Raw genomic sequence first — 110,289 nt, 5'->3', positions numbered from 1 at the left:
TCACGATGCCGGTGTCACCCGCCTTGGGATAGCCGGCCGCCTGCACCGCGGCGAGAACCGCCGGGTTGCTGTCCTTGGCGTTGGCGTAGGGCACGTCCTTGCCGTTGACCACGACCTTCACGTCCGAGCCGGCCGGACCTGGCGTCGTCGTGTACCTGACCGACGATTGCGACAGGTAGGCGCGCGCGGTGTCGCAAGGCGCGGTGAAGACGCGGGTGCCGACCGGGTTGAACAGATCGCCGCACTTGGCGGGATCGGCCACCACCTCGACCTTGACCGTCTCGATGGCCTTTTCCAGCGCCGGGTTGGCGTTGGAGGTGATCATCTTGAAGATCGGGAAGAAGGTCAGCGCCGCGATCAGGCAGCCGCCGAGGATGATCGGCTTGCGGCCGATCTTGTCGGAGAGCATGCCGAACACGATGAAGAAGCCGGTGCCGAGCAGCAGCGACCATGCAATCAGCAGGTTGGCGGTATAGCCATCGACCTTCAGGATCGATTGCAGGAAGAACAGCGCGTAGAACTGGCCGGTGTACCAGACCACGCCCTGGCCCATCACACCACCGAGCAGGGCGAGCAGCACGAGCTTGCCGTTCTGCCAGTTGCCGAAGGCCTCCGTCAGCGGCGCCTTCGAACCCTTCCCCTCTTCCTTCATCTTCTGGAAGATCGGCGATTCGTTCAGGCGAAGCCGGATCCAGACCGAGATGCCGAGCAGCAGCACCGAGACCAGGAACGGAATGCGCCAGCCCCACGCTGCGAAATCGGCCTCACCGAGCGCGGTGCGGGTGAACAGAATCACCAGCAGCGACAGGAACAGGCCGAGGGTTGCCGTGGTCTGGATGAAGGAGGTGTAGAAGCCGCGCTTGCCGTTCGGCGCATGCTCCGCGACGTAGGTCGCCGCACCGCCATATTCGCCGCCGAGCGCCAGACCTTGGGCGAGGCGCAGCACGATCAGGATGATCGGGGCCGCGATGCCGATGGTCGCCGCGTTGGGCAACAGGCCGACGATGAAGGTCGACAGACCCATGATCAGGATGGTGACGAGGAAGGTGTATTTGCGGCCGACGATGTCGCCGACACGGCCGAACACAATCGCGCCGAACGGACGCACCAGGAAGCCCGCGGCAAACGCCAGCAGCGCGAAGATATCGCGGGTTGCCGGCGGATAGGCCGAGAAGAACTGCGCGCCGATGATGCCGGCCAGCGAGCCGTAGAGATAGAAGTCGTACCACTCGAAGACGGTACCGAGCGAGGAGGCGAGAATGACGAACCGTTCGTCCTTCGTCATCCCCTGCGCGCTCGATTGAGACACAGCCATTGTCGACATGTTTGAGTCGCTCCCCGAAAATCGTTTCCTCTCGCCCCCAGAATGTCCGGACGTGCCGGATCAGCCCAGGTCTTGGCCACAAGGTAACATCGGCGTGAAACCCTCCCCAATACGACTTTCGGCCTTGCGCACTGGTGCTGCGGTATCCAGCGCCGGTGTGCAAATGCCAAGCCGGGGGGATTAACCCCTTTGCAGCAAAGGGATAATGTCCACTTGCATGCCACGGCCGCTCGGGGAAGAATTGACGCACCCGGGATCTGTTCGCCGATCCGCCGCGAACGACAGCTAGAGAACGATGAACGCTCCTTCGACCCATCTCGTCATCGCCGACGATCATCCCCTGTTCCGCGATGCGCTGCGGCAGGCGGTGGCGGGCGTTCTCCCCTCGGCCCGGATCGACGAGGCCGGAACCTTCGAGGATTTGACCAAGCTCCTGGAGCAGACCTCCGAGGTCGATCTGGTCATGCTCGACCTCTCCATGCCCGGGATCTCCGGCTTTTCCGGCCTTATCTATCTGCGCGCGCAATACCCGGCGATTCCGGTCGTGATCGTCTCGGCATCCGACGACAGCGCCACGATCCGCCGCTCGCTCGATTTCGGCGCGTCCGGCTTCATCCCGAAGCGGTTCGGGGTCGAAACCTTGCGCGATGCCATCCTCAAGGTGATGGAGGGCGACGTCTGGGTCCCCGCCGATACCGACCTCTCCGCCGCCGCCGATCCCGACATGACCCGCCTGCGCGACCGCCTGGTGACGCTGACGCCGCAGCAGGTCCGGGTCCTGATGATGCTGTCGGAAGGCCTTCTCAACAAGCAGATCGCCTACGAGCTCGGTGTCTCAGAGGCCACCATCAAGGCGCATGTCTCGGCGATCCTGCAAAAGCTCGGCGTCGAGAGCCGGACGCAAGCGGTGATTGCCGCGGCGAAGATCGCCGGCAGCCAGTGGAAGCAGGGCACGCCGACGGGGTAGCGTTTGCGCGTCAACTGGCGGATGTCCGGGCTCGCGGCAGAGCGCAATCATTCGTCGCGATGAGAGCTTCGGCGGTTTTGACCCGTGTGGGCATGTCGATCGATGGATTAGCTGGACCGCTAAACCGTCGTTTGGAATAGACCGCCAGTAGCTGACGCGGCTAAGTTGGGGTCAAACCCCGGAGGATGAAGATGCCGTACTTCACAGCCAACCAGACCCAATCCGATCGCACGTCTAAGGTGCTTGCAGATGTCTTCTGTGCGCTTTTACTAGGGACCTTTTCCATCGTCTTTTTCGGCCTGGTTGGCGGCCTTATTGCTTTAGTTCTGCTGGAAGCTTGCTTGCTCGCCCTCGATTGGGTGATGCCGAGCGACGATGATGCCGCTGGGGTTGTCCGCTAGGAGATCAAGGGCCAACGAATGAGCAAGCCCGTAAAATCTGAAAGCGAACTCGTCGCCATGGCGAGAGCCGAGTTGAAGGTCCACGCCGACTGTCCCGATGGAATGACGATTTCCATCCTCCGCGACGGGAAATCCTGGGAATTTCGGGCCAGCGCTGATCAGGCGACCTCTGATCGGCCGGGCTATCCTGAATGCGTTGCCATGCTGGTCCAGATTGGGGATCACCTCTGCAGGCAGTACGACGTCGAGGGTTAGGCGCGCCTCGACAGCCGACACCGGTCAGAAGATGCGGTCGATCACCATCGTCAGGCCAGCTGAGAAGGCCATGATGATCACCAGGGGGACTCCTGTCTCAAAGAATGGCAGCTCCATCCACCGATGTGACTGCCCGTTGCGAGGCAGGAAGACCCAGAGGAGAGCGATCGACAAGACGACCAGGAATGCGCCGATCACGAAATCCTCCTCTGGAGCAGTGATATCTCGCTGGAGGTTGTCCTCCGCCGGTCGCGTCGCCGGTAAGCCCCGAAGGTCAACCCAATTAAGCCTAGTGACGCTAACTTAGACATTGCTGCGGCAAACTGTCCATTTTCCTGTTGACCGGGAATTGGCCGACGGTAAAGGTGGCCCTGCTTCACGCGGCGGCTGAGACCTGAACGTGTCTTGCCGAAAACCGACAGCAAGAACGGGCGGAAGCATCAGGAGGGGTCAACTAGCTCCCGCGCAGACGTGGCAGGCAGCTGATGCAGCGCCATGGTCCTGCTCGCCTGGGGGATAGTACTCAGCGAGCGGGGACAAGGCATCGATGCGCCCATTGTTGGCGATGAGTACGGCTATCGACTGGCTGAACGAAAAGGTCGGCAACGTCTGCAATATTCTGGTGCTCGCGGCCTGCGTCGTGAGTGCTGTCAATGCGATGATCCGCTACGCCTTCAGCTACAGCTCGAACAGCTGGCTAGAGACACAGTGGTATATGTTCGCCGTCATCGTGATGTTCGGCGCGTCCTACACCTTTAAGCGCAACGAGCACGTCCGCGTCGAGATCCTTTATCTCATGCTCACCGAACGCGGCCAGCTGTGGCTGGACCTGATCGGGACATTGGTCTTCCTCGTCCCTGCCTGCCTGCTCCTCAGCTACCTCTCTTGGGGGATGTTCTACAATTCGTTCGTCATCGGCGAAATGTCCAACAATGCAGGCGGCCTTCTGCGGTGGCCGATCAAGTTCGTCCTGCCGGCCGGCTTCTTCATGGTGGCTTTGCAGGGTATCTCGGAGGTCATCAAGCGCGCCGCCGCCTTACGCGGTGAAGTCACCATCGATGCGAAATACGAGCGGCCGACCCAATGATCACGATCGAGATGATGCCGCCGCTGATGTTCGGCGGACTTGTGCTGGCGATGCTCATCGGCTTTCCGGTCGCCTTCACGCTGGCCGCCCTCGGGCTCTCGTTCGGATTTCTCGCGATCCATTTGGGATTTTTCGAGTTCAGCTTCCTCCAGGCGATCCCGGAGCGCATCTACGGCAGCGTTCTGTCCAACGAGCTGCTGCTGGCCATCCCATTCTTCACGTTCATGGGCGCGATCCTCGAACGATGTGGCCTCGCAGAGGACATGCTGGATTCGATGGGACAGCTGTTTGGCCCCGTTCGCGGCGGTCTCGGCTATTCCGTGATCATCGTCGGCTTCATCCTTGGGGCCATCACAGGCACAGTGGCGGCGCAGGTCATCGCCATGGCGCTGATCTCGATGCCGGTCATGATCCGCTACGGCTACAACGTGCGCTACATCACCGGCGTGCTCGCAGCCTCCGGCACGATAACCCAGCTGGTGCCTCCCTCGCTGGTTTTGATCGTGCTCGCGGACCAACTCGGAAAGTCGGTGGGTGACATGTATCTGGGCGCCTGGGGGCCATCGATACTCCAGATCGCGCTGTTCGCGGGCTACACCTTCGTTCTGAGCATCGTCAAACCGGGCCATGTTCCGGCGGTGCCGAAGGAAGCGAGGACGCTCAAGGGCTGGGCACTCTGGCGCAAATGCCTTCTGGGCATCATTCCGTCCGCCGTTCTGATCTTCGTGGTGCTCGGCACGATGATGCTGGGGCTCGCCACGCCGACCGAAGCGGGTGCCATGGGCGCCGTCGGCGCGATCGTCCTCGCCGTCATCCATCACAAGGATTTCAGCTCGGCCGGTCACAAGGTCTTGCTCGTGGGCGTGGCCGCGGCCGGCGTGGGCACCATCATCGGCATCTACTTCACGCCTAATCTGCCGTTCAAAATGGCGTTCGCGATTGCCTATCTGGCGGTGGCCTGGGCGTGTCTCGAGGTAATCAGGATTCCCGACCTGCGCTTGCTGGTAAAGCAGGGTTATGAGACCACCATGCGCATCACCTGCATGGTGACTTTTATCCTCATTGGATCGACCTGTTTCTCGATTGTCTTTCTCGGCTGCAACGGGGGCGTCTGGCTGGAACACATGCTGACATCGTTGCCGGGCGGTGTATGGGGCTTCTTAATCTTCATCAATCTGTTCATCTTCTTTGTCGCCTTCTTCCTCGACTTCTTCGAGATTGCCTTCATTATCGTTCCCATGATCGCGCCGACCGCCCTCAAGCTCCTCACGCCTGTCGTCGGCGCGGATGCCGCCTTGATCTGGTTTGGGATCATGCTGTGCGTGAACATGCAGACCTCCTTCCTGCATCCCCCCTTCGGCTTCGCACTGTTCTATTTGCGCGGCGTGGCGCCGAGGGAAGTCAAGAGTTCAGACATCTATTGGGGCGCGGTGCCGTGGATCGGTCTGCAGGCGATCATGGTTGCGGTCGTGATCGCATTCCCGATCACTGTGACCGGGTTGCTGGACGCCCCGATCAAGGTGGATCTGGATAAGATCAAGATCGAGATTCCGGACATCGAGTTGCCGCCACCGCTGGTCGATTTCGGGCAGCCCAAGAACTAAGGGACGTCCGCCGAAGCACTTCCGCTTTTCGTCCAACCCGGGCGGTTGACGCTCTCCGCTTTTCGCGCTGCTGCTGGAGACGACGGGACATCATGTGCGCGTTCTTCGAAACATGATTTGCAGGGACGTGACCGAGCCACCCCTAGGGGTTGGGCCGTCGTCGCGCAAAACAGCAACGGCTGGGTCAACCGATCGGCGGCCATATATTCTGCTTTACAGAAATTCGGATTCAACGTAAATGTCGCCCACCCTGATCCGGCGAAAGGGGCGGTCGTACGTCGTCACGAGCCGCGGATCGGGCTGCGGTGGACGCATTTGCGCCGTCGCGGATGTGAGACGCAGGGCGGGGTGATGGATTGAGCCGAGCCCCGTGAGCGCCTCGCAAGCCGCGTTGTACGAACGGCGCTGGTTGCGTAACGGCAAAACCGTGTGGTCCTGGCCGTCGTTGCTACGGTCAAGCGCTTGCGGATGCGGCATCTGCGCCAACCGGCGCGGTGCCGGTGACTTTCGTGAGGGCGAGGGAGGCCAGAGGGAACTCGGCTCCCGGGAGAGCACGGCATAAGCCGTCCGACCATCGCGCAGGGAAGGCCGTGTGTTCGGCTCCACCTGTATGCTGCTGTGCGGTTCTTCCTGCGTGTGCATTTCGCGCAGCGGACCGCGGGTGCGATGTCAGCACCCGGCCTTCCCTGCGCCCTTTCTCCAGGAGGGCGTGACGCGAAGCGCAAAACTCGGGCGAAACGCGCCGCGAGAAGGCGAAGCCATGTCTGCGAGTCGAGACGCTGGTTTGAGGTCGATAACGGTTCACCTTGCGCCGTCATTGCGAGGAGCGCAGCGACGAAGCAGGGTACGCCGACGGGGTGATCCGCTACAGCGTGGTCAGAAGCACGCTGGCCGCTTTGATATCCGCCGTATCGGCGCCCTCGGCAAAGCCCTCGAGCGCCGATTGGAGCCATCGCTTCGCCTCGTCGCGCTGCCCGCGTCCGGCAAACAGCCCGGCGAGATCGATCGCAGCGCGCAGCTCCCAGGCCGCGGCGCCTTGCCGGCGGCTGAGATCCAGGGATTGCATGAAGTGGGCTTCTGCCTGCTCGGCGTCGGGCTCCGGCAGCGACAACAGAACTCTGCCTTTCATCCGCAGCAACTCGGGCATGTAGAGATGATCGCCGCTCTGATCGACGAGGCGGATCGCATCGTCGATCAGGCGCGCACTCTGCTCGACCTGTCCAAGCGCCAACAAGCCTTGAACCAGTGCGATGTTGAAGGTCGTGGTGAGCAGTTCGTAGCCGGCCTCGTGGAGCTCGCGTAGACAAGCCATGATCGTATCGACGCCTTGCGCGGCGTCTCCCCGACGGATCGCCAGTTCGCCCTTCACGCCGCGGCCCACCACGAGATAGGGACCCATCGAGCGAGATTCGGCATGCGCGATGAATTGGTCGATGCTCTGCTCGGCGCCGTCGAGATCGCCGTCCCAGAGCGAGATCGAGACCGCCCAGATCAGGGCGATGCAGAGCGTGATCGGATGCTCCATCTGCGCGGCTTCAGTCACCGTCTGTTGCGCCAGCTGCCGCGCGTCCGCGGGACGGCCCTGCAACCAGAGTTCGCGCGCCAGCGTGATGCCGGCCCGGTTGCGATGATCGAAGCCATGGATGGTGCTGATTCGTTCGGCGCCCGGCCCTTGCCATGCGACCTCCAGCATCTTGAGCGCGTCGCGGTGCTCGCCGGCCAGATGCAGCGAAACCCCGAGCAGCGAATGGGCGAGGACGATCGAGCCGGGATCGCCGAGCGCCTGCGCGACCGCAAGGCTCTGCTGCGCATAGCCAAGCGCGGCATGGAACTGCCCCATCCGTTCGTGAAAGATATGCATGCGGCCGAGCAGCTGGAGCTGGTTCGGCGCGTCGCCGCGCGCCTCCGCGATCGCAAGGCTCCTGCTCAAGGCCACGCGCGCCGCCTCGCTGCCGCCGCGCGTGAACATCAGGGTCAGCCCGAGGGCAGCCTGGATGTGCATTTCATCGGCGCTGCCGCGCGAGGACGGGGTCATCGCAAGCAGTGCCCGTTCCGACCAGCGCCGGCATTCGATCAAGAGGGACATCGCGAGGAAGATCGGCGCTGCCGCGGCGGCGAGCGCAATGCCGGCGGTGGCGTCGCCGCCTGCGCCAAAGCACCAGTCCAGCGCGGCACGCACATTGTGGAGCGCGGAGAAGTGGATCGCCCGTTCGTCGGCGTTCGGCGTTGCCGCCCATGTGCTGCCGGCCTGCTCCAGCCATCGCCGGTAGTAGGTCGCGTGGCGGGCGGCGAGCGCGGCGTCGTTCGGCTCGATCTCGAGCAGATAGGCGCGCGTGGTATCGAGCAGACGGTAGCGCATCATGGCGCCGACCGGCCGTGGCGCGACCATCGATTTGGCGACGAGACTGTCGATGGCATCGAACAAATGGGAGCGGTCGGCACGTTCATCCGGGACGACCTCGAGGGCGGCGTCGATGGTGAAGTGACCTGCGAAGACCGCCAGCCTGCGGAGGACGAGGCGCTCGATGTCGGACAGCAGCCCGTAGCTCCAGTCCAGCGTCGCCCGCAACGTCTTCTGTCGCGGGGGCGCGGTGCGCTGGCCCTGCCAGAGCAGATTGAGACGCTCATCGAGCAGCGCGGCCGTCTGCTCCAGGCCGTAAGCTTCGACCCGGCCGGCGGCGAGCTCGATCGCCAGGGCCATGCCGTCGAGCTTGCGGCAGATCCTCGCGATAGTCGCGGCGTTGGTATCGTCGAGCGCGATCTGCGCGCCGCCAGCGGTCGCCCGTTCGATGAAGAGCTGAAGCGCGGGATAGGTCTGTGCAGCCGCCGCACTCAGCCCGGCACTATCAGGCGGTACGGCGAGCGGCGCCAGTCGATAGACCTGCTCGCCCTCGACGCGCAGGGCTTCGCGGCTGGTGGCGAGGATGTGGACATCAGGCGCAGCGTGGAAGATCGCCGAAGCCAGCGGTGCCGCCGCGGCGATGACATGCTCGCAATTGTCGAGGATGAGCAGCAACCGCTTGTCCCTGACATGCGCGAGCAGCGCGGGCAGGGGATCGTCGGTCTCGGCCGGCAAGCCGAGCATCAACAGGATCGAGGTGATCACGAGATTGGGATCGCTGAGCGCGGCAAGGTCGACGAAATGCGCGGCGTCGGAGAACGTCGCGAGCAGGTCGTGGGCGATCGCCACCGCGACGGCAGTCTTGCCCACGCCGCCCGGACCGACGATCGTGACGAAGCGCGAGGTGAGAAGCTTGTCGGAGATGGTGGCGACGGCCTGGTCGCGTCCGACCATCCGTTGCAGCCGATTCGGCAGCTTGACCGGCGGCAATTCCATCGGCGGGGACGAGCGCCGCGCCGCCGGAGGCTCCGTGTGCGAGATCGGCGCCACGAAGCAATAGCCGCGCCCGGAAAGCGTCGTGATGTAGCGTGCGCCGTCCTTGCCGTCGCCGAGCGCCTTGCGGAGAGCGGCGATGTGAAAGCGCAGATTGGCCTCTTCGACGGTGATGCCGGGCCACACCAGCGCCATCAGATCCCATTTGCTGACGACCTCGTTCGGCCGCGACATCAGTGCGATCAGCGCGTCGAAGGCCTTCGCACCCAGCGGCACCGCGAGGCCGTCGCGCGTCACGAGCCTTTCATGTGGCGCCACGGTGAATGGTCCGAACGAGAGTCTTGGCCCGGTCGGCGTGGTCATCGCGAAATCTTGCTCATTTGCGAACCGGATAGCCAGAGGGCAGCCATCCCGCAAGGCCTGCGTTGCATCGGCCTCAGACCGTGTTTGCAAGCCTCCCATAAGCTTCTGCGCCGGCCTCACAACTTCTCACAAGTCCAAACGGGTCTCCGGGGCGCGTCGCTGCTAGTCAGTTTGCGCGACGGCAAGGAGCTCTTCATGACGCAAACGGCAAAACTGCTCTACACGGCCCGGACCCACACCAGCGGAGGCCGGCACGACGGCATATCGCGCAGTTCCGACGGTCGCCTCGACGTCAAGCTGTCGCCGCCGGGCGGGGCCGGCATCGGCACAAATCCCGAGCAATTGTTTGCGGCCGGCTGGTCGGCCTGCTTCGAAGGCGCCATGGAACTCGCCGCGCGCAAGCAGAAGGTGACCCTTCCCAGGAAAAGCGCGATCGATGCGGAGATCGATCTGGTGCTCGACGAGGGCGCCTACGCGCTGAGGGCGCGCCTCAATGTCAGCCTGCCGGGACTCGACCCCGAGATCGCACGCGGCATCATCGATGAAGCGCATCAAACCTGCCCCTACTCCAAGGCCGTCCGCGGCAACATCGACGTCACGGTCGCGCTGATCTGACGCACCATCATCAACCACGACGAGGTAACACCATCATGAAGCAGCTCATCGATCAGCACCGCCGCCAGTTTCTCGGCATCGCCACCGGAGCCGCCGCCGCGGGCATCTGCGTGATCGCGTTCGCTCGTGCCGAGACGGAACCGCAGCGATCCCAAGCATCGAATGCGTCCTTCGGCGCGATCAAGCAGATCGATGCCGGCGTTCTCAACGTCGGCTATGCCGAGGCGGGTCCCTCGAACGGTCCGGTGGCGATCCTGCTGCACGGCTGGCCCTACGACATTCACGCCTTCGTCGAGGTCGCGCCGCTCCTGGCCAAGGCCGGCTATCGCGTGATCATCCCATACCTGCGTGGCTACGGCACGACGCACTTCCTCTCCAGCGAGACGCCGCGCAACGGCGAGCCTGTGGCCATGGCCGCGGACATCATCGCGCTGATGGACAAGCTCGAGATCAAGAAGGCCGTCGTCGCCGGCTTCGACTGGGGCGCGCGTACCGCCGACATCATCGCCGCGCTGTGGCCGGAGCGGTGCCGCGCGCTGGTGTCTGTCAGCGGCTATCTGATCTCCAGCCAGGCTGCGGGCAATATGCCGCTGCCGCCGTCGGCCGAGCTGCAATGGTGGTACCAGTTCTACTTCGCGACCGAGCGCGGCCGGGCCGGATACGAGAAGTACACGCACGATTTCGCCAAGCTGATCTGGAAGCTGGCCTCGCCGCAGTGGAAGTTCGACGACGCCACCTTCAACAGGAGCGCGGCGGCGCTCGACAACAGGGATCATGTCGCGATCACGATCCACAATTACCGCTGGCGGCTCGGGCTCGCCCAGGGCGAGGCAAAATACGAGCATCTCGAAAAGAAGCTGGCCGCGGCTCCGCAGATCGAGGTGCCGACGATCACGATGGAGGGCGACGCCAACGGAGCGCCGCATCCCGAGCCGAGCGCCTATGCCAAGAAGTTCTCAGGCCGATACGAGTTTCGCCTGATCACAGGCGGCGTCGGCCACAATCTGCCGCAGGAAGCGCCACAAGCCTTCGCCAAGGCCGTCATCGACGCCGACGGCGCCTAGGCATTCGTCGGCACCTCCGTCCAGCCTCATTGATCGAGCCCGATGAAACATCATGACGATAGCCGAACCCGAAAAGAAGAAATCTCTCCACACCACGATGATCGTACTGACCGTGGTCCTCCTCGTCGTGCTCCTGACCTGCATGCCCTACCTCGTCACGATCGCCTTCGCGGAAGGACCAGCGGAACAGAGCGCGGCGGACGCCTCGCCGATCTTCGGCGTCACAATTCCAGCCGGCTATAAGCGGTGGGAGCTGATCGCGCCGGCCGAAGAGGCGGCGCCGCTCGACGAGCTGCGCGCTGTTGTCGGCAACCAGACTGCAATCGATGCCTATCAGGCCGGAAAACTGCCGTTCCCGGACGGCACCATTCTGGTCAAGCGCGCCTGGAAGCGGAAACAGTCACCCGAGTTTGCGTCCGCGACGATTCCCGGCGCCGCCACCACGGTCCAGGTGATGGTGAAGGATTCCAGGAAATACGCGGCTACCGGCGGCTGGGGCTTTGGCCGCTTCGTCAACGGCAAGCCGGTGGACGAGGCGCAGCACCGCACCTGCTTCGCCTGCCACGAAGCCCGCGCCAAGAGCCGCGACTATGTCTTCACGCGGCTCGCGCCTTGAGGCACGAAGGCCTGGCGTCGCTTTGCTGCGACGCTACTCCGCCGCCACCATCTGCTGCGTGCGCCACTGCCCGAGCAGGGCACGCAGCGAAGCCGGCTTCACCGGCTTGTTGAGCACTGCGATCTTCTCGTCGCGCGCGGCGACCTGCACGGCGGGGCTGCGGTCGGCCGTGATCAGGATCGCAGGGATGGTATCGCCGAAGCGACGGCGGATCTCGCGGATGGCGGCAATGCCGTTGCCGCGATCGAGGTGATAATCGACCAAAAGGCCGGTGACGCGGCGGCCGGCGGTTTCGATCGCAGCGATCGCGCCTTCGGGATCGGCGACCGCGATCACCTCGGCGTCCCAGGCCTTGAGCAGCGTGCGCATGCCGTCGAGGATCGCCGCATCGTTCTCGATGCAGACGATCAGCGCGCCCGAGATCGGTGTGCGCGCCAGCGGCGTCGCGCTGGTCACGGCCGCAGTGTGGGTGACCGCCTTCGCTGTCGGCACGGTCACCGAGAACACCGAGCCGCCGCTTCGATTGCCGTCGATGGCGATGCCGTGCTTGAGCACGCGGGCCAGGCGTTCCACGATCGAGAGGCCGAGGCCCAGACCGCGCGCGATCCGCGCCCCCTGCTCCAGGCGATGGAATTCCTTGAAGATCTCGCCGCGCTTGACCGCGGGGATACCGACGCCGGTGTCGTAGACGCAGATCTTGAGCGAGGCGCCGCGGCGGCGGCAGCCGACCAGCACGCGGCCGCGCGGGGTATATTTGATCGCGTTCGAGATCAGGTTCTGGAGCAGGCGCCGCAGCAGGAGCCGGTCCGACTCGACCGGCAGCGAGCAGGGCACGAAGGCGAGCTCCAGGCCCTTGGCGCGCGCGATCGGCGCGAACTCGATTTCCAGCGAGCGCATCAGATCGGCCATCTTGAAGCTCGAGATCGAGGTCGCCATCGCGCCGGCGTCGAGCCTGGAGATGTCGAGCAGAGCGCCGAGGATTTCCTCGATCGCCTGCAAGGATTCGTCGATGTTCTCGACCAGCCGCGTCTCCTCGCCATTGTGCTGGCGCTCGACGAGGCTTGTGACGTAGAGCCGCGCCGCATTCAGCGGCTGCAGGATGTCGTGGCTGGCGGCGGCGAGAAAACGCGTCTTGGAGATGCTGGCGTCCTCCGCCGCGCTCTTGGCGATGGCCAGCTCGGAGTTCAGCCGCGTCAGCTCCTCGGTGCGGTCGCGCACGCGCTTTTCCAGCGTCGCATTGGCGCGTTCCAGCGCTTCGGCGGCTTCGAAGGTCGGCGTGACGTCGGTGAAGGTGATGACGAAGCCCCCGCCGGGCATGCGGTTGGTGAGCACTTCGATCACCATGTGGCGTTCCGGCAGCCGCTCGAGATAAGGCTCGCTGTCGGTGGTGTAGGCCGCAAGGCGCCGTTCCAGCAGGGCCTCGCGCTCGAGCGGATCGTTCGGATCGCCGAGGCCGATGAACTCCAGGATCTCGCGCAAGGGCGTGCCGAACTGGATCAGATGCAGCGGCACATTGAGGAGGTCGCCGAACTGCCGGTTGGAGCAGATCAGTTGCAGATCGGCGTCGAACACGGCGATGCCCTGGCGCACATGGTTGAGCGCGGTCTGCAGGATCTCGCGGTTGAAATGCAGCGCGGCGTGCGAATCGTCGAGCAGCTTCAGCGCGGCCTTGGCGGAGACCGTCCGCTTGCGCAGCAGCAGCGACATCACGAGGCGGGAGGAGGCCGCGCCGATCGAGGAGGCAATCAGATGCTCGGCGTGTTGCAGCAGCTCGAAATCGGCGGGCGCACCGGGCTCCAGCCGCACGTTGCGCCGCGCCGAGAAGGCCTCGAAGGAATGTCGCGCGCGGTCGGGCCCGAGATATTGCGCCACCGTGGTCTGGATGTCCTGCACGGTGACGGTGCTGCGCCAGCGGCGGAAGCTCGGGGAGATCGGTGCGAGCGTATTGGGCACGAACAGATCGGCTTGCAGCAGCTCGATGGAGGATGGCCGGCGTGCCAGCGACAGCAGCACATAGGTCAGGATGTTGAGGGACAGCGACCAGATCACGCCGTGCATCAGGGGCGGCAGGTCGGCGCCGAACAGTGCCTGCGGCCGCAGCGCCTCGATGCCGAACGGGCCGTGCTGCAGCAGCAGGATGCCTGACGTCGAGGAATCCATGAAGCTCGGCATGAACAGCGTGTAGAGCCATACCGCAAACCCGACCAGCATGCCGCCGATCGCCCCGCGCGCGGTCGCGCGCCGCCAGAGCAGGCCGCCGAAGAAGCTCGGGGCGAGCTGGGCGATGGCGGCAAAGGAGAGCAGGCCGATCGCCGCGAGCTGGGTGCTGCCGAGCGCGCGATAGTAGAAATAGGCCATCACCATGATGGCGAAGATCGCGAGCCGGCGCGAGCGCAGCAGGAAGTTGCTGAAATCGGCCCCGCCGGCCCGCCCCTCCGGCCGACGTTTCAGCACCAGCGGCACCACGAGGTCGTTCGAGACCATGATGGAGAGCGCGACGCATTCGACGATCACCATGGCGGTCGCCGCCGACAGCCCGCCGACGAAGACGGCGACGCTGAGCAGGTTCGCGCCGCTCTCGATCGGCAGGGCCAGCACGTACATATCAGGGTCGGCCGTGCCGAACGGGAAGGTCACGAGGCCGGCGAGCGCGATCGGGATCACGAACAGGTTGATGGCGACGAGGTAGAGCGGAAACAGCCAGCGCGCGCGGCCGACCTCGGCATCCGAGGAATTCTCCACCACGCTGACGTGAAACTGGCGCGGCAGCAGCATGATCGCGCACAGCGACAGCAATGTCATGGTCAGGAAGTTGCCGATCGACGGCGAATAATTGATGGCGCGCACCGCTTCCGGCGTCCTCATCGCGCGCTCGATCAATTCATGCGGCGAGAACATCCAGAAGGTGACGAAGATGCCGGCGGCGAGGAAGGCGACCAGTTTGATGATGGACTCGGTCGCGATCGCCAGCATCAGGCCGTGCTGGTGCTCGGTCGCGTCGGTCTGTCGCGTGCCGAACAGCACAGCGAAGGCCGCCATCGTCAGCGTCACCATCAGCGCCATGTCGCCGAGGATCGGGATGTGCGAGAAGGCCTGGTCTTCGCTCAGGATTGTGCCCAGCGAAGAAGCCACCGCCTTGAGCTGGAGCGCGATATAGGGCACCGAGCCGATGATCGCGATTGCGGCGACGGTCGCCGCCACCGCCTGGCTCTTGCCGTAGCGGGCCCCGATGAAGTCGGCGATCGAGGTGATGTTGTGGGCTTTCGCCAGCTGGATCACGCGTCGGAGCACCCCGGCCCCCAACCCGATCATCAGGATCGGGCCGACATAGATCGCGAGGAAATCGGTCGAGGTGCGGGTCGCGAAGCCGACCGACCCGAAGAAGGTCCAGGACGTGCAGTAGATCGCCAGCGACAGCGGATAGATCAGTCCGGAGGCGCGGCCGCGACCGGCCGGCGAGCGGCGGTCGCCGTGGCTCGCCACCAGGAACAGGAAGCCGATATAGCCGAAGGCGGCGGCGATCACGCCCCAATCGTGCAGCATGGGTCGGGGGCTCTCTCCCTGGGCGCCGGCGGCGCCCGAGCTCATTTTCCTTGCAAACCTAGCGCGTTGAGCGAGTGCAGGCGACAGCGAAATGCCGTGCGGCGGTAGGAACTGCCGGCGTCGTTAAGCGGTGGGGCGAGCTGTCCGCCCGCTCTTGCCCTCCAGGGGAGGGTAAAAGAGGCCTATTCCGCGGCCAGCGACTTCGCGCGCAGCGGCAGGCCGAGGCGGTCCCACACTTGCAGCAGCGCTTCGGCGAGCTGATCGATCAGGCCGTCGTCGTGATAGGGCGAGGGCGTGATGCGCAGGCGCTCGGTGCCCTTGGCGACGGTCGGATAGTTAATCGGCTGGATGTAGATCCCGTGCTGTTCGAGCAGCAGGTCGGAAGCCTGCTTGCACTTCTCGGGATCGCCGACGAACAGCGGTACGATGTGTGTGTCGCTCGACATCACCGGCAGGCCGGCGGCATTGAGGATCGCCTTGACGCGGGCGGCACGGTCCTGGTGGCGCTCGCGCTCCCAGCTCGACGTCTTCAGGTGCCTGATCGCGGCGGTCGCGGCCGAGCAGACCGCCGGCGGCAGCGCGGTGGTGAAGATGAAGCCCGGCGCATAGGAGCGCACGGCGTCGATGATCTGGCCGTTGGCGGCGATGTAGCCGCCGAGACAGCCGAACGCCTTGGCCAGCGTGCCCTCGAGAATGTCGATGCGATGCATCACGCCGTCGCGCTCGGCGATGCCGCCGCCGCGCGGGCCGTACATGCCGACGGCGTGGACTTCGTCGACATAGGTCATCGCGCCATATTTCTCGGCGAGATCGCAGATCCTGGCGAGCGGCGCGACATCGCCGTCCATGGAATAGAGACTCTCGCAGACGATCAGCTTCGGCCGATCGGGACCGGCGGCTTTCAACAGCTCTTCGAGATGCGCAACGTCGTTGTGGCGGAACACGATCCGCTCGCAGCCGGACTGGCGGATGCCCTCGATCATCGAATTGTGGTTGAGCTCGTCCGACAGGATCAGGCAGTTCGGAATGAGCTTTGCGATGGTCGGGATGCCAGTCTGGTTCGAGACATAGCCCGAGGTGAACAGCAGCGCGGCTTCCTTGCCGTGGAGATCGGCGAGCTCGGCTTCGAGCTGCACCAGCGGATGATGCGTGCCGGCGATGTTGCGGGTGCCGCCGGCGCCGGTGCCGACGCGCGTGGCAGTCTCGACCATGGCGCCGACCACCTTCGGATGCTGGCCCATGCCGAGATAGTCGTTGGAGCACCAGATCACGACGTCGCGCTTGCCCTTGGGCGAGTGCCAGACCGCATGCGGGAACCGGCCGGCCGTGCGTTCGAGATCGGCGAACACGCGATAACGCCGCTCAGTGTGGAGACGATCGAGGGCGGAATCGAAGAATTGGGCGTAATCCATCGGCAAACCTGCAACGGAACCTGACCAAGGGGACGCGTCTACTTAGAGCTTTTCCAGCTCCAATGTCTATGCGCTATCCCACATTTGGATCTGTGGGCATTTGGGCAAAATGCCCTATCCGGCGCGTCTCAGTTTGATCCCGATCAATCCTGCGCGACATATAATGCTGCTCTGCACCATCTGCCGGGGCGACCCAGCCTATGGTCTTCCGTCGCGGCCCGGCGCGCGCTTTCCTTGCTCAACCAAGCTCTCGAAAGGACCCTTCCATGAAGCGCGTGATGATCCTCAACGGTCCCAACCTCAACATGCTCGGCATCCGCGAGCCGCACATCTACGGCACGACGACGCTCGCGGAGGTCAACGCGAGCTGCGAGGACGCAGCCGCCAGGCTCGGCCTCAAGCTCGCCTTCCACCAGTCCAACCACGAGGGCGTGCTGGTTGATCTGATCCAGTCGGCGCGGCAGGACGCCGAGGCCATCGTCATCAATCCGGCCGGCCTCTCCTTCACCTCGGTCTCGATCATGGACGCGATCAAGACGTTCGAGGGCCCGGTGCTGGAGGTGCACATCTCCAACATCCACGCCCGTGACGAATATCACCGGCATTCCAAGATCTCGTTCGTGGCGACCGGCGTGATCTGCGGGCTCGGGCCGTTCGGCTACATCGCGGCGCTGCACGCGATCGCGAATATGAAGTGAGGCGCCAGCCGCGCCGGAGGTCTGCTCCCTCGCCCCGTTCTTACGGGGAGAGGGTTGGGGTGAGGGGCTGTTTCGGCAATGATGGTGAGAGTTGGACTCGCGGAGACTCCCCCTCACCCGCCACGCTTCGCGTGTCGGCCTCTCCCCGCAGGCGGGGAGAGGCGAATAACTCACGTCGTCCGAAACTGCAGCACGCCGTCCTGCATCTCGGGCGTGAGGCGGCCCTCGACGATCATGTAGTTGACGTGGGCGACGAGCTCGCCGGCGGCAAAGCCCATCTGGTGCTCGTCCAGCACGTGCTTGTTGAACACCACGGGCACCAGAGCGCGCGAGGTTTGCGGCACCTCACGGCAGGCTTCCGCGATCAATCGGCAGCGCTCTTCGTGGTGGTCGGCGAGCTGCTTGATGCGGGTCTTCAATCCGTAGAATGGCACGCCATGGCCGGGCAGCACCAGCACGTCATAGGGCAGCGTCGTGGTCAGGCTGGCGAGCGAGGCCAGATATTCGCCGAGCGAGTTCTGGTCGGGCTCGACCGCCCAGACGCTGACATTCGGCGAGATCTTGCTCAGCACCTGGTCGGCGGAGAGGAACAGCTTGTCGTCGGCGCAATACAGCATCACCTGGTCGAGGGCGTGGCCGCCGCCGGTGATGACCTTGAAGCGGCGCGTGCCGATCACGACGTCGTCGCCATGCGAGATGCGGCGGTAGGACGGCGGCAGCACCGAGACGCGCTTCAGATAGTCCTGGCCGCGGCCGAGCAGCTTTTCGGTGAGCGACTCGTCCATGCCATGGCGGCGGAAGAACAGCCGCTGCGCCTCGCGCCGCTCCTCGGTGCCGCGGTTCTGGTGATAGACCGATTGCAGATATTCGACCTGCGACATCACCAGCGGGCAGCCGAACCGCTCGACGATCCAACCGGCTAGACCGACATGATCCGGGTGGGAGTGGGTGACGATCAGGCGCGTGATGTTGACGCCTTTCAGCGGTCCGTCGAACAGCTTCGTCCAGGCCTCGATCGTCTCCTCGTTGCCGAAGCCGGCATCGATCATCGCATAGCCGTCGCCATCGGCGAGCAGGTAGATGTTCACGTGGTTGAGGCGGAACGGCAGCTTCAGCCGCGCCCACAACACGCCGGGCCGCACCTCGACCACCTGTTCGGGGCCGGGATGCTGTTCCCAGGGGTAGCGCAGGGCCTCGGCCGAGGACTGCGGGGTGTCGGTTTTCGAGCTCATGCTATCGGCTTAAACCCAGCGCGCGCGGGGCGCCAGCCGAAAAAGGATGCTGGGCGGCGACAGCATGGCGGTCATACCGAGGCAGTTTTCCGTAGCCCGGATTGCGCTACGCTCCATCCAGGCTACAGGACAGGGCCTTACGCCGCCCGCATGTCGTTGAGGAAGGCGTCGATCTCCCCGCGCAGCATATCGGCCTCGCGGCGCAGCGCGTCCGAGGCGCCCAGCACCTCGGTGGCCGCAGCGCCGGCTTCGGCGGACGCGGTGGAGACGCCGACGATGTTGCTGGAGACCTCGCTGGTGCCGCCGGCGGCATGCTGGATGTTGCGGGCGATTTCGCGCGTCGCGGCGCCCTGCTCCTCGACCGCTGCTGCGATCGTGGTGGTGACGTCGTTGATCTCGCCGATGATCCGGCCGATGCCCTGGATGGCGCCGACCGCGGAGGTCGTGACTGACTGCATGCTGGCGATCTGGGTGCGGATCTCGTCGGTCGCCTTGGCGGTCTGGCTCGCCAGGCTCTTCACCTCGGAGGCAACCACCGCGAAGCCGCGGCCGGCCTCGCCGGCGCGTGCCGCCTCGATGGTGGCGTTGAGCGCGAGCAGATTGGTCTGCGAGGCGATGGTCTGGATCAGGTCGACGACGACGCTGATGCGGCTCGCGCTGTCGGCAAGGCTCTGCACCGTGGCGTCGGTCGCTCCCGCTTCGTCGACCGCCTTTTTGGCGATCTCGGCGGAGGTCACGACCTGACGGCTGATCTCCTGGATCGAGGAGGACAGCTGCTCGGTGCCGGCCGAGACGGTCTGCACGTTGACCGACGTCTCTTCCGCCGCGGAGGCGACCGCGTTGACCAGCGCGTTGGACTGGTCGGCGGTGTTCGACATGCTCTGCGCGGTCGATTGCATCGAATTGGCCGATTGGGCCAGATTATCGAGCGCGGAGCGCACCGTGCTTTCGAACTGGGCGATCTTCGCCTCCATGCGCGCGGCGCGCTCGGCCTTGGCGATACGGTCCTTGTCCTGCTCGCTCGTCAGCGCGCGGGTCTCGATCATGCTCTCCCGGAACACCTGCAGCGTGTTCGCCATCACCGAGATTTCGTCGTTGTGATTCTTCGAGCGGTAGATCTCGGTTTCGAGATCCCCGTTCGCGAGCAGCTGCATCGACTGCTGCAAGGCGCCGATCCGGCGCAGGATGTTACGGCCGACATAGAGCCAGACGAACAGCGCCGAGCCGACCAGCATCAGCGCGCCCAAGCCCAGCATGACCGACGTCGCGAGCGAAATCTCCTGCCGCGCCTGGAAGGTCGAGGTGTTGGTCTCTTTCTGCACGCCGTCGACGAGCTGCTGCACGCTGATGCCGAGCCCGACATTGAGCTTGCGGGTCTCGTCCAGGATGGTCTGGCCGTAGTCGATGGAGTCGAGCTCTTTCTCGCGCAGATTGAACACGCCGGTCTTGCCGGTGCCGAGCGCGAGCAGCTTTTCCGCCGTCTCGCGCAGCATCTTGTTGCCCTGGTTGTCCGGCAACAGATCGAGGTTCGACCGCAGGCGCCCCTGCGCCGTCTTGAATTCCTTCTGGATGTCATCGAGCTTGTCGCTGGTGTTCGCCGACAGCGCCGCGCTCATGTTGGCGGCGGCGAGATTACCGCTGGCGACGACGTTGCCGAGCTGACCGACGGTCTGCGCGGCGTCGGTCGCGTCTGCGGCTGACAGGTCGGCTGAACCGAGAATGGCATTGACGCGGGTCTGCGCGTCCAGCATCGCCGGACTCGCTGCGCCGACGAAGGCGCCCTGCGCGGCGCGAAGCGCGTCATATTGCTTGTCGTGCAGCGCCGCGATGTCGAGCCGTTCGCGGGCGGCTTTCGTCAGGCTCTGAGCCGCCTCGTTGATGCTCTTCATCGTCTCGCTGAGCCCGGAGACGACGCTCTTGTCGCCGCCGAGCTCGATGATCTCGTTGAGCTTCTGCTGCGTCTGCTCCTGTAATTCCCTGAGCTTCTTGGTACGTTCGGTCAAGGCGTCCTCGCTCTGCGCCGCAAGCAGGGCCGGTCCCTGCGCCGCGAGGCTCGCACTCAGCGCCGACAATTGCAGGCTGGCGGAAAGGCGCGGAATGTCCCGTCCGCTCAGTTCAGTCATGCGTCCGCCGAGATTCTGCAGCGCAAGGCCGGCGCCGGCCGCGATCACGAGGCCCATGCCCGCGATGACCGCAAACGCCGCGAACAGGCTGCCGCGCACGCCCCATTTGGGCATTTTGAAACGCGGACGGAAACTGCCAAGGAAGCGGCCAAGGCCCAAACGGATCGGCATCGAAAATTCCCCCAATGTTCTTCTATTTGTGGCTGCAGTATCGGCAGCACCGGTTAAGGAATCGCAATGAGCCCAATCGGTTGACGTTGTTCCGCAGAGCGAAAAAAGAGGGGCCGGCAACGAGGCCGGCCCCTTCATCTTGATAAGGTCCTGGTAACCGATCAGTAGCGCGCCATGGCCGGGCTCGCCCAGTTGAAGCGGTAGTTGACGCCCGCCTTGAAGGTATGGTCGTCGGTGGTGAAGGCGCCGGTGCCGGCGAGCGGACCGGCGGTGAAGCTGGCGTCGCCGAAATTGTAGTACTGGTACTCGGCCTTGGCCGACCAGTTCGGGGCGAACATGTATTCGAGGCCGGCGCCGACGGTGTAGCCGTTGCGGTGATCGCCGGTGATGACGAAGGCGGCCGGCACGCCGCCGACGGTGACCCTCTCGTTGTTGTCCGAATAGGCGTAGCCGCCCTTCACATAGACCAGGCCGGGACCCCAGGTGTAGCCGACGCGGCCCGTGATCGAGCCGAGGCCGCGCTGGTCGTTGGTGTAGGCGATGCCGCCCGGGAACACGGCGCCGACGCTGCCGGAGAGCCAGGAATACTGGCCTTCGACGCCGACCACGAAGTTCGGGTGGAACTGCCAGTCCGCACCGACCTGCACGCCGCCGAGGAAGCGGCCGTTGCCGTTGTTGCCGGTGGAGAGGCCGTTGAAATTGTTGTCGCTGGAGAACGCGCCGCCGACATGGGCGCCGAGATAGAAGCCCGTCCAATTGTAGATCGGCGCGGCGTAGGCCGGCGCGGGCGTCTTGTAATAATTGCGGTTGCCGAGATCGGCACCGACGGCCGGCGCAGCTGCGCCCAACACGAGCAGCGCCACGGTCGCAAACAGAATCTTCTTCATCGTCTTGAACTCCAACACGTAAGGTCCCCGGCAGGCGCGTTTTCCGCGCCGCATTGGTTTTGCAGATAGCTCGCTTTTGACGAAAATGCTGTCACATCCGTGGCACAGCGACAGCCAACGTAACTTGTTGGGCCGTAAACGATTTTCGTGCTTAATGGCGACTTAAGAAGTGGTGAAGGAAGGCTTAACGGCGCGCTCCGTCGGTAACTTGCGCGCGCCTTGCGTTAACCAAGACGCCGCCGTGCCTCATCGCGCATCTGCGCGCGAAAGGCGGCGCGCTTTGCCGGCCTGTCTTCCTCACGAACGTCGTGTCGATCGAAGATGTCGAACTTCTCCAGGATCGGATAGCGCTCGCTCGCCATCGCGAGCACGCGCAGTATCCTGGTCCCCTCCGGCGTCGGGCCGCTGACCTCCCACCGCCGGATGGTGTCGGCGCCGCCTCTTTCCGGCAGTCCGCAAAGCTTGGCCATGTCGGCCGCGCTGAGCTTGCGCTCGAGGGCATCGGAGAGGTCGTTGCGAAGCTGCTTCAGTTCGGCGCCGGTCATGCTTGCGTCCAGGGAAGTCACTGAAAGCAATGCACTAGCGCTGATTCGGGTCCATCCGAAGACGGTGTGAGTCCGCCGCGCTCCGGCACCTTCGTCCGCACACGGAGTTATGAAGGGAGAACCCATGGAAATTTGCCGATGCATGAACACTTGGCATATCGGGGCGCGCAACGGGTGAAGGGATCAGCCATGAAAACCATCAGACTCGCCATTTCCGCGCTGATCACGACGGGACTGCTTGCCGCACCATTCGCAGCTGAGGCGAAAAAGGTCCGGTCCAGCCGGCAATACAGCACTGGTGTGGTGGCTCCGACCTATGGCGGAGCCGGAGCGCCGGCCGCGCAACCGAGGGCGGCCTACGGATCGTCGGGACAGTCGGTTGGCACTGTCACCGCGCCGTCGATCGGATCATACAATTGGCCCTCGGTCGGCGTGACCAACTCGGCTCCCACCTGGAGCAACACCACGAGATAGAGGGCTCCGGCAAGGTGGAGGCCACTGGCGGATCAACGCATGCCGCTCGCCGATCCCGAGAGCAGATAAAGCGCGATGAGCAATGTCGCGACCGACAGCATCGTCGTGATCGAGACCGTGGCCGCAACCAGCTTCTCCTCGACCTTGTGTTCATGTGCCAGGACGTAGACGGTTTTCGCCGTCGGCACGGCCGCGCAGATGACCGCCGCAACCGTGTAGAGAGGGGTGAGGCCGATCACGACGCAAAGCCCGTAGACGATGAGCGGCATGACCACCAGTTTCACCGCGGCGAGCGCAAACGACGCTTTCAGGTTGGACCGCAAGCCCTCGATGGACAGGCCGAGCCCGATGGCGAACAGCGCGCACGGCGTGAGCGCGGCAGCGATCATGTTGAGATAGGCCGCGACCGGTGCCGGAATCGGCAATCCCGTCACCGCCCAGGTGAGGCCGATGAACGTCGACAGCACCATGGGATTGAGCAGGATCTGCTTTGCCAGTCCCATAGAGCGCACGGAGGCCCCGCGTGCATCGCGCTTTTCCAGCAGGATCACCGTGATCGGAAACATCACCGCGGCCACGAACACCGTCGCGACGGCCGCGGGCAGGACGGCGGGTTGGCCGTAGATCGCATGCAGGATCGGCAGCGCAACGAACCCGGTGTTGGTCATCGCCGCCGCCATCCCGTGAATGGTGCTGCTTGCGAGGTCGTGTTTGCCGCCTGCGCGGACCGGCACGAACACGAGCGCGAAGCAGATCAGCGAGCCGCCGCCGAAGGCGAGCAGAAAACGCCATTCCAGGAGATTGCGCGCCGGCTCCTGGGCGATCGTGACAATCAACAGCGCCGGCATCGCCACGTTGTAGGCGAAATGCACCAGGGCATCGGCCAGCGCCCGCGAGAGATAGCCGAGCTCGCCGGCGAGCCAGCCGGTGACGATGATCGCGAATACGGGAAGAACGAGGCTGGCGACCTCCATCCGGCTTCCCCCTCATTTTCGAACAGGGAGGGTAGACCGGCAATGGACTGGCGTCACTCCGTGATTTGTGGGTCGCCTTGATTTGTCGGAGGAGAATCCGCCTCGCTAGATTCCCCGGCGCCCCTGGTCTCCGATCACGCAGCGCCAGGCCGCCAGGCGCTCGGCCGGATGCTGGTTCATCCATTCGGCAAGCTGCGGCGCGCCCATCAGGCAGGCCTGCACCGAGATTTGCGCAAAGTCCGACGTGGTGACGATCTGCTCGTGACAATTGGAGGGAGAGGCGAGGCTGCAAAGCACGGCGATGATCTTGATCACGATACGTTACCTCCGTCGCGGCCGATGAACGGGCGACGGATCGCCGGCCTTCCCTGGCCCTCGTCCGTCGGATCGACCGGCGGGAAGATGCTGTCGTAGATCGCCCGCGCTTCCTGGATGAGGCGCGTTCGCTCGCGCTCGGACTTCGAGACAAATCGAATAACTTCGCCCATGTTGGCTCCGAATAACAGTGTGAGTCCGTCATGAGATGACGTCGATCATTCAAACGTCATCTATGGTCATGCCCTTAAGCTTTGAAGCGGCCGGTCCGGTCACGACCGGATAAAAAGCGCGTGACCAGGCTGCGCAGTTCCCAGCATCCCGGTGCGTCTTGCTTGCTGGGTTGTTGAGCTGCCCATCACATCACGTTCGTTGTACGACGCCAGCCGCGACGAGCGACTATGGCGTCAAGTCACCCCTTGCCGACATGAGCAAGGATGATCTCACGAAAGCAAATGCCGCTGAATCGAATATGTTTCGCCTCGCTCGGCGTGCAAGTTTTTGGAACCATCACGGAAATCAATGAACGAGGACGAGCCGCCTCAGGCCGCCGGCGCGTGCTCCTTCCGTCCGGGCACGGCTGCGAGCAATTCGCGCGTATAGGCGTGCTCGGGCGCGGCGAAGAGTTGCGCCGTCGGCTTCAGCTCGACGATGGCGCCGCGCTGCATCACCGCGATACGGTCGCAGATCTGGGCCGCGACGCGCAGATCGTGGGTGATGAACAGCATCGACAGGCCAAGGCGCGCCTTGAGATCTTCCAGCAGCTTCAACACCTGCGCCTGCACCGAGACGTCGAGCGCGGAGACGGCCTCGTCCGCGACGATGATCTCCGGCTCGAGCGCAAGCGCGCGGGCGATGCCGATGCGCTGGCGCTGGCCGCCCGAGAATTCATGCGGATAGCGCTCGAGCGCGCCGGCGTCCAGGCCCACCATCTTGAGGAGATCGCGGGCGCGGTCGAACGCCACCTTCGGATCGGTCCCGGCTGCGATCGGCCCGTCGGCGATGATGTGGCCGATCTTGCGGCGCGGATTGAGCGAGGCGAACGGATCCTGGAAGATCATCTGGATGCGATGGCGCTCGCCGCGCAGCGCCTTGCCGGAAAGCGAGGTCAGGTCGGTCTCGCCGATCCGCACCGTGCCGCGGTCGGCTTCGATCAGTCGCATCACCAGGCGCGCTACCGACGACTTGCCCGAGCCGGATTCACCGACGAGGCCGAGCGTCTCGCCCTTGAGGATGTTGAAGTTGACCGCGCGCGCCGCATCGACGCGGCGGGCCTGGCGGAACCAGCCGCCCGACGTGACGTAGGTCTTGTCCAGCCCGATCACCTCGACGGCCTTGGCCCGATCGTCCAATGGCTCTCGCGGCGGCGGATCCATCGAGGGCACGGCGGCAAGCAATGCCTTGGTGTAGTCGTGCTGCGGCTCGTTGAAGATGGCCGCGGCCGAACCTTCCTCCACGACCTTGCCGTGGCGGAGCACCACGACCTGGTCGGCGATGTCGGCGACCACGCCGAAATCATGGGTGATGAACATCACCGCCATGTTGCGGCTCCGCTGGAGGTTGCGGATCAGCTTCAGGATCTGGGCCTGCGTGGTGACGTCGAGCGCGGTGGTCGGCTCGTCCGCGACCAGCACCGCGGGCTCGAGCGCGAGCGCCATCGCGATCATGGCGCGCTGGCGTTGGCCGCCGGAGAGCTGGTGCGGATAGGCGCGCACGATACGCTCAGGGTCGGGCAGGCCGACTTCGCTTGCCAGCGCCAGCGCCTTGGCCCGCCGCTCCTTCGGCGTGAGCAGGCCGTGCGCCTCGAACATCTCCGCCATCTGGTCGCCGATCCGCATCAACGGATTGAGCGCGGTCATCGGCTCCTGGAAGATCATCGCCAGCCGACGGCCGCGCAGATCGCGCCAGCCGTCGTCAGCGAGCTTGAGCAGGTCCCGGCCCTCGAACTGGATTTCACCGGAGGTGACCGAGACCGTATCCGGCAAAAGGCCCATCAGCGCATGCGCGCACATCGACTTGCCGGAGCCGGACTCGCCGACGACGCAGACGATCTTGCCGGGCTGCAGATCGAGCGAGACACCGTCGACCGCGAAGGGGCGCTCGGCGCCCTTGGGCAGCGCGATCCGCAAGTTCCTGATGGAGACGGCGGGCGAGGCGGTCATCGTCAGCGGCCCTCCCGCGACAGGCGCGGATTGAGCGCATCGTTGAGGCCTTCGCCGATCAGGTTCAGCCCGAGCACCGAGATCAGGATGGCGATGCCGGGAAACACGGTGATCCACCAGGCCTGTCGGATCACGGTGCGGCCGGCGCCGACCATGTAGCCCCAGGAGATCAGATTGGGATCGCCGAGGCCGAGGAAGGACAGCGAGGATTCAAGCAGGATCGCGGTGGCCACCATCAACGAGGCCAGCACGATCACGGGCGACAACGCGTTGGGCAGGATCTCGCGCAGGATGATCCAGCTGTTGCTTTGGCCGGTGACCACGGCGGCCTGGACATATTCGCGGGTGCGCAGCGACAGCACCTCGCCGCGCACGAGGCGAGCGACCGGCGGCCAGCTCACCACCGCGATCGAGGCGACGATCGAATAGATCGAGGGCTGCAGGATGGCGACCAGCACGATCGCGAGCGCGAAGCTCGGAATGGTCTGGAAGAACTCGGTGAAGCGCATCAGGGCGTCGTCGACCTTGCCGCCGAAATAACCGGCCATGGCCCCGATCGGCACGCCCACGATCAGCGCCGCCAGCGTGGAGACGAGACCGACCAGAAGCGAGACGCGGGCGCCGAAGATCATGCCGGCGAAGATGTCGCGGCCGAGCGCGTCGGTGCCGAGCGGCACGGCCCCGAGCGTGAACGGCGGCAGGAACGGCCGCTGCACCATGCGCCAGGGCGAGTTCGGGAACAGCATCGGTCCGAACACCGCGACAGAGATTGCAACCAGGAGGATGACGAGCCCGATGACGCCGCTCGGGCTCTTCAGCATCGATTTCCAGAACTGCTTCATGCGGCGTATTCGATCCGCGGATCGACCAGGCGATAGACGAGGTCGGTGATGAGGTTGAAGGTGAGGACCATGGCGGAGCAGATCACGAACACGCCGAGCAGCAGATTGTAGTCCCGCTGCAGCAGCGCGTCGTACATCAGCCGCCCGATGCCGGGCCAGGCGAACACGGTCTCGGTGATGACGGCGCCGCCGATCAGCGTGCCGGAATGCACGCCGGCGAGCGTCACCACCGGCAGCAGCGCGTTGCGCAGCACGTGGCGGCGCTGGATCACGGCGTCGGAGAGCCCCTTGGCGCGCGCCGTCTTGACGAAGTCGAGGCGTTTCACCTCCAGCATCGAGGCGCGCGTCATGCGGGTGTAGGTCGCCATGAAGAACAGGCCGAGTGTCATCGCCGGCATGATCAGGTGCTTTGCGACGTCGACCGCATGGGCAAGGCCGGTGAGGTTGGCCCCGACCGTCTCGTAACCGAAGCTCGGCAGCCAATCCATCGTGACCGAGAACAGGAGGATGCCCATCAGCGCCACCCAGAAGATCGGCATGGCGTAGAAGATCAGAGCGAACACGGTGATGGCGGTGTCGAAAAAGGTTCCGGCAAAGCGCGCGGCGAAGGTGCCGAACAGGATGCCGAGCGCGAGCGAGATCGCGAAGGCGGTCAGCGTCAACAACAGCGTCGCCGGCAGCCGCTCGCCGATCAGTTTTGCGACCGGAGCCTGCTGGCGGAAGGAAAAGCCGAGGTCGAGGCTGACGACGCCCTTGACGTAGATGAAGAGCTGCTCGGGCAGCGGCTTGTCGAGCCCGAACTTCTCCCGGAGCTGCTTGACGAAGACCTGATCGCTGGCCCCGGCCTCGCCCGCCATCACGATCGCGGGATCGCCGGGCGCCAGGCGGATCAGGAAGAAATTGAGAACGACGATCGCGAGCAGGACGATCACGCCCTTCAGGACGCGCTGAGCAACGAAGGAGAACATCTAGTGAGTCATATTGGTGATGTGACCTGGCGCCACGGAGACGGAATGACTCCCTCGCCCCGCTTGCGGGGAGAGGGTTGGGGTGAGGGGGATTCTCGGCGAGCGTATCAGCAGTTGGTCTCGTGGAGACTCCCCCTCACCCGAATGTGCGCTATGCGCACATTCGATCTCTCCCCGCAGGGGAGAGAGGTAAGAGGCTTCACTTGTCGAGCCATGCGTCCTTGAAGCCGTCATTGACCCCGATTCCCGTGGTGATCAGGTTCTTGACCTTGCAGCGCATGATGGTCGGAAATTGCAGCTCGAGCATCCAGGCCACCGGGACGTCCTCGACCAGGATCTTCTGCGCCTTCTCGTAGATCTCCTTGCGCTTGGAATCCGGCGTTGCAACCGCGCCCTCGGCGAACAGCTTGTCGATATCCGGGTTGGAGTAACCCTCGACGTTGTTGAACATCTGGCCCTTGGCGATGTTGCTGGAGATGTAGTTGCGTCCCACTCCGAGCGCGGGGTCGCCGTACTGGTAGAGATAGGTAAAGGCGATGTCGTAATCCCACTCGGCGATCTTCTGGTTGCCGCCGGCGACGTCGGTGGCGATCGTCTCGATGGTCATGCCGACATCCTGGAGGTTCTGCTTGACGGCTTCGCCCCAGCGCTGCCAGGTCTCGCCATAGGCGAGCGGCAGCAGGCGGATCTTTTCGCCCTTGTAGCCGGCTTCCTTCAGCAGTGCCTTGGCCTTGGCCGGATCGTAGGGGTATTTCTTCACGTCATCGGTATAGAACTTGATGGTCGAGGCCGACGGGCCGGTGGCGACCTTGCCGAGCCCGTTCCAGATCACGTCCTTGGCGAAGTCGCGGTCGACCGCATACATGATCGCCTGCCGCACCCGCTTGTCGGCGAGCGGACCCTGGCGGTTGTTCAGCCACAGCCAGGCCAGCGGCGAGAAGAATTCCCAGCCCGCGCCGGTGACGCAGGTGTCCTTCAGCTTGGACAGCCGCGGCACGTCGAAATTCTCGACCGAGCCGCCGGGCAGCACGTCGACCTTGCCGGTCTCGTAAGCCACCGAGCGCGCGGCGGCGTCCGGGATGATCTGCCAGTAGATCTCATCGAGATGGGGCTTGCCCTTTTCGTGGTAGTTCGGATTCTTGACCAGGCGGATGAACGAGCCCTTCTGCCATTCCTTGAACATGAATGGGCCGGTGCCGATGGGTGCGTTGTTGTAGGGGTTGGTCTTCCAGTCGGTACCTGCATAGAGATGCTTCGGCACCATCGGCATCGAGCCGACCTCGAAGATGCCGAGGAACGGGCCGAACGGCTGCTTCAGCGTGAAGACCACCGTATGATCGTCCGGCGTCTCGACCTTGTCGACCTGCGCCAAATTGGTGCGGGCGCGCGCATGGGTCTGCTTCAGCATCTCGATCGAGAACAGCACGTCGGCGGCGGTGAAGGGCTTGCCGTCGTGCCAGGTCACGCCCTTCTTCAGCTTGAAGATGTAGGTCTTGGCGTCCTCGCTGACGCTCCAGCTCTCGGCGAGCTCCGGCAGGGGATCGAGCTTGGGGCTGTAGCGCAAGAGGCCTTCGAAGATGTTGCCCGAGACCATCTGGGTCGGGCCGTTCTGGACCTGTGCAAGCATCAGGCCGGGCGGCTCGGGCTGAATCACGGCATTGATCACACCCCCCGTCTTCGGCTCTTGCGCCAGCGCAGGGGCCGCAAGGCCGCAAGCCAGGAGGAGACCAAGCAACACTCGTTTTGGCATGTCGTAATCTTTCTCAAGCGAGACCAGCCGGAAACGCTTCGCACGCGCCCTCGCGCGCAAAGCGACGGTCGGTCCATCCCAGTCCCCATCCGCCATCGAGGCTCACACAGTCCCGTTCGGCGCGGCAAGATGAAAGTCGCGACAGTGCTCGCACAAAAAATGTACAGCTCGTCCTGTTTCTCCGCCTGTGCGACGGCACGGTAGATCGGCCAGCTCCGAGGGATCAGGCGGCCTTCAGAAGTGATGAGAGCATGCCGGGGCAGTGCACAAGTCCGCGCCTGCGACCAAAAGCATCAGCCCGTCATTTTGCGCCGAGCGCCCGCCGCAATTCGTCGAGCGCCTCTGCAAGCTGCTCGCGGTGCGCGATGTCGTCCTTGGGCAGCGCGGCGACGCTGCCGGCGAGCTCCCGCAGGATTCCGGCCAGAAGGCCGAAGTTGATGTGCAGATGCACCGATTTGCGTTCATCGGCCGCACCAGGATGTTGCAGCACCAGCGCAATGCCGCTGCCGTCGAGCTTCGCCTCGAAGCGGGACGAATGCTCGAAGGTGCCGACATAGAATTTGTCGGGATATTCGAGTGCGACCTCTGCCTTGTCGGGAACCGGCTTGGACATGCGAACCCTCATCTATGCCCGCGCATTCTGGCCGGGAATGAGCCGGCCCGCCTTGCGCCAGGTCAGAGGCGGTCGACGCCGAATTTGATCCGGATCAAAGCCGGCCCGCCGCTTTTGCGATCGAATGGCAAGTAGCGGGACGCGGCTACGCATCCCGTTTGCTTGAGCCGTGAGACGATGGATGGACATTCAGGCCACGACTATCCCTGCGGATGACGACGGCGGACCCGATATCGCCGGTCTTGAGCCGTCGCCGGATGCGGGCGTGCAGCACTGCCTGCAATTGCTCGGCAATGCCGGCTTGCGCCCGACACGCCAGCGCGTGGCGCTGGGCCGACTGCTGTTCCTGGGCGGCCATCGTCACGTCACCGCAGAAAGTCTCTACGCAGAAGCGATGGCTGCGAACGCATACCTGTCGCTCGCCACCGTCTACAACACGCTGAACCAGTTCACCGAAGCGGGCCTCTTGCGCCGGATCGCGGCCGACGGCATCAAGTCGTTCTTCGACACCGACACGTCCCTGCATCCGCACTTCTATCTCGAAGGCGAGGACGTGCTGGTCGACGTGGCCGAGGGCCTCGCCTTCACCAAGATGCCCGAGGCGCTTCCCGGCCACGAGATCGCGCGGCTCGACGTCGTCGTCCATTTACGCCGGAAGCGAACCTAGCGCTTGCCCTGCAGGGAGGGTAAGACGCCTCACTGCAACCCTGCGCGGCGGAATCCCTCCAGATAGTGTTCGCGATCTCGCTCACTGGCCCACGGCAGCTGCGTCGCGATCCAGTGCAGCGAGATGCCCGGCTGGGTGCGGCGGAGCTCTCCGAGTGCCATTTCCGCAAGCGTGCCATCGCCGGTCATGCCGGCGGAGACGGCGAGCACGCGGTATGCGCCGGTAAGATCGCCGCGGTGGCGGATCGCCTCGCGCGCCAGCGCGATGGCCTCGCCATAGTGCCGTTCGGTGAAGCGCGCATAGGCGGCGATACCGTGATAGATCGCCAATGACGGATCGCGCGGCGACAGCCGGATCGCCTTTTGCGCAGCCTCGAACGAGTCCTTCGACCGTCCGGCGTAGGACAGTGCCAGCGCGTAGTAGCCCTGCGCCAGCGAGAAGTTCGGATTGAGCGCGAGCGCCTGCTCGAACTCGGATAGCGCGTCGGTGAGCCTGCGGGTCGAGAAGCAGACGCTGCCGAGCGCGGCATGTGCCCAGGCATCCTCATGGTCGCAGCGCACCGCTTTGAGCGCGGCGGCTTCCGCGGACGGCGCAACCGCGGCCAGCTCGGTCCAGCCGAGATGCACGCCGAACATGTCGTTCACGGCCAGCACCGACAACGCCTGGCCGTAATCCGGATCGATCGCGATCGCGCGCGCGAGCAGCGCCTTCGCGGCCGCGTGGTCCTGCCGGGTCACGCGCCAATAATGCGACAGCGCGCGCATCAACAGGTCCCAGGCGTCGAGGCTCGCCGGCGGCTTACGACGGCTGCGGAAATTCTCGGCGGCGTGGATCTGCGGCTCGATCGCGGCGGCGATCGCGTTGGTGATCTCGTCCTGCACGGCGAAGACGTCGACGAGCTCGCGGTCATAGCGCTCGGCCCAGAGATGACCGCCCGACACGGCGTCGTTGAGCTGCGCGGTGATGCGCACCCGGTTGTCCGTCTTGCGCACGCTGCCTTCGACGATGTAGCGGACGCCGAGCTCCTCGGCGATTTGCCTGATATGGACCGCGCGTCCCTTGTAGGTGAAGGAGGAGTTACGGGCGATCACCATGAACCAGCGCTGCTTCGACAGCGCGGTGAGGATGTCCTCGCTGATCCCGTCGCCGAAATAGTCCTGCTCGGGATCCCCGCTCTTGTTCTCGAAGGCGAGCACCGCGACCGCCGGGCGGTCCGCCATGCGCGGGGGAGCGAGCCTGGCTTCGGTCCGCGCGGGCGATGCCGCCACCTCTTCCCGGACCTCGCCGACGAACCGAAAGCCCTTGCGCGGAATGGTCTTGATCAGGCGCTGGCTCGCGCCGTCGTCGCCGAGCGCCTTGCGCGCGGCGTTGATCCGGCTGTTGAGGGCGGAATCCGAGACGATGCGGTCGTTCCAGACCTGGCTGATCAGGTCACCCTTGCTGACCACACGCGCCCGTTGCGTGACCAGATAAAGCAGCAGATCGAACACCTGCGGCTGCAACGGGACGGGTTTTCCGTCGCAATTGAGCTCCCGGAGGTCGCCGTCCAGCACGTTGTTTTCAAAGCGAAATCGCACGTTCTCGTCGTCTCAAGCAAAAATCAAAGTCGTCTCAGGCGAAAATCAATCGTCCGCGAAAGCCGCGGGACGTCCGATCCGGCATGGTGCGAAGACCAAACCGTATCGATGCCTCGGCACAACGGAGTGTTTCATGACCCAAATTGATCATCAGGTTCATTCTCTCGGCCCGGACGTTACGGGCTCTCGTATTTTCAGGTTCATCGCCTTTCTGTACGGAATTGCGGCGTATCTCGTGTTTTTCGTCGCCATTCTCTACGCGATCGGCTTCGTCATGGGGGTGATGGTGCCCAAGACCATCGATACCGGAGCCGAAGCGCCCGTCGTTCGCGCGGTCGTCATCAATTTGCTGCTGATGTCGCTGTTCGCGGTTCAACACAGCGTGATGGCGCGCCGGCAATTCAAGGCATGGTGGACGCAGTTCGTCCCTAAGCCGGTCGAGCGCTCGACCTACGTGCTGTTCGCGAGCCTGTCATTGCTCCTGCTGTTCTGGCAGTGGCGTCCGCTACCCGCGGTCATATGGGAGGTCGAGAACCCCGATCTTGCCGTGACACTGGTCACATTGTCCTTCGCTGGCTGGGTGCTGGTGTTCACCTCGACCTTCATCATCAACCATTTCGAACTGTTCGGCCTGCATCAGGTGACGAATCATCTCGTCGGCAAGGAAATGCAGCCGCCGCGTTTCAAGACGCCGCTGCTCTACAAGTTCGTCCGCCATCCGATCTATCTCGGTTTCATCATCGCGTTCTGGGCGGCGCCGATCATGACCGCGGGTCATCTGCTGTTTGCGGCCGTGACCACGCTCTACATCTTCGTCGGCATCGCGCTGGAGGAGAGCGATCTCGTCGAGCTCTTCGGCGACGAGTACCGGCAGTACAAGCAACGCGTCTCCATGCTTATTCCCTGGCGCCGGTCAGTATAGTCTAGGCCAAGCCCCGCGCCTCCAACCGAAACAAGGCGCGCGGGCGCCGACGCGCGATAACGATCCATCAGAAAAAGGGAGACGTCCAAATGAAACATGTCGGAAACTGCTTCTGCGGCGCGGTCACGGTCGAGGTCACGGGCGCGCCGGAGGCGATGGGCTATTGCCATTGCCGCTCCTGCCGCTCGTGGTCGGGCGGTCCGGTCAACGCCTTCAGCCTGTGGAAGCCGGAAGCCGTGCGCATCACCGAAGGCGCTCAGAATGTCGAGACCTTCGTCAAGACGCCGCTCAGCCAGCGCAAATATTGCAGGAAGTGCGGTGGCCATCTCATGACCAACCATCCGCCGCTCGGTCTGGTCGACGTTTTCGCCGCCACCATCCCCACCCTCGCGTTCACGCCCGGCGTCCACGTCAACTATGCCGAGACCGTGCTGCCGATGCGCGATGGCCTGCCCAAGCTGAAGGATTTTCCCGCCGAGTTCGGCGGAAGCGGCGAAATGATGCAGGAATAGCGGCGCGCCTTTGGCATTTTTTCGAGAGGGCGGCAGAGCGCTGCCCTCTCTGGCTTCTTCCAAGAGAGAAGGATGAACGACTAGCCTCCGCGCGATTCGACCACCTTGCGGCAGGAATCGGACAGCTTCGACTTGTTCTCGCGCAGGCAGGCGTTCATCTGCGGCGGCTTGCCGATATGCTCGGCGCAGAATTTGCTGGCGTCGCCGCGGCAGGCCATTTGCTCCTGGACAGATGGACCGGACTGTGCGGCAGCAGGCAGGGCGGCAGCTGCGAGCAGCAGCGCGGCAAGAACCGAAATCTTCATAGAGCACCTCTTTGGAATTCTCGTTGGTCCCGACCGGGATCAATCGGGCCGGACCATTCCGCAAAGGCCGGGCGCCGGTCCATGCCATGTTCATGGCAGCGGCCAATCCTCCCGCCCGCGGTACCTCCATCTTCATGGCATGTATCCGCGCGCCGACTTTTGTCATTCAGGCTGCACCTCGGCTGCGAGACCCGGTGATTGCGTCGGGACGCCGAACGGAACCAGGAGAGCAAGATGTCGAAGAGAGCTGGAGCGCTGGGCGCAGGGCTGACGGTCATGGTGCTGGCGGGCGCGGCGATGGTGTCGCTGGGCACGAGCCCGGCGCAGGCCGTGGTCTATTGCAAGACCGTTGGCGTGCCCAAGGGCTGCGTGGTGCGGCCGACTGGCGCCGTGGTGGTGGGAGCGCCGGTCGCGCGGGCTGCCGTCGCGACCCCCGGTGTCGGCGCGCCCGGTGTCGGTGTGCGTGCCGGCACGCCGATGAATCGGGGCGGCCCGGTCAATCGCGTCGGCGTGCGCTGATATTTCCGCTTCATTGAATTGATGCATCGCTTCGGGCCAAGGGGCCCGCGGACGAACACCCCCCGTCCTCCGCGGACAATTTTACCCGGCCCGTCCCCTCTCTCCGTGCGCCCCACACGTTCGGGGAGGGGGCCCTTTCAGCCCGCGGCCATGTCGCTGTCGGGAAAACGTTGCGGCAATTTCAGCCGCACGCGCGTGCCGGAGGAATCAGACGTCAGGTCGAGCACCGCGCCGCAGCGCGCGGCGCGGCTTTTCATGTTGCGCAGGCCGCGCGCGGTCTGGCCGGCCCCCGCGGCCTCGCCATTGCCGGCCAGCGCAAAGCCGCCTCCGTCGTCAGTCACGCTGATCACGCCATACGGCCCCTGGCCCGCGTCGAACGTGTCGATGGTCACCGCGATGCGGCGGGCCTGCGCGTGCTTGACCGCATTGGTCACGGCTTCGTCGAGGATGCGCACGATCTGGACGACGTGCCATGGCCTGAGCTCGGGATGCAGCGGCAGACCCTGCGGCGTCGCCACGCGCCAGTCGAGCGTGATGTCGTGCGGGCGCAATTGGGCCGTGGCGCGCTCGCGCCAGGAGCCGAGCGCCAGCATCAGGTCGCCGCCGATGTCGTCCATGGAATCGATCACGAGACGGAGATCCTTCAGCGCCGCGCGGGCGGCATCCGTGATGCTCGCGCCCGTGCTGCCGCGTTCGGACAGCGCGACGATGCTCACCAGCTGGCCGCCGAGGCCGTCGTGCAGGTCTCGCATCAGGCGCGTGCGCTCGTTGGCGAGCGCCGCCGCGCGGGCGCGCTCCTCCTCGCGGGCAAAGCTCGCCTTCAGCCGCTCCTCGGCCTCCCGCACCCGCGTCACCAACTGGCCGGCAAAGCTGTCGACCTGGTTCAAGGCGCGGGCGAAGCGCCAGGTCAGCCCGGCGCCGATCGCGACCAGCATCGCCGAATAGGACAGCCGCGAGACGAAGATGCGATCGTTGCTCACGATATCGAGCACCGTGAGCATGTCCTGGACCCAGCAGACCAGCACGATGGTCACCGCGCAGCCGATCGTGAAGCTCGCCGCGTCCTGCCGCCGCACCACCGCGGTTGCGGTGACGCAGGCCATCAGGAACAGGCAGAGCCCGACGGTGGGAATGCCGAGCACCAGGAACAGGATGCGCGGCAGCGGTGGGCCTCCGATCAGCCCGACCACGAACACGAGGACGCCGGGCACGAACAGCAGCGTGCCGTAGCGCGGCCAGCGCCAGCCGAAGAACAGCACGCCGAACACGACGATCAGCGCGCTCTCAATCGGTGCGGAGGCCAGCAGCACCGCGGCCAGGTGCGATACCGTAGCCGGCGGCACCGGCGGCGGCGCGAATGCCTGCACCACGCCGAGCACCATCGCCGTCGCCAGTACGCCATAGACCGGCTCGTGACGCCGCATCAGCCACATGATCGCGAGGATGACGGCCAGGATCGCCTGCCAGGCGGAAAACACCACAGGCAGTGTGACGAACAGCAGCGTGCGTGTCTCATAAGCCGGGCGCAAGGCGGCATCCGGCCCGACATAGACGGTGTCGAGGAAGCCCTTGAGCGGGCCCCATACGAACAGCCGCACCGTGATCTCGTTTCCGCCCTCGCGCAGCAGCGACGCGGGGATGGCTGCGATCTGCGGCGTGTTGCGGTCGGGCCGGTTGGCGTTGGTGTCGCGTCGGGAGTCGAGCACGACGACGCCGTTGACGGCGACCTCCACCGCGTTGCTGAAGCGCGGCAGGAACACCGACCAGCCCGAGGCCGCATCGCCGCTCCGGAACGTGAAGGTGCCGGCGTAGATCGGCGGGTCGGCCAGCGAATAGCGCGACGAGGTGAAATGCGGCAGCGTCACCGGGCGCGTCAGACCGTCCTCCCGCGCCGAGAAATCGTCCACCGCGTAGTCGTCGGGATCGCTCGGCTGCAGCAACCGAATCCCCAGGATCGTGACGATCACGATCAGCGCCTGAAGCAGCAGATAGGGCACGAGGCGCGAGGCGATTAGCCGGCGCCGCGGGCGTGTCGGTGCCTTCGTAGGTGCTTTGGCCGCGATCTCGCTCACAGCTTGATCAGGCCCTGCTGCACCGCCTCGAACACCGCCTCGCTGCGCGTATGCACCTCGAGCTTGCGATAGATGTTCTTGATATGCCCAGGCACGGTCTGCTTGGACAGGCCGAGATGGCTCGCGATCTCGGCATAGCTGAAGCCTTTGGCGATGCCCCACAGGATGTCGATCTCGCGCGGGGTGAGCCTTGCCGTGTTGAGCGCGGGGCCGGGCGGCGGCTCCGCCGAATTCTGCGCGGCACCTTGCGTCCTGCGCACGATGAAGCGGGCGATCGAGGCCGAGATCGGCGAATGTCCCGCGACCAGATCGCGCACCGTGGTGGCGATGTCGGTGGGGAAGGCGTCCTTGAGCAGGTAGCCGGTGGCGCCGACCGTGATCGCGGAGATCACGCTTTCCTCGTCGCCCAGCGCGGAAATCACCATGATTTCGGTGTCGGGGAAGCGCTGCCGCATCTTGCGGATCAGCTCGACGCCGTGGCCGTCGGGCAGTCGCAGGTCGGTCAGCAGCACGCGCGGCGCGCCGGCGGCGAGGGCTTGCCGCGCCTCTGCGAGCGTACCGGCGCTGCGCACCTCGTAACCGGCCTTGACCAGCGCATCCTGGAGCCGCCAGCAGGTCGGCGCATCGTCCTCGACGAGGAGGATGGTGATGGCTTCACCCGTCTCGCCTTGTTCGGTCATGATCATGGTCCCGCGATCCGCGTGTCCCCCGCGGCGCGAGGCAAGTCTAACCGTAGCCCGAAGGCCGTGACACCCATAATCATGGGGGCGGGAAAGTCACGGGACTGCCATGTGCCGACCCAACGTTGCCGCGCGACGGAGTGCCGCCGCCAATCCAGCTTACGAAAGATCAACCCGCGGCGGCGGATATCGCCGCGCCAGGACCGATAGCGACAGCGGCCGTTCGTCTTCCGGCAGCTCCAGATAGGCCAGCACGAGCGGCCGCTTCCAATCGCCGACGCCGAAATCCATCGCCGTCCATTTCTGCGGCTCGGGCCCTTCGAGCCCCCGGACCCAGACGAAATAGCGGGGAAGGTCGTCCGTGTCCGTCGTGCGTCTCCTGGCCATCGAAGCGGTCCGCTGCGTCAAGATCGTTGCCGCACGATATAGGGAATATCTGGGGGAAGTCGAACGCCCCGGGACGATCGGGGAAGCTTGCCGCCCGCGCCGGTGCCGGTTGGCGACAAAAGCGCTGTCGTTGCCCGTTAAGGTTCGATCCGTTCGAGAAATGATCGCGTCAGCGCGACAACCTCATCGAGGTTGGTTTCGAGCAGCCAATGGCCGCCATCCAGGAGATGCAGTTCGGCATCCGGCAGGTCCCGGAGATAGGCCCGCCCTGACTCCTCAGGCATGTAATGGTCCTGCGGCCCCCACAGGATCAATGTTGGCGGCTTGTGCTGCTGAAGATATCGGCGGTGCTCGGGAAACCATTGGCGGTTCGCCTTGAGGCCAAACAGAACGTCTGCGGCGGCGTCTTTCCGCCGCTCGGTCATCAGCGACCAGTGCAATCGCCAAAGGTCCGGCGCGATCAGTCCAGCCATGTCCGCACGCACATCATTCAGGAACTCGTCCCGGAAATTCTCTTCAGTGATAGCTTCCCTCATCGCCGCACGCATCTCCTGATCGGGCAGTGACCAGGACTTCTCGATGTCAGCGTATGCCGGGCCAAGCGCATCTTCGTAAGGTATGTCGCCGTTTTGAATGATCTGGGCCACCACCCTCTCAGGCCGCATGATCGCCAGCCTCGCTCCGATCGGTGAGCCAAAATCATGAAGGTAGATCACGAAGCGTTCGATCTTCAGCTGCTTCACGAACTGGTCGAGCCACGCGGCATAGCCGTCGAAGCTGTAGTCGAAGTCATCAGGTGTCCCGCTATAGCCGAACCCGGGATAGTCGGGAGCAATCAGCCGCCAATTATCGGCCAGTCGCGGCATCAGATTGCGGAATTCGTAGGATGAACAGGGATAGCCGTGCGGCAGCAGAACGACGGGCGCGCGTTCAGGACCGGCTTCTCGGTAGAAGGTATCCACGGATCCGATCCGGACCCTGCAATGTCTGACGCGTGTGTCCATGTCTTGCTTCCTTTGTAGATAAAGCAACTTCGGGGCGGGGTTCCCGGCATCTGCTTCGTGGTGGGTAGAACCGCAGGCGGCTCTGCGGAACAACGACCGGAAGCTCACCGTTACGAAGCAACACCGGAACGGGAGGTCGTTGTGATCCATCATGTCTCCGTCGGTACGAATGATGTTCAGCGTGCGAAGCGCTTCTACGATGCGGTCTTGCCGGTCGTCGGGATCACGCCGATGGCCGAGGACGAGGGTGGACTGGGCTACGGAAGCGGGACGTTTCACTTCAGCGTTCAAGTTCCGATCGATGGAAAACCCGCGACCGTGGGTAACGGCAGTCATATCGCCTTTGCCGTCGAGAACCGCGCGATGGTCGATCGCTTCTACGCAGCAGCATTAGAGCATGGTGGCAGCGACGCTGGCGCTCCCGGGCTGCGGCCGAGTTACGACCTCAACTATTATGGGGCGTTTGTCCGCGATCCAGACGGTCACAAGATCGAGGCCGTGACCTACTCGGCACAATAGTCGCGAGCGGGAAGGCGCCATGCCGACCATGCCCTATGCAATTATCGAAGCTCCTTCGACGCTCGGCCTTGCGACCGACGGCGTGGAGCGCTTGCCCGAACAGCTGCTGAAGCTTGGACTTGCGGAGCGCATCGGCGCACGCCGCGCCGGGCGGCTGGTGGTGCCTTCGAAAGATCCGGTGCCGGATCCCGAGACCGGCATCTTGAACGCCGGCGCAATAGCGGCGTGGTCGCCCCAGCTCGCCGACGCGGTGGAAGCGGTGCTTGTCGAGGGCAAGTTTCCGCTTGTGCTGGGCGGCGATTGCACGATCTTGCTGGGCTCGATGCTCGCGCTTCGACGGCGCGGCCGCTACGGCCTGTTGTTCATCGACGGCCACGCCGATTTCTTCCAGCCCGAGGCGGAGCCCAATGGTGAGGGCGCCTCGATGGACCTTGCCCTCGTTTCCGGCTACGGCCCGTCCCTCCTGGCCGACATCGAAGGTCGCGGTCCTTTGGTCCGCCCTGAGGACATTGTGGCGTTTGGATATCGCGATCACCAGGATCAGGCGGAATATGGAAGCCAGCCGCTTCCCGAAGAGCTCAAGGTGCTTGATCTTCCTGCTGTGCGGGCGCGGGGCATCGAGGCCGCTGCACGCGAAGCCGTCGATTACCTCACGCGAGCCGAGCTGGACGGCTTCTTCATCCATCTCGACGCCGATTGTCTCGACGATGCCATCATGCCGGCTGTCGATTTTCGCGTGCCGGGTGGGTTGTCGTGGGACGAGCTATCGACCGTGCTCCGGGTTGGCTTGGCGAGTGGCAAGGCGGTCGGCCTGGAGATCACCATTTACAATCCGGGCCTGGATGAAGACGGCAGCGCCGGGCGTGGCCTGGCCGATGTGCTCGCAGCAACGCTCGGGTCGTAGCTCGAGTTTGCTGAACCAGTTCGACTTCGCCAAGAGGCTTCGCCGGACACGCTTCGCCCTTCGAGCCCCGCCACGCGAAGCCCGAAGGGCGAAGCGTGGTGCCCCTGGCCGGAATCGAACCAGCACTCCTTGCGGAACTCGATTTTGAGTCGAGCGCGTCTACCAGTTCCGCCACAGGGGCCCTCGGTCGGCCCCATAGGCGGCGTCGCGAAGCCGGCGGACTATAGCCATGGACGGGACGGGGTCAACCCGCGCCAAAGTGATCCCGGCCGTTCTCGACAGCCGCATGGGCCGGGGCTAGAGGCTTAGGGCGCGCGAGAGATACGAAAGAGGCTGCCGTGACCACCCAGAGTGCCGCCATACCTGCGTTCAAGCCGGGCGCCACGAGCCCCGCGCTGACCGCCGCGGCCTTGGTCACGCTGATCGGCGCAGCCACGATTGCGGGCGCCTGGTTCTTCCAGCTCGTCCTGGAGATACTGCCCTGCCCGTTGTGCCTGGAGCAGCGCTACGCCTATTACCTTGCGATACCGCTCGGTGTGTTGACGGCGCTGGCGGCGCGAAGCGGCGCGCCGCGGCCGCTGCTGCTGGCGGGGCTGGCGATCCTCACCCTGGCCACGCTCGCCAATGCCGGCCTCGGCGCCTACCATTCCGGGGTCGAATGGGGGTTCTGGAAGGGGCCGACTGATTGCTCCGGTCCGGTCGTCAACCTCGGCAGCGCCGCCGATCTCTTGTCGAAGCTCGACACTGTGAAGGTGGTGCGCTGCGACGAGGTGCAATGGCGCTTCCTCGGCCTCTCGCTCGCCGGCTACAACGTGCTGATCTCGCTCGTGATGGCCGCCATCGCCGCGTGGGGATTCGTACGGACGGCGAAGCGCTAAAGCTCAATCATCCACGTCGTCCTGCGTGCGCCCGAACAGGTGCACGATGCCCGGCGTTGCGATCGTCACGAAGACGAAACGCGACAGGTGGTGGGCGCCGACGAAGATCGGGTCGATGTGCAGCGTCAAGGCCAGCGCCAGCATAGCGTCCATCGCGCCCGGCGCGAAGGCGACGACGACGTCGGAGAATTTCACCGGGGTGGTCAGCGCCACGATGCCAACGAAGATGGCGGAGACGGCGATGGCCACGGCAAACGAGCCCAGCGCAGCGCGGAGGTGGCCGGCGAGCGTCTTGATCCGCATCCGCGCGAAACGGCTGCCGATCAGTGCGCCGATCCCGATCAGCGCAACGCCACGCACCCAGTCCGGCAGGCCGCCCTCGACCCATCCGGCACCATGCAGCACGCTGGAGGCGATCATCGCGCCGAACATCCAGCTCGCGGGAAACCTGATCAGCCGCAACACGAGCGCTGCGGCCAGCGACGCGGCGGCTAGCTCGAGCAGGTCGAGCGGCGAGGCGATGGTCGTTGTCAGCGACTGTGCAGCCGAGGGCGTGACGCCTGCAATCGCCAGCACCATCGGCAGCGCGGCGGTCAGGATCATGACGCGCATGGTCTGCACCACCGCAATGCCCGGCAGGTCGGCGCCGCGCTCGACCGCCAGGATCGTGATCTGCGACAGCGCGCCGGGACTGCCGGCCAGGAAAGCGGAGGTGCGGTCCCAGCCATGCATGCGCTGGAGGTAATAGCTCGACCCGAACGTGGAGCAGAACGTGGCGAGCGCAAGCAGGCCGATGGTGACGGGGTAGGCGCTGACCTGCTGAAGCAAATGGCGCGAGACGACCGAGCCCAGCGAGATGCCGAGCAGCACCAGCACGGTCTGGGTCAAAATCGGCGGCAAGGTCAGCTGGCGGCCGGCGATCGCGGCGATCCCGACCGCGATCATCGAGCCGGAGATCAGCCCGCCGGGAAGGCCGGCGAGCAGAAACACAAGGCCGCCGGCGGTGCCGATGACGAGCGTCTCCACCGTGCTCAGGATCGTGGCACGGCTCGGCCATTCGAACGACAGGGAGGCGGTGATGTGCTTCACGCCACCTTATCGCAAATCAGCGCGAGGCGCACAATTGCAGGCTCATCATGCCGCAATGCGCGAGGCCTTCCGCGGAGGCTCGGAAGGAATCGTGACGGGGTTATTTCTTGTCGGCTGCGGGAGCGGCGGCTGCGCTGCCGGCCTTCGCCTCCTTTTTGCATTCGCGACGGAATTTCTTGCGCTCCTTCCCCTTCAATCCCTTGGCGTCTGCCTGCCTGGAGCATTCCAGCGATTCCGCCGATCGCTCCTTCGTTGCCCTCTTGTCGTCGACGGTGGCGGCAGTGTCGGTCTTGGCGGCCGGCGCGGCGGTCTGCGCGAAAGCGGTGCCGGTGACGAGCAGGGAGGCGAGAGCAACGGCGGCGAGGCGGGACGTGAAGGTCATGTGGTGCACTCTGCTTGCGAGAATTGCGAAGGGCTGAAACGTTGGCTCGCGTTGCTGAACGCGACATGAATGAAGTCGAGCGGCAGGATCACTATATTTTGCCGGCGCAACTCATCGCATCCTTGTCGCAAGCGGCTAACACGCTAGGATAGCAATCCGCAATTCACTTCCGTCGGGGAAGATCAAGCAGGAGACCCAGGGATGACCATTCAGACGAAATTGTTGTATGCGATCGCAGCGTCCGGTGTCGCGGCATTGCTGACGAGCGCGCCGGCACAGGCACTGACAGCGCAGGAGTGCAGCGCGAAGTACCAGGCCGCCAAGAAGGACGGCTCGCTCGGCACCATGAAGTGGAATGACTTCCGCAAGGCCCAATGCGGTGCCGATGCGACGCCCGCCGCTGCGCCGACAGGGGCTGCGCCCACAGCTCCCGCGGAGCCGAAGCAGGCCAAGAAGGAAGAGGCACCCGCCGCCGCGCCGGCCCTGCCGGCCGGTCCTGCGGTCTACCCAAACGCGGTCGATCCGAAATATGCCAAGGAGACGCCCGGCAAGGCGCGCCTGCACACCTGCGTCGACCAGTACAATGCCAACAAGACCACCAACGGCAACGGCGGCTTGAAATGGATTCAAAAAGGCGGCGGCTATTACAGCGAATGCACCAAGAAGCTGAAGGGCGCCGCCTGAGCTTCGCATTGCTGCGAAGGCCGGAGCGACGCTCCGGCCGATTCGCCTGAAGTGTCGCGCATGATCTTGTCAGAACACCTGCGCTCACCCGGCCCTTGCGGTCCGGATCATGCTCAGTCGAGCAGCTTCTCGGCAGATTTCGCCACGAGCTGCGACCGCTTGCGCGGACCGCTCTCGACGAACAACAGGCTCTGGCCGAAGATGAAGCAGTAGAACAGAAAGGCCTGCGCGTCGGCCTCCTCGGCCGCAAGACCGGTTGCGCGATAGAGGTCGCCGACGTGCCTGAGCCGCGCCGCGTCGACGCTCGCCACCGCCGCCGCGGCGTTGTCCTCCGATCGGGCCCATTGCCGGATCGCGAGCTCGATCGCCATCCCTTCTGGATTGAGCCGCTCGGAATAAAGCTGGATCACCGCCTTCAGCCGCTCGCGGGGCGCTTGTCCGTCGAGGCTCGTCTGCTGCGCGATCGCGGCGATGCGGCCCTTGCGCCAGGCTTCGAGCATGGCCTCGAGCAGTGCGGCGCGGTCGGCGAAGCGCCGGTAGAAGCCGCCCTTGGTGACGCCGAGATTCTTGGCGAGCACCTCGACCCGCACGCCCTCCACCCCCGCGCGGGCGAGCTCGGCAAACCCAGCCTCGACCCAGACGTCGCCCTTGCCGTCGCTCATGGAGAAAGCCTCACCCGGTCTTGATACGGTGCCGTATTGCTAACGTGACACGGGTTTGATACGCTACCGTATCAACGAGCAATGACGAAATTGCGGGAGGAAATGCGATGGAGCAGGAGGCGACCTATCGCGGCACGGTCTATCCGTGGCAATGCGACCATGTCGGGCACATGAACATCATGTGGTATGTCGGCAAGTTCGACGAGGCCAATTGGAATCTGTTTGCTCGTCTCGGCCTGACGCCGAGCTATTTGCGCATCTCCGGCCGCGGCATGGCCGCGGTGCAGCAGAACATCGCCTACAAGCGCGAGCTGCTCGCCGGCGACATCGTCGAGATCCGCAGCCATCTGCTCGAGATCAGGGACAAGTCGATCCGCTTCCGGCACGACATGACGAATGCGGAGACCGGCGAGCTCGCGGCGACGTGCGAGGTCACCGGCGTGCACATGGACCGCCAGCTCCGCAAGTCCGCCCCGTTCGCCGATTGCATTCGCGAAGCGGCCTTGAAGCAACTTGCCGAACCAGCCGAGGTGTGAGCCATGACTGCCTTCGAGCCGAAAAACCCGGGCTATCGCGCGGCGGCCATCGCCATGTTCGATGCCCAACCGGCCATGCGCACGCTCGGCATCGTGATCGTCCGTCTCGCGCCGGGCGAGGTCGAGCTGGCGATGCTGCATGCGCCGGCTCTCACACAGCAGAACGGTTTCATCCATGCCGGCATCATCACGGCCGGGCTCGACAACGCCTGCGGCGTTGCGGCCTTCAGCTTGATGCCGGCGGAGGCCGGTATCCTCACCGTCGAATTCAAGACCACGCTGCTCGCGCCTGCCCGCGGCGAGCGTTTCGTCTTCAAGGCCGAAGTGGTCAAGCCCGGCCGCACGCTGACCTTCTGCGAGGCAAAGGCCTACGCCGAGCATGACGGCAAGACCACGCTGATCGCCATGATGAGCGGGACCTTGATGGCGATGCTGCCGGCGGCTTAGTCGAGCCGGACGCGATTCGCGTGGCAATCGCGCCCGCGGCATTCTATATGACCCGTAACAATGACCGGTGCGCGGCCGTATATCCGCAAGACGGGACCGGAACGGGACGATATGACTGGATTTGGGAATAATGGCCTTGGGCCGAGCCGGCGCGCAGCCTTGACGCTGATCGGAGCGGGCGCTCTCGCCGTGGGTGGGATCGTTTCGGCGCGCGCCGCCACCGGCGATGACGAGGTGCTGACCGAAGCCAAGGTGCTGCGCGATCCCGACACGCCGGTCGCAGGCAATCCCGACGGCAACATCACCATCGTCGAATGGTCCGACTACAATTGTCCCTATTGCCGCAAGCTCGAGCCCGAGCTGCGCCAGGTGGTCCAGGACGACGGCAAGGCGCGGCTGGTCATGAAGGACTGGCCGATCCTCGGGCCGGTTTCGGTCACCGCGGCGCGGAGCGCGCTGGCGGCCAAGTTCCAGGGCAAGTATCACCAGGCCCATGACGCCCTGATCGGCGTCAGCTCGCGCCTGACCGAGCCGCGCATCAACGAGCTGCTCGCGGCTGCCGGGGTCGACATGGACCGCTTGAAGCGCGATCTCATCGGCCACGCCAAGGACATCGACGCCATCCTCAAGCGCAACAACGAGCAGGCTGAAGCTTTCGGCTTCCAGGGCACCCCGTCCTTCATCGTCGGCAAGTATCGCGTGCCCGGCGTGCTCAGCATGACCGAGTTCGAGCAGGTCATCGCCGACGCCCGCAAGGCCAAGATGAACTGAGCCGGCGATATTTCAGGACGCAATACAAAGGCGCCGTCGCGGGTCTGCGACGGCGCCTCGTTCATGTCGATCGGACGAAATTACTTCGACGAGATCCGGACCCAGTCCTTGTGCGCGCGATCGCGCAGCGCATCCCAATCGGCCTTGGCGACGTCCCAGTTCACGATCGTTCGGTTGGTGGTCGCGATGTCGCCTTTGGCGACTGACGACGTCTGCATGGAATCATAGACGTAGACGCCGCCCGCAAGCAGCAACGCGCCCAGGATCATTCCGAAAAAAGTCTGCATGGCGAACCTCCGGTGACGGGCGATAACGTCGGCCCGGAGTGATGGTTCCGCGACTATGCGGCGCATCCAAGTGAGGTTGTTCATTCTCCATTCAGCCACTCCATCAGCTCCGCATTGATCTCGCGCGGATAGGTGTGGCTGAGGTCGTCGATCTCTCGATAGGTGACTTGGGCACCGGCGGCGGACAGCGCCGCCTGCGTCTGCCGTGCGGTCTGCACCGGAAACATCCAGTCGAGCTTGCCGTGAGTGATGAAGACCGGCAAGCCTTGCAGGCGCGTTGCGTCGGCCATCTCCGCCATCAGCGGATGGAAGGTCGCCGCAACCGGGGCGAGATGCGTGAGGGGCGAGGCGCCGTCGAGGCCGGTGACGTAGCAGAAGGTGCCGCCGTCGCTCATGCCGGTCAGCAGCATGCGCGAGGGGTCGATGCGCCAGCGGCCGCGTACAGTATCGATGATGCGCATGAGGTTCGGTGTGTCGGTGTCGTCGCCCATCAGCGCCCAGGTCGGGCCGGTCGCGGTCGGCGCCACCAGGATCGACCCGAGAGTGCGGGCGTCGCGGAGCCAGCTCCACAGAAAGCCGCGTCCGTTGCCGCTGCCGCCATGCAGCGCCATCACCAGCGGCATGGCACGCTCGGGCGCATAATATTCGGGGACATAGACCGAGAAGCCGCCGCGGCTGCCAGGCTCGTTGCGGTCGTGGAAGATGCCGGTATCTTGGCTCGCGCTGGCTTGGAGCCGCAGCAACAAATCCGCATTGTCGCGATTGGCAGCGTTGAGGAAGAAGCTGCTCACCGGCGGAAACTGCGCCGCCAGCGGATAAAGCGCCTCCTGCGCGCGCGGGACATGGCGCAGCGCGCGGAACACCGCGACGAGATCGCCATGGCCACGCTCGACCTCACGAATGCCGGCAAAGGCAGCGAGCGTCTCGCCGCAGGCGCGATCGAGCCGGTCGCGCAAGCCTCCGAACTGCTCCGGCCATTCCCCGATTGCGTCGTGCGCCGTCTGCAGCGCCTCGTCCGGCGTGCCGATCGCATCCATCACCGAGGCGAAGGCCGGTGGATGCAGATGCCGCTGGAAGAAACCGAGCGCTTCCAGCGCATTGAGCAGCGGCGGCAGCACGGCCACGATGTCGTCCACCACGGCCTCGGTCATCGCCCGCTTCCTCAAAGCCTTTTGGATCAGTGCAGCTTCGGCGCCTTCAGGAGCTTGAAGCGATCGGTCGACGTCACGGTGACGTCGAAGGTGACGCCTTCGTGATGAACGGTGAGCGGCACGTCGACGCCGGCGGCGCCGAGCGCCCACATCTTCTTGTAGAAGGCGGTCTGGCTCGTCACCCTGTCACCGTTCACGGCGAGAATGACGTCGCCGGTCTTGAGCTCGGCGCGGGCGGCCGGGCCATTGGCGGAGATCCCGATCACCACCACGCGGTTGTCGATCTCGGTCGAATAGAGTCCGAGCCAGGGTCGTGCCGGCTTGTTGACACGGCCGAACTTGCGCAAGTCCTCCAGGACCGGCTTCAGGAGGTCGATCGGCACGATCATGTTGACGTGCTCGGCCTCGCCGTCACGTTCGCGATCGAGCTGGAGCGAGCCGATGCCGATCAGCTCGCCGCGTTCGTTGAGCAGCGCCGTACCGCCCCAGTTCGGATGTGCGGGAGCGGTGAAGATGGCCTCGTCCAGCAGATATTCCCAGTAACCGGCGAATTCCTGCTTGGCCACGACCTGGCTCGCGACCGAGCGCGTGCGTCCGCCGGCGCCGCCGACCACGACGCGGTCGCCGATCCGTGTCGCCGCCGACGAGCCGAGCGGCAGCGGCGCAATGTCGAGCTGGCCGAGCGCCTGCACCAGCCCGAACCCGGTCTCGGAATCGAAGCCGAGCGCATGGCCCTCCACCACTCGTCCGTCGGCGCGGTGCAGCCAGACCGACTCTGCCTCAGTGATGAGATAACCTATCGTGAGCACCAGGCCGTCATCGATCACGACGCCGTTGCCGGCGCGTTCGGTGCCCAGCGTCTCGGCACTGAAGGCGTCCGGAGGGATGATGGCGTGCAGGCCGACGACGGAGCCGAGTGCGCGGTCGAGATCGAAACCATAGTCGCTCGCCCGCGGCTGGTTAGCCGGCGGCACTCTCCATTCGGTCAGAGCGCTCATGGAGTTCTCCTGGCTGAGAGCATCGCTCCGGCAAGGCTGGCGGAGCGACGCGCGAAGCACGCCTAATTTAGGCCGGAGCAGGCCGTCTTGAAAGCCTCGTTCCCAACTATTCGGGAGAACGCCGCGTGAAATCTTGGAAAGGCCTGGAAACACATCGTCATCTGATCCGGCAGCATGGCTGCTGTCCGGCGCGGTGCTAGGCGCCGTGCAGTGAAGCTGCTAACCATTGCCGCCTCGTTTGACCAAGGGATCACGGACGACAAGCATGGACAACCGCAGCGACATCTGGCGTGGCATCGACACGATCAAGGCACGCTTCATCGACCTCAGCGACAGGGTCTGGGGCATGCCTGAGGTCTGCTACACCGAGGCGCGGTCCGCCGCCGAGCATCTCGCCGAGCTCCGTCATCAGGGCTTCCGCATCACCGAGAACGTCGCCGACATCCCGACTGCGCTGATCGGCGAGTGGGGCGAGGGCGGTCCGGTCATTGCCTTCATGGGCGAGTACGATGCGCTGCCGGGCCTCAGCCAGGAGGCGGGTGTCGCCGAGCATCGCCCGATCGAGACCGGCGGCCATGGCCATGGCTGCGGTCACAACCTGCTCGGTTCCGCAGCGCTGCTCGCCGCGACCGCGGTGAAGGACTGGCTGGCCGAGAACAAGGTGCCCGGCCGCGTGCGCTATTACGGCTGTCCGGCGGAGGAAGGCGGCGCGGCCAAGGCCTTCATGGTGCGCTCCGGCGCGTTCGAGGACGCCGACATCGCCATCACCTGGCACCCGCACAGCTTCTGGGAGGTGGCGGTAACGCCCTCGCTTGCGAATACGCGCGCGGATTTCATCTTCACCGGCCGCACTTCGCATGCGGCGGCCTCGCCGCATCTCGGCCGTTCGGCGCTCGATGCGGTGGAATTGATGAATGTCGGCGTGAACTACATGCGCGAGCACATGCCGAGCGACGCGCGCGTGCACTATGCCCTGCTCGACACCGGCGGCATCGCGCCGAACGTGGTGCAGGCCCATGCCCGCGTGCGCTATTCGATCCGCGCGCGCGATCTTCCCGGCATGGACGAGTTGGTCGAGCGTGTGTCCAAGATCGCGCAAGGCGCGGCGTTGATGACCGAGACCAAGGTCGAGATGAAGATCATCTCCGCGGTCTCCAACATCCTGCCCAACACGCCGCTGGAGCAGGCGCTGCATCAGGTCATGGAAGAGCTCGGACCGCCGCATTTCGACGATGCGGACAAGAGCTTTGCCGGCCAGATCCGTGCGACCTTGAGCGACAAGGATATCGCCTCGGTCTATTACGCGATCGGCATGGAGCCGACCGATCGGCCGCTGGCCGACTTCCTGGTGCCGCTCGATGCCAAGCGCAATCCGCTGGTCGGCTCCACCGATGTGGGCGACGTGAGCTGGGTGGTGCCGACCGTGCAGGTGCACGCACCGACGGTTGCAATCGGCACGCCCTTCCACACCTGGCAGGTGGTGGCGCAGGGCAAGAGCCCGCACGCGCACAAGGCCATGGTGCAGGCCGCCAAGGCGATGGCAGGTCTCGGCATCAAGGCGTTGACGGAACCGGAGCTGATCAAGGTTGCCAAGGCGGATCTCCAGAAGCGGACGGCCCGCACTCCTTACGTCTGTCCGTTGCCGGATCACGTCGCGCCGCCGCTCGACATGTCCGTGGCGTAGGAATTCGCCTCGATACTTCGTCTGATCCAGCGAACAAATTTTCCGCAGTGCAGCGCGCTATCCAGCAGATTTTGATGCTGGATTGCCGAACGGATGGGCTGCGGAGCGCAATTTTGCCCAACGGACAGCCAATAGACCGTTTGCATACACACGGTCCCAGTTGACGTGCACCCCATTCGGTGTGCCATCTACCGCCAGCCAAACCCGGCGGTCGCGAGCGGCCGCCTGCATCCATGTCGGAACCAGACGGGGGACAACCATGCTGGACAAAGAGCTGCGTTCGATGATCGGTCAGGTGAAGGACGGGCGGATGGACCGCCGCGCCTTCGTCAAGCGCCTCGCCGCGGTCGGTCTCACCGCTCCCCTCGCCAACCAGCTCCTCGCGCTCGGCGGCGTTGCCATGGCGCAGAGCCCCGCGGTCTACAAGCCGACCAAGCGCGGGGGCGGCGGCCCTCTCAAGGTGCTGTGGTGGCAGGGGCCGACGCTGCTCAATCCTCATTTCGCCACCGGCACCAAGGACCAGGACGGATCGCGGCTTTTCTACGAACCGCTCGCCAGCTGGGACGCCGACGGCAATCTCAACCCGATCCTCGCGGCAGAGATTCCCTCGCTTGCAAACGGCGGTCTCGCCGCCGATGCCAAATCGGTGGTCTGGAAAATCAAGCCGGGAGTCAAATGGCACGATGGCAAGCCGCTGACTGCCGACGACTTCGTGTTCACCTGGCAATACGCCAGCGATCCCGCCACGGCTGCCGTCAGCATCAGCACCTATGGTGACATCACGGTCGAGAAGGTCAGCGATCTTTCGATTCGCATCCTGTTCAAGACCCCGACGCCGTTCTGGGCCAACGCGTTCGTCGGCGCTTATGGATGCGTTCTCCCCAAGCATCTGTTTGCCGACTACAAAGGCTCGAAGTCCCGCGAGGCGCCGAACAATCTTGCCCCGGTGGGCACCGGTCCCTACAAGTTCGTCGAGTTCAAGCCGGGCGATGTGGTCCGCGGCGAGTTCAATCCCGACTATCACATGCCCAACCGTCCGCATTTCGACACGATCGAGATGAAGGGCGGCGGCGATGCCGTCTCGGCGGCGCGCGCGGTGATCCAGACCGGCGAATTCGATTTCGCCTGGAACATGCAGGTCGAAGACGACGTGCTGCTGCGTCTGGAGAAGGGCGGGAAGGGCAAGACCGTCTATGCCACCGGCGGCGACATCGAGTTCATCGCGATCAACTTCACCGATCCGAACACTGAGATCGACGGCGAACGGTCCTCGATGAAGACCAAGCACCCGATCTTCTCCGATCCGAACGTGCGCAAGGCGCTCGCCCTGCTCGTCGACCGCGACTCCGTCAAGAAGGCGATCTATGGTCGGGCCGGCCGCACCACGGCCAACTACCTCAACGGCCCCGAGAAGTTCGTCTCCAAGAACACCTCGTGGGAGTTCAACATCGAGAAGGCGTCGAAGATGCTCGATGACGCCGGCTGGAAGGTCGGCGCCGACGGCATCCGCGAGAAGGACGGCAAGAAATTCAAGCTTCTGTACCAGACCTCGACCAACGGTCCGCGCCAGAAGACCCAGGCCATCGTCAAGCAGGCCTGTCAGAAGGCCGGCATCGACGTGGAGCTGAAATCGGTCGTCGCCTCGGTCTTCTTCTCGTCTGACGTCGCCAACCCGGACACCTATCCGAAGTTCTATGCCGACATCGAGGAGTTCCAGATCCCGATGACGCAGCCCGATCCGGCCCTGCACATGCGGCGCTACATCTCCGCCAATGTGGCCACCAAGGAGAACAAATGGCAGGGGCAGAACTTCCCGCGCTACGTCAACAAGGAGTATGATGACGCCATTGCTGCGGCTGAGACCGAGACCGATCCAGTCAAGCGCGCCGCGCTCTACATCAAGTGCAACGACCTGTTGTGGCAGGACACCGTGTTCATTCCGGTGATGCATCGCCTGCTGGTGGATGCCTGCTCCAACACGTTGCGGCCGGCGCTCTCGGGCTGGGCCAATCGGACCGATAACCTTCAGGACTGGTACCGGGAGGCATGAGCGCAGGCTAGACGGGATTCTTCCCTATGAGTCAGTATGTCCTGCGTCGCCTCCTGATCGCCGTTCCGAGCCTGCTGGCGATTTCGCTGGTGCTGTTCGTCGTGCTTGCGCTCGCGCCCGGCGATCCGTTCTCCGAACTGGCCACCAATCCGAACGTGCCGCCCGAAGTGCAGGCGGCACTCCGGGCCAAGTTCGGTCTCGACGACCCGATCTACCTCCGCTACCTGCACTGGCTCAACGCCATGCTGCACGGCGACTGGGGCTTCTCCTTCGTCAGCCGGATGAACGTCGACACGCTGATCCTCCAGCGCCTGCCCGCCACGCTCTACGTGATCGGCTCGGCGCAGATCCTGGCGCTGCTGATCGCGATTCCGGTCGGCGTCTATGCCGCGACCAGGCCGTATTCGCTGTTCGACCAGATCGCGAATACGCTCGCCTTCGTCGGCTTCTCGCTGCCGACCTTCTTCACCGGCATCCTGTTCATCCTGATCTTCTCGGTCACGCTGGACTGGCTGCCTTTCGTCTACACCACCGACATCAAGGCCACCGGCATCCGCTGGGTGCTGGAGATGATCCGTCAGGCGATCATGCCGGTGGCGGTACTCGGCCTGTTCCAAGCGGCGTCGATGACGCGCTTCGTGCGCTCGGCGATGCTCGACGTCATCCGGCTCGACTACGTCACCACGGCGCGGGCCAAGGGCCTCGGCCAGACCACGGTGATCATCAAGCACGTGATGCGCAACGCCATGATTCCCGTGGTCACGCTGATCGCGTTGCAGATGCCCGCGGTGTTCGGCGGCGCCATCGTCACCGAGCAGATCTTCCGCATTCCCGGCATCGGCTCGCTGCTGATCTCCTCCATCCTTTCCAACGACACGCCGGTGGTGATGGCCGTCACCTTCGTCTTCGCGTGCCTCGTGGTGCTGTTCAATCTCATCGCGGACGTGCTTTATGGCTGGCTTGACCCTCGCATCTCCCTCCGCTGAGCGGCGCGCCTATTCGCCCTGGCGCGAAGCATGGCGGCGTTACAGCCGCCACCGGCTCGCGGTGGTCAGCGCTGTCCTGCTCCTCATCCTGGTGCTCGCCGTCGTGCTTGGGCCGTTCGTGTGGCGTGTGAAGATCAACGAGATCGACATCGTCGCGGGCCTGCAGGGTCCGTCGCTCGCCCATCCCTTCGGCACCGACGATCTCGGCCAGGACATTCTGGCGCGCATGATCTATGGCGGCCGCATCTCGCTCGCGGTCGGGCTCGCCGCGATGCTGGTCGCTGTCATCATCGGCACAGTGATCGGCGCGCTCGCCGGTATGTCGCGCGGCGCGCTCGGACACGGATTGATGTGGCTCACTGACCTGTTCCTGTCGCTGCCGCAGCTGCCGCTGCTGCTGCTGCTGATCTATCTGTTCCGCGACGGGCTGAAGCAGGTGTTCGGGCCCGAAGGCGGCATCTTCATCTTGATCGTGCTCGTGATCGGAGGTCTGCGCTGGATGCCGGTGGCCCGGCTGGTGCGTGCCCAGTTCTTGTCGCTCCGCGAAAAGGAGTTCGTCGAAGCCGCCCGTGCGCTCGGTGCCAGTCCGGTGCGACAGGTGGTACGGCACATCCTGCCCAATGCGGTCGGCCCGGTGATCATCGCCGGCACCATCGACGTCGCCGCCGCGATCATCGCGGAATCGACGCTGTCCTTCCTCGGCCTCGGCTTCCCGCCGGATACCCCGACCTGGGGCCGGCTGCTGTTTGACGCCAAGGATTTTCTCGACATCGGCCCGCACTGGGCGCTGTTTCCGGGCGGCGCGATCTTCGTCGCGGTGGTGGCCATCAACTTCATCGGCGACGGTCTGCGCGACGCGCTCGATGCGCGACGGGTGATCTGATGGCGCCGCTGCTCGAGATCAAGGGCCTGAAAACCCACTTCTCCACGGATGACGGCATCCTCCAGGCCGTCGACGGTGTCGACATCTCCATCAACAAGGGCGAGACGCTCTGCGTCGTCGGCGAATCCGGCTGCGGCAAGACCGTGACCGCGATGTCGATCCTGAAGCTGATCGCGATGCCGCCGGGCCGGATCGCGGCGGGCCAGATCATCTTCGAGGGGCGCGATCTGGTGCCGCTGACCAGCAACCAACTCGACGAGATCAGGGCGAAGGAGATCGGCTTCATCTTCCAGGAGCCGATGACCTCGCTCAATCCGGTGCTCACCATCGGCGAGCAGATCGCAGAGAGCCTGCGGCGGCACGAAGCGGTGACCAGGAAACAGGCGCTCGAGCGCACCATCGAGATGCTGAAACTGGTGCAGATCCCGAACGCCGAAGGCCGCGTGCACAATTATCCGCATCAGTTTTCCGGCGGCATGCGCCAGCGCGTGATGATCGCGATGGCGCTCGCCTGCAAGCCGAAGCTGATCATCGCCGACGAACCCACCACCGCGCTCGACGTCACCATCCAGGCGCAGATCCTCGACCTCTTGCAGGACATGAAGGACCGCTTCGGCATGGCGGTGATGCTGATCACCCATGCCATGGGCGTCGTCGCCGAGACCGCGCAGCGCGTCGTCGTGATGTATGCCGGCAAGGTGGTGGAGGAGGCGCCCGTCGACGATCTCTTCGGCGATCCCCGTCACCCCTATACGCAAGGCCTGATCCGCTCGATCCCGCGCATCGATCTCGACAGCGAGCACAAGACGCGGCTCGAGGCGATCGGCGGCTCTGTGCCGATCCTGATCAACCCGCCGGCCGGCTGCCGCTTCGCGCCGCGCTGCAAGTTCGCCATGAATGTCTGCACCGAGAAGGAGCCGCTGCTGCGCGAGATCGCGCCCGGTCACCGCATGGCCTGTCATCTCGGAGATACCAGCGTGGGAGCCGCGTCATGAGCGAGCCCTTGCTCCGCGTTAGCGGCCTGAAGAAACATTTCCCGGTGCTCGGCGGCCTCTTGTCGCGCCAGGTCGGCACCGTCTATGCGGTCGACGGCGTGTCGTTCTCGGTCAACCGCGGCGAGACGCTCGGCCTCGTCGGCGAATCCGGTTGCGGCAAGTCGACGACCGGGCGCTGCGTGCTGCGCCTGATCGAGCCGACCGACGGCGAGGTCACCTTCGACGGCCAGAACGTACGCAAGCTCGGCGGCAACGATCTGCGCGCGATGCGGCGGAACATGCAGCTGGTGTTCCAGGATCCGTTCGCCTCGCTCAATCCGCGCATGACGGTCGGGGCCATTCTCGGCGAGGCCTTTACCATCCACAATCTCGCCTCCTCCTCGAAAGAGCGCGAGGAGCGCGTTGCGGGGCTTCTGGTCAAGGTCGGGCTCAAGGCCGAGCACATGCGGCGCTATCCGCATGAATTCTCCGGCGGCCAGCGCCAGCGCATCGTGATCGCGCGCGCGCTCGCGGTCGAGCCGAAGCTGATCGTCTGCGACGAGCCGGTCTCCGCGCTCGACGTGTCGATCCAGGCCCAGGTCATCAACCTGCTGGAGGACCTTCAGGCCGAGCTGAACCTGACCTATCTGTTCGTCGCGCACGATCTCTCGGTGGTCGAGCACATCTCCGACCGCGTCGCGGTGATGTATCTCGGCCGCATCGTCGAGCTCGCGAAAGCCAGCGACCTCTACCGCAACCCGCAGCATCCCTACACCAGGGCGCTACTGTCGGCGGTGCCGGTGCCAGATCCAAAACTCAAGCGCGAGCGCATCCGCCTCAAGGGCGACGTGCCGAGCCCGATGAAGCCGCCCTCCGGCTGTCACTTCCACACCCGCTGCCCGATCGCCCAGCCACGCTGCGCGGAAAGCGCGCCGCCGCTGAAGGAGGGCGCGGGCGGCCATTTCGTGGCGTGCCATCTGGCGTAGTGCTATGAATCCGTAGACGGCCGATCAGCTCACGCGCTTTTCGCGGGCCATGCTATCACCTGGCCCGACATCACCAGCCGGTCTCGGCCGCTCTCCTTGGCGACGTAGAGCGCACGGTCGGCGGCGGCGACCAGCGTACTAGAGTCCATCGCGGTCTGGGACGGAAGAGCCGCGGCGCCGCCGATGCTCGCAGTCACCAGCCGCGAAGGCGGATTTTGCGCGTGCAGCATGGCGAGATCGAGCAGCGCCTGGCGAATCGCTTCGCCGACCTCGGCGCAGCCTTCAGGACCGGTGTTCGGCAGCAGCACGGCGAATTCCTCGCCGCCATAGCGCGCCGCGAGGTCGGCCGGACGCCTGGCCTGGGCGGATAAAATCCGGGCCAGCGCGCGCAGGCAGGCGTCGCCCGCCAGATGCCCATAGAGATCGTTGAATTTCTTGAAATGATCGACATCGATCAGTAGCAGCGAGAGCTGGGTTCCGTCGCGCCGAGCCCGCGCCCATTCGTCGGCAAGGTGGTCGTCGAAGGCGCGACGGTTGGCGAGGCCGGTGAGACCGTCAGTGATTGCCAGCGAGGCGAGCCTGTCCTGAAGATCCTTCTGCTCGGTCATGTCGCGCACGACCGCGACGACGCCGTCGATCACGCCGCTGTCGGACGCCACGGTGACGTGTAGCGCCGCCTCGGCCCAGATCTCGCCTTTGTCGCGATGACGCTGCCGATAGACGAACCGCGCTTCCTCCGCCTCGCCATTCTTCAGCGCGGCGATGGCCTGCTCAACTCGTTCCATGTCGTCGGCGTGAATCCCGGCCAGGGCCGAGGTGCCCATCAGTTCTTCGGCCGACCAACCGGTGATGCGCGCGCAGGCGGGAGAGACGTAGAGCAACCGGTTATCCAGCCCGATGCGGGTCACCATGTCGCTGGATTGCTCGGCCAGCAGGCGGAAATTGGCTTCCTTGGCGACCAGGGCCTGTGCCGTGCGCTGCCGCTGCAGCAACTGACGGACCAGATAGTAGCCGATCACCGCGATCAAGAGGACGAGTCCGAGGACGAAGCTCATGCGTGCTGCTGCCGCGCGTCGCCAGGGGGCGAGCAGGTCGGCCTGCGACTTGCTCGCCAGCACCATCAGGGGATAGCGGCTGCTGCGCTGGTAGTAGCTCAGCCGCTCCGCGCCATCGAGCGGCGATTTGAAGTAATAGACCGCTGCGGCGGGGCGGCTTTTCCAGCTTCTGAACAAGGGCGCATCGGACAGGTCGCGTCCGACGAAGGCGCCGCTCTCGTCACGGCTGCGCGCCAGCATGATGCCGCTGTCGTTGAGCAGAGATGCCGAGCCGTTCGGCCCGATGTCGAACCGCTCGTAGAATTTGACGAAATAGCTGACGTCGATCGTGAGCAGGGCGACGCCGGCGAAGCCGCCGTCGGAATCGTTGATCCGGCGGGATGCGGTGACGATCCACTGACCGCCGGAGCGGCTCTTGACGGGTCGCCCGATCAGCGTGCCCGTGTCCGTAGAATCGCGATGGCGTTGGAAATATTCACGGTCGCTGTTGTTGAGCTTGGAGAAATCGAGGTGCTCCGTCGTGGCGAGCCAGCGGCCGGTCGCATCATAGATGAAGATGCCGCGGATGCGTTCCGATGATTTGCGGGTGGGCAGATAGGCCTGGAGCTTCATGATCGTGTCCGGGCCCATCCCGTCGATCTCGAGCCGGTGGACCAGCCCGACGAGAATCGTATCGGCAAGCTCGAACGTGTCGTCCGCGTGCTGGATCAGCGACTGAGCGAGGTTGGTGACGTCGATTTCGGCGTTCCTCAGATCGGCGTTGCGCGCCTCCCATTCGCGCCAGGTGCTCAGGGCGAGGATGGCAACGCAAGTCAACACGACGAACCCGGCCGCCCAGAGCGGAAGGCGCGTCTTGCCGAGTTCGCGGCTTGTGACCATCAGGCTTGCTCCAAATCGGAGCAAACCTCTCACTTTCACCTTAACGGCCTGTTGCAATATCCGCGATGATTGTGCGGGGTCCGTACTGGACCGGGAACATGGCCGACATCGAGTTCCACTCTCGTCGGCCCGCGTTCATCATGGTGCCGCGGCGCGATGGGCGGCCTGACGTCTCATCCTTCCAACGTGAAGCCGACGCGCAGCGTCACCTGAAAATGACGCACGGCGCCGTTCTCGACATGGCCGCGCGTTTGCACGACCTCGAACCATCTTATTTCGCGAACGGTCTTGGAGGCGCGGCTGATAGCGTTCTTGATCGCATCCTCGATCGAGGTCTCGGATGATCCGACGAGGTCCAGGATCTTGTAGACGTGATCGTGCTCGGCTGTGGGCATGGCCTTCCCTCATTTGGTATCTTGCCATCCGAAAAAATGCGTATGGCGGAACGTGCGCAGGCGAGCGTGCCTGGCCCACGGTCTGAACGGTCGTGGAAGCTTCGGGTTCCTTGCTCCGCGATGGCCCGCATGCACCAGGCGAGGTGGAGCGGCCGGCGCCGGCCTGCTAAGCGCTGGGTATGGACACGGCGCGACGCGACAGGACGATCGGCTCTCTCTGCCTGTGCGTAACGGCGTTCGGCTGGGCTTTGAACTGGCCGCTGATGAAGCTGCTGCTGCAGCAATGGCCGCCTTTGTTCGCGCGCGGCCTTGCGGGTGTTTGCGCCTCGCTCATTCTCGGCACCCTGGTGCTGATCCGGAAGGAATCCTTCGCCGTCCCGCGCGAGGCGGTGCCGCGCCTCTTGTTTGCGACCTTCACCAACGTCTTGGCCTGGATGGGTCTCGGCACGGTCGCGATGAAATATGTGAGCGTGAGTGAGGGCGCGCTGCTCGCCTATACGATGCCGATCTGGGCGATGCTGTTCGCCTGGCCGGTGCTGCACACGCGGCCGGCGCGACGAGATGTTCTCGGGCTTGTCCTCGGCATTGCCGGCGTCACGCTGCTCCTGAGCGGCGACGGTCTTGCGTTCAGCACCGACAAGCTGGTCGGCATTGCGCTCGCACTGCTCTGCGCCATCCTGTTCGCGCTCGGCAATGTGCTCAACCGCAAGCCGCTGCCGATGCCGCCGCTGGTCGTCGTCGCCTGGCAGGTCGGGCTGGGCTGCGCCACGATGCTGGTCCTCGGCGTGCTGTTCGAGCGCCCTGACGTCACCGCCATCACTCCGCTGGGGCTCGGCTGCTTCGTCTACATGACGCTGGTGCCGATGGGCCTCTGCTACGTCACCTGGTTCGAGACGCTGCGCCGTCTGCCCCCAACCACGGCGTCGACCGGCATGCTGATCGTGCCCGTGATCGGCGTCGTCTCAGCGGCGATCATTCTCGGCGAGCCGCTCGGCTATCGCGAATGGACGGCGATGGCGCTCACGCTCGGCGGCGTGACGCTGGCGTTGCAGCGGGGGTAGCAGAGCGCGCTGGCTCGCACCTACGGATCCAGCTCCGTATCCCAGTACAGATAGTCCAGCCAGCTGTCGTGCAGATAGTTCGGCGGAAACAGCCGGCCGTTGCGGTGGAGCTGGTGCACGGTGGGCGCGAACGCGGTCTGGCGCGGAAACATTTTGGACTGCGCCGGTGTGAGATTGCCCTTGCGCAAATTACACGGCGAGCACGCCGCGACCACGTTCTCCCAGGTGGTCTGGCCGCCTTTGCTGCGCGGGATGATGTGATCGAAGGTGAGGTCTTCGGGCGAGCCGCAATATTGGCAGGCGAAACGATCGCGCAGGAAGACGTTGAAGCGGGTGAAGGCGGGGTGGGTGGTCGGCTTGACGAAGGATTTGAGCGAGACGACGCTGGGCAGCTGCATTTCCAGCGTGGGACTTCGAACCGCCTGATCGTAATGTGCGACGATGTTGACGCGGTCGAGGAACACCGCCTTGATCGCGTCTTGCCACGACCACAACGACAGTGGGTAGTAACTCAGCGGCCGGAAGTCCGCATTCAGCACCAACACCGGCCAACTGCCTTGCGAGACATGTGCGTTCAAGTAACGCTCCCGGCCTCCAATATACGCTGCGAAGCAGCATGTAGTGACATACTACATGCAGCGTGACGGGATTGTGAAGCCCGTTGAGCGACTTATTCAAGCGCAAGCAATGCGGCGGCGGGGTGGCAAACGTGCTCAAAAAGCCGCGATCCAGGGGGCGCGCGGAACCGCCCCAGCATGGGCTGCCGTTGCCATGGCAGCTACTCCCGTACCCGCTCCAGCTTCTGCAGGCAGCGCGTCGCGCGCACCGCGGCCGGCATCTCCTCGTCCGGAAAGCTGGTCTCCCAATTGGTGACGCCGACCTCGCCGACATAGATATCGCCCTTCGAGTCCAGCGCGATGCCGTGCGGCGCCAGGAATTTGCCGCTGGCGACGCCCGGCCCCTCCTCGCCGCCGAGCCGCGCGATGCGATTTCCCTTGGTGTCCACGATCGACAGCCGCGGGCCGAGATTGGGTACATTGCGGTTGATGGCGAGGCCGGGGCCGAGCTCGCCGATCACGAAGGTCGGGCTCTTGGCCCCGCCGCAACAGCACAGCGCGCAGGGTCGGTGCAGATTGTTCCACTGCGTCTCGTATTTGCCCTCGCCGTCGAACACCTGGACGCGGTGGTTCTCGCGATCGGCGACATAGACCCAGCCGTCGGCATCGGTGGCGATATTGTGCACGATGTTGAACTGACCGGGATCAGTGCCCGGCTCGCCCCAGCTCTTGATCAGCTTGCCGTCGGGCGTGAATTTGTGCACGCGCGCATTGCCATAGCCGTCGGAGACGTAGATCTCGCCCTTCGGCGACAGCGCGGTGTGGGTGCAGCGGTGGAACGGCTCGCCGCTCATGAACGGCGCCGGCTTTGCCGGAATGCCGATCGTCAGCAGCACCTTGCCGTCGGCGGTGCATTTGCGCACGGTATGGTCGCCGTCGTCGGTGCAATAGAGATTGTCGTCGGCGTCGATATGTAGGCCGTGCGCGCGCGAGAACAGGCCTTCGCCAAAACTGCGCAGGAAATTGCCCTCGCGGTCCAGCACCACCATCGGGTGGGCGCCGCGGTTGAAGACGTAGACGCGGTCCTTGCTGTCGACCGCCACCGAGGCGACGTCGGTGAGCTGCCAGCCGTCCGGCAATTTCGCGAAGTTGTCGACGACGCGGTAGCGGTGCTCGCCGGTGCCGAGAATGGCTGGCATTGATCTCTCCTCTTGTCATTCCGGGGCGCGCGAAGCGTGACCTATGATGCGCAATTGCGCATCTGAGAATCCATTGGGCAGCATACTCTGTGGTTAGATGGATTCCGGGTTCGCGCTTCGCGCGCCCCGGAATGACGGCTGTAGCTATATTCGTGCCAAAATCCCTTCCTCGATCGCCTTGATCTGCAGCGCCAGATATTTCGAGTTGATCCGGCATTGCGCCAGGCTCCCGGCGATGAACCAGAGGCCGGGCTGCCTGGTGCGCGCATACATGTTGCGCAGCTCGAAGCCTTCGCCAAAACCCCAGATCGGCCCGACGCGGTCGGCGATGCCGTCGCCGAACAGCTTGCGCACCAGATATTCCTGCTGCTTGTAGCCGGTCGAGAGCACGACCAGGTCGGCGGTAATGATCGAGCCGTCCTTCATCCGCGCGCCCTCAGCGTTGAAGCTTTCGATGTCGGAGAACTGCCTGAGGCTGATCTTGCCCTCGACGATCAGGTTGGAGCAGCCGACGTTGAAGTAATAGCCGCCGCCGCGGGTGAGGTATTTGAACTGCCAGCCGGTGCCGGCTTCGCCGAAATCGAGCTTGAAGCCGACGCGCGCGAGGCCGTCGAGTAGCTCCTTGTCGAGCTGCTTGGATTGCTCGGTCAGCATCACATGCGTCTTCTTCGCGAGCGGCGTCGGCATCGACGCTGCGATCAGGTCGTTGTCCTCGAGCGTGCCCTCGTTGTAGGTCGCGTAGGCCAGCTGCGCCGACGGCTCGATGTTGGTGACCAGCGTCGGCGAGCGCTGCACCAGCGTCACCTCGGCGCCGCTGGAATGAAGATCCTGCGCGATGTCGTGACCGCTGTTGCCGGTGCCGATGACGATGGCGCGCTTGCCGGTCCAGTTCTCGCCGTCCTCGTAGCCGCTGGAATGCACCAGCGTCCCCTTGAAATTGTCGAGGGTCGGAATGTCGGGAATGTTGGCGATGCCGCTGACGCCGGTCGCCATGATCACATGGCGCGGATGCATGGTGCGCTTGCTGCCGTCGGCGCGCCGCAGCGTGACGGTCCAGTGGCCCTTGGCCTCGTCATAGGCGCCGCCCTCGAACTCGGTGCCGGTCCAGAAGTTCAGCTCCATCGCATCGACATAAGCCTCGAACCAGTTGGCGAGCTTGTCCTTGGGGATATAGACCGGCCAGTTCGCCGGAAACGGCATATAGGGCAGGTGATTCACCTGCACCTGGTTGTGCAGGGTCAGCGCGTGATAGCGCTTGCGCCAATTGTCGCCGATCCGCGTCTCGCGATCGACGATCAGGGTGTCGACCTTCAGCTGCTTCAGCCGCGCGGCAATCGCGAGCCCGGCCTGGCCACCGCCGACCACCAGCACGGCCGGATCGTGATCGGCATAGGCGCGCGCAGCGTTGCGCTGGTCGAGCCAGTTCGGCCCGCGGAAGTCGCGCGAATAGGCCTGGCCGCGCGGGCGCGAGGTGCCGAGCTGTTCCTCGAAGCCCTTGAGTTCGTCGAGCGCGGTCAGCAGCGTCCAGGCCTTCAGGCGGTCGCCGTCGGCAGTATCAGGCACGAGCCGTACGATGCCGTTGCCGCGACCGAGCGCGGTCTCGAAGTTGAAAATCGCCTCGATGCAGTTGGTGCCGGCCCGCGTCACCCAGCGCGGCGGGGCCCGGTTCGGAGCGATCTTGAAACTGATCGGCTCTGCCTTGGACGCGAGCGCGGCCAGCGCTTGCGCAATCGTCTCGCGCCCGGCGAGCGTTTGCAGGTTCCAGCTCAGCGCCAGCACGTCGCGCCAGAAGCCGTCGGCGAGGAAGAGCGGGCCCAGCGTCGCGGGATCAGGTCTGCTTAAGGTGCGCTCGAAGTCGTCGAGCCAGGCCTGTGCGGCGATGGAAATATCCTGCGTCCGGTCCAGCATGCGCGACCTCATGGCCGTCTTCGCGGCGTTTCCTCAGAGATCGAACGCTATACGGTTTCGCCGCCCGCCAAAAGCCGCGGACCTGAGCGAGGCCGGCATGCGGCCCTGCCCGGACGGAATATGGCCCGGAATTCCGCACGTGCGGACGCGGCCGGAGAACGACTTAAGCGCCGCCCGGCCTCCGGTCTGCCCAATAGGGGTCGCGCAGCTTGCGCTTGAAGATCTTTCCGGTTGCCTCGCGGGGCAGCGCATCCAGGAACTTGACCTCCTTCGGCACCTTGAAGTTGGCCAGACGCTCGCGCAGATAAGCCTGCACCGCGGCGGCGGAGAGCTGCTCGGCCCTGTCGGGCTCGATGCAGGCGCACAGCCGCTCGCCATATTCCGCGTCCGGAATGCCGAACACGGCGCAATCGCGCACGCCGGGCATCGCGATCAACACGTTCTCGATCTCGGCGGGATAGATGTTGACGCCGCCCGAGATCACCATGTCGCGCTTGCGGTCGCACAGGAACAGATAGCCATCCTCATCGAGATAGCCGACGTCGCCGACGCTGACGAGACCGTCGCGCCCGGCCTCGGCGCGCGCCTGCGCCTTGCCGTGATAGTCGAAATCCGGCACCGCGGTCTGGCGCATGTAGATCTCGCCGACCTCACCAGCATCGCAGAGGCTGCCGTCGTCGCGAAAGATCTTGACGATGCCACCTTCGATGGCGCGGCCGACCGTGCCGGGCTTCTTCAGCGCCTCTTCGGCCGAGTGCCAGACCGGGATGCCGGTCTCGGTCGAGCCGAAATATTCGTTGATGACCGGTCCCCACCACTCGATCATGGCCCGCTTCACCTCGGGCGGGCAGGGCGCCGCGCCGTGCACAACGAAGCGCAGCGACGACAGGTCGTAGCGCTGCCTGACCGCTTCGGGCAGGCGCAACAGGCGCACGAACATGGTCGGCACCATGTGGATATGCGTCACACGGTGGCGCTCGATCAGCGCCAGCAGCTCCTCGGCGTCGAACCGCGGCTGAAGCACGATGGTGCAGCCGTTGCGGAAGGCCATCATGCCGTAGGAATGCGGCGCCGAGTGATACATCGGACCGTTGATCAGCACGACCTGGTCCTCGCGCGGCTTGATGCCGTAGGCGATCGCGCCGACGCGCTCCGAGGCGGCGGCCTGCTCCGGCGGCATCGGCATGCGGCGTACGCCCTTCGGCATGCCTGTGGTCCCCGACGTGTAGATCATCGCCGCGGCCCGGCGCGGCGGCTCCTCTGTTTCCGTGTGCCCGTCGCGCCAGCGGTCCCAATCGGTCAGGCCGGAAGAGACCTCGGTCAGCTCACGGGGAATGGCGAAGGTCGCCGCCAGCTCGGGCGGCGTTGCGACCACGAGCAGGCGGACATCCTCCGGAATGCCGCCGCGGATTTGCGGCAGCAGATCGGCGTGGCAGATCAGGATCTTCGCGCCGCTGTCGGTCAGGATGTAGCGGACCTCCTCGGCCTTCAGGTGCCAATTGATTGGCACCACGGGGCTGCCCAGTGCGGCCGAGGCCGCGACCACCTCGAACAAGGCGAAGTCGTTGCGCAGCATCATGGCAACCGGTGCGCCCTCGGCAAGGTCGAGGGCGCGCAGCCCGCTCGCCGCGCGTCTGATGCGCGCCTGGATCTCGTCATGGCCGATCCGGCGTTCGCCGCTGATGATCATGGTCATTCCCATTCCGTTGGAGTCAGCGATCGTCCAGCACGTCGCCGAAGCCGACCCAGCTCTTGCCGTTGAAGCGCCGCAGCTGCAGCTGCTGGAACGGCAGATAGTCGTCGGCGGCGGTGCTGACGGATATGCCGGGCAGCAGCAGCGGCAGCTTCACCTCTTTCAGCGAGGCGGACTGGCGCATGATGTTGTCGCGGCTGAAATCGTCCTTGCACGCCTTCAGTACCGTCATCAGGAGCGTCGCGTAATGGTAGCCGGCCGCATAGTTGGAGTTGGAGAGGTCCGCGTTCGGCATGTACTGCTTCATGAAGGCGAAATACTCCTTCACGCCGGGATCGCTGGCCCATTGCGGGTCCATCGTGTCCTTCTGGTTGCTCGACGAGATCAGGCCGACGGCGTTGTCGAGCCCGGCCGGCTCCAGGAACGAGATCGACGAGGCCGAGGTCGGCACGAAGAACAGCTCGGGCTTCCAGCCGAGCTCGGCGACGCCCTTGATCATCTGCGAGGTGAACTTGCCGAGCACGACGCCGAACAGCACGTCGGCGCCCGATGCCTTCAGGGTCGAGAGCTGCGAGCTGATCGTCGGCGCGCTGGTCTCGTAGGTCGCTTCCGCAACGATCATGCCGGCAGCCTTGTCGCCGAGCGTGCGCTTGAAGCCGGCGACGTAGTCGCGGCCGAAATCGTCGTTCTGGGAGAGGATGGCGATCTTGGCGCCCGGCTTGGTGCGCAGCACGTGCTTGGCATAGACCACGCCTTCGGATTCATAGGCGGCCATGCCGGGCATGGTCCATGGATATTTCTGCGGATCGGCCCATTTGGTCGCGCCGGAAAGCACGAACAGCTGCGGCACCTTCTTGCCGTTGAGGTAGCGATGCACGGCGCTGTTGGTGGCGGTGCCGAGCGAGCCGAACAGCATCAGCACTTCGTCCTGCTCCACCAGCTTGCGGGTCTGCTCGACCGTCTTCGGCGGCGAGTAGGCATCGTCCAGCGTGATGAACTTGACCTTGCGGCCGTTGATGCCGCCTTCGGCATTGATCTTCTCGAAGAACGCCTCCTGCGTGCGGCCGATCGCGCCGAAGCCGGAGGCCGGGCCGCTATAGGGCAGGGTCTGTCCGATCCGGATCTCCGTGCCTTCGGCGTGGGTGCTGTCCGTGGCGAGCGCCAACAGGGACAGACCGATCAGTGCGGCTGCCAGCTTCATGATATCCTCCCGTTTGTCTTGTCAGTTGGAGACGTCAGGCGCTGACGCGCATCAGGAAATCCTGCCTCGCCTGATCGAATTCACGCTTCATGCGGTCGACGAGCTCCGCAACGGGCGGGGCATCAGTAATCTGGCCGATGCCCTGGCCCGATCCCCAGATGTCGCGCCACGCCTTGGATTTCATGTTGCCGCCGGAGCCGAAATTCATCTTCGATTTGTCGGCGGCGGGGAGGTTGTCCGGATCGAGGCCGGCGGCAGCGATCGACGGACCGAGATAATTGCCGTGCACGCCGGTGAACAGGTTGGTGTAGACGATGTCGTGCGCGGCGTGCTGCGTCAGCGCCGATTTGTAGGCTTGGTCGGCATTGGCTTCCTGCGTCGCGATGAAGCGCGTGCCCATATAGGCGAGGTCGGCGCCCAGCGTCAGCGCCGAGGCGATGCCATAGCCGTCGCTGATCGCGCCCGACAGCAGGACGGCGCCGTCAAACCATTGCTTGACCTCGCGCACCAGCGCAAAGGGCGACAGCGTGCCGGCGTGTCCGCCCGCACCGGCGCAGACCAGGATCAGGCCGTCGACGCCCTGCTCGGCCGCTTTGCGCGCGTGCTTGACGTTGATGACGTCGTGGAACACCAGTCCGCCATAGGAATGCGCGGCCTCGACGATCTCCGCCGGCGGCCGCAGCGAGGTGATGATGATCGGCGCCTTGTGCTTGACGCAGGTCTCCATGTCCTTCATCAGCCGGTCGTTGGAGGCATGGCAGATCTGGTTGACGGCGTAGGGCGCGACCTTCTTGCCGGGATTGCGCGATTTGTACTCGCCGAGCTCGTCCTCGATCCGGCTCAGCCATTCGCCGAGCTTCTCGACCGGGCGGGCATTGAGCGCGGGAAAGGAGCCGACGACGCCCGCCTTGCACTGGGCGATCACCAGTTCCGGGCCGGAGACGATGAACAGCGGGGAGCCGACCACGGGCAGCTCGAGCGAATCCTTCAAGAGATTGGGCAGTGCCATCATGTCCTCCCGAAACGCGGCCCCGCCGGCGGGCGGATCACGAGGCGTTTCCGTTTTGATTGTCGCGCGGGCGGATGGGCCGCCCGTGGCCGCGGATTTGATCCCATTATAAGGTTGGACGGCGCCGCCCGGACCGTTCAATAATGAACGGACGATCATTCAGGTATGAACAGGGCCGCCGATGGATTGGGACCTTTGCAAGACCTTCGTCGCGGTCGCCGATACCGGCAGCTTCACCGCCGCCGCCCGCCGCCTGCACACCAGCCATCCCACCGTCAGCCGCAAGATCGCGGCGCTGGAAGCCCAGCTCGGCACCAGATTGGTGGCGCGGGCTGCCGATGGCCTGGCGCTGACCGCGGATGGACGGACCTTGCGCGAGCACGCCGAGGCCATGGCGGCCGCAGCGCTGCGGGCCGAAACCGCAGTGGCGGCGGGTGGACACAAGGCGCGCGGCATCGTCAAGCTGTCGATCGGCGCGACGCTGGCCTCGCACTGGCTGATGCCGCGCTTGCCAGCCTTCCTGCGCGCGCACGATCATATCCAGCTCGAGATCATCACCCATCCATTTCCGGCGAGCGTGCGCCGGCGTGAGGCGGACGTGGTGCTGCGGCCCTTCGATACCGGGGAGGAGAACCTGGTCGGCCGCAAGATCGGCCGTCTCGGCACCGGCTTCTATGCCTCGCGCGATTATGCCGCCGGTCGGTCCCTGCCGGAACGGCGCGGCGACTGGAAGGAGCACAGCGTCATCGGCTTCGCCGACCAGACCTCCAATGCGCAGCTTGCGCGCTGGAGCGACGTCGTCACGCGGCAAGCAAGGGTGGTGATGCGCTGCTCGTCCCAGGGCGACATGCTGGCGGCGGCCCGAGCCGGAATCGGAATCTCCGCGCTGTCGTGCTTCGTCGCGGAAAGCTATTCCGATCTCGTGCGCGTCGCTCCGCAGAAGCTTGCCAGCGTCGCGGATCTCTGGCTGCTGGCCCATCCCGACCTCGTCGAGCTGCCGGCGGTGCGCGCCGTGATCGAATTCGTCGCCGAATGCGCCCGGACCGACCGCGCGCGGCTGCGCGGTTAGCCCGATCCTGCTAGGACGCCCTCACGCTTCTTCACCGCGCGGTAATAGCTCCACCACAGATGCGCCGCCGCACCGCGCAGCGGACGCCAGGGCTCGGCGATCGGCGCCATCTGCTTCTCCGTCGGCCGCGCCTTGAGGCCGAGGCCGATACGGATGCCTTCCTGCACGGCGAGGTCGCCGGCCGGCCAGGCATCGCCGTGGCCGAGGCAGAACAGCAGGTAGAGGTCGGCCGTCCAGGGGCCGATGCCGGGCAGCGCGATTAGCGTGTGATGCGCCGCATCGGCATCCTCCTCGGCGAGCACGTCGAGATTCAGCCGCTGCGCGGCGATCTCGCGGGCGAGATGCTTGAGCGTCTTGATCTTGGCGGCGGAGAGGCCGAGCCGCCCCAGCCGGTCGGCGCGGGCGCGGCGCACGGCGTCATGGTCGAGCGGATCGAATGCGGCCGACAGCCGCCCCCAGATCGCCGCGGCGCTCGCGGTGGAGAGCTGCTGCCCGCAGACGATGTGCGCGAGCCCCGTAAACCCGGGCTCGCGCCGCCGCAACGCCGGCATGCCCGCGATCTCGAGCACGGGCTTGAGGCGCGGATCGCGCTTGATCAGCGCGTGAACGGCCTCTTCGAGATCGGACTGGGTTTCGAGGTGGATGGTCATGGCGGGCGGGTTCTCTCCAGCGTCATGGCGGGCTTGTCCCGGCCATCCACGTCTTTCTCACCGCGAGGCACTGTGTAGCATGAGCGGTGATCGTGGTGTTTGTTCGTGACGTTGACACCATCGGTCTGTGGTACCGAAGAACGTGGATGGCCGGGACAAGCCCGGCCATGACGAGATTCATGTGATGGCACCACCCGTTTTCCGATTCGCCCCGAGCCCGAACGGCTTCCTGCATCTCGGCCACGCCTATTCCGCGCTGCTCAACTTCGATCGTGCGCGAAAGACGGGCGGGCGGTTGTTGCTGCGGATCGAGGACATCGACGTGACGCGGTGCCGGCCGGAGTTCGAGACGGCGATCTACGAGGATCTCGCCTGGCTCGGGATTGCCTGGGAGACGCCGGTGCGGCGGCAGTCGGAGCATCTCGCCGATTATCGCGCTGCGCTGGACAAGATGTCTGCGCTCAGTCTCGTCTATCCCGCCTTCGAAAGTCGGGCCGAGATCGCAAGGCTGGTCGCGGCGCGCGAGGCCGACGGGCCGTGGCCGCGCGATCCCGACGGCGCGCCGCTTTATCCGGGCGAGGCCAAATCGCTGTCGGTTGACGAGCGCTCGCGGCTGATCGCCTCGGGCGCGCCCTATGCGCTGCGGCTCGACATGGCGGCCGCCTGCCGTCACGCCCCAGGCGTGAGCTGGAACGAGCTCGGCGAGGGGCCGGACGGCGCGCGCGGCGTGGTGCCGGCGCGGCCGGAGGCCTGGGGCGATGTCATCCTGGCCCGCAAGGAGACGCCGACCAGCTACCATCTCTCGGTGGTCGTCGACGACGCGCTCCAGGGCGCCAGCGAGATCGTGCGGGGGCAGGACCTGTTTTACGCCACCGCGGTGCACCGCCTGCTCCAGGTTCTGCTCGGCCTGCCCGAGCCGGCCTATCGCCATCACCGGCTGATTCGCGATGAGGCGGGTCGGAAGCTGTCGAAATCGGGCCGCTCGACCGGTCTGCGCGAATTGCGCGCGGCCGGCCTCACGCCTGCCGCGATCCGCCGGCTAGTGGGATTAGGTTAAGTTTCTCTGGGGGTTAGCGAAACGTCGCCGTGACTCCGGGCGTTCCTCCGTGCCATGCTTGGCCAGCGCGGGGTTCGAAGAGGGTACTTCGAAGGGGATTCATGGCGGCGAAGACGCGTCCAGTGCGCACCACCCGGACGTCCAAGCGGCGGCCGCTTCGGAAGCGGCCCAAGGCGGGCGGTCAGCTGCGCAAGCGCAGCACCAAGGCGGTTGCGCCGGATGTCGTCCAAGCGGCGCTGGCCGCGTTTGCCCATGAGGTCCGCACCCCCCTGACCGGCATTCTCGCGATCAGCGACCTGCTCGCGACCTCCGACCTAGGCGAGCGGGAGCGGCGCTGGGCCGACACCATCAAAGCCGGCGCCGAGCATCTGGCGAGCCTCGCCACGCTGTTCGTGGATGCTGCCAGAACGGGGAAGGGCGGCAGCACGCCGCGCCAGGACCTGTTCGATCTCAAGGCGCTCGCCCGCACCGCCGGCGATTCGCTGGCCGGCCGTGCCGCGGCCAAAGGTCTCCAGGCCAAGGTCGAGATCGCCGAAAAGATCCCAGGGCTCGTGGTCGGTGATTCCGTCCGCCTGCGCGCCGCGCTCGAGAACCTGATCGACAACGCCGTGAAATTCACCGATCAGGGCGGAGTGGCCCTCGCCGTCGAGCCGTGGCGTCCCGCCAAAGGCAAAGCAAAGGGCAGAGTCGGCGTCGCCTTTGCGGTGTCCGACAGCGGCATCGGCCTGACCATGGCCGAGATCAAGCGGCTGTTCCGCCCCTTCACCCAGGCCAATGTCACCATTGCCTCACGCTTCGGCGGCGCCGGCTTGGGTCTCTCCTCGGTCAAGCAATTGGCGCGGGCGATGGGCGGCGACATCAATGTCGCTCCGCGCCGCGGTGGCGGCGCCACCTTCACATTGACGGTGTCGCTGGACTTGGCGGGACCGGGCACCGCCCGCAAGGCAAAGGACGGCAGCGAGCCCGAGGCGGTCGCTGCGCTTCGCGTTCTCAGCGTCGAGGACAATCCGTTCGGCCGCGTCGTGCTCAACACCATCCTGACCGAGCTCGGCCATCACGCCGAGTTCATCGGGCGCGGTGAGGACACCGTGAACCGGCTGGAGCAGGGCGCATTCGACGCGGTGCTGATGGACATGGTGCTGCCGGGCATCGACGGCATCGAGGCCATCCGGCGGATCCGCAGGCTGCCAACGCCGCTGGCTCGGATCCCGATCATCGGCGTGTCCGGCCGCGGCGAGGACGAGGCCGCCTCGCGCGAAGCCGGGGCCGACGCCTTCCTGGTCAAGCCTGTGTCTCCGCGGGCTTTAGCGACTGCGCTGCTTGAAGCGACACGCCGTGAGGAAGCCGCGACTTGATGATCGCAGCGTTCAGCTCGCCGCCGTAAACGAAGATCGCGGCGATGAAGTACAGAAACACCAGCGCGATGATCACCGAGGCGAGCCCCGCATACATCGTCACGTAATTGTTTGCGAAGCGGGCCAGGTATTGGCCGAACACGATGCTCGAGATCAACGACGCCACGATGGTGAAGACGATGCCGGGCAATATCTGCAGGAAGCTGCGCCGTCCCGCCGGCAGCCAGGCATGTAGGATGATCAGCGCCACCACCAGCGCGCCGATGGAGATGCCGTAGCGCACCCAGGTGAGGATGCTCTCGTTGGATTCGACGAACAGCGGAATGTGGCGCCGCGCCGCCTCGATGATGAGCGGACCGAGCACGATCAGGAACGCCATGGCGAGCGCCGTGAAGGCCGCAATGATCGTATAGGCAATTGATTCCAGCCGGAGCCAGTACCAGCTTCGCATCTCCACCACCGCATAGGCGCGGTTGAGCGCGACCCGCAGCGCCTCGACGCCGTTCGAGGCGAAGTAGACCGACAGCGCCGCGCCGATGGTCAAAAGGCCGGTCCGGGTGGTGGTTAGCACGTCATGAACCTCGCCCGAGATCGAATCGGCGACTTGCTTGGGCCAGACCTGGAGCATCAGGCTGGCGGCCTGGTCGGCGAGTTCCTTGGAGCCGAAGAAGCCGGCGAGCGCGGTCAGCACGATCAGGAACGGGAACAGCGCCATCAGCGTCGACAGCGCGATGTGGCTCGCGATCGCCCAGCCGTCATCGGCGAGGAACGTGTAAAACGCGTCCTCCAGCACGCAGTAAATGTAGCGGATGGCTTTCACTTGGCACCTACACCGCTGCTCTCTCCCTCTGCACGTAGGGAGAGGCCAGGAGAACGAGCAATGGGCGCAAATCGAAAAATCATCGCGCTACCATCTGATATTCTTGGCCCAAAAGCCAGTTCGCGAAGCCCCCCTTTGTCATTCCGGGGCGCGCGCAGCGCGAGGCCGGAATCCATCTAGCCGCGGCGCAAGTGGCGCGATGGATTCCGGGCTCGACGCGCCGGGTCTCGCTGCGCTCGATCCCGCCGCGTCGCCCCGGAATGACGAGCTGGGGAGATGGCGGACCGGCACACACGGTGTTATCTACCCTCAAATGGCATCTTTTCTGAGTACTTTCATCCTGCCGGCCGCAGCCGGCGCCGTGGCACTGGTGCTGCTGCTCGGGCTCATCAACATGATGCGCGGCGGCTCGCCCAACACCTCGCAGAAGCTGATGCGCTGGCGCGTGCTGCTTCAGTTCGTGGCGATCATCGTCGCGATGCTCGCGGTCTGGGCGATGGGACGCTGATCATGGTCGTACTCAATCGCATCTACACGAAGACCGGTGACGACGGCACGACGGCGCTGGGAACCGGCGAGCGGCGGCCGAAATACGATCTGCGCATCGAGGCCTATGGCACGGTCGACGAGACCAATGCCGCGATCGGCCTGGTCAGGCTCCACACCGCGGAGATGCCCGAGCTCGATGCGATGCTCGGCCGCATCCAGAACGATCTGTTCGATCTTGGTGCCGATCTCGCCGTGCCGGAGCGGGAAGGCAAGGACAAGGGCAAGGCCGAGCGGCTGCGCGTGGTGGCGAGCCAGGTCGAGCGGCTCGAGCGCGACATCGACGCGCTCAACGACAAGCTCGCGCCGCTGACTTCCTTCGTGCTTCCCGGCGGCACGCCGGCCGCGGCCTATCTGCATGTGGCGCGCACGATATGCCGCAGGGCGGAACGCGTGATCGTGGAACTGGCGGCCCAGCCGGACGAGCCGGTCAGCGCGGCTGGCATCCATTATATGAACCGTCTGTCCGACTTTCTGTTCGTGGCCAGCCGGGCCGTGAACGGCAATGGCGCCGGCGACGTGCTCTGGGTTCCCGGCCAGAACCGCTGACCCATCGCGCTCGGCGCATTTCAGAAGGCCAAAATTAGACCCGTTCGCGCGTTGACCGGGGCAGATCAGGCCTTTAGGTTCCGCGCCAGTTGATAACCCCCCTCCCAAATTGAGTGAAAGAGGATCGATGAAGGTCTTAGTGCCGGTAAAGCGGGTGGTCGATTACAACGTCAAGGTCCGCGTCAAGGGCGATGGATCGGGCGTTGAACTCGCCAACGTCAAGATGTCCATGAACCCCTTCGACGAAATCGCTGTCGAGGAAGCGCTGCGCCTGAAGGAAGCCGGCAAGGCCACCGAGGTCGTGGTGGTCTCGATTGGACCTGCGCAGGCGTCCGAGACGATCCGCACCGGTCTTGCCATGGGCGCCGATCGCGGCATCCTGGTGAAGGCGGACGGCACCGTCGAGCCGCTCGCCGTCGCCAAGATCCTGAAGAAGGTTGCGGACGAAGAGCAGCCGGGCCTGATCATTCTCGGCAAGCAGGCGATCGACGATGACTCGAACCAGACCGGCCAGATGCTGGCCGCGCTGCTCGGCTGGTCGCAGGCGACCTTCGCCTCCAAGCTCGAGGTCGAAGGTACCGACTTCAAGGTGACGCGTGAAGTCGATGGCGGTCTGCAGACCGTGAAGCTGAAGGGACCGGCGATCGTCACCACCGATCTCCGCCTCAACGAGCCGCGCTACGCCTCGCTGCCCAACATCATGAAGGCGAAGAAGAAGCCGATCGCGGAGAAGACGGTCGCCGATTACGGCGTCGACATCGCCGCGCGCCTCGAAGTTCTGAAGACGGCTGAGCCCGCGGGCCGCAAGGCCGGCGTCAAGGTCAAGGACGTCGCCGAGCTGGTGTCGAAACTCAAGAACGAAGCCGGGGTGCTCTGATGACGACGCTTCTGATTGCCGAACACGACAATGCGTCGCTCAAGGACGCCACCAACAAGGCCCTGACCGCAGCTGCCGCGCTTGGCGCGGATGTCGAGGTGCTGGTCGCCGGCCAGAACGCCAAGGCCGCGGCGGATGCCGCTGCCAAGCTCGCTGGCGTGAAGAAGGTGCTGCTCGCCGATGGCGACCTCTACGCGCACGATCTCGCCGAGCCGCTGGCTGCGCTGGTGGTGTCGCTGGCGTCCGGCTATGACGCCATCGTCGCGCCGGCGACCTCGCGCTTCAAGAACGTGATGCCCCGCATCGCCGCTCTGCTCGACGTCATGCAGGTCTCGGAGATCACCAAGGTGGTCGCGCCCGATACCTATGAGCGCCCGATCTACGCCGGCAACGCCATCCAGACGGTGAAGTCGAAGGATGCCAAGAAGGTCATCACGGTCCGCACCTCGACCTTCGCCGCAGCAGGCGAGGGCGGCAGCGCCCCGATCGAGACCGTGGCGGCGGCGGCCGATCCGGGCCTGTCGACTTTCGTCGGTGAGGAAGTCGCCAAGAGCGATCGCCCCGAACTGACCTCGGCCAAGATCATCGTCTCCGGTGGCCGCGCCATGCAGAGCCGCGAGAACTTTGCCAAGTACATCGAGCCGCTCGCGGACAAGCTTGGGGCCGGTGTCGGTGCCTCGCGCGCCGCGGTCGATGCCGGCTATGCGCCGAACGACTGGCAGGTCGGCCAGACCGGCAAGGTGGTGGCCCCCGAGCTCTATGTCGCGGTCGGCATTTCCGGCGCGATCCAGCATCTGGCCGGCATGAAGGACTCCAAGGTGATCGTTGCGATCAACAAGGACGAGGACGCGCCGATCTTCCAGGTCGCCGACTACGGCCTGGTCGCCGATCTCTACCAGGCGGTTCCGGAGCTGACCGCCGAACTCGGCAAGCTCGGCAAGTAAAAGGCATCGAAAACACCGGCCGGAGGTATAAACTCCGGCCGGTGTTGCGTTTCTGAGGCGTTTTCTTTGGCGTGGGGCGCGCCTTGGAGGCGATCCAATCTAGGTTTCGAGCCAAGGTTCTGATTAAATCGGACCTCCCGGCTCGAGGGGAAAAGGCAGGGCGCGCCCCCCGCGCGCCGTTCCGGTGGATGACAATATGGCGGCAGTGATCAAGAAGGTCGGCGTGATCGGCGCGGGTCAGATGGGCAATGGCATCGCGCATGTCGCGGCGCTCGCTGGCTTCGACGTGGTGCTCAACGACGTTTCGGCCGACCGCCTCAAGTCGGGCATGGCCACCATCAACGGCAATCTGGCGCGCCAGGTCTCCAAGAAGGCCGTCACCGAGGACGACAGGGCCAAGGCGATTGCGCGTATCAAGCTAGCCGAGAAGCTGGACGATCTCGCCGATTGCGACCTCGTCATCGAGACCGCGGTCGAGAAGGAAGAGGTCAAGCGCAAGATCTTCCACGAGCTCTGCGCCGTATTGAAGCCGGAGGCGATCGTCGCCTCCGATACGTCCTCGATCTCGATCACGCGCCTCGCCGCCGCCACCGACCGCCCGGAGCGCTTCATCGGCATTCACTTCATGAATCCAGTGCCGTTGATGGAACTGGTCGAGCTGATCCGCGGCATCGCCACCGACGACGCCACCTTCGAGACCGCCAAGGACTTCGTCGGCAAGCTCGGCAAGCAGGTCGCGGTCTCCGAGGATTTCCCGGCCTTCATCGTCAACCGCATCCTGCTGCCGATGATCAACGAGGCGATCTACACGCTGTATGAAGGCGTCGGCAACGTCGAGGCGATCGACGCGGCGATGAAACTGGGCGCCCACCATCCCATGGGTCCGCTCGAGCTTGCCGATTTCATCGGGCTCGACACCTGCCTCTCCATCATGCAGGTGCTGCACGAGGGGCTAGCCGACTCCAAGTACCGCCCGTGCCCGCTGCTGGTCAAATACGTCGAGGCCGGCTGGCTCGGCCGCAAGACCCAGCGCGGCTTCTACGACTACCGCGGCGCCAAGCCGGTGCCGACGCGGTAAGGTGGCCTTGTGCCCCGGACGCAGCGCGGAGCGCTGCAGAGCCGAGGCCCAGGAGCCGCGCGCTGAAGGCTAGGTCCCGGCTCTGCGGTGCGTCACTTGCGTGCCGCCCCTTGTCCGGGACACGATTGCCCGTACTGCTCCATGACAATTCATGTCGCGTTAACCTCTCGCGCCTAGGTTACGGCCGGCACGAGGGTTCGCGTAATGGACATGATGGCAATGGTCAGCAGCATGCTGGCCGCACAGCAAGGCGCGCTGCAGTCGAATATCGCGGCGACGCTGACCAAGCAGAACGCGGATATGGAGAAATCCACCGTCCTGACGCTGCTCGGCACCGGCCAGCCCTCGCTCGCCAATGTCGCCCCCGGCGTCGGCGGCAATCTCAATGTGACGGCCTAAACCCTTAAAGCGCCGCGGCGGCCTTGCCGGTTGCCGCGCGGATCAGCTTGAGCGCGTCCTCACTCGCCCATTCCGCCGGCCCCGCGATCGTCGCGATTTCACACCCCTGCGGGTCGACCAGCACGGAGGTGGGCATGCCCAGTGCCCGTCCCACGGCCTTAAGATCCTGGAACACCTTGGCTTTCTGGTCGCTGAAATAGGCGAGCCGGGTCAGGTTGGCCTCTTTCAGGAAGGTTTTCGGCTTCTCCAGGTCGCGGGTGTCGATGTTGATCGCCACCACCTCGAAATTCGGGCCCGATAGCTTGCCCTGGAGCTCGTCCAGCGCCGGCATCTCCTTGCGGCAGGGCACGCACCAGGTGGCCCAGAGGTTCACCAGCAGGGTCTTGCCGCGGAAGTCGGACAGCTTCTTCGGCTTGCCCTCGGCATCCTCGAAGGTGAGGTCGGGCAGCTTCAGCGGGGCGCTTGCCATGGTCAGCGCCGCCACCTCGCCATGGGCGAGCGGGGCGATCTTCTGCGCCGTCGCCACCGCCGCCTTGCAGGTCGGATCGCCCAAGGGCGCCCGGCTCGGGCCGAGCCCGTACAGCGCGGCGAAGCCGGCCAGCCCGACGATCGCCACGGCGGCGATGACGAAGGGGATGCGGCGCGTGGCGGAGGGCTTCTGGTCGAGCATATCGTTTGTCATCCGGTCGCAGATATGGCTATCAGGGGCCTCTTAATACGGCTGGCCGCGGCCAGCAAACGTGCGGCAAATCAGGCGTGAGCAGGGGATCATGAGCAACAAGATGTGGGGCGGCCGGTTCTCGGAACGCCCCGACGAGATCATGGAAGAGATCAACGTCTCCATCGACGTCGATCGTCACCTCTTCGCCCAGGACATTGCCGCGTCCAAGGCCCACGCCGCGATGTTGGCCAATCAGGGCATCATCACGGCTTCTGATGCGAAAAATATCGGCAAGGGTCTAGACACAATCCTGTCAGAGATCGGCAAGGGCGGCTTCGAATTCAAGCGCGCGCTCGAGGACATCCATATGAATGTCGAGAGCCGCCTGTCGGAGCTGATCGGCCCGGCCGCCGGAAGGCTGCACACCGCGCGTTCGCGCAACGACCAGGTCGCCACCGACTTCCGTCTGTTCGTCCGCGACGTCATTGACGAGACCGATGCCGCGCTCGCCGCGTTCCAGCAGGCCCTGGTGGACCGCGCGCTGGAGCACGCCGCAACCGTGATGCCCGGCTTCACGCATCTGCAAACGGCGCAGCCCGTCACGTTCGGCCATCACCTGCTGGCTTATGTCGAGATGGCGGCGCGCGACCGCGGCCGCTTCCAGGACGCCCGCAAGCGCCTGAACGAATCGCCGCTGGGCGCGGCTGCGCTCGCCGGCACCTCGTTCCCGATCGACCGCCATGCCACCGCGAAGGCGCTCCTGTTCGACCGCCCGATGGCGAACTCGCTCGATGCCGTCTCCGACCGCGATTTCGTGCTGGAGACGCTGTCGGCCGCCGCGATCTGCGCCGTGCACATGTCGCGCTTTGCCGAGGAGATCGTGATCTGGACCTCGCCGCTGGTCGGCATGATCCGGCTCAGCGACAAGTTCACCACGGGATCCTCGATCATGCCGCAGAAGCGCAACCCGGATGCCGCCGAGCTGGTGCGCGCCAAGACCGGCCGCGTCATCGGCGCGCTCAACGGCCTCCTGATCGTCATGAAGGGCCTGCCGCTCGCCTATCAAAAGGACATGCAGGAGGACAAGCAGGGCGCCATGGAGGGTTTTGCCGCGCTGTCGCTGGCAATCCGCGCCATGACCGGCATGGTCCGTGATCTCGTTCCGGACGAAGCCAAGATGAAGGCGGCCGCGGGCGAGGGCTATGCCACGGCGACCGACCTCGCCGACTGGCTGGTGCGGACGCTGAGGATGCCGTTCCGCGAGGCGCACCACGTCACGGGCCGCATCGTCGCCAAGGCCGCCGAGGGGGGCGTCGCGCTGCACGAGCTGCCGCTCAAGGAAATGCAGGCGATCGAGCCCAAAATCACCAAGGACGTGCTCGGTGTGCTCTCGGTCGAATCGTCGGTGAAGAGCCGCACCAGCTTTGGCGGCACCGCGCCGAAGAACGTGGCGTCCCAGGCCAAGGCCTGGGCGAAGCGGCTGGAAAAAGAGCGAAAATTGGGCTGAGGGCAAAATTTCGCTTATGTTTCATGGTCATCCGGCTCTCGCCAGAACGCGCCAATCTCTGTATGGTGCGCCGCGCGTAGTGGGGATTTTCGTCGTGACGTCAAAGTTTCGCCCGGCCGGCTCGGGGTGGGCCATCATTGTCTTGAGCCTGACGGCGCTCGCGCTTGCAGGTTGCGGCCGCAAGGGCCCGCTGGATCTGCCGCCGACCGCCTCCAACGCCCCCGCAGCCACCGGCGCCGCACCCGTCGAGCCCGAGACCGCGGCCCAGAAGGCGCCGAGCCTGTTCGAACCCACGGCCAGCGCGGATGCTGCGCCCGCGGCGGCCAAGGGCCGGAAGAAATCGTTTATTCTCGACCCGCTCCTGGACGAACCTCCCGGCAAGAAATAAGCCGGGACAACCGAGCCTGCGCCATGAACCATTTCGACTATCGCAACGGCGTGCTGCACGCCGAGGCGGTGAACCTGTCCGAGCTGGCCGCCACCGTCGGCACGCCGTTCTACTGCTATTCGACCGCAACGCTGGAGCGGCATTACCGCGTCTTCACCGAGGCCTTTGCCGGCGAGAAGGTGCTGGTCTGCTACGCCATGAAGGCGAACTCCAACCAGTCGGTGCTGCGGACGCTGGCCAAGCTCGGCGCCGGCGCCGACGTGGTTTCGGGCGGCGAGCTGAAGCGCGCTTTGGCCGCCGGCATTCCCGCCAGCAAGATCGTCTTCTCCGGCGTCGGCAAGACCGAGGCAGAGCTGCGCGCGGCGCTCGCCGCCGACATCCTCTGCCTCAACGTCGAATCCGAGCCGGAGCTCGAGCTGCTGTCGCGACTCGCGACCGAGATGGGCAAGACCGCGCGCATCTCGCTCCGCGTCAATCCCGACGTCGATGCCGGCACGCACGCAAAGATCTCCACCGGCAAGTCCGAGAACAAGTTCGGCATCCCGATCGTGCATGCCCGCGAGGTCTATGCGCGCGCGGCGAAGCTGCCCGGAATCAAGGTGACCGGCACCGACGTGCATATCGGCAGCCAGATCACCGACCTGTCCGGCATGGAGACCGCGTTCCGCATCCTCTCCGAATTCGTACAGGAGCTGCGCGGCGACGGCCACGACATCAGCCACGTCGATTTCGGCGGCGGTCTCGGCATTCCCTATTACATGGATCGCGAGGCGCCGCCGGCGCCGGCCGCCTATGCCGCCATGGTCAAGCGCGTCAGCCACAATCTCGGCTGCACGCTGATGTTCGAGCCGGGCCGCATGATCGTCGGCAATGCCGGCATTCTGGTCGCCAAGGTGATCTATGTGAAGCACGGCGACGGCAAGAATTTCGTCATCATCGACGCGGCCATGAACGACCTGATCCGCCCGACACTGTACGAGGCGCATCACGACATCCTGGCGGTGAAGCAGCCCGCCAAGGGCGCCGCCACCATCAAGGCCGATGTCGTCGGCCCGGTCTGCGAGACCGGCGATTATCTCGCCCTCGACCGCACGCTGCCGACGCCCGCGCCCGGCGATCTCCTCGCCATCATGACCGCCGGTGCCTATGGCGCCGTGCAGGCCGGCACCTACAACACCCGGCCCTTGGTGCCGGAGGTGCTGGTGAAGGGCGATCAATATGCCGTGGTGCGCCCGCGCGTGGAGGTCGAGCAGCTCATTGCGATGGACACGCCGGCGCCGTGGCTGTGAGGCCGCTACCAAAACCTGCAAAACAACCCCATGCACAGTAGACCGGGGCTTTCGCGATGATGCGTGGTCGTCGGGCAAAACCGCTTGAACTGTCAGATAAATTCAGCACGACCGCGCAATTTCGCTGAACGTCAGTTTTTTCCACCTACGATCACACCCGCTTTCTTCTCGATCGGCTTGATGGCCGCGGTGAAATCGGACTCGGCGCCTTCTGCGCGGATCACGGTCTCCCACAGCCGCCCGACCGCGTCGGCGACCTCCATCGACAGGCCGAGCTGCGTCATCTCCTCCAGTGCCAGCCGCACGTCCTTCACCATCAATCCCGTGGCGAAGCCGAAGTCGAAGGTGCGCGGCAGCACCGCGCGCGGAAACTTGTCGCGGCTCGCGGTGTTCATGCCCGAGCCCGCATTGATGACGTCGATCATCACGGCGGGATCGAGCCCGGCCTTCACGCCCATCACCACGGCTTCCGACGTCGCCACGATCGCGGTGGCCGACAGGAAATTGTTGGCGAGCTTCATGGTCTGCGCCGCGCCCGGCTTCTCGCCGATGAAGAACACCTTTCCGATCACCTCGAGCGCAGGCTTGAGCAGCGCGAACTCGGCTTTCGGGCCTGACACCATCACGGCAAGCGTGCCCTTCTCGGCGCCGCCAACGCCGCCGGAGACGGGACAGTCGATCTGCACGATGCCGCGCTCTTTGAGCAGCCCGTGAATCTTCGCGGCCATCGCCGAGCCGACGGTTGAGAGATCGACGAAACGTTTGGCACGCGTGCCCTCGATCACGCCGCCAGCGCCGGTGGCAACGTCCAGGGAAGCCTGCAGCGAGGGCAGGCTCGCCATCACGGTCTCGACCTGGTCAGCGACGTCCTTCGGCGACGACGCGGCAGTGGCACCGCGCGCGACTAGCTTGTCCATGACCTCCTTGCGCGTGTCGAATACGACGAGCCTGTGCCCCGCCTCGATCAACCGCCGCGCCATCGGGAAACCCATGTTTCCGAGCCCGATGAATCCGATGTCCATGGTGTTTCCCTTTGGTTGTTGTTGAAAACGCGCACACCGATGTCGTCCCGGACAAGCGCGCCCTAAAGCGCGCGCCGGTCCGGGACCCATAACCACAACAAGGAGGAATCGTCCCGCAAAGGCGCCGCTCCGAGTCGTCGTAGCAACATCGTCCTGTGGCTATGGGTCCCGGGCTCGCGCTTCGCGCGCCCCGGGACGACAGTTGAGATTGGCGCTGGGTCTCACGCCTTCCCGTCGATCTCTGCGAACACCTCGCGCGCGATGCGGAAGCTGTCGACCGCGGCGGGCATGCCGCCATAGATCGCGACCTGCATCAGGATCTCGCGGATCTCCTCGCGGGTGACGCCGTTGGTCAGCGCGCCCTTCAGGTGCGCGCGAAACTCGTGCTGACGGTTGAGGATCGCGATCATGGCGATGTTGAGCATGCTGCGGGTCTTGCGCGGCAGCTCCTCGCGGCCCCACACCGTGCCCCAGCAATATTCGTTGAGCATCTCCTGGAACGGGCGGTTGAAATCGTCGACGTTCTTCAGGGCGTTGTTGACATAGGCCTCGCCCAGCACAGCTTTGCGGACTTCCAGGCCCTTGTCGTGCATCTTCTTGTCCATGGCGTTTCCTTCGTTTCCCTCGAGATTGGCGCGCGGAAATTACGGGGTTGCACCCGGCCAGTCACGTCCTCGTGTTATGCGGGAAAAGGAGGCGCTCCCGTACGGGAACGGATGCCTCAGTGCTGCCGTTGTGATAGGCTCTGCTCTACCGGGCAACCTGGAGAGTTGATTGAACGGCGTCCCCCCCGAGCCGTCAGACCCGATCCGCAACGGCGATGCGCTGTCGCGGCTGAAGCTGGCGCAGGCCCTTGATCGGGCAACTTATGCCATCGCGTGGGAGCGTGCCTGGCCCAATGCGGCGCGCCTTCTGACCGTCGTCGGCCTGTTCCTGGTGGTGTCCTGGGCCGGCCTCTGGCTGGCGCTGCCGTTCACGGCCAGGGCCGTCGGTCTCGCCCTCTTCGCCGCGATCGCGGCGGCCGCCCTGTTCCCGCTGATTCGCTTCCGCTGGCCGAGCCGCGAGGAAGCGCTGGCTCGGCTCGACCGTGGCTCCGGCATCCGGCACCGCCCGGCCACCGCGCTCACGGACACGCTGACCTCACAGGACCCGGTCGCGCAGGCGCTGTGGCAGGCGCAGCTCGAGCGCACGCTCGCCTCCATCAAGCGCATCCGCGCCGGTGTGCCGCAGCCCCGGCTCGCGCTTCACGACCCCTGGGCGCTGCGTGCCCTCGTGATGGTGATGCTGGTCGCGACCTTCTTTGCCGCGGGTGACGAGCGTGCGATGCGCCTTGGCGCCGCCTTCGACTGGAACGGGGTGCTGGCGCCGGCCAATGTTCGCGTCGATGCCTGGGTCACGCCGCCGCTCTACACCGGCAGGCCGCCGGTCATCCTGTCGGCCGCCAACAAGGAAGCCGCGGCGCTGCCCGCCAGCGGCCCGCTTGCCGTTCCCGCCGGCTCGACCCTGATCGTGCGCTCCTCCGGCGGCAATTTGGATGTCGCCGTCTCCGGCGGCCTCAAGGAGGTCGCCCCGGCCGAAGCCAGCCCCAAGGGGACCAACGAAAGGCATTTCGCGATTTCCGGCGACGGCACCGCGCATGTCCGGGCGCCCTCCGGCCAGCCGCAATGGGCCTTCGCCGCCACGCCGGATCGTCCGCCGACGATCGCGCTCGCGAAGGACCCGGAGCGCCAGGCGCGCGGCGCGCTCCAGCTCTCCTACAAGATCGAGGACGATTACGGCGTCACCGGCGCCGAGGCGAAATTCGCCCCGCGGCCGACCGACGCCAAAGATGGTGCCAAGGATGGCCCCAAGGATGGTCCGAAGGCCGCCGCCGGTGATGGCGACAGCAGGACGGCGCCGCGGCCGCTGTTCCAGCCGCCGAAATTCCCGCTCGCCCTGCCGAATGCGCGCACCCGCAACGGCGTCGGGCAATCCGTGAAGGATCTCAGCGAGGATCCCTATGCCGGCGCCGAGGTCACGCTGACGCTCACGGCCAAGGACGAGGCCGGCAACGAGGCCGCCAGCGAGCCGTTCAACATGCGCCTGCCCGAGCGGCTCTTCACCAAGCCGCTGGCCCGTGCATTGATCGAGCAGCGCCGCATCCTCGCGCTCGACGCCAACAAGAATTCGGACGTCTATGCCGCGCTCGACGGGCTGATGATCGCGCCCGAGATGTTCACGCCGGAGCCGGGACAATATCTCGGCCTGCACAGCGTGGCCCGGCAGCTCGAAGCGGCGCGTACCGACGATGCCTTGCGCGAGGTCGTGGCGAGCCTGTGGGCGCTTGCGGTGACGATCGAGGACGGCAAGATCTCCGACGTCGAGAAGGCGTTGCGCGCGGCCCAGGAGGCGCTGAAGCAGGCGCTGGAGCGCGGTGCAAGCGACGAGGAGATCAAGAAGCTCACGCAGGATCTGCGTCAGGCGCTGAACGATTTCATGCGCCAGCTCGCCGAGCAGTTCCGCAACAACAATGACCCGCAGCAGCTGGCGCGGCCGCTCGATCCGAACACCAAGGTCCTGCGTCAGCAGGATCTGCAGAACATGATCGATCGGATGGAGCGCCTGTCGCGCTCCGGCGACAAGGATGCGGCCAAGCAGTTGCTCGACCAGCTCCAGCAGATGCTGGAAGGCCTGCAGATGGCGCAGCCGGGGCAGTCCGGCGAGAGTGACATGGAGCAGGCGCTCAATGAGCTCGGCGACATGATCCGCAAGCAGCAGCAATTGCGCGACAAGACGTTCAAGCAGGGCCAGGATTCCCGACGCGACCGCTCGCGCGGCAAGCAGCAGCAGGGCGATCAGTCCATGTCGGAGCTGCAGCAGGACCAGCAGGGACTGCGCGACCGCCTGAAGAAGCTGCAGGACGAGCTTGCCAAGCGCGGCCTCACTCAGAAGGGGCAGAAGGGTCAGCAGGGCCAGCAGGCAAAGGGCCAGAAGGGTCAGCAAGGCGAGCAGGGCCAGCCCGGCCAGAACGGCGATCAGGATGGCGACCAGGGCGATGACGGCAGCCTGGATGCAGCCGACGGTGCCATGGGCGATGCCGGATCAAAGCTCGGCGAGGGTAATGCCGACGGCGCCGTGGACTCGCAGGGCAAGGCACTCGACGCCATGCGCAAGGGTGCGCAGAAGATGGCCGAGGCGATGCAGCAGGGCGATGGCGACGGCCAGGGCGACGGCCCCGGCCAGCGTGCCGGCCGGCAGCAGAGCGGCGGCAACCAGACCGATCCGCTCGGCCGGCCGCTGCATGGGCGCGAATATGGCGACGATTATACGGTCAAGATTCCCGGCGAGATCGACACGCAGCGTGTCCGCCGCATTCTCGAAGAGCTCCGCCGCCGTCTCGGCGATCCCTCGCGGCCGCAGATCGAGCTCGATTATCTCGAGCGGCTGCTGAAGGAGTTTTAACTCCACACTCGGTGTCATCGCCCGGCTTGGCCGGGCGATCCAGTACGCCGAGACCGCAGTGATTGAATCGAGAAGCAGCGGCGTACTGGATGCCCCGCCCCCCGTGCGCAATTGCGCACTAGGCGGGGCATGACAGCGGCATGTGTGGCGAATGCCGACGCTAGCCCTTCTTCGCCGCCAGCGCATCGGCGACCGCCGTGCGGATATCGGCGACCGAGAACGGCTTGGTCACGACGTCATGCACCAGCGCGTTCAGGTTCGAGGCGCGCTCGCGCTGGTCGGCAAAGCCGGTCATCAGCAGGATGGTCAGGTCGGGAAAATCGCGCGCCGCGGAGAGCGCCAGCGCGATGCCGTCCATCACCGGCATCTGGATGTCGGTGAGCAACAGGTCGAAGGCGCCATCCTCGCGGGTCAGGATCTCCAGCGCCTCTGCGCCGTCCTGGGCGGTGACGGTCTCGTGGCCGTCCATGGCGATGGCGCGCGCCACCAGCGCGCGCATCGAATCCTCGTCGTCGGCGATCAAGATCTTCGGCATGAGACGAACCTTGGTATCAACCTCCCCTGGGGGCGATTATACGCTGCCGCCGGCAATGTCGCGCCGGTTGAAGAAACGAACGTCGATGTTGCGGCCCTCCGGCGGCGGTGAGGCCAGGCGCGAGCGGAAGAAGGCGCGCTCACCTGGCCGCAGCACAGTCTGCTCCAGCACCGTGTTCCAGGCATAGATCTCCGCGCCTTGGGCGTCGCGCACGGCAAAGCGCAGCCGCGGAATGTCGAGCGGCTTCTTGCCGTCGCCGACGATGACGCCCTCGATCACCAACACCTGTTTACCGTCCACGGTCTCGCTGGAGAGCTTGACGTCCTTGAAGGCGAGACCCCGCAAGTTCACCTCGAGCCCGACCATCTTGTAGAAGGCTGCCGTCTGCGGCAGCAGCCGCACCACATCGCCGCGCCAGAGCACCAGTGCCAGCACCAGCGCGCCCATCGCGGCGCAGGCGGTCGGCAGGCCAAGATAGGATTTGCGCGGAGCCGTGGTGGCGACCGGGCGGCTCACCCGCGCGCCGCGGCGAGGGAACAGGCTGCGGAACCAGGACTGGTGCTGCGCGCCGACGGCCTCCTCTTCGGCCTGCCGGGCCGCTGCCGACCATTCGTCCTCGGTTTCGCGGGCCTGCTCGTCCGGCCAGTCGCTGGCGATCGATGGGCTATCGACGATGGGCGCATCAGTGGCGCCGTCGTCCTTGGCATAGGAGTTCCATTGTTCGGCGAGGTCGGACTGATCGTCGGCTCGGCTGGCCGCGACCATGGCCGGAACGGACGCCTCCTCGATGGCATCCTCGGCGTGGGCGATCCAGGTCTCCTTGCAGCGGGAGCAGCGGACCGCCCGCCCGTTCGCCCCAAGGCTCGCGAGCTTGATGGCGTAGGATGTCATACAATGGGGGCAGACGATATGCATGGACGAGCCTTGATGCATGAACGAAGGTCTTGAACGGAGGTCTTGGACGGGTCTTGACGATGCCACGGTCGCGGAGACCGGGCGCCCCTTATGCTACTGGGCGACCGTTAACGAACCGGAAACCATAACGGCGGCAAAACCCATTGATCGCGTATGGCGGACCGCCGCAATGCGGCCCGCGCCCCCTCTCGAACGGAGCTGAGCTTGGTTCGGTTCGAAAATGTCGGATTGCGTTACGGTCTAGGGCCGGAGATTTTGCGCGACCTCACCTTCCAGATCCCAGCGCATTCCTTCCAGTTTCTCACCGGGCCGTCAGGTGCCGGCAAGACGTCCCTGCTGCGCCTGTTGTTCCTGTCGCATCGACCGACGCGGGGCCTCGTCAACCTGTTCGGCCACGACATCTCGCAGCTCGGCAAGGACGAGATCGCAGACCTGCGCAAGCGCATCGGCATCGTGCTCCAGGATTTCCGCCTGCTCGATCACATGACGACCTATGAGAACGTCGCGCTGCCGTTCCGCGTCATGGGCCGCAGCGAGTCGAGCTACCGCAAGGAGGTGATCGATCTGTTGCGCTGGGTCGGCCTCGGCGACCGCATGGACGCGCTGCCGCCGATCCTGTCAGGCGGCGAGAAGCAGCGCGCCGCGATCGCGCGCGCCGTGATCTCGCGGCCGCAGCTGCTGCTCGCGGACGAGCCGACCGGCAGCGTCGATCCGACGCTCGGCCGCCGCCTGCTGCGACTCTTCATCGAGCTCAACAAATCAGGCACCGCCGTCATCATCGCCACCCACGACATCGGGCTGATGGACCAGTACGAAGCACGGCGGCTGGTGCTGCACCAGGGACGGTTGCACGTCTATGAGTAGGCTGGACGAGCGCGGCGTGCTGGTCGATCTCGGACAGGAGCGTCCGCAGCTTCCGGCCAAGGCACGCAACATGTCACCGATCGTGCCGCGCGCCTCGATCCACGGCAGAGCGCTGCTTGCGGTGGTCGCCATCATGACCTTCCTCGCCTCGATGGCCACGGGCACGGTGCTGCTGGTGAGTGCCTCCGCCGCCGAATGGCAGTCAGACGTCGCGAGCGAAATCACCATCCAGGTTCGCCCGCAGGCCGGCCGCGATCTCGAGCGCGACACCGCAGCCGTGGCGGAAGCGATGCGCACGCAAGCCGGCATAGTCGAGGTCAAGCCGTTCACCAGGGACGAGAGCGGCAAGCTGCTCGAGCCCTGGCTCGGCACCGGCCTGTCGATGGACGATCTGCCGGTGCCGCGCATGATCATCGCGCGCGTGCAGCCGGGCACGCCGCTCGATCTCGGCGCCTTGCGCGCGCGCGTGGCGCAGGTCGCCCCTAGCGCCAGCGTCGACGATCACCGCGCCTGGATCGAGCGCATGCGCCTGATGACGAACGCCACCGTGCTGGCCGGCCTCGGCATCCTCGCGCTCGTCATCGTCGCAACCATCATCTCGGTGTCGTTCGCGACGCGCGGCGCAATGGCGGCGAACCGTCCGATCGTCGAGGTCCTGCATTTCGTTGGCGCCGGCGACCGCTACATCGCCAACCACTTCCTGCGTCATTTCCTCAGGCTGGGCCTGGAGGGCGGCGTGATCGGCGGCGGTGCCGCCATGCTGATGTTCGGCTTCTCCGAGTCCATCGCAGGCTGGTTTTCCGGGACTCCCGTCGGCGACCAGTTCGCCGCGCTGCTCGGCACCTTCTCGCTGCGCCCCTCCGGCTACATCGTGCTCGCGGTTCAGGCCGTCCTGATCGGCGCCATTACCGCAGTCGCCTCGCGCCAAACGCTGTTCGCGACATTGAACGATGTTGATTGAGTTTCTTTTCTTCCCTTCTCCCCTTGTGGGAGAAGGTGGCGCGAAGCGCCGGAGGAGGGGTTCTGTCCACGCGTACAGATGTCGAGGTGAATGCGCGGAGAGAACCCCTCACCCGTCTCGCCGCTTTCGCCATAGCCGATGCAAAGCATCGGCATTCTTAAGAACGGCGGCCGGCGGCCGCCTATGCGACCCTCTCCCACAAGGGGAGAGGGTGAAGAAACCGGACTCCACTTCGCCTCAAAACGTCATAAAATCAGATCGGGAAGGGATCACCGACATCGCATGAGCTCGCCGACCGACGATCGATCGCCGAAACTGCCGCGCGGCTGGCTGCGCGCGGCAATCGTGTCGACGATCGCGCTCGCCTTCGTCGGCGCGGCGGCGGGCTTCATTGCGTTCCTGGCGCAATTGCGCGGGGCCGAGAAAGTACCCGATCGCAAGGCGGACGGCATCGTGGTCCTGACCGGCGGCTCCTCGCGGGTATCGGACGCGATGGAGCTGCTGGCTGCCGGCTACGGCAGGCGGCTCCTGATTTCCGGCGTGCATCCGACCTCGACGGCGAACGACATCTCCCGCACCTTGCCGGAGAATCAGTCCTTCATGACCTGCTGCGTCGACCTCGACCGCACCGCGCTCTCGACCCGCGGCAACGCCGCGGAGGCGCGGCGCTGGGCCGAGGGGCGCCGGTTTACGTCTCTGATCGTGGTCACCTCGAACTATCACATGCCGCGCGCGCTGGTGGAATTCTCGCATGCGATGCCGCGGACGACGCTGATCCCGTTCGCGGTGGTCGGCGAAAAATGGCGCGAGGAGCCGTGGTGGATCTCAGGCTCGACGCTGCGGCTGCTCCTGTCCGAATACGTCAAGTACCTTGCGGCCGAGCTCAGGGTGCGGCTGGAGGATTTCGGGATTGACCTTTGGCCTGAGATGTCGGAGCAGCCTGCAGGTCAGCAACCGAAGCGGCCCGCCACCGCGCAGGCCAATTGATCGGACCATCGATGTTCCTGATTTTCCTGCGATCGCTCGTATTCAACGTGCTGTTCTACGCCGTGCTGGTCTGTCTGGCGATCGTTGCGCTGCCGACCTTTGCACTGCCGCCGCGCGCCATGCTGACGTTGGCGCAATGGTGGGCCAACGCCACGCTGGTCCTGATGCGCCTGGTCTGCAACATCAAGGTGGAATTCCGCGGGGTGGAGAAGATCCCGACAGGACCGCTGCTGATCGTGGCCAAGCATCAGTCGTTCTGGGAGACCTTCGTGCTGCCGGGTTTCTTCAACCGGCCGATCTTCATCCTCAAGCGCCAGCTGATGCAGATCCCGGTGTTCGGCCAGTTCCTGGTCAAGACCGGGATGATCGCGATCGACCGCAATGCCGGCGTGAAGGCGCTGCTCGAGATGACGCGGCGCGCGCGCGAGGCGGTGCGCAGTGGAAAGCAGCTCGTGATCTTTCCGGAAGGCACGCGCCGTGCGCCGGGCGCGCCGCCCGATTACAAGACCGGCTTTGCGCAGATCTATTCCTCCTGCGGCGTGCCGTGCCTGCCGATCGCGCTCAATTCCGGCCTGTTCTGGCCGCGCCGCACCTTCATGCGCTATCCGGGCACGCTGGTGGTCGAGTTTCTCGAACCGTTGCCGCCGGGCCTGCCGAAGGACGAGTTTCTCGCACGCGTGCAAGCGGCGATCGAGGACGCGACCGCCCGGCTCGTCGAAGCAGGGCGGAAGGAGCAGGAGCAGTTGATCGGCTCGGCGCCGAGCTACGCGCCGACCGGCTAAAGCGCGATGAGATTGGGATGAATCTTCATCGCGCTTTGGGTTGTTGTTTACGCATGATCTTTCCGGAAAACCGCTTCGCACTTTTCCGGATCATGCTTTAGCGGCTTTCCCGATCCTGGTCCCGAGCCGTCGTGTGCAGGGAATGCGCATCACCATGCAGCATCAATGCAAGCTGATGCAGCTGCGTGTCGCGAAAGCCTTCGGCCTCGATCGCCTTCACCGTCGCGGTGACGTAGTCGCGGTTGGCGCCGGACTGGCCGTGGCCCTGGACGACATGGCGGTGCTGCTCGGCGAGCGAGAGGCGGCCGGCATATTGCACATGACCGCGGTCGACGACGTAGGCGAGCGCGGCGACGCGCTGGCGTGCATCGTTCTCCAGCCACACCGAGCGCATCACCTCGCGATAGACCGAGGTGACCTGCTCGCGTGCGCGCAAATAGGCGACCACTTCCGCACGGTTCTTCTCGGCGACGCGGAAGGCGATGCCGCGGCAGGCGCCGCCGCGGTCGAGTCCGAGCACCAAGCCCGGCTTCTCCGGCGTGCCGCGATGCACGAAGGAATAGACGCAGAGCGCGCGATGCTCGCCGACCAGCCGCGCCGGGACGCGCTCCTCGAAATCGAAGCCCGGCCGCCACATCAGCGAGCCGTAGCCGAACACCCAGAGGTCGCCCTTGGCTGTGGTGACGGAGGGGAGGGTGATTTCGGACATTTCGGGGACGGCTACCAGAACCCTGCGCCCAAGCGAAGCGATTTCTGCGCCTTTCGTCGCAGGCCCGCCCCGCTTACATTTGCCTGAATCTGGCGTCAAAGGGTCGCCGCATGTCCAATATGACCGTTGCCACTGGCCGCCGCTCCCGCTGGGGCCTTTTCATCGCCCCCGTTCTCGTCCTGGTCCTCGCCGTCGGCTGGACCTGCTTCTGGTTCTATGCGGCGTGGCAGGCCGAAATCGTCGCCGACGCCTGGCGAGCGCAGGAGGCCAAGGCCGGCCGCATCTATGATTGTGCCAAGCGCTCGATCGCCGGCTTCCCGTTCCGCTTCGAGGTCCAGTGCTCCGGCGCCAGCGTCGCCCTGGTCTCGCAGAACGCGAGCAAGACGCCGTTCACGGCCAAGCTCGACAACATCCTGGTCGTGGCCCAGGTCTACGACCCCAAGCGCATCATCGCCGAATTCGCAGCGCCCGCCACGCTGATCGACGGCATTACGCAAAACACCTTCACCGTGAATTGGAGCAAGGGCCGCGCCAGTGTGGCGGGTCTGCCGGCTGTGCCGGATCGCGCTTCCATCGTGTTCGACGACCCCAGCCTCAACCGTCTCGATGGCAGCGTGCAGGTGCCGCTTGCGCGCGCCAAGCAGGTTGAGCTGCACGGGCGCCTTGCCGATGGCTCGCCGGCCGATCATCCGGTGATCGAGACCGTGCTCCATGTCGCGCAGGGCAGCATCCAGGGCGTGCATCCGCTGCTCGCCGAGCCGTTCGAGGCGGACACCCGCGCCAAGATCACCGGCCTCTCCGACCTCACGCCCAAACCGTGGCCGCAGCGCTTCCGCGAGATCCAGGCCGCCGGCGGTCACATCGAGATCGTGCAGTCGCGCATTCAACAGGGCGAGATGATCGCGGTCGCGGCCGGCACGCTCGGCCTGTCGCCCAACGGCCGGCTCGACGGCGAATTGCAGATGACGGTGACCGGCCTCGAGCGCGTGATCCCGGCGCTCGGCATCGAGAAGATGCTGGAGGAGGGCGTACCGCAGGCAACGCTCGATCGCCTCGCGCCCGGCGTGAAGTCGCAGGACCTGAATAATCTGTTCGGCGCGCTCGACCGCGCCGTGCCGGGCCTCGGCAAGGTCATCAAGCAGAACGCCAATGCCGGCGTTGCCGCCGGCATCAATTCGATCGGTACCGAGAGCACGCTGGAAGGCAAGAAAGCGCGGAGCTTCCCGCTGAAATTCGTCGACGGTGCCGTGCTGCTCGGCCCGGTCAAGGTCGGTCAGATCCCGCCGCTGTATTAGTTGGCTCCCGTAGCCCGGATGGAGCGCAGCGCAATCCGGGGTTCTTGATCACAGCTGGCACTGTCCCGGATTACGCTTGTGCTCCATCCGGGCTACGCAGCTTTGTCCGGGCTACAGGCTCACGGCTTCTTCAGCGCCGCATGCGGCCGTCCGAAATCGGGCGCGGCGGAATCCTGGCCGATCTCGACGATGCCGCGGCGGATGGCGCGGGTGCGGGTGAAGTGGTCGAACAGCGCCTCCCCGTCGCCGCGGCGGATCGCGCGGGTGAGCTTTGCCAGATCCTCGGTGAAGGTGCCGAGCATCTCCAGCACGGCCTCCTTGTTGGCGAGGAAGACGTCGCGCCACATCGTCGGATCGGACGCCGCAATGCGGGTGAAATCGCGAAAACCGCCGGCGGAGAATTTGATCACCTCGGATTCCGTCACCTGCGCCAATTCGTCGGCGGTGCCGACGATGGTGTAGGCGATCAGATGCGGCAGGTGGCTGGTGATGGCGAGCACGAGGTCGTGATGATCCGGCGTCATCACCTCGACCTTGGCGCCCATCGCCGCCCAGAACGCGCGCAGGTGATCGGTCGCCGCTGCGTCGCTGCCATCAGGCGGGGTCAGGATGCACCAGCGGTTGATGAAGAGCTCGGCAAAGCCCGAATCCGGGCCGGAATGCTCGGTGCCCGCCACCGGATGCGCCGGCACGAAATGAATGCCGCCCGGCAGATGCGGGGCCATGTCGCGGACCACAGCGCCCTTGACCGAGCCGACGTCGGAGACGATCGCACCCGGCTTGAGATGCGGCGCGATCTCCTGCGCTACGGGTCCGCAGGCGCCGACGGGAATGCAGAGGATGACGAGATCGGCATCCCTCACGGCCTCCGCATTGGTCGCCACCACCTGATCGACGATGCCGAGCTCGGCGACACGCGCGCGTGTCTTCTCCGAGCGTGCGGTGGTGACGATTTCACCGGCAAGCCCCTGGAGCTTCGCAGCGCGGGCGATCGAGCCGCCGATCAGGCCGAAGCCGATCAGCGCCACGCGCTGGAAGTGCGCCTGCGCGCTCATTTGCCGCCCATGAAGTCGCGCAAGCCTTCGACGACGAGGCGGTTGGCCTCCTCGGTGCCGATGGTCATGCGTAGCGCATGCGGCAGGCCGTAATTCTTCAAGCCGCGCAGCACGAGCCCCCGCCTGGTCAGGAAGGCATCGGCGTCATCGGCGGTCCTGCCCTTATCGGTCGGGAAGTGGATCAGCACGAAATTGGCGACGCTCGGCGTCACCTTCAGCCCGAGCTTGCCGATCTCCTCGGTGAGCCAGTTGCGCCAGGTCTCGGTGAACTGCTTCGACATCGCCTGATGCGCGGTATCCTCGATCGCGGCGACCGCGGCATACATCGCCGGCGTCGACACGTTGAAGGGACCGCGGATGCGATTGACCGCGTCGATGACGTGCTCGGGCCCGAACATCCAGCCGATGCGCAGCGCGGCAAGACCGTGGATCTTGGAGAAGGTGTGCGTCACCACCGTGTTCTCGGTGGTGGCGACGAGCTCGATTCCCATCTCATAGTCGTTGCGCGAGACGTAGTCGCAATAGGCGGCGTCCAGCACCAGCAGCACGTGCGAGGGCAGGCCGGCGCGCAGCCGCTTGACCTCGTCGAACGGAAGATAGGTGCCGGTCGGGTTGTTGGGGTTGGCGAGCCAGACCAGCTTCGTCTTCGGCGTCACGGCCTTCAGGATGGCGTCGACGTCGGCGGTGAGGTTGGTCTCCTGGGCGATGACGTTCCTGGCGCCGACCGCCATCGTCGCGATCGGGTAGACAAGGAAGCCGTGCGTGGTCGAGATCGCCTCGTCGCCCTGGCTGAGATAGGTGTGCGCGAGCAGATTGAGGATCTCGTCCGAGCCGGCGCCGCAGATGATGCGGTTGGGATCGAGCCCGAACGAGCGGCCGATCGCCTCGCGCAGCACGCGCGAGGTGCCTTCCGGATAGTCCTCCAGATGATCTGCCACGCGCTTGAAGGCTTCGATCGCCTTGGGCGAGGGCCCGAACGGCGTCTCGTTGGCCGAGAGCTTGAACACCTTGCGGCCCGGCTCCGGCACCGGGCTCTTGCCGGGCGTGTAGGGCGCAATATCGAGAATGCCGGGATTCGGCACGGGGCGGGACATCTTGGACTCCGGATAGGCTGGGCTGCTCGCGATTTTACGATTTCGGCCCGGTCGGGGGCACCGTATAGCGCGTTGCGTGGCTGCCGACGAGGGCCACGGAGCGCACCGAGGCCCCCGCCTCGATCAGGGCAGCCCTGATCTTGTCGATGCTGGTCGCGCCGGTGACCGAGACCAGCAGCGCCGCGCCGTCGAAGGCGGTATCGGGCACGGCCACGATCTCGGCGAGCGGCGACAGCGCGCGGGCGACCTCGGCGTTCCATCCGGAGACGCGCACGCTGAACGTCTCGACCTCCGTCACCAGGGCGCTGTCCGCAACGCGCGAGATCGCGAACACCGGCAAGGCGGCCGGATGGTCGGCGCGCTCGATGAAAGGCATCCGTGCGATGATCTTCGGTGCGCCGTCCGCTTCCAGCTCCAGCCACCATGGCGTGCGGCTCGAGGTCGCCGAGACCATTGCCAGATCACCCTTGGATTTCGCTACCGCCTCGACCGCGGCCTGTGCGCTGAAATGCGCGACGTAAGGCACTGTGAAGCCGAAATTGAAGCGCACGGAATCGCGCATCGCCGCCTCGCTGGCCGAGATGTCGGCATGCACCGAGAACGGCGCCTGTACGTAAGTGAAGGTCGAGATGATGACGCGCCAGATGCTCTCGACCGTGTCGAGCGGCAGGATGCCGCGATGACGCTGCACGATCTCGCGCATCATGGCAGCCTCGCGCGCGGGACGGAACGCCGAGCCGACCTCCTGGGTCTGCTTCACCTGGATCAGGCGATCGATGATCTCGCCGCGCTGCATGAGGAGGCGATGCATGCCCTCGTCGATCGCGTCGATCTCCTTGCGCAGTTCCTGCAGCGATGGTGGCGCGGGCGGACGTTGGGACATGTCTGGTCGTCGATCGTTCCGGTGGGGGATATCCTGATTAGGCAGTCGGGGCGGCGAAAGCAAAGAGAAATGACGTGCTTTGCGGGCGTCGCGGCAGAGGCGAATTGGGCCGATCCGGGCCGCGACTTGACGAAAACCGCCCAAGACGGTAGCTTTTGCCCGTTCCGTGGTCATTTGAGCCGGCCGGCTTGCAGCCACGTTAAAAAACTCGCTAAACAGGCCGGGGACGCTTCCGATCCCGGCCGAACCTATCGTTCAGGCCGGGTTTTTCATGGCCTGATGTCAGCGGCGCGGTCGAGCAGCCAGTCGCAAACGAGGTCGATGTCCGAGATGGGTAGCGTCAAGTCGATACCGAGTCCTGCGATCAGCGCCGATGAGCGATCGCACGAGGTGGATCATCCAAGCTCGCTGGTTGCGCATTTCGGCACCGAGCAGCCGCTGCGGCTCGATTGCGGCGTCGATCTCACCCCGTTCCAGATCGCCTACCAGACCTATGGCGAGCTCAATGCCGATCGCTCCAATGCGGTGCTGATCTGCCATGCGCTGACCGGCGACCAGCATGTCGCCAACGTACATCCCGTCACCGGCAAGCCGGGCTGGTGGGAGACGCTGGTCGGTCCCGGCCGACCCATCGATCCCAAGCACTACTTCATCATCTGCTCCAACGTGATCGGCGGCTGTATGGGCTCGACCGGGCCGGCGTCGATCAATCCCGCCACCGGCAAGGTCTGGGGCCTGGACTTCCCCGTCATCACCATTCCGGACATGGTGCGCGCGCAGGCGATGCTGATCGACCGGCTCGGCATCGACACGCTGTTTGCGGTCGTCGGCGGCTCGATGGGCGGCATGCAGGTGCTGCAATGGACCGCCGCCTATCCGGAGCGCGTGTACTCTGCGCTGGCGATCGCCTGCGCGACGCGGCACTCGGCGCAGAACATCGCCTTCCACGAGCTCGGCCGCCAGGCCGTGATGGCCGACCCCGACTGGCACGGTGGCGGCTATGCCGATCGCGGCATCCATCCGCATCGCGGGCTCGCGGTGGCGCGGATGGCGGCGCATATCACCTATCTCTCGGATGCGGCGCTGCACCGCAAGTTCGGCCGGCGTATGCAGGACCGCGAGCTGCCGACCTTCTCGTTCGACGCCGATTTCCAGGTCGAATCCTATCTGCGTTACCAGGGCTCGTCCTTCGTCGAGCGCTTCGACGCCAATTCCTATCTCTACCTGACGCGGGCGATGGACTATTTCGACATCGCCGCCGACCATGGCGGCGTGCTGGCCAAGGCCTTCGCCGACATCAAGACGCGCTTCTGCGTGGTCTCCTTCACCAGCGACTGGCTGTTCCCGACCTCGGAATCGCGCGCGCTGGTGCACGCGCTGAACGCTTCGAGCGCGCGGGTGTCGTTCGCCGAGATCGAGACCGATCGCGGCCACGACGCCTTCCTGCTCGACGTGCCCGAATTCTTCGACATCTCCCGGGCCTTCCTGCAATCGGCAGGCAAGGCCCGCGGGCTCAACCTCGAGGACCGTTAGCGATGTCCGTGCAGGAAGTGTTGCCGCTGGACGGCGTTGCCGCCAGGCCATCCGGTGATTATCGCGCCGATCATCGGCTGGTCGCCGAAATGGTCAAGCCGGGCTCGAAAGTGCTCGACGTCGGCTGCGGCGACGGCGATCTGCTTCAGCTGCTGGAGACCCGCGGCATCGACGGCCGCGGCATCGAATTGTCGCGCGAGGGCGTCAACCGCTGCGTCGCCAAGGGGCTCGCGGTGGTGCAGGGCGATGCCGACACCGATCTCGTCAATTATCCCGACGATGCCTTCGACTACGTGATCCTGTCGCAGACGCTGCAGGCGACGCGGCAGCCGAAGGTCGTGCTGGAGAACCTGCTGCGCATCGGCCGCCGCGCCATCGTCTCGTTCCCGAATTTCGGCTTCTGGAAGATGCGGCTCCAGCTCCTGATCGGCGGCCACATGCCGCGCACGGAGAATCTGCCGGCGACCTGGTACGACACCGCCAACATCCATTTCTGCACCATCAAGGATTTCGTGCAGCTCTGCGACGAGATCAACGTCAAGATGGAGCGCTCGGTCGCGCTCGATCTCTACGGCCGCCCGGTGCCGCTGAACCTGCCCTGGTGGGTGTGGAACATGTTCGGCGAGCAGGCGGTGTTCTTGCTGAGCCGCGGCGGGGGGAAGTAGTTTCTTTCCGTCATTCCGGGGCGATGCGAAGCATCGAGCCCGGAATCCATCGTCCAACAGCGCCTGCAGCCCGATGGATTCCGGGCCTGCGCCTTCGGCGCATCCCGGAATGACAGCTAGTGGGAAACCAGCGACCGCGGGTCCCGCACCGGCCAACGTCCTGCTTCCACCAGCGTCACGAACCGCTCGACACTCTCGTTGAACAGCGCGGGCTCCTCGAGGTTCAGCACGTGGCCGGACTTCGGAAACATCGCGAGCCCCGCCGCGGGCAGGTGCTTCTTCAGGAACAGGCTGGCGCCCACGCAGGGCTCGTCCTCGTCGCCGCAGATGATCAGCGCGGGTGTTGCCGCGCCTCTGATCGCGTCCGTCATCGTGTAGATCGAGGGACGGCCGCCCTGGAATCCGCGCATGGTGCGCGCCGATCCCTTGGCATCGTGCCGCGCCAGTGCGGCGTAGAAATCGGCATGCCCGCGTGGATCCTTCACCAGGAACGGAATCCGGCTCGGCGCCTCGCGCGTGACTTTCGCGACCTCCACCGATCCCAGCGTCTCGAACTGCTCGGCATTGGCGCGGCACTGCGTGCGCCAGGTCTCCAGGTTCTCGAGCTCCGAGCCGGAGCCGACGCCGGCCAGCGTCATCGACAGTGCGCGCTGCGGCGCGTTCAACCCGATCTGCAACGAGGAATAGGCGCCCATCGAAAGACCGACGAGATGCGCGCGCTCGATGCCGAGATGATCGAGCACCGCAAGCGCATCGGTGTAGAAATGCGTGTAGGTGTAGACCTCGCCGTCAGGCACGTCCGACGGCGTGTAGCCGCGCGCCGAATAGGTGATGCAGCGATGGCCACGCGAGAAGTAGCGCATCTGCGGCTCCCAATTGGTGTAGTCGGCCGCGAACTCGTGCAGAAAAAGTATCGGCGTTCCCTGGCCCGCCTCCTCGAAATAGATGCGGACGCCGTCCCTGGTCGTGGCGTGGGGCATTAACCGTTTCCCTCTGTTTCAAGCCGTGTTCGAGGATCGCAGTTAATTCTGTTGTCGGCAATGCGGCAGCAGCGCCGAGCACAAACACAAAATCATTGCAGCCATTCGCGGGCGTTGCGTCTTTTTCTCGCCACATCGGGCGGCTTAACGGCCAAACGGATGTCGGCCATTGCACGGGCCGGCGGGAAGTGGGGGTGTCAAGAAGGATGAAGAATGTTCGAGTTGTTTGCGTCTCGCCTGTCGCGTTGTGTTGTCGCGCTGGCGCTGTTCTTCGCGGCGTTCGCCGTGTTCGTTTCTCCGGCCTCGGCACGGCCGTATCATCGTCATAGCGCAGAGCGGCACGGTTACGTGCATCACGCCAGACATCATCACCACCGTCACTATCGCCATCATGCCCGCAGTTCGCGCTTCGAGCGCAGCGCGGCGCAATTGCAGGCAAGCGGCTTCGCCGACACCCAGGCGAGCTATGATCCGAATGCCAATGCCAGCGGTGCCGGCATGAACGGAGGCTTCAGCGGAGGATCGGGTCTCGTCTCCGAGGCGCGCCGCCATATCGGCGGCAATCCGACCGGGCGCGGCCGCCTGTGGTGCGCGCGCTTCATGAACATGGTGCTGGAGCATACCGGCCATCGGGGCACCGGCTCCGACATGGCGAGCTCGTTCGCGCGCTACGGCACGCGCATCTCCGGACCGCAGGTCGGTGCCATCGCCGTGATGTCGCGCGGCCGCCGCGGCGGTCATGTCGGCATCATCACCGGCATCGACGCGCAGGGTAATCCGATCATGATCTCCGGCAACAACGGCAACCGAGTCCGCGAAGCCCCGGTCTCGCGCGGCAAGATCTATGCGTATGTGATGCCGAACTGAGCCTCGTCATTGCGAGGAGCGCTTGCGACGAAGCAATCCAGACTGTTTCCGCAGATGCATTCCTGGATTGCTTCGCTGCGCTCGCAATGACGGAGTATGTTGAGACGGCGTTGGCTCACAGCAGCTTCGGCTCTTCCACCGCCACCACATCGCCGACGCCGACGTCACCGTCGGCGATCACCTCGGCATAGATGCCGCAGTCCATATGGCCGAGATGGCGCGAGAGCGTGGGCGGGATTTCGAGATCGCGCTTGGCGGTCTCGGGGTCGACATTGGTGGCCGGGCAGCGGACGATGCGCTTGATCACGTTCAGTCTGGCCTGCCCGATCGCGAGCGTCTGGCCGACGAGGTCGAGCTCCGACCAGGCCGGCCAGCCTTTCACGTAGAGATTGGCGCGGAAGCGCAGCGGATGCACGGCGACGCCGCCGAGCATGGTCTCGATGGCGCGGACGCTGTCGAGATTGATGATGGAGACGACCTTGCGGGCGACGTCGGAGAAGCTGTGGTCGCGGCCGGAGAGAATTTTGGGCGGGCCCTTCAACTCGGGCTGAAAGTTCTCCGTGAAATAGGCCTCGATGGCGGCGCGCCCGGCGGCGGTCTCGAGATCGCCGCTGGCGACGATCTGGCCGTCCTTGCGGATGGTCAGCACGTTGGTTTCGTCGTCGAACCGGCTGTCGAGCTCGGCCAGCCGCTCATTGCGCGCCAGCATCAGGAACTGGATTTTCGGCTTCCATTCGGGCGCCTCGGGGTCGAACCCGCTCGGGCCGTTCTCGATGGCGTAGCGGCGGTCGGCCGGCAGGGTCTGGCCGACCCGCAAAGGAACGTGCGACAGGCGCTCCGGCGTCAGGCCCTTGATCGGGTAGCGGTAGAGGCCGGTGATCTCGGCGGTATGGCTGACTGTCATGCCGCTACTTAAGGGATTCGGCCCGCCACCGCCAAGCCCGCCCGTCCGCGCACGAAATTGTGAAGTAGCCTCTTTCGCATCCGCAACCTGCTTCCCACATCTGGCCCAGGCCGGCGGCAACGCCGGCAAAAGACGACCGTTACCGGTTGAGAAACGTCAATGCGGTAATTGGAAACCCAATGAAGATGCCGTTTGGGGTGCCTTAGAGGGCCCCGAGGGCAGGCCGAGGGACAGAAAAGATGAATATCGAGAAGTATACCGAACGCTCCAGGGGCTTCATCCAGTCCGCGCAGTCGCTCGCCATGCGCGAGGGGCACCAGCAGTTCTCAACCCTGCATGTGCTGAAGGTCCTCTTGGACGACAATGAGGGGCTCGCCGCCGGTCTGATCGACCGCGCTGGCGGCAATTCCCGCGCAATCCTGAAGGCGACCGAGGACGCCCTCAACAAGGTGCCGAAGGTCTCCGGCGGCGGTGCCGGGCAGATCTATCTCGCGCCCGAGCTGGCCCGCACTTTCGATGCGGCCGAAAAGGCCGGCGAGAAGGCCGGCGACAGCTTCGTCACGGTCGAACGGCTTTTGCTCGGGCTCACGCTGGAGAAGACCAGCGAGGCCGGCACCATCCTGAGCAAAGGCGGCGTCACGCCGCAAAACCTCAACGCGGCGATCGAGGCGCTGCGCAAGGGCCGCACGGCCGACAGCGCGACCGCTGAGAACGCTTATGATGCCCTGAAGAAGTATGCCCGCGACCTCACCCAGGCTGCGCGCGACGGCAAGCTCGATCCGGTCATCGGCCGCGACGAGGAGATCCGCCGCACGATTCAAGTGCTCTCGCGCAGGACCAAGAACAATCCCGTCCTGATCGGCGAGCCCGGCGTCGGCAAGACCGCCATCGCCGAAGGCCTCGCGCTGCGCATCGTCAACGGCGACGTGCCGGAGAGCCTCAAGGACAAGAAGCTGCTCTCGCTCGACCTCGGCGCACTGATCGCAGGCGCGAAATACCGCGGCGAGTTCGAGGAGCGGCTGAAGGCCGTGCTGCAGGAAGTGACCGGCAGCGAGGGCACATTCATCCTGTTCATCGACGAGATGCACACGCTGATCGGCGCCGGCAAGGGCGACGGCGCGATGGACGCCTCCAACCTGCTCAAGCCGGCGCTCGCGCGCGGCGAGCTGCACTGCATTGGCGCGACCACGCTCGACGAGTACCAGAAGCATGTCGAGAAGGACGCCGCGCTGGCGCGGCGATTCCAGCCGATCTTCGTCAGCGAGCCCTCGGTCGAGGACACCATCTCGATCCTGCGCGGCTTGAAGGACAAGTATGAGCAGCATCACGGCGTGCGGATCACCGATTCCGCGCTTGTTGCGGCGACGACGCTGTCCAACCGCTACATCACCGACCGCTTCCTGCCCGACAAGGCGATCGACCTCATGGACGAGGCCGCGGCGCGGCTGAAGATGCAGGTCGATTCCAAGCCGGAAGAGCTGGATTCGCTCGACCGCGAGATCATCCGGCTCAAGATCGAGCAGGAGGCGCTGAAGAAGGAAAGCGATGTCGGCTCCAAGTCGCGGCTCCAGACCCTGGAGAAGGACCTGGCCGAGCTCGAGGAGAAGTCGGCGGCGCTGACGGCGCGCTGGAGCGCGGAGAAGAACAAGCTCTCCGACGCCCAGAAGCTGAAGGCCGAGCTCGACGGCTTGCGTGTCGAGCTCGCCAATGCGCAGCGGCGCGGCGAATTCCAGAAGGCCGGCGAGCTGGCCTATGGACGGATCCCGCAGCTCGAGAAGCAGCTCGCGGACATCGAGGCTAAAGAGAATTCCGGCGAGATGATGGAGGAGGCTGTTACCGCCAACCACATCGCGCAGGTGGTCTCGCGCTGGACCGGCGTGCCCGTCGACAAGATGCTGGAGGGAGAGAAAGAGAAGCTCCTGAAGATGGAGGAGCAGCTCGGCAAGCGCGTCGTCGGCCAGGCCGAGGCCGTGCGTGCGGTCGCAACCGCCGTGCGCCGCTCGCGTGCGGGCTTGCAGGACCCGAACCGCCCCACCGGCTCGTTCATGTTCTTAGGTCCCACCGGCGTCGGCAAGACCGAGCTGACCAAGGCTCTCGCGGAGTACCTGTTCAACGACGAGACGGCGATGGTCCGCCTCGACATGTCCGAATATATGGAGAAGCACTCGGTCTCGCGGCTGATCGGCGCGCCTCCGGGCTATGTCGGCTATGACGAGGGCGGCGCGCTCACCGAGGCGGTGCGGCGCCGACCCTACCAGGTGGTGCTGTTCGACGAGATCGAGAAGGCGCATCCTGATGTCTTCAACGTGCTGTTGCAGGTGCTCGACGACGGCCGCCTGACCGACGGCCAGGGCCGCACCGTCGACTTCCGCAACACGCTGATCATCATGACCTCGAACCTTGGTTCGGAATATCTGGTGAACCAGCCGGAGGGCGAGGACACCTCGGCCGTGCGCGAGCAGGTGATGGGAATGGTGCGGGCGCACTTCCGCCCCGAATTCCTAAACCGCGTCGACGAGATCATCCTGTTCCACCGCCTGCAGCGGAGCGAGATGGGCCGGATCGTCGAGATCCAGTTCGCGCGCCTGCAGAAGCTCCTGACCGATCGCAAGATCGTGCTGAGCCTCGATGCCGCCGGCCGCGACTGGCTGGCTGCCAAGGGCTGGGATCCCGCCTACGGCGCACGGCCCTTGAAGCGGGTGATCCAGCGCTACCTCCAGGACCCGCTCGCCGAGATGATCCTCGCCGGCGACGTCAGGGACGGCGACAATGTCGCGATCTCGTCCGAAGGCAACGTGCTGACCTTCAACGGCAAGGCGCCGCAGACCGCCGAGATCACCCAGTTCGAGGCGCCGGTGGCGAAGCGGAAGCTGAACTGATGAAATACACGCCCTCCGCGCCAAACTCGCGGAGGGCGTTTTCAATCCGCTAAGAACGCGTCCACCACTGCCTGATCGCGGTCGTAGACCCAGCATTCGCTCAGCAGGCCTTCACGCACGGCATAGACCAGCAACCGTTCCAGTTCAGCCGTGCGACCGTCCCGGCTGAATGATTCCCGTGCGAGAATGGCGCCGCGCCGCGGCCCGGCCATCACGTCATCTATGGCGAGAAGTTTTCGGTTGGAGCGGCGTGCGACCTCGGCCAGAGTGGCAAGCGCGGCCGCCTTGCCGCGGTGAGTGCCGGCGAGCGGATTATGGCCGGCATAGTGCAGCATGAATTCATCGTGGTAGCTGGCGGCGATCGCGGCGCGGTCACCGGCCTGCCAGGCGGTCGCGTAGCGCGTGACGGCGGCGCGGATCGCGGCGATTTGTGCGGCGTCATCTACCAGAACTCTGTCCATCGATATGATCTCCCGGGTCATCGGCAGCGCTGTGCCGGTGCGCTATGATGAGGCATGACCTCGCCTTCCGGCTTTCAGGAACTGGCTATCAGCACGCCGCCCAGCGGCGGACCAAAGAGGGCGCGGATGCTCGATTGGGACGCGCGGGTGCTCTATCTCGGTCCAGCCTTCGGGCTGACGCCCCACCGCAATGCCACCGGCGTGCTGGCCGTCGCGCTTGACGGGGCGATAGGCGTAGCTAACGATCCGAGGGCGCGCTCACCGTCTTATCGCGAGACCCGCAGCGTGCTGATCATGCCCAACAGTCTGCACCATCTCCGCACCGATGCTGGACGGATGGCCTTCCTCTATGTCGATCCCCTCGGCCGCGATATCGAGGCGCTTCGCTCACGAATGAAGGAGGTCGAATCGAGGGCCGCGTTCGACATGATCGACGAGAGGTCGGTCGTCGCGCTGTTCGGCGCCATCGCGGAGCGACGCCTCGCATCTGAGGACGCGCAGCAAGCAGCCCGCGATATGCTTGGGATCGGATCAAGTCCGCAGCCAGATGCAAGAATTGCCGCCGCCATCGAGCGGATGCGCGAGCAGCCCAGCGGTTCGCACACCCTTGCTGAACTCGGCCGCAGGGCCGGACTTTCTCCCTCGCGCTTCCTGCATCTTTTCAAGGACGTCACGGGTGTGCCGCTCCGCCGCTACCGGATCTGGTCCCGGATCGGCGCTGCCGCGCGGGCGGTCGCACAAGGCCAATCGCTGACCGAGGCCGCGCATGACGCGGGCTTTTCCAGCTCCGCGCATTTCAGCACGGCCTTCCGCGACATGTTCGGTATGATGCCGTCGGAATTGTTCGCACGGGTGCGTGCGGGTTAACGTCTTCAACGTGCTGTTGCAGGCGCTCGGCGACGGCCCGCTGGCCGAGGGCCAGGGCCGTACCGTCGATTCCGCGACATGCTGATCATCATGGCCTCGAACCTCGGTCCGAGTATCTCGTGAACCAGCCGGAGGGTGAGGATCTGAAATGAAATCCGCCCCGGAGGTCACCTCTCCGGGGCGTCTTGTTTTGCTGTCTCGCCAAATTTAGTTGCCGGCCGCCGGGGCGGAGCGCGGCTCGACGCCGTCCTCCTCCTCCTCCTCCTCCAGCTCCGACAAAATATCCACCAGCTCGCGCACCCGGCCCTGCGCCAGCGGGCGCAAATCGTTGATCATCGGCTCGTCGTTGGCGAGCCAGGCCTGGGCCTCAGCAAGCTCCTCGGCGGTCGCGCCGGTTCCGATAATCTGGGCAATGGTGACATCGTCGGCGCGGTCCACGGCTTTGACGACATCGTCGCGTGAGAGGCGCGTCATGGGCGATCCTCCTGCTGGCTTCCGGTCAGCGTCTAAACGGCGAACCGGCGCGCCGGTTCCCGGGGTCGAGCCCGTGCACGCCACTGCTATTTCTTCACCACCTTGTAGATCGCATTCTCGACATCCGAGCTGACGTAGATCGCGCCCGTCGCGCCGACTGCGACGCCGGTGGGGATATGCGTCGGCAAGCCGCCGGGGGCGCCGGTCAGGCCGATCGGGAGATTGGCTGCGATCTCGGTGACCTTGCCGGATTCCGGCACGATCTCGATCAGCCGCTTGGCGCCGACTTCGGCGACGATCAGCTTACCGTCGCCGGTGCGCGCGATGCCTTCTGGCATCTTCAGATCCTTGGCGATCACGGTCTTTTCGCCGGTGCTGTTGATTTTGGAGATGATGCCAGCAAAAGCCTCGGTGACGTAAACCTCGTCGCCGGCCCCGCGGACGAGACCCATCGGACCCTCGAGCGCGCCGATCAGCGTGGTGCGATCCTTGCCGTGCTCGCCGCTCACCTTGACCAGCGACTTGGTGCCGAGCTCGGCTACCAGGATGCTGCCGTCCGCGAGCACGACCGCGTCATGCGGCGCCTTGAAGTCGTGCAGCATGTCGCGCGTCGCGCCGGTCTTGCCGTCGATCACCTGCACGGTGCCGGTGAACCAGCTCGACAGGACCACGTCGTTGCCCTTCGCCGTCGCGCTCATCGGATATTCGAGCGTCGTGCCAGCGGCGTGCATGCGCGCCTTTTCGGTGACCTCGCCGGTCACGCCGTCCACCGTGCGATAGGCGAACAGGTCTGCGACGTGGATCGTGTCCTTGCCGTTCTCCGAGGTGACGCCGATGCCGCCGGGCAAAGCGAGCTTGCCGATGATGATCTGCTTGGCATGACCGGTCGCGGGATCGACCTCCTGGATGCCGTTGTCGGCCATGTTGGAGACGTAGATGCGGTCTTTGTCGTCGATGGCGAGATTGTCCAGCGACGGCTTCAGCTGCGCGACCATGGTCTTGGCGCCCGATTTGGGATCGACCCGGACGAGCTGGCCGAGCGCGGTGTCGATCACGACGAGATTGCCCTTGGAATCGAAGTTCACGGCGGCCGGGATCTTGAAGCCGTCGGTGACGACACTCAGCTCGGCCTTGTCGACGTCGACCCTTGCGACCTGGCCCTTGAACCAGAGCGGACCATAGAGCTTGTCGTCGGGACCGAACTCGAAGCCATTGAGGCCGCCCATCTTCTCCATGATCTGGCGGGGCGGTTTGACGCCCTCGACGTCGATCTCGTAGAGCGCATCGCCGAGGAAAACGGTGGTGGCGTAGAGCCTGCCGTCCTTGCGGAAGGCGAGCGAGTTGATGCCGGGCAGCCCGGACGCGAGCTCCTTGATCGGTCCGTCGCCCTTGCGCGCATAGAGATCGCCGGCGAGGAAGCCGGTCCAGGCCATGGTGCCGTCGGGCGCGAATGCAATGTCGTCGGCCATCCCCACCGGTGCCGGGATTGCAACCTTGGCGCTGCCGCCGGCAATGTCGACCTCGTAGAGCGCAGCGCCCGCGACGCTGCCGGCAAACAAATGGCCGGCCTTGTCGACACCGAGCCCGTGCACGCCGTGGAATGCCGAGCCCGGCACGAGTCTCGTGACCTCCCAGCCGTCGGCCGATGCGCTCGTTGTGGAGAACAGCGCAGCAATCAGGGCTGCGCAGGCGAGCCTGTTTCTCATGGCGTGACCTCCCATTTTTTGGAAAGTATTCGCCCGTCCTGCGGCTTTGGCAAACGAAACTTGACGTTGTGACGCCGCGAAGCGGCCTCGCTGCGCAGCGTACTTGCTTGAAATCCTGTTTGAAAACGCCGGCCGATATCGGCGCGTTGCCGGCTTACCGGTTGGTGACCTGCAGCGGCCCGCCGGTGGCGTCCGACATGCGGGCGATGGCGCCGCCGCGGCCGCTCATCATGCCGTCGAGCCGGTCGCGCTCCTTCTCGAAGCTTGCCAGCATCGGGCCCTCCAGCGAACGGCCACGCGGCAGCTTCACGCGCATCGGGTCGACGAAGCGGCCGTTGACCAGGATCTCGTAATGGACGTGCGGGCCGGTCGACAGGCCGGAGGAGCCGACGAAGCCGATCACCTGGCCCTGCCGCACCTTCTTGCCGGGCTCCATGCCCTTGGCGAAGGCCGACATGTGGCCGTAGGCAGTCTCGTAGCCGTTGGCGTGCTTGATGCGGATGTACTTGCCATAGCCGCCCTCGGGGCCGGCCTTCTCGATCATGCCGTTGCCGGAGGCGAAGATCGGCGTGCCGTAGGAGGTGGACCAGTCGACGCCGGTATGCATCTTCACGTAGCCGAGGATCGGGTGGCGGCGGCCGCCGAAGCCGGAGCGCATGATGGCGTTGTTGACGGGCTTTCTGACCAGGAACTTCTTCGCGCTCTTGCCGGTCTCGTCGTAATAGTCGACGAGGCCGTCGTCGGGGCTCTGGTAGCGGTAGTATTTCTTGGTCTCGCCGCCGACGGTGAGCGAGGCGAACAGCACCTCGTTCTTCTCGGTCGCGGTCACGCCCTCGTCCTCGCCCGCGTAAAACACGTCGAAGGAATCTCCGGGCTGCACCTTGCGCTGGAAATCGACGTCGTAGGAGTAGATCTTGATCATGTCCTCGATGACGGGCATCGGGACCTTGTTGCGCATCGCGGTCTCGTAGATGCTCTGGTAGAGCCGCACGCCGGAGCCGTCATCGTCATCCTCGTCGTCGCTGCTGGCGTTGGCCGCAGTATCGGCGACGGTATTCATGCTGGAGACGTCGACGGCGACGTATTTGCCGAGATCGGACAGCGCCGCGATCGCTTCCACCATCGTGTCGTTTGCAACCACGACGCGATAGGGCTGCAGGCGGGCGCCGGGACTTGCGGGCGCCATCAGGATGCGGAGCTTCTCGCCTTCCTTCAGGCCGCCGTCGCGGCCGCGCGGTCCGAGCGTCGCGGTGATCGCCTTGATCTCGTCGGCATTGGCGCCGAGATCGCGCAGCACGCCGGCGACGCTGTCGCCCTTCTTGACCATGTGGACGCGTTCACCGTTGGGATTGCCGCCGGTGATCTGCTCCTTGGTCTTGGGCAGCAGCGTGACGTTCTCCGGCACCACGCGCGTCTCGAAGCCGGCATAGGGATCGGACGGCGAGGCCTCGGCGGCGTAGGCGGTTCTGATGTCGGAAGGGCCGGTCGCGCCGGAGATGTCGGCAGCCGTGTTGGCGAGCGAGGCGTAGCGCACCCCGCCATTGCCGCGCCAATTGGCGGCATCGCGCACCCGCATCAGGATGTCGTCGAGTGCCACCACCGCGGAAATCTTGGCCTTCGGCAGCACCGGCGACAGGTCCTTGGTGACGAAGGACACTTCCGCGTCGGGCTCGACGGCTTCGGGATTGTTGGGATCGTCGGACGCCGTCTTCGGGTCGGAGCCGACATCGGTCAGCAGGCGCTGGGCGTTGAACGGCGGGATCTTCGCCGACAGATCGCTCGTCGTCATCGACAGATTGCCGGCGATCCGCACGAACGGACGCACCCGCATCACGTCACGGTTGCCGACGCGGGCAACCGTCGAAACGCGCATCACGTTGCGCGAGGCGGTGGATTCGCTCGGCGGCGGCAGGCGATCGCTCTTGTGCAGCGTGGCGGCACGATCGGCGGCGCCGAATGCTCCGCGCAGCGCGCCTTCGACCCGCTCCGGCACCTTGGCGAAGGTCATCTCGCCGTCGAGCGAAGCGAAAACGGCGCCGCCGATCAGGGCTGCGCCGCAGAGTCCGGTCAAAATTGTCCCGCTGAACCATTGCACCGAGACGCGGCGGCGGTCGATCACCGCGGCTTCAGAACCATCGACGGACAGCGGCGGCTCGTGGCCGAGATCGATGATCCCGGTCTCACGCCCGAAAGTGCCGCGTGACGTCCTGTGGTTCAACCCAAGTCCCCCAACTCAACGACCCAAGATGCCCGGTTTCGAACCTGTCCCAGGCTGCCCTCTTGAACGGGGATCGCCGGAGCAGGCAAGCCGCACAACTGTCCGCGCCCAGAAAGCCCCTTGATGGGGCCGGCCGAAATTACGAACAGCTGGACGGGTAAAGCTCTCTCGATGTCTTTCGAATGCCGAAGGAAGGTCGCGTCATTTGCAACATCGCCTTCCTCTGACCCCATGAAAATCGCCGGCAGCCCCCACAGGCGTCCCCGCGATTCAAGCTTGTCTCTTATCAGAACGCCGCGGGATTGTGGCTCAAGTACGGCGCCAAATATGGAAAAAGTTTCCTAAATGCCGGGCCGTAAAGGCCCCCGTCAGATCACGGGCTGAGCTCGGGCGGGGTGGTTCTAGCGGGCGAGGCGGGCGTCCTGGGGGCCGACAGCCCTTGGGACGGCGCGCCCCCAGGGTGGCGGGGGTGCGGAGGAGAGGCCCCCGGGGGAGGCCGCCAGGGAGGGCTCCAAGGCGCCCTCCGGAGCCCGCCGGCGGGCAAACTTTTTTTCAGATTTTTTGCCGGGCGGGCTCGTTCGATGTGCCCGGCGGCTTTCTAAATGGCTGGAATCGTGGGTGTTTTCTCGCTGGTCCGCTGTGCGACGATTTGTTGACGATTGGCGTTGACAGGCCGGAAGGTGGGGCCTATAACCCCAACCACTGAGCGCGGCGCCGCCGGGTCACTGACCAAGGCGAGCGAACGCGCCACTGATGCTCCTCACCTTGTTGAGTGACACAACAGCCGACACCAGTCGGTTGGAGTTCATCCATCGTCGGTAAGGGTGTCGGAACCCTTCCTCTCAGGAAGGTTGAGACCTCCACGGTCTCGGGCTGTTTGACAAGTGAAGATGAAGAAAGAGAAACGTGGACGGCGGAGTCCTTGCGGGTCTCGCTTCCGAGAAGCTTCGGCTTTTCTGATCGAGACCGGACGAAAGACTTCGGCGGTACACGTTTTAAAGGAAACACCATCGTTGCCAGCGATGTGAATCGCGGGCAGCACATCGACTTCGGTCGATAATGGTGGGACCTCGTCAAACGTTGTGATCAGCCGGTTCAAAGTTCAAGTCCAACTTGAGAGTTTGATCCTGGCTCAGAGCGAACGCTGGCGGCAGGCTTAACACATGCAAGTCGAGCGGGCGTAGCAATACGTCAGCGGCAGACGGGTGAGTAACGCGTGGGAACGTACCTTTTGGTTCGGAACAACACAGGGAAACTTGTGCTAATACCGGATAAGCCCTTACGGGGAAAGATTTATCGCCGAAAGATCGGCCCGCGTCTGATTAGCTAGTTGGTGAGGTAATGGCTCACCAAGGCGACGATCAGTAGCTGGTCTGAGAGGATGATCAGCCACATTGGGACTGAGACACGGCCCAAACTCCTACGGGAGGCAGCAGTGGGGAATATTGGACAATGGGGGCAACCCTGATCCAGCCATGCCGCGTGAGTGATGAAGGCCCTAGGGTTGTAAAGCTCTTTTGTGCGGGAAGATAATGACGGTACCGCAAGAATAAGCCCCGGCTAACTTCGTGCCAGCAGCCGCGGTAATACGAAGGGGGCTAGCGTTGCTCGGAATCACTGGGCGTAAAGGGTGCGTAGGCGGGTCTTTAAGTCAGGGGTGAAATCCTGGAGCTCAACTCCAGAACTGCCTTTGATACTGAAGATCTTGAGTCCGGGAGAGGTGAGTGGAACTGCGAGTGTAGAGGTGAAATTCGTAGATATTCGCAAGAACACCAGTGGCGAAGGCGGCTCACTGGCCCGGTACTGACGCTGAGGCACGAAAGCGTGGGGAGCAAACAGGATTAGATACCCTGGTAGTCCACGCCGTAAACGATGAATGCCAGCCGTTAGTGGGTTTACTCACTAGTGGCGCAGCTAACGCTTTAAGCATTCCGCCTGGGGAGTACGGTCGCAAGATTAAAACTCAAAGGAATTGACGGGGGCCCGCACAAGCGGTGGAGCATGTGGTTTAATTCGACGCAACGCGCAGAACCTTACCAGCCCTTGACATGTCCAGGACCGGTCGCAGAGATGTGACCCTCTCTTCGGAGCCTGGAGCACAGGTGCTGCATGGCTGTCGTCAGCTCGTGTCGTGAGATGTTGGGTTAAGTCCCGCAACGAGCGCAACCCCCGTCCTTAGTTGCTACCATTC

105 protein-coding genes, 1 tRNA gene, 1 rRNA gene, 1 pseudogene and 1 riboswitch (2 of these 109 running past the window's edge) are annotated in these 110,289 nt (G+C 65.1%); of the genes and pseudogenes, 53 read left to right on the top strand and 55 right to left on the bottom strand.

Annotation, left to right across the window (positions count from 1 at the left end; translation table 11 throughout):
• Nucleotides 1-1,285, bottom strand: partial view of an MFS transporter gene (locus I6F31_RS09870; RefSeq protein ID WP_193375171.1) — the 5' portion only. Its footprint begins 341 nt before the window's first position; only the first 1,285 of its 1,626 coding nucleotides appear in the window; the start codon lies at nucleotides 1,283-1,285; its stop codon lies off the left edge, out of view.
• A 334-nt stretch (nucleotides 1,286-1,619) separates the two neighbouring features.
• Here I6F31_RS09870 and I6F31_RS09865 point away from each other — a divergent pair, with 334 nt between their 5' ends.
• From I6F31_RS09865 to I6F31_RS09855, 3 genes are all read left to right on the top strand, one after another.
• The gene (locus I6F31_RS09865; RefSeq protein ID WP_036020594.1) at nucleotides 1,620-2,291 is read left to right on the top strand and encodes a response regulator transcription factor; all 672 of its coding nucleotides are present in this window, start codon (nucleotides 1,620-1,622) and stop codon (nucleotides 2,289-2,291) included.
• A gap of 191 nt (nucleotides 2,292-2,482) precedes the next feature.
• Entirely contained in the window at nucleotides 2,483-2,692 is a 210-nt protein-coding gene (locus tag I6F31_RS09860) for a hypothetical protein (protein WP_036020622.1), read from the top strand.
• Between the two features lie 18 nt (nucleotides 2,693-2,710).
• Complete coding sequence (locus I6F31_RS09855) at nucleotides 2,711-2,947, top strand: hypothetical protein (RefSeq protein WP_025033504.1); 237 nt, start codon at nucleotides 2,711-2,713, stop codon at nucleotides 2,945-2,947.
• 24 nt (nucleotides 2,948-2,971) lie between these two features.
• Here I6F31_RS09855 and I6F31_RS09850 read toward each other — a convergent pair whose 3' ends face one another.
• On the bottom strand, nucleotides 2,972-3,145 hold the full coding sequence (locus I6F31_RS09850; RefSeq protein WP_157785976.1) for a hypothetical protein: 174 nt from the start codon (nucleotides 3,143-3,145) through the stop codon (nucleotides 2,972-2,974).
• Between the two features lie 349 nt (nucleotides 3,146-3,494).
• Between I6F31_RS09850 and I6F31_RS09845 the strand changes: the two genes are divergently transcribed.
• Both I6F31_RS09845 and I6F31_RS09840 read left to right on the top strand, forming a co-directional pair.
• Nucleotides 3,495-4,034: a TRAP transporter small permease subunit gene (locus I6F31_RS09845; RefSeq protein WP_036020596.1), complete on the top strand. Its 540-nt coding sequence runs from the start codon at nucleotides 3,495-3,497 to the stop codon at nucleotides 4,032-4,034.
• Entirely contained in the window at nucleotides 4,031-5,638 is a 1,608-nt protein-coding gene (locus I6F31_RS09840) for a TRAP transporter large permease subunit (protein WP_036020598.1), read from the top strand. The genes I6F31_RS09845 and I6F31_RS09840 overlap by 4 nt, the downstream gene beginning before the upstream one ends.
• An 865-nt stretch (nucleotides 5,639-6,503) precedes the next feature.
• On the opposite strand, the gene I6F31_RS09835 is transcribed toward I6F31_RS09840, so the two are convergent.
• Nucleotides 6,504-9,335 (bottom strand): winged helix-turn-helix domain-containing protein, encoded by a 2,832-nt coding sequence (locus I6F31_RS09835; RefSeq protein ID WP_225185322.1) that lies wholly within the window; start codon nucleotides 9,333-9,335, stop codon nucleotides 6,504-6,506.
• A 195-nt stretch (nucleotides 9,336-9,530) separates the two neighbouring features.
• On the opposite strand from I6F31_RS09835, the gene I6F31_RS09830 reads away from it, so the two are divergent.
• From I6F31_RS09830 to I6F31_RS09820, 3 genes are read left to right on the top strand one after another with little or no spacing between them, the layout of a single operon-like run.
• Nucleotides 9,531-9,950: an organic hydroperoxide resistance protein gene (locus I6F31_RS09830; protein ID WP_035996651.1), complete on the top strand. Its 420-nt coding sequence runs from the start codon at nucleotides 9,531-9,533 to the stop codon at nucleotides 9,948-9,950.
• Between the two features lie 35 nt (nucleotides 9,951-9,985).
• Nucleotides 9,986-11,014 carry an alpha/beta hydrolase gene (locus tag I6F31_RS09825; RefSeq protein WP_225185321.1) on the top strand — a complete coding sequence of 343 codons (1,029 nt, stop codon included), beginning with the start codon at nucleotides 9,986-9,988 and terminating at the stop codon, nucleotides 11,012-11,014.
• A gap of 52 nt (nucleotides 11,015-11,066) precedes the next feature.
• Nucleotides 11,067-11,630 (top strand): cytochrome P460 family protein, encoded by a 564-nt coding sequence (locus I6F31_RS09820; protein WP_085971953.1) that lies wholly within the window; start codon nucleotides 11,067-11,069, stop codon nucleotides 11,628-11,630.
• Between the two features lie 33 nt (nucleotides 11,631-11,663).
• Here I6F31_RS09820 and I6F31_RS09815 read toward each other — a convergent pair whose 3' ends face one another.
• The gene (locus I6F31_RS09815) at nucleotides 11,664-15,173 is read right to left on the bottom strand and encodes a PAS domain-containing hybrid sensor histidine kinase/response regulator (protein WP_225152141.1); all 3,510 of its coding nucleotides are present in this window, start codon (nucleotides 15,171-15,173) and stop codon (nucleotides 11,664-11,666) included.
• Nucleotides 15,174-15,355: 182 nt separating this feature from the next.
• Nucleotides 15,356-16,585, bottom strand: coding sequence for a 5-aminolevulinate synthase (gene hemA, locus I6F31_RS09810; protein WP_035996665.1), 1,230 nt, complete (start codon nucleotides 16,583-16,585; stop codon nucleotides 15,356-15,358).
• A gap of 266 nt (nucleotides 16,586-16,851) precedes the next feature.
• On the opposite strand from hemA, the gene aroQ reads away from it, so the two are divergent.
• Entirely contained in the window at nucleotides 16,852-17,283 is a 432-nt protein-coding gene (aroQ, locus tag I6F31_RS09805; protein WP_035996668.1) for a type II 3-dehydroquinate dehydratase, read from the top strand.
• Nucleotides 17,284-17,453: 170 nt separating this feature from the next.
• Here aroQ and I6F31_RS09800 read toward each other — a convergent pair whose 3' ends face one another.
• From I6F31_RS09800 to I6F31_RS09785, 4 genes are all read right to left on the bottom strand, one after another.
• Nucleotides 17,454-18,515: an MBL fold metallo-hydrolase gene (locus I6F31_RS09800; RefSeq protein ID WP_035996672.1), complete on the bottom strand. Its 1,062-nt coding sequence runs from the start codon at nucleotides 18,513-18,515 to the stop codon at nucleotides 17,454-17,456.
• A 137-nt stretch (nucleotides 18,516-18,652) separates the two neighbouring features.
• Nucleotides 18,653-20,809 (bottom strand): methyl-accepting chemotaxis protein, encoded by a 2,157-nt coding sequence (locus I6F31_RS09795; RefSeq protein ID WP_109142220.1) that lies wholly within the window; start codon nucleotides 20,807-20,809, stop codon nucleotides 18,653-18,655.
• 161 nt (nucleotides 20,810-20,970) lie between these two features.
• Nucleotides 20,971-21,696, bottom strand: a complete 726-nt coding sequence (locus tag I6F31_RS09790; protein WP_035996788.1) for an outer membrane protein — start codon at nucleotides 21,694-21,696, stop codon at nucleotides 20,971-20,973.
• 224 nt (nucleotides 21,697-21,920) lie between these two features.
• Complete coding sequence (locus tag I6F31_RS09785) at nucleotides 21,921-22,241, bottom strand: hypothetical protein (RefSeq protein WP_035996689.1); 321 nt, start codon at nucleotides 22,239-22,241, stop codon at nucleotides 21,921-21,923.
• A gap of 189 nt (nucleotides 22,242-22,430) precedes the next feature.
• On the opposite strand from I6F31_RS09785, the gene I6F31_RS09780 reads away from it, so the two are divergent.
• Nucleotides 22,431-22,715, top strand: a complete 285-nt coding sequence (locus I6F31_RS09780; RefSeq protein WP_036020690.1) for a hypothetical protein — start codon at nucleotides 22,431-22,433, stop codon at nucleotides 22,713-22,715.
• Between the two features lie 32 nt (nucleotides 22,716-22,747).
• Here the strand turns inward: I6F31_RS09780 and I6F31_RS09775 are convergent, their stop codons facing one another.
• The 8 genes from I6F31_RS09775 to I6F31_RS09740 all read right to left on the bottom strand — a co-directional run bounded on the left by I6F31_RS09775 (nucleotide 22,748) and on the right by I6F31_RS09740 (nucleotide 30,339).
• Nucleotides 22,748-23,689, bottom strand: a complete 942-nt coding sequence (locus I6F31_RS09775) for an AEC family transporter (RefSeq protein ID WP_157285637.1) — start codon at nucleotides 23,687-23,689, stop codon at nucleotides 22,748-22,750.
• Nucleotides 23,690-23,794: 105 nt separating this feature from the next.
• The gene (locus I6F31_RS09770) at nucleotides 23,795-24,004 is read right to left on the bottom strand and encodes a hypothetical protein (RefSeq protein ID WP_035996696.1); all 210 of its coding nucleotides are present in this window, start codon (nucleotides 24,002-24,004) and stop codon (nucleotides 23,795-23,797) included.
• Nucleotides 24,001-24,177: a hypothetical protein gene (locus I6F31_RS09765; RefSeq protein WP_167361648.1), complete on the bottom strand. Its 177-nt coding sequence runs from the start codon at nucleotides 24,175-24,177 to the stop codon at nucleotides 24,001-24,003. The genes I6F31_RS09770 and I6F31_RS09765 overlap by 4 nt, the downstream gene beginning before the upstream one ends.
• A gap of 369 nt (nucleotides 24,178-24,546) precedes the next feature.
• Nucleotides 24,547-26,166 carry an ABC transporter ATP-binding protein gene (locus I6F31_RS09760; RefSeq protein WP_225185320.1) on the bottom strand — a complete coding sequence of 540 codons (1,620 nt, stop codon included), beginning with the start codon at nucleotides 26,164-26,166 and terminating at the stop codon, nucleotides 24,547-24,549.
• Between the two features lie 2 nt (nucleotides 26,167-26,168).
• Entirely contained in the window at nucleotides 26,169-27,008 is an 840-nt protein-coding gene (locus I6F31_RS09755; RefSeq protein ID WP_035996700.1) for an ABC transporter permease, read from the bottom strand.
• Entirely contained in the window at nucleotides 27,005-27,976 is a 972-nt protein-coding gene (locus tag I6F31_RS09750; protein WP_225185319.1) for an ABC transporter permease, read from the bottom strand. The genes I6F31_RS09755 and I6F31_RS09750 overlap by 4 nt, the downstream gene beginning before the upstream one ends.
• Before the next feature lie 199 nt (nucleotides 27,977-28,175).
• Nucleotides 28,176-29,726 carry an ABC transporter substrate-binding protein gene (locus I6F31_RS09745; RefSeq protein ID WP_035996790.1) on the bottom strand — a complete coding sequence of 517 codons (1,551 nt, stop codon included), beginning with the start codon at nucleotides 29,724-29,726 and terminating at the stop codon, nucleotides 28,176-28,178.
• A 301-nt stretch (nucleotides 29,727-30,027) separates the two neighbouring features.
• The gene (locus I6F31_RS09740) at nucleotides 30,028-30,339 is read right to left on the bottom strand and encodes a hypothetical protein (protein WP_225140744.1); all 312 of its coding nucleotides are present in this window, start codon (nucleotides 30,337-30,339) and stop codon (nucleotides 30,028-30,030) included.
• Nucleotides 30,340-30,520: 181 nt separating this feature from the next.
• Between I6F31_RS09740 and irr the strand changes: the two genes are divergently transcribed.
• Nucleotides 30,521-31,006 (top strand): Fur family transcriptional regulator Irr, encoded by a 486-nt coding sequence (gene irr / locus I6F31_RS09735; protein ID WP_035996708.1) that lies wholly within the window; start codon nucleotides 30,521-30,523, stop codon nucleotides 31,004-31,006.
• A gap of 29 nt (nucleotides 31,007-31,035) precedes the next feature.
• Here the strand turns inward: irr and I6F31_RS09730 are convergent, their stop codons facing one another.
• Nucleotides 31,036-32,583: a winged helix-turn-helix domain-containing tetratricopeptide repeat protein gene (locus tag I6F31_RS09730; protein WP_225185318.1), complete on the bottom strand. Its 1,548-nt coding sequence runs from the start codon at nucleotides 32,581-32,583 to the stop codon at nucleotides 31,036-31,038.
• A 133-nt stretch (nucleotides 32,584-32,716) separates the two neighbouring features.
• Here I6F31_RS09730 and mddA point away from each other — a divergent pair, with 133 nt between their 5' ends.
• Together mddA and I6F31_RS09720 are read left to right on the top strand one after the other, a co-directional pair.
• The gene (gene mddA, locus I6F31_RS09725; protein ID WP_225185317.1) at nucleotides 32,717-33,505 is read left to right on the top strand and encodes a methanethiol S-methyltransferase; all 789 of its coding nucleotides are present in this window, start codon (nucleotides 32,717-32,719) and stop codon (nucleotides 33,503-33,505) included.
• An 89-nt stretch (nucleotides 33,506-33,594) separates the two neighbouring features.
• Nucleotides 33,595-34,017 (top strand): GFA family protein, encoded by a 423-nt coding sequence (locus I6F31_RS09720; RefSeq protein ID WP_036040263.1) that lies wholly within the window; start codon nucleotides 33,595-33,597, stop codon nucleotides 34,015-34,017.
• An 80-nt stretch (nucleotides 34,018-34,097) separates the two neighbouring features.
• On the opposite strand, the gene I6F31_RS09715 is transcribed toward I6F31_RS09720, so the two are convergent.
• Nucleotides 34,098-34,322: a hypothetical protein gene (locus tag I6F31_RS09715; RefSeq protein ID WP_036020653.1), complete on the bottom strand. Its 225-nt coding sequence runs from the start codon at nucleotides 34,320-34,322 to the stop codon at nucleotides 34,098-34,100.
• A gap of 234 nt (nucleotides 34,323-34,556) precedes the next feature.
• On the opposite strand from I6F31_RS09715, the gene I6F31_RS09710 reads away from it, so the two are divergent.
• Nucleotides 34,557-34,841, top strand: a complete 285-nt coding sequence (locus I6F31_RS09710) for a hypothetical protein (protein WP_225185316.1) — start codon at nucleotides 34,557-34,559, stop codon at nucleotides 34,839-34,841.
• A 137-nt stretch (nucleotides 34,842-34,978) separates the two neighbouring features.
• On the opposite strand, the gene I6F31_RS09705 is transcribed toward I6F31_RS09710, so the two are convergent.
• The 4 genes from I6F31_RS09705 to I6F31_RS09690 form a co-directional block, all read right to left on the bottom strand.
• On the bottom strand, nucleotides 34,979-36,913 hold the full coding sequence (locus I6F31_RS09705; protein ID WP_036020659.1) for an ATP-binding protein: 1,935 nt from the start codon (nucleotides 36,911-36,913) through the stop codon (nucleotides 34,979-34,981).
• Entirely contained in the window at nucleotides 36,910-37,593 is a 684-nt protein-coding gene (locus I6F31_RS09700; protein WP_225185315.1) for a response regulator transcription factor, read from the bottom strand. Before I6F31_RS09700 ends, I6F31_RS09705 begins: the two co-directional genes overlap by 4 nt.
• A 159-nt stretch (nucleotides 37,594-37,752) precedes the next feature.
• Nucleotides 37,753-37,980: a hypothetical protein gene (locus I6F31_RS09695; protein WP_036020661.1), complete on the bottom strand. Its 228-nt coding sequence runs from the start codon at nucleotides 37,978-37,980 to the stop codon at nucleotides 37,753-37,755.
• A gap of 137 nt (nucleotides 37,981-38,117) precedes the next feature.
• The gene (locus tag I6F31_RS09690) at nucleotides 38,118-38,984 is read right to left on the bottom strand and encodes an alpha/beta hydrolase (RefSeq protein ID WP_225128540.1); all 867 of its coding nucleotides are present in this window, start codon (nucleotides 38,982-38,984) and stop codon (nucleotides 38,118-38,120) included.
• Between the two features lie 141 nt (nucleotides 38,985-39,125).
• On the opposite strand from I6F31_RS09690, the gene I6F31_RS09685 reads away from it, so the two are divergent.
• Both I6F31_RS09685 and I6F31_RS09680 read left to right on the top strand, forming a co-directional pair.
• Nucleotides 39,126-39,503: a VOC family protein gene (locus I6F31_RS09685; RefSeq protein ID WP_035996730.1), complete on the top strand. Its 378-nt coding sequence runs from the start codon at nucleotides 39,126-39,128 to the stop codon at nucleotides 39,501-39,503.
• Between the two features lie 19 nt (nucleotides 39,504-39,522).
• The gene (locus I6F31_RS09680; protein ID WP_225185314.1) at nucleotides 39,523-40,407 is read left to right on the top strand and encodes an arginase family protein; all 885 of its coding nucleotides are present in this window, start codon (nucleotides 39,523-39,525) and stop codon (nucleotides 40,405-40,407) included.
• A 96-nt stretch (nucleotides 40,408-40,503) separates the two neighbouring features.
• On the opposite strand, the gene I6F31_RS09675 is transcribed toward I6F31_RS09680, so the two are convergent.
• Nucleotides 40,504-40,588, bottom strand: a tRNA-Leu gene (locus I6F31_RS09675).
• A 157-nt stretch (nucleotides 40,589-40,745) separates the two neighbouring features.
• Here I6F31_RS09675 and I6F31_RS09670 point away from each other — a divergent pair.
• A complete protein-coding gene (locus tag I6F31_RS09670) occupies nucleotides 40,746-41,285 on the top strand; it encodes a disulfide bond formation protein B (protein WP_109142230.1) in 540 nt (179 codons plus the stop codon).
• A gap of 3 nt (nucleotides 41,286-41,288) precedes the next feature.
• On the opposite strand, the gene I6F31_RS09665 is transcribed toward I6F31_RS09670, so the two are convergent.
• Both I6F31_RS09665 and I6F31_RS09660 read right to left on the bottom strand, forming a co-directional pair.
• A complete protein-coding gene (locus tag I6F31_RS09665) occupies nucleotides 41,289-42,374 on the bottom strand; it encodes an AbrB family transcriptional regulator (RefSeq protein ID WP_225140759.1) in 1,086 nt (361 codons plus the stop codon).
• A gap of 100 nt (nucleotides 42,375-42,474) precedes the next feature.
• Nucleotides 42,475-42,756, bottom strand: a complete 282-nt coding sequence (locus tag I6F31_RS09660) for a PsiF family protein (protein ID WP_035996742.1) — start codon at nucleotides 42,754-42,756, stop codon at nucleotides 42,475-42,477.
• Nucleotides 42,757-42,957: 201 nt separating this feature from the next.
• On the opposite strand from I6F31_RS09660, the gene I6F31_RS09655 reads away from it, so the two are divergent.
• Nucleotides 42,958-43,440, top strand: a complete 483-nt coding sequence (locus tag I6F31_RS09655; RefSeq protein ID WP_225147411.1) for a hypothetical protein — start codon at nucleotides 42,958-42,960, stop codon at nucleotides 43,438-43,440.
• Between the two features lie 113 nt (nucleotides 43,441-43,553).
• On the opposite strand, the gene I6F31_RS09650 is transcribed toward I6F31_RS09655, so the two are convergent.
• Nucleotides 43,554-44,102, bottom strand: a complete 549-nt coding sequence (locus I6F31_RS09650; protein WP_035996748.1) for a TetR/AcrR family transcriptional regulator — start codon at nucleotides 44,100-44,102, stop codon at nucleotides 43,554-43,556.
• Between the two features lie 107 nt (nucleotides 44,103-44,209).
• Here I6F31_RS09650 and I6F31_RS09645 point away from each other — a divergent pair, with 107 nt between their 5' ends.
• From I6F31_RS09645 to I6F31_RS09635, 3 genes are all read left to right on the top strand, one after another.
• Nucleotides 44,210-44,638, top strand: coding sequence for an acyl-CoA thioesterase (locus I6F31_RS09645; RefSeq protein ID WP_225147410.1), 429 nt, complete (start codon nucleotides 44,210-44,212; stop codon nucleotides 44,636-44,638).
• Nucleotides 44,639-44,641: 3 nt separating this feature from the next.
• Nucleotides 44,642-45,085 carry a PaaI family thioesterase gene (locus tag I6F31_RS09640; protein WP_036020678.1) on the top strand — a complete coding sequence of 148 codons (444 nt, stop codon included), beginning with the start codon at nucleotides 44,642-44,644 and terminating at the stop codon, nucleotides 45,083-45,085.
• A gap of 111 nt (nucleotides 45,086-45,196) precedes the next feature.
• On the top strand, nucleotides 45,197-45,856 hold the full coding sequence (locus I6F31_RS09635) for a DsbA family protein (RefSeq protein WP_225185313.1): 660 nt from the start codon (nucleotides 45,197-45,199) through the stop codon (nucleotides 45,854-45,856).
• Nucleotides 45,857-45,936: 80 nt separating this feature from the next.
• Here the strand turns inward: I6F31_RS09635 and I6F31_RS09630 are convergent, their stop codons facing one another.
• The 3 genes from I6F31_RS09630 to I6F31_RS09620 form a co-directional block, all read right to left on the bottom strand.
• Nucleotides 45,937-46,143, bottom strand: coding sequence for a hypothetical protein (locus I6F31_RS09630; protein ID WP_035996755.1), 207 nt, complete (start codon nucleotides 46,141-46,143; stop codon nucleotides 45,937-45,939).
• An 80-nt stretch (nucleotides 46,144-46,223) separates the two neighbouring features.
• Nucleotides 46,224-47,294 carry a phospholipase gene (locus I6F31_RS09625; protein ID WP_225147408.1) on the bottom strand — a complete coding sequence of 357 codons (1,071 nt, stop codon included), beginning with the start codon at nucleotides 47,292-47,294 and terminating at the stop codon, nucleotides 46,224-46,226.
• A 26-nt stretch (nucleotides 47,295-47,320) separates the two neighbouring features.
• A complete protein-coding gene (locus tag I6F31_RS09620; protein ID WP_225113025.1) occupies nucleotides 47,321-48,292 on the bottom strand; it encodes a S1C family serine protease in 972 nt (323 codons plus the stop codon).
• 265 nt (nucleotides 48,293-48,557) lie between these two features.
• Between I6F31_RS09620 and I6F31_RS09615 the strand changes: the two genes are divergently transcribed.
• The 6 genes from I6F31_RS09615 (at nucleotide 48,558) to I6F31_RS09590 (ending at nucleotide 55,855) form a co-directional block, all read left to right on the top strand.
• Nucleotides 48,558-49,976 carry a M20 family metallopeptidase gene (locus tag I6F31_RS09615; protein ID WP_225147407.1) on the top strand — a complete coding sequence of 473 codons (1,419 nt, stop codon included), beginning with the start codon at nucleotides 48,558-48,560 and terminating at the stop codon, nucleotides 49,974-49,976.
• Between the two features lie 259 nt (nucleotides 49,977-50,235).
• Complete coding sequence (locus tag I6F31_RS09610) at nucleotides 50,236-52,026, top strand: peptide ABC transporter substrate-binding protein (protein WP_225185312.1); 1,791 nt, start codon at nucleotides 50,236-50,238, stop codon at nucleotides 52,024-52,026.
• Nucleotides 52,027-52,052: 26 nt separating this feature from the next.
• A complete protein-coding gene (locus I6F31_RS09605; RefSeq protein WP_025033623.1) occupies nucleotides 52,053-53,012 on the top strand; it encodes an ABC transporter permease in 960 nt (319 codons plus the stop codon).
• Nucleotides 52,978-53,895, top strand: a complete 918-nt coding sequence (locus tag I6F31_RS09600) for an ABC transporter permease (protein WP_035996800.1) — start codon at nucleotides 52,978-52,980, stop codon at nucleotides 53,893-53,895. Before I6F31_RS09605 ends, I6F31_RS09600 begins: the two co-directional genes overlap by 35 nt.
• Nucleotides 53,895-54,890, top strand: coding sequence for an ABC transporter ATP-binding protein (locus I6F31_RS09595; protein WP_035996773.1), 996 nt, complete (start codon nucleotides 53,895-53,897; stop codon nucleotides 54,888-54,890). Before I6F31_RS09600 ends, I6F31_RS09595 begins: the two co-directional genes overlap by 1 nt.
• Nucleotides 54,887-55,855: a dipeptide ABC transporter ATP-binding protein gene (locus I6F31_RS09590; RefSeq protein WP_036020704.1), complete on the top strand. Its 969-nt coding sequence runs from the start codon at nucleotides 54,887-54,889 to the stop codon at nucleotides 55,853-55,855. The genes I6F31_RS09595 and I6F31_RS09590 overlap by 4 nt, the downstream gene beginning before the upstream one ends.
• Before the next feature lie 29 nt (nucleotides 55,856-55,884).
• Here the strand turns inward: I6F31_RS09590 and I6F31_RS09585 are convergent, their stop codons facing one another.
• Both I6F31_RS09585 and I6F31_RS09580 read right to left on the bottom strand, forming a co-directional pair.
• Entirely contained in the window at nucleotides 55,885-57,789 is a 1,905-nt protein-coding gene (locus I6F31_RS09585) for a diguanylate cyclase (RefSeq protein ID WP_225185311.1), read from the bottom strand.
• A 173-nt stretch (nucleotides 57,790-57,962) separates the two neighbouring features.
• Complete coding sequence (locus tag I6F31_RS09580) at nucleotides 57,963-58,184, bottom strand: dodecin (RefSeq protein ID WP_036020706.1); 222 nt, start codon at nucleotides 58,182-58,184, stop codon at nucleotides 57,963-57,965.
• Between the two features lie 179 nt (nucleotides 58,185-58,363).
• On the opposite strand from I6F31_RS09580, the gene I6F31_RS09575 reads away from it, so the two are divergent.
• Nucleotides 58,364-59,245 carry a DMT family transporter gene (locus I6F31_RS09575; protein ID WP_225147405.1) on the top strand — a complete coding sequence of 294 codons (882 nt, stop codon included), beginning with the start codon at nucleotides 58,364-58,366 and terminating at the stop codon, nucleotides 59,243-59,245.
• A 20-nt stretch (nucleotides 59,246-59,265) separates the two neighbouring features.
• Here I6F31_RS09575 and I6F31_RS09570 read toward each other — a convergent pair whose 3' ends face one another.
• From I6F31_RS09570 to I6F31_RS09545, 6 genes are all read right to left on the bottom strand, one after another.
• Nucleotides 59,266-59,823: an HNH endonuclease gene (locus tag I6F31_RS09570; RefSeq protein WP_057028390.1), complete on the bottom strand. Its 558-nt coding sequence runs from the start codon at nucleotides 59,821-59,823 to the stop codon at nucleotides 59,266-59,268.
• A gap of 200 nt (nucleotides 59,824-60,023) precedes the next feature.
• Nucleotides 60,024-61,001 (bottom strand): peptidyl-alpha-hydroxyglycine alpha-amidating lyase family protein, encoded by a 978-nt coding sequence (locus I6F31_RS09565; protein ID WP_225147404.1) that lies wholly within the window; start codon nucleotides 60,999-61,001, stop codon nucleotides 60,024-60,026.
• Nucleotides 61,002-61,145: 144 nt separating this feature from the next.
• Complete coding sequence (locus tag I6F31_RS09560; protein ID WP_225185310.1) at nucleotides 61,146-62,909, bottom strand: NAD(P)/FAD-dependent oxidoreductase; 1,764 nt, start codon at nucleotides 62,907-62,909, stop codon at nucleotides 61,146-61,148.
• A gap of 163 nt (nucleotides 62,910-63,072) precedes the next feature.
• Nucleotides 63,073-64,599: an acyl-CoA synthetase gene (locus I6F31_RS09555; RefSeq protein ID WP_225185369.1), complete on the bottom strand. Its 1,527-nt coding sequence runs from the start codon at nucleotides 64,597-64,599 to the stop codon at nucleotides 63,073-63,075.
• A 22-nt stretch (nucleotides 64,600-64,621) separates the two neighbouring features.
• The gene (locus I6F31_RS09550; RefSeq protein WP_225147402.1) at nucleotides 64,622-65,803 is read right to left on the bottom strand and encodes an ABC transporter substrate-binding protein; all 1,182 of its coding nucleotides are present in this window, start codon (nucleotides 65,801-65,803) and stop codon (nucleotides 64,622-64,624) included.
• 34 nt (nucleotides 65,804-65,837) lie between these two features.
• Nucleotides 65,838-66,812, bottom strand: a complete 975-nt coding sequence (locus I6F31_RS09545; protein ID WP_035996871.1) for a nitronate monooxygenase family protein — start codon at nucleotides 66,810-66,812, stop codon at nucleotides 65,838-65,840.
• 181 nt (nucleotides 66,813-66,993) lie between these two features.
• Between I6F31_RS09545 and I6F31_RS09540 the strand changes: the two genes are divergently transcribed.
• On the top strand, nucleotides 66,994-67,881 hold the full coding sequence (locus I6F31_RS09540; protein WP_225147401.1) for a LysR family transcriptional regulator: 888 nt from the start codon (nucleotides 66,994-66,996) through the stop codon (nucleotides 67,879-67,881).
• On the opposite strand, the gene I6F31_RS09535 is transcribed toward I6F31_RS09540, so the two are convergent.
• Nucleotides 67,878-68,531 carry a DNA-3-methyladenine glycosylase 2 family protein gene (locus I6F31_RS09535; RefSeq protein WP_225147400.1) on the bottom strand — a complete coding sequence of 218 codons (654 nt, stop codon included), beginning with the start codon at nucleotides 68,529-68,531 and terminating at the stop codon, nucleotides 67,878-67,880. The two genes, I6F31_RS09540 and I6F31_RS09535, sit on opposite strands and share 4 nt — an antisense overlap.
• 184 nt (nucleotides 68,532-68,715) lie before the next feature.
• Between I6F31_RS09535 and gluQRS the strand changes: the two genes are divergently transcribed.
• Both gluQRS and I6F31_RS09525 read left to right on the top strand, forming a co-directional pair.
• Entirely contained in the window at nucleotides 68,716-69,588 is an 873-nt protein-coding gene (gene gluQRS / locus I6F31_RS09530) for a tRNA glutamyl-Q(34) synthetase GluQRS (RefSeq protein WP_225142852.1), read from the top strand.
• A gap of 101 nt (nucleotides 69,589-69,689) precedes the next feature.
• Nucleotides 69,690-70,943 (top strand): ATP-binding protein, encoded by a 1,254-nt coding sequence (locus I6F31_RS09525; protein WP_225147399.1) that lies wholly within the window; start codon nucleotides 69,690-69,692, stop codon nucleotides 70,941-70,943.
• Here I6F31_RS09525 and I6F31_RS09520 read toward each other — a convergent pair.
• Nucleotides 70,870-71,763 carry a YihY/virulence factor BrkB family protein gene (locus I6F31_RS09520; RefSeq protein WP_225147398.1) on the bottom strand — a complete coding sequence of 298 codons (894 nt, stop codon included), beginning with the start codon at nucleotides 71,761-71,763 and terminating at the stop codon, nucleotides 70,870-70,872. The two genes, I6F31_RS09525 and I6F31_RS09520, sit on opposite strands and share 74 nt — an antisense overlap.
• Nucleotides 71,764-72,076: 313 nt before the next feature.
• Between I6F31_RS09520 and I6F31_RS09515 the strand changes: the two genes are divergently transcribed.
• From I6F31_RS09515 to I6F31_RS09490, 6 genes are all read left to right on the top strand, one after another.
• A complete protein-coding gene (locus I6F31_RS09515) occupies nucleotides 72,077-72,271 on the top strand; it encodes a twin transmembrane helix small protein (RefSeq protein ID WP_036020744.1) in 195 nt (64 codons plus the stop codon).
• A gap of 2 nt (nucleotides 72,272-72,273) precedes the next feature.
• Nucleotides 72,274-72,858, top strand: a complete 585-nt coding sequence (locus I6F31_RS09510) for a cob(I)yrinic acid a,c-diamide adenosyltransferase (RefSeq protein ID WP_225147397.1) — start codon at nucleotides 72,274-72,276, stop codon at nucleotides 72,856-72,858.
• Between the two features lie 127 nt (nucleotides 72,859-72,985).
• Nucleotides 72,986-73,735 (top strand): electron transfer flavoprotein subunit beta/FixA family protein, encoded by a 750-nt coding sequence (locus tag I6F31_RS09505; protein WP_036020746.1) that lies wholly within the window; start codon nucleotides 72,986-72,988, stop codon nucleotides 73,733-73,735.
• Nucleotides 73,735-74,679 (top strand): FAD-binding protein, encoded by a 945-nt coding sequence (locus I6F31_RS09500; protein ID WP_225147396.1) that lies wholly within the window; start codon nucleotides 73,735-73,737, stop codon nucleotides 74,677-74,679. Before I6F31_RS09505 ends, I6F31_RS09500 begins: the two co-directional genes overlap by 1 nt.
• Before the next feature lie 196 nt (nucleotides 74,680-74,875).
• Entirely contained in the window at nucleotides 74,876-75,757 is an 882-nt protein-coding gene (locus I6F31_RS09495) for a 3-hydroxybutyryl-CoA dehydrogenase (RefSeq protein WP_035996839.1), read from the top strand.
• Between the two features lie 204 nt (nucleotides 75,758-75,961).
• Nucleotides 75,962-76,156, top strand: coding sequence for a hypothetical protein (locus I6F31_RS09490; protein WP_036020754.1), 195 nt, complete (start codon nucleotides 75,962-75,964; stop codon nucleotides 76,154-76,156).
• A 4-nt stretch (nucleotides 76,157-76,160) separates the two neighbouring features.
• Here the strand turns inward: I6F31_RS09490 and I6F31_RS09485 are convergent, their stop codons facing one another.
• Nucleotides 76,161-76,826, bottom strand: coding sequence for a TlpA disulfide reductase family protein (locus tag I6F31_RS09485; protein WP_225113053.1), 666 nt, complete (start codon nucleotides 76,824-76,826; stop codon nucleotides 76,161-76,163).
• 100 nt (nucleotides 76,827-76,926) lie between these two features.
• On the opposite strand from I6F31_RS09485, the gene argH reads away from it, so the two are divergent.
• The 3 genes from argH to lysA all read left to right on the top strand — a co-directional run bounded on the left by argH (nucleotide 76,927) and on the right by lysA (nucleotide 80,001).
• Complete coding sequence (gene argH / locus I6F31_RS09480) at nucleotides 76,927-78,324, top strand: argininosuccinate lyase (RefSeq protein WP_225147395.1); 1,398 nt, start codon at nucleotides 76,927-76,929, stop codon at nucleotides 78,322-78,324.
• 94 nt (nucleotides 78,325-78,418) lie between these two features.
• Complete coding sequence (locus I6F31_RS09475; RefSeq protein ID WP_035996882.1) at nucleotides 78,419-78,712, top strand: lipoprotein; 294 nt, start codon at nucleotides 78,419-78,421, stop codon at nucleotides 78,710-78,712.
• Nucleotides 78,713-78,735: 23 nt separating this feature from the next.
• Complete coding sequence (gene lysA / locus I6F31_RS09470) at nucleotides 78,736-80,001, top strand: diaminopimelate decarboxylase (RefSeq protein ID WP_225185309.1); 1,266 nt, start codon at nucleotides 78,736-78,738, stop codon at nucleotides 79,999-80,001.
• A 131-nt stretch (nucleotides 80,002-80,132) separates the two neighbouring features.
• Here the strand turns inward: lysA and I6F31_RS09465 are convergent, their stop codons facing one another.
• Complete coding sequence (locus I6F31_RS09465; protein WP_225147394.1) at nucleotides 80,133-81,023, bottom strand: NAD(P)-dependent oxidoreductase; 891 nt, start codon at nucleotides 81,021-81,023, stop codon at nucleotides 80,133-80,135.
• A 221-nt stretch (nucleotides 81,024-81,244) separates the two neighbouring features.
• A complete protein-coding gene (locus tag I6F31_RS09460; protein WP_028134137.1) occupies nucleotides 81,245-81,628 on the bottom strand; it encodes a carboxymuconolactone decarboxylase family protein in 384 nt (127 codons plus the stop codon).
• Between the two features lie 169 nt (nucleotides 81,629-81,797).
• Between I6F31_RS09460 and I6F31_RS09455 the strand changes: the two genes are divergently transcribed.
• Complete coding sequence (locus I6F31_RS09455) at nucleotides 81,798-84,464, top strand: TIGR02302 family protein (protein WP_225185308.1); 2,667 nt, start codon at nucleotides 81,798-81,800, stop codon at nucleotides 84,462-84,464.
• Nucleotides 84,465-84,624: 160 nt separating this feature from the next.
• Here I6F31_RS09455 and I6F31_RS09450 read toward each other — a convergent pair whose 3' ends face one another.
• Together I6F31_RS09450 and I6F31_RS09445 are read right to left on the bottom strand one after the other, a co-directional pair.
• Entirely contained in the window at nucleotides 84,625-84,999 is a 375-nt protein-coding gene (locus I6F31_RS09450; RefSeq protein WP_035996894.1) for a response regulator, read from the bottom strand.
• Between the two features lie 36 nt (nucleotides 85,000-85,035).
• Complete coding sequence (locus tag I6F31_RS09445; protein WP_225185307.1) at nucleotides 85,036-85,914, bottom strand: MJ0042-type zinc finger domain-containing protein; 879 nt, start codon at nucleotides 85,912-85,914, stop codon at nucleotides 85,036-85,038.
• Nucleotides 85,915-86,118: 204 nt separating this feature from the next.
• Between I6F31_RS09445 and ftsE the strand changes: the two genes are divergently transcribed.
• From ftsE to I6F31_RS09425, 4 genes are all read left to right on the top strand, one after another.
• Nucleotides 86,119-86,778 (top strand): cell division ATP-binding protein FtsE, encoded by a 660-nt coding sequence (ftsE, locus tag I6F31_RS09440; protein WP_057028593.1) that lies wholly within the window; start codon nucleotides 86,119-86,121, stop codon nucleotides 86,776-86,778.
• Nucleotides 86,771-87,739, top strand: a complete 969-nt coding sequence (locus I6F31_RS09435; protein ID WP_128265888.1) for an ABC transporter permease — start codon at nucleotides 86,771-86,773, stop codon at nucleotides 87,737-87,739. The genes ftsE and I6F31_RS09435 overlap by 8 nt, the downstream gene beginning before the upstream one ends.
• Before the next feature lie 282 nt (nucleotides 87,740-88,021).
• Nucleotides 88,022-88,726: a YdcF family protein gene (locus I6F31_RS09430; protein WP_225128576.1), complete on the top strand. Its 705-nt coding sequence runs from the start codon at nucleotides 88,022-88,024 to the stop codon at nucleotides 88,724-88,726.
• An 11-nt stretch (nucleotides 88,727-88,737) separates the two neighbouring features.
• Nucleotides 88,738-89,508 (top strand): lysophospholipid acyltransferase family protein, encoded by a 771-nt coding sequence (locus I6F31_RS09425; protein ID WP_225185306.1) that lies wholly within the window; start codon nucleotides 88,738-88,740, stop codon nucleotides 89,506-89,508.
• Between the two features lie 97 nt (nucleotides 89,509-89,605).
• Here I6F31_RS09425 and I6F31_RS09420 read toward each other — a convergent pair whose 3' ends face one another.
• The gene (locus tag I6F31_RS09420; RefSeq protein WP_225185305.1) at nucleotides 89,606-90,217 is read right to left on the bottom strand and encodes a gamma-glutamylcyclotransferase; all 612 of its coding nucleotides are present in this window, start codon (nucleotides 90,215-90,217) and stop codon (nucleotides 89,606-89,608) included.
• Nucleotides 90,218-90,327: 110 nt separating this feature from the next.
• Between I6F31_RS09420 and I6F31_RS09415 the strand changes: the two genes are divergently transcribed.
• Nucleotides 90,328-91,512: a DUF2125 domain-containing protein gene (locus tag I6F31_RS09415; RefSeq protein WP_225128578.1), complete on the top strand. Its 1,185-nt coding sequence runs from the start codon at nucleotides 90,328-90,330 to the stop codon at nucleotides 91,510-91,512.
• Nucleotides 91,513-91,631: 119 nt separating this feature from the next.
• Here the strand turns inward: I6F31_RS09415 and I6F31_RS09410 are convergent, their stop codons facing one another.
• Genes I6F31_RS09410 through I6F31_RS09400 form a run of 3 tightly spaced genes read right to left on the bottom strand, consistent with a single transcriptional unit; the run spans nucleotide 91,632 to nucleotide 94,544 of the window.
• Nucleotides 91,632-92,567: a prephenate/arogenate dehydrogenase family protein gene (locus I6F31_RS09410; RefSeq protein ID WP_035996931.1), complete on the bottom strand. Its 936-nt coding sequence runs from the start codon at nucleotides 92,565-92,567 to the stop codon at nucleotides 91,632-91,634.
• Nucleotides 92,564-93,661 carry a histidinol-phosphate transaminase gene (gene hisC, locus I6F31_RS09405; protein WP_225152203.1) on the bottom strand — a complete coding sequence of 366 codons (1,098 nt, stop codon included), beginning with the start codon at nucleotides 93,659-93,661 and terminating at the stop codon, nucleotides 92,564-92,566. Before hisC ends, I6F31_RS09410 begins: the two co-directional genes overlap by 4 nt.
• A gap of 34 nt (nucleotides 93,662-93,695) precedes the next feature.
• Entirely contained in the window at nucleotides 93,696-94,544 is an 849-nt protein-coding gene (locus I6F31_RS09400; protein WP_036040392.1) for a chorismate mutase, read from the bottom strand.
• 156 nt (nucleotides 94,545-94,700) lie between these two features.
• Nucleotides 94,701-94,780, top strand: a riboswitch (SAM riboswitch).
• A gap of 94 nt (nucleotides 94,781-94,874) precedes the next feature.
• Between I6F31_RS09400 and I6F31_RS09395 the strand changes: the two genes are divergently transcribed.
• Both I6F31_RS09395 and metW read left to right on the top strand, forming a co-directional pair.
• The gene (locus I6F31_RS09395; protein WP_157286853.1) at nucleotides 94,875-96,077 is read left to right on the top strand and encodes a homoserine O-acetyltransferase; all 1,203 of its coding nucleotides are present in this window, start codon (nucleotides 94,875-94,877) and stop codon (nucleotides 96,075-96,077) included.
• A gap of 2 nt (nucleotides 96,078-96,079) precedes the next feature.
• On the top strand, nucleotides 96,080-96,742 hold the full coding sequence (gene metW / locus I6F31_RS09390) for a methionine biosynthesis protein MetW (protein WP_035996939.1): 663 nt from the start codon (nucleotides 96,080-96,082) through the stop codon (nucleotides 96,740-96,742).
• Nucleotides 96,743-96,858: 116 nt separating this feature from the next.
• Here metW and I6F31_RS09385 read toward each other — a convergent pair whose 3' ends face one another.
• Entirely contained in the window at nucleotides 96,859-97,722 is an 864-nt protein-coding gene (locus I6F31_RS09385) for an alpha/beta hydrolase (protein WP_035996943.1), read from the bottom strand.
• A 213-nt stretch (nucleotides 97,723-97,935) separates the two neighbouring features.
• On the opposite strand from I6F31_RS09385, the gene I6F31_RS09380 reads away from it, so the two are divergent.
• Nucleotides 97,936-98,589 carry a TIGR02594 family protein gene (locus I6F31_RS09380; protein ID WP_109142255.1) on the top strand — a complete coding sequence of 218 codons (654 nt, stop codon included), beginning with the start codon at nucleotides 97,936-97,938 and terminating at the stop codon, nucleotides 98,587-98,589.
• A gap of 115 nt (nucleotides 98,590-98,704) precedes the next feature.
• Here the strand turns inward: I6F31_RS09380 and I6F31_RS09375 are convergent, their stop codons facing one another.
• Nucleotides 98,705-99,493: an MOSC domain-containing protein gene (locus I6F31_RS09375; RefSeq protein ID WP_225185304.1), complete on the bottom strand. Its 789-nt coding sequence runs from the start codon at nucleotides 99,491-99,493 to the stop codon at nucleotides 98,705-98,707.
• A gap of 239 nt (nucleotides 99,494-99,732) precedes the next feature.
• On the opposite strand from I6F31_RS09375, the gene clpB reads away from it, so the two are divergent.
• Nucleotides 99,733-102,372, top strand: a complete 2,640-nt coding sequence (clpB, locus tag I6F31_RS09370; protein WP_035996950.1) for an ATP-dependent chaperone ClpB — start codon at nucleotides 99,733-99,735, stop codon at nucleotides 102,370-102,372.
• A 41-nt stretch (nucleotides 102,373-102,413) separates the two neighbouring features.
• On the opposite strand, the gene I6F31_RS09365 is transcribed toward clpB, so the two are convergent.
• Nucleotides 102,414-102,833, bottom strand: coding sequence for a nuclear transport factor 2 family protein (locus tag I6F31_RS09365; RefSeq protein ID WP_225147388.1), 420 nt, complete (start codon nucleotides 102,831-102,833; stop codon nucleotides 102,414-102,416).
• Between the two features lie 54 nt (nucleotides 102,834-102,887).
• Here I6F31_RS09365 and I6F31_RS36675 point away from each other — a divergent pair, with 54 nt between their 5' ends.
• Together I6F31_RS36675 and I6F31_RS09355 are read left to right on the top strand one after the other, a co-directional pair.
• Nucleotides 102,888-103,700: an AraC family transcriptional regulator gene (locus I6F31_RS36675; protein WP_346656478.1), complete on the top strand. Its 813-nt coding sequence runs from the start codon at nucleotides 102,888-102,890 to the stop codon at nucleotides 103,698-103,700.
• A pseudogene (locus I6F31_RS09355) lies at nucleotides 103,699-103,843 on the top strand (AAA family ATPase); the annotation flags it as partial. The gene I6F31_RS36675 and the pseudogene I6F31_RS09355, both read left to right, overlap by 2 nt.
• 64 nt (nucleotides 103,844-103,907) lie before the next feature.
• On the opposite strand, the gene I6F31_RS09350 reads toward I6F31_RS09355, so the two are convergent.
• The 3 genes from I6F31_RS09350 to I6F31_RS09340 form a co-directional block, all read right to left on the bottom strand.
• The gene (locus tag I6F31_RS09350) at nucleotides 103,908-104,174 is read right to left on the bottom strand and encodes a hypothetical protein (protein ID WP_225185303.1); all 267 of its coding nucleotides are present in this window, start codon (nucleotides 104,172-104,174) and stop codon (nucleotides 103,908-103,910) included.
• Between the two features lie 86 nt (nucleotides 104,175-104,260).
• On the bottom strand, nucleotides 104,261-105,880 hold the full coding sequence (locus I6F31_RS09345) for an SMP-30/gluconolactonase/LRE family protein (RefSeq protein WP_225185302.1): 1,620 nt from the start codon (nucleotides 105,878-105,880) through the stop codon (nucleotides 104,261-104,263).
• A gap of 154 nt (nucleotides 105,881-106,034) precedes the next feature.
• Nucleotides 106,035-108,098: a M23 family metallopeptidase gene (locus I6F31_RS09340; RefSeq protein ID WP_225140791.1), complete on the bottom strand. Its 2,064-nt coding sequence runs from the start codon at nucleotides 108,096-108,098 to the stop codon at nucleotides 106,035-106,037.
• 1,109 nt (nucleotides 108,099-109,207) lie between these two features.
• Between I6F31_RS09340 and I6F31_RS09335 the strand changes: the two genes are divergently transcribed.
• Nucleotides 109,208-110,289: ribosomal RNA gene (locus I6F31_RS09335) — 16S ribosomal RNA — on the top strand; it runs 407 nt beyond the window's last position.

Source organism: Bradyrhizobium sp. NBAIM01, from assembly GCF_020194115.1.
Lineage (GTDB): Bacteria > Pseudomonadota > Alphaproteobacteria > Rhizobiales > Xanthobacteraceae > Bradyrhizobium > Bradyrhizobium yuanmingense.
The sequence above is the reverse complement of the archived record's forward strand: the minus strand, read 5'-3'. Positions and strand labels throughout refer to the sequence as shown.

What these genes read in the sequence shown, in the direction of transcription:
- I6F31_RS09710 (WP_225185316.1), top strand. Translation starts at nt 34,557, where the DNA reads ATGTCGAAGAGAGCTGGAGCGCTGGGCGCAGGGCTGACGGTCATGGTG.
- aroQ (WP_035996668.1), top strand. Translation starts at nt 16,852, where the DNA reads ATGAAGCGCGTGATGATCCTCAACGGTCCCAACCTCAACATGCTCGGC.
- I6F31_RS09845 (WP_036020596.1), top strand. Translation starts at nt 3,495, where the DNA reads ATGCGCCCATTGTTGGCGATGAGTACGGCTATCGACTGGCTGAACGAA.
- I6F31_RS09435 (WP_128265888.1), top strand. Translation starts at nt 86,771, where the DNA reads ATGAGTAGGCTGGACGAGCGCGGCGTGCTGGTCGATCTCGGACAGGAG.
- I6F31_RS09690 (WP_225128540.1), bottom strand. Translation starts at nt 38,984, where the DNA reads ATGGACACACGCGTCAGACATTGCAGGGTCCGGATCGGATCCGTGGAT.
- I6F31_RS09410 (WP_035996931.1), bottom strand. Translation starts at nt 92,567, where the DNA reads ATGAGCGCGCAGGCGCACTTCCAGCGCGTGGCGCTGATCGGCTTCGGC.
- I6F31_RS09660 (WP_035996742.1), bottom strand. Translation starts at nt 42,756, where the DNA reads ATGACCTTCACGTCCCGCCTCGCCGCCGTTGCTCTCGCCTCCCTGCTC.
- I6F31_RS09490 (WP_036020754.1), top strand. Translation starts at nt 75,962, where the DNA reads ATGGACATGATGGCAATGGTCAGCAGCATGCTGGCCGCACAGCAAGGC.
- I6F31_RS09775 (WP_157285637.1), bottom strand. Translation starts at nt 23,689, where the DNA reads ATGGAGGTCGCCAGCCTCGTTCTTCCCGTATTCGCGATCATCGTCACC.
- I6F31_RS09385 (WP_035996943.1), bottom strand. Translation starts at nt 97,722, where the DNA reads ATGCCCCACGCCACGACCAGGGACGGCGTCCGCATCTATTTCGAGGAG.
- I6F31_RS09430 (WP_225128576.1), top strand. Translation starts at nt 88,022, where the DNA reads ATGAGCTCGCCGACCGACGATCGATCGCCGAAACTGCCGCGCGGCTGG.
- I6F31_RS09460 (WP_028134137.1), bottom strand. Translation starts at nt 81,628, where the DNA reads ATGGACAAGAAGATGCACGACAAGGGCCTGGAAGTCCGCAAAGCTGTG.
- I6F31_RS09800 (WP_035996672.1), bottom strand. Translation starts at nt 18,515, where the DNA reads ATGAGCTCGAAAACCGACACCCCGCAGTCCTCGGCCGAGGCCCTGCGC.
- hisC (WP_225152203.1), bottom strand. Translation starts at nt 93,661, where the DNA reads ATGTCCCGCCCCGTGCCGAATCCCGGCATTCTCGATATTGCGCCCTAC.
- I6F31_RS09790 (WP_035996788.1), bottom strand. Translation starts at nt 21,696, where the DNA reads ATGAAGAAGATTCTGTTTGCGACCGTGGCGCTGCTCGTGTTGGGCGCA.
- I6F31_RS09555 (WP_225185369.1), bottom strand. Translation starts at nt 64,599, where the DNA reads ATGATCATCAGCGGCGAACGCCGGATCGGCCATGACGAGATCCAGGCG.
- I6F31_RS09445 (WP_225185307.1), bottom strand. Translation starts at nt 85,914, where the DNA reads ATGCATATCGTCTGCCCCCATTGTATGACATCCTACGCCATCAAGCTC.
- I6F31_RS09495 (WP_035996839.1), top strand. Translation starts at nt 74,876, where the DNA reads ATGGCGGCAGTGATCAAGAAGGTCGGCGTGATCGGCGCGGGTCAGATG.
- gluQRS (WP_225142852.1), top strand. Translation starts at nt 68,716, where the DNA reads ATGGCACCACCCGTTTTCCGATTCGCCCCGAGCCCGAACGGCTTCCTG.
- I6F31_RS09420 (WP_225185305.1), bottom strand. Translation starts at nt 90,217, where the DNA reads ATGTCCGAAATCACCCTCCCCTCCGTCACCACAGCCAAGGGCGACCTC.
- I6F31_RS09630 (WP_035996755.1), bottom strand. Translation starts at nt 46,143, where the DNA reads ATGCAGACTTTTTTCGGAATGATCCTGGGCGCGTTGCTGCTTGCGGGC.
- I6F31_RS36675 (WP_346656478.1), top strand. Translation starts at nt 102,888, where the DNA reads ATGACCTCGCCTTCCGGCTTTCAGGAACTGGCTATCAGCACGCCGCCC.
- I6F31_RS09820 (WP_085971953.1), top strand. Translation starts at nt 11,067, where the DNA reads ATGACGATAGCCGAACCCGAAAAGAAGAAATCTCTCCACACCACGATG.
- I6F31_RS09380 (WP_109142255.1), top strand. Translation starts at nt 97,936, where the DNA reads ATGTTCGAGTTGTTTGCGTCTCGCCTGTCGCGTTGTGTTGTCGCGCTG.
- I6F31_RS09645 (WP_225147410.1), top strand. Translation starts at nt 44,210, where the DNA reads ATGGAGCAGGAGGCGACCTATCGCGGCACGGTCTATCCGTGGCAATGC.
- I6F31_RS09715 (WP_036020653.1), bottom strand. Translation starts at nt 34,322, where the DNA reads ATGAAGATTTCGGTTCTTGCCGCGCTGCTGCTCGCAGCTGCCGCCCTG.
- I6F31_RS09515 (WP_036020744.1), top strand. Translation starts at nt 72,077, where the DNA reads ATGGCATCTTTTCTGAGTACTTTCATCCTGCCGGCCGCAGCCGGCGCC.
- I6F31_RS09635 (WP_225185313.1), top strand. Translation starts at nt 45,197, where the DNA reads ATGACTGGATTTGGGAATAATGGCCTTGGGCCGAGCCGGCGCGCAGCC.
- I6F31_RS09720 (WP_036040263.1), top strand. Translation starts at nt 33,595, where the DNA reads ATGAAACATGTCGGAAACTGCTTCTGCGGCGCGGTCACGGTCGAGGTC.
- I6F31_RS09550 (WP_225147402.1), bottom strand. Translation starts at nt 65,803, where the DNA reads ATGAAGCTGGCAGCCGCACTGATCGGTCTGTCCCTGTTGGCGCTCGCC.
- I6F31_RS09545 (WP_035996871.1), bottom strand. Translation starts at nt 66,812, where the DNA reads ATGGCACTGCCCAATCTCTTGAAGGATTCGCTCGAGCTGCCCGTGGTC.
- I6F31_RS09365 (WP_225147388.1), bottom strand. Translation starts at nt 102,833, where the DNA reads ATGGACAGAGTTCTGGTAGATGACGCCGCACAAATCGCCGCGATCCGC.
- I6F31_RS09605 (WP_025033623.1), top strand. Translation starts at nt 52,053, where the DNA reads ATGAGTCAGTATGTCCTGCGTCGCCTCCTGATCGCCGTTCCGAGCCTG.
- I6F31_RS09860 (WP_036020622.1), top strand. Translation starts at nt 2,483, where the DNA reads ATGCCGTACTTCACAGCCAACCAGACCCAATCCGATCGCACGTCTAAG.
- I6F31_RS09750 (WP_225185319.1), bottom strand. Translation starts at nt 27,976, where the DNA reads ATGTTCTCCTTCGTTGCTCAGCGCGTCCTGAAGGGCGTGATCGTCCTG.
- I6F31_RS09485 (WP_225113053.1), bottom strand. Translation starts at nt 76,826, where the DNA reads ATGCTCGACCAGAAGCCCTCCGCCACGCGCCGCATCCCCTTCGTCATC.
- I6F31_RS09585 (WP_225185311.1), bottom strand. Translation starts at nt 57,789, where the DNA reads ATGGTCACAAGCCGCGAACTCGGCAAGACGCGCCTTCCGCTCTGGGCG.
- I6F31_RS09400 (WP_036040392.1), bottom strand. Translation starts at nt 94,544, where the DNA reads ATGTCCCAACGTCCGCCCGCGCCACCATCGCTGCAGGAACTGCGCAAG.
- I6F31_RS09560 (WP_225185310.1), bottom strand. Translation starts at nt 62,909, where the DNA reads ATGCTGGACCGGACGCAGGATATTTCCATCGCCGCACAGGCCTGGCTC.
- lysA (WP_225185309.1), top strand. Translation starts at nt 78,736, where the DNA reads ATGAACCATTTCGACTATCGCAACGGCGTGCTGCACGCCGAGGCGGTG.
- I6F31_RS09765 (WP_167361648.1), bottom strand. Translation starts at nt 24,177, where the DNA reads ATGGGCGAAGTTATTCGATTTGTCTCGAAGTCCGAGCGCGAGCGAACG.
- I6F31_RS09425 (WP_225185306.1), top strand. Translation starts at nt 88,738, where the DNA reads ATGTTCCTGATTTTCCTGCGATCGCTCGTATTCAACGTGCTGTTCTAC.
- mddA (WP_225185317.1), top strand. Translation starts at nt 32,717, where the DNA reads ATGACCCAAATTGATCATCAGGTTCATTCTCTCGGCCCGGACGTTACG.
- hemA (WP_035996665.1), bottom strand. Translation starts at nt 16,585, where the DNA reads ATGGATTACGCCCAATTCTTCGATTCCGCCCTCGATCGTCTCCACACT.
- I6F31_RS09655 (WP_225147411.1), top strand. Translation starts at nt 42,958, where the DNA reads ATGACCATTCAGACGAAATTGTTGTATGCGATCGCAGCGTCCGGTGTC.
- I6F31_RS09625 (WP_225147408.1), bottom strand. Translation starts at nt 47,294, where the DNA reads ATGACCGAGGCCGTGGTGGACGACATCGTGGCCGTGCTGCCGCCGCTG.
- I6F31_RS09840 (WP_036020598.1), top strand. Translation starts at nt 4,031, where the DNA reads ATGATCACGATCGAGATGATGCCGCCGCTGATGTTCGGCGGACTTGTG.
- I6F31_RS09600 (WP_035996800.1), top strand. Translation starts at nt 52,978, where the DNA reads ATGGCTGGCTTGACCCTCGCATCTCCCTCCGCTGAGCGGCGCGCCTAT.
- argH (WP_225147395.1), top strand. Translation starts at nt 76,927, where the DNA reads ATGAGCAACAAGATGTGGGGCGGCCGGTTCTCGGAACGCCCCGACGAG.
- I6F31_RS09465 (WP_225147394.1), bottom strand. Translation starts at nt 81,023, where the DNA reads ATGGACATCGGATTCATCGGGCTCGGAAACATGGGTTTCCCGATGGCG.
- I6F31_RS09795 (WP_109142220.1), bottom strand. Translation starts at nt 20,809, where the DNA reads ATGCCGATCCGTTTGGGCCTTGGCCGCTTCCTTGGCAGTTTCCGTCCG.
- I6F31_RS09745 (WP_035996790.1), bottom strand. Translation starts at nt 29,726, where the DNA reads ATGCCAAAACGAGTGTTGCTTGGTCTCCTCCTGGCTTGCGGCCTTGCG.
- I6F31_RS09565 (WP_225147404.1), bottom strand. Translation starts at nt 61,001, where the DNA reads ATGCCAGCCATTCTCGGCACCGGCGAGCACCGCTACCGCGTCGTCGAC.
- clpB (WP_035996950.1), top strand. Translation starts at nt 99,733, where the DNA reads ATGAATATCGAGAAGTATACCGAACGCTCCAGGGGCTTCATCCAGTCC.
- I6F31_RS09825 (WP_225185321.1), top strand. Translation starts at nt 9,986, where the DNA reads ATGAAGCAGCTCATCGATCAGCACCGCCGCCAGTTTCTCGGCATCGCC.
- I6F31_RS09535 (WP_225147400.1), bottom strand. Translation starts at nt 68,531, where the DNA reads ATGACCATCCACCTCGAAACCCAGTCCGATCTCGAAGAGGCCGTTCAC.
- I6F31_RS09700 (WP_225185315.1), bottom strand. Translation starts at nt 37,593, where the DNA reads ATGACCGAACAAGGCGAGACGGGTGAAGCCATCACCATCCTCCTCGTC.
- I6F31_RS09580 (WP_036020706.1), bottom strand. Translation starts at nt 58,184, where the DNA reads ATGCCCACAGCCGAGCACGATCACGTCTACAAGATCCTGGACCTCGTC.
- I6F31_RS09620 (WP_225113025.1), bottom strand. Translation starts at nt 48,292, where the DNA reads ATGAGCGCTCTGACCGAATGGAGAGTGCCGCCGGCTAACCAGCCGCGG.
- I6F31_RS09615 (WP_225147407.1), top strand. Translation starts at nt 48,558, where the DNA reads ATGGACAACCGCAGCGACATCTGGCGTGGCATCGACACGATCAAGGCA.
- I6F31_RS09415 (WP_225128578.1), top strand. Translation starts at nt 90,328, where the DNA reads ATGTCCAATATGACCGTTGCCACTGGCCGCCGCTCCCGCTGGGGCCTT.
- I6F31_RS09350 (WP_225185303.1), bottom strand. Translation starts at nt 104,174, where the DNA reads ATGACGCGCCTCTCACGCGACGATGTCGTCAAAGCCGTGGACCGCGCC.
- I6F31_RS09395 (WP_157286853.1), top strand. Translation starts at nt 94,875, where the DNA reads ATGGGTAGCGTCAAGTCGATACCGAGTCCTGCGATCAGCGCCGATGAG.
- irr (WP_035996708.1), top strand. Translation starts at nt 30,521, where the DNA reads ATGGACATTCAGGCCACGACTATCCCTGCGGATGACGACGGCGGACCC.
- I6F31_RS09815 (WP_225152141.1), bottom strand. Translation starts at nt 15,173, where the DNA reads ATGCTGCACGATTGGGGCGTGATCGCCGCCGCCTTCGGCTATATCGGC.
- I6F31_RS09680 (WP_225185314.1), top strand. Translation starts at nt 39,523, where the DNA reads ATGCCGACCATGCCCTATGCAATTATCGAAGCTCCTTCGACGCTCGGC.
- I6F31_RS09505 (WP_036020746.1), top strand. Translation starts at nt 72,986, where the DNA reads ATGAAGGTCTTAGTGCCGGTAAAGCGGGTGGTCGATTACAACGTCAAG.
- metW (WP_035996939.1), top strand. Translation starts at nt 96,080, where the DNA reads ATGTCCGTGCAGGAAGTGTTGCCGCTGGACGGCGTTGCCGCCAGGCCA.
- I6F31_RS09345 (WP_225185302.1), bottom strand. Translation starts at nt 105,880, where the DNA reads ATGAGAAACAGGCTCGCCTGCGCAGCCCTGATTGCTGCGCTGTTCTCC.
- I6F31_RS09525 (WP_225147399.1), top strand. Translation starts at nt 69,690, where the DNA reads ATGGCGGCGAAGACGCGTCCAGTGCGCACCACCCGGACGTCCAAGCGG.
- I6F31_RS09855 (WP_025033504.1), top strand. Translation starts at nt 2,711, where the DNA reads ATGAGCAAGCCCGTAAAATCTGAAAGCGAACTCGTCGCCATGGCGAGA.
- I6F31_RS09835 (WP_225185322.1), bottom strand. Translation starts at nt 9,335, where the DNA reads ATGACCACGCCGACCGGGCCAAGACTCTCGTTCGGACCATTCACCGTG.
- I6F31_RS09450 (WP_035996894.1), bottom strand. Translation starts at nt 84,999, where the DNA reads ATGCCGAAGATCTTGATCGCCGACGACGAGGATTCGATGCGCGCGCTG.
- I6F31_RS09640 (WP_036020678.1), top strand. Translation starts at nt 44,642, where the DNA reads ATGACTGCCTTCGAGCCGAAAAACCCGGGCTATCGCGCGGCGGCCATC.
- I6F31_RS09510 (WP_225147397.1), top strand. Translation starts at nt 72,274, where the DNA reads ATGGTCGTACTCAATCGCATCTACACGAAGACCGGTGACGACGGCACG.
- I6F31_RS09595 (WP_035996773.1), top strand. Translation starts at nt 53,895, where the DNA reads ATGGCGCCGCTGCTCGAGATCAAGGGCCTGAAAACCCACTTCTCCACG.
- I6F31_RS09755 (WP_035996700.1), bottom strand. Translation starts at nt 27,008, where the DNA reads ATGAAGCAGTTCTGGAAATCGATGCTGAAGAGCCCGAGCGGCGTCATC.
- I6F31_RS09575 (WP_225147405.1), top strand. Translation starts at nt 58,364, where the DNA reads ATGGACACGGCGCGACGCGACAGGACGATCGGCTCTCTCTGCCTGTGC.
- I6F31_RS09650 (WP_035996748.1), bottom strand. Translation starts at nt 44,102, where the DNA reads ATGAGCGACGGCAAGGGCGACGTCTGGGTCGAGGCTGGGTTTGCCGAG.
- I6F31_RS09695 (WP_036020661.1), bottom strand. Translation starts at nt 37,980, where the DNA reads ATGGCCAGGAGACGCACGACGGACACGGACGACCTTCCCCGCTATTTC.
- I6F31_RS09740 (WP_225140744.1), bottom strand. Translation starts at nt 30,339, where the DNA reads ATGTCCAAGCCGGTTCCCGACAAGGCAGAGGTCGCACTCGAATATCCC.
- I6F31_RS09540 (WP_225147401.1), top strand. Translation starts at nt 66,994, where the DNA reads ATGGATTGGGACCTTTGCAAGACCTTCGTCGCGGTCGCCGATACCGGC.
- I6F31_RS09610 (WP_225185312.1), top strand. Translation starts at nt 50,236, where the DNA reads ATGCTGGACAAAGAGCTGCGTTCGATGATCGGTCAGGTGAAGGACGGG.
- I6F31_RS09830 (WP_035996651.1), top strand. Translation starts at nt 9,531, where the DNA reads ATGACGCAAACGGCAAAACTGCTCTACACGGCCCGGACCCACACCAGC.
- I6F31_RS09780 (WP_036020690.1), top strand. Translation starts at nt 22,431, where the DNA reads ATGAAAACCATCAGACTCGCCATTTCCGCGCTGATCACGACGGGACTG.
- I6F31_RS09760 (WP_225185320.1), bottom strand. Translation starts at nt 26,166, where the DNA reads ATGACCGCCTCGCCCGCCGTCTCCATCAGGAACTTGCGGATCGCGCTG.
- I6F31_RS09590 (WP_036020704.1), top strand. Translation starts at nt 54,887, where the DNA reads ATGAGCGAGCCCTTGCTCCGCGTTAGCGGCCTGAAGAAACATTTCCCG.
- I6F31_RS09500 (WP_225147396.1), top strand. Translation starts at nt 73,735, where the DNA reads ATGACGACGCTTCTGATTGCCGAACACGACAATGCGTCGCTCAAGGAC.
- I6F31_RS09785 (WP_035996689.1), bottom strand. Translation starts at nt 22,241, where the DNA reads ATGACCGGCGCCGAACTGAAGCAGCTTCGCAACGACCTCTCCGATGCC.
- I6F31_RS09865 (WP_036020594.1), top strand. Translation starts at nt 1,620, where the DNA reads ATGAACGCTCCTTCGACCCATCTCGTCATCGCCGACGATCATCCCCTG.
- I6F31_RS09375 (WP_225185304.1), bottom strand. Translation starts at nt 99,493, where the DNA reads ATGACAGTCAGCCATACCGCCGAGATCACCGGCCTCTACCGCTACCCG.